Origin of the sequence: Streptosporangium sp. NBC_01639, assembly GCF_045209755.1 — a bacterium.
Taxonomy (GTDB): domain Bacteria; phylum Actinomycetota; class Actinomycetes; order Streptosporangiales; family Streptosporangiaceae; genus Streptosporangium.
This window is the reverse complement of the sequence record NZ_CP109272.1, coordinates 8707816-8821650: the sequence shown is the minus strand read 5'-3', so window position 1 is coordinate 8821650 and position 113835 is coordinate 8707816. Positions and strand designations below refer to the sequence as shown.

Here is a 113835-nt window from a genome sequence, read left to right as displayed (position 1 = left end):
CGACCTGTACCAGGTGCACTGGCCCGACACCGGCGAGTCGCTGGAGTACGCCGGCGACGGCTACGGTGCCGTCTCGCCCAACGCCACGCCCCTGGAGGAGTACTGGCAGGTCATGGCCGACCTGAAGGCCGAGGGCAAGGTCCGCGCGATTGGGCTGTCCAACCACACCCCCGACCAGCTGCAGGCCGCTGAGCAGATCGCCCATGTCGACGTCATCCAACCGCCGTTCTCGGCCATCAACCGGTCCGCCGCGGCCGAGATCGCCTGGGCGCACGCTCACGGCACCGGCGTGATCGTCTACTCACCGCTCCAGTCGGGGCTGCTCACCGGCGCCTTCTCCGCCCAGCGAGCGGCTGGCCTGCCCGCCGACGACTGGCGCGCCGCCCACCAGGACTTCACCACGGGGCTGTCGGCCAATCTCCGGCTGGCCGACGCGCTGCGCCCGATCGCCGAACGGCACGGCACCACCGTGGCCGAAGTGGCCATCGCCTGGGCCCTGGCCTGGCCCGGCGTCACCGGAGCCATCGTCGGCGCCCGCAAGCCGGAGCAGGTCGACGGCTGGATCGCAGCCGGCGCGGTGCGCCTGGCGCCGGCAGACCTGGACGAGGTCGCCGCCGCGATCGCCGCCTCAGGCGCCGGTACCGGCCCTGCCCGGCCGTAGCCGCCTACCATCATGCAAGGAGAGCGAACGAGATGCCCCTCATCGTCCTGGCCGAGTGCCGGGCCGCGCCCGGCCAGGAAGACCGGCTCCGCACCGCCCTGGAGGCGATGATCGAACCGTCCCTGGACGAACCCGGCTGCCTGGCCTACCGCACCTATACCGACCCCAACCACCCCGCCAGCATGGTGGTGATCGAGGAATGGGCAACCCCCCGAGCCCTCATGGAACACTTCACCACCCCGCACTTCCGCCACGCACAGCAGGTTCTGGACCTCGTCCTCGCCGAGCCGATGACCCTGCGCAGGCTGGTGGCCGCCTCCGCTGGCTGATGAACCTGCTGCCGGGCACACCCCCAAGGGTGTGCCCGGTTAGTGGTGACACGGCCTCAAGCCCGAAGGCCGCTCGGTCGACGTCGAGCCCGGCGGTCCCGGCCTGCGCCAACCGGGTGGAGTCGGTCCGACGTCGCGGTGGTGCGGAGCGGGTCTTGGCAAGGCCGATGCGCCCGACCAGTCCACGCCGTGGCCTAGGCAGTACGACAAGTACAAAGCGATCCGGCCGGCGTAGGTCTTCTCGGTGTTGAACGCCCGGCCCGCCGCACGCAGCCCCCCGCCAGGTACGCGCACGCCTCGACATGCAACCCGAAATCCTCATTGACCACACCCACGACACCGACTCGTCGGCGGCCACCGCCCGCTCAGACTTTTCCCGCGGCGTCAGGATGTCTGCTGCACGGCCCGGTAGATGGTGCCACGGCCCACCCCCAGCGCCTTGGCGATCTCGGCCACGGTTGCGTCCTGCGCCGCGTAGCGTGATCGTGCCAGCGCGACCTGCTCGGCCGACAGCTTGGCGGGCCTGCCGCCGAGGCGGCCTCGGGTACGCGCGGCCGCCCGGCCCACCGCCGCCCGTTCGGCGATCAGCTCCCGCTCGAACTCCGCCAGTGCCGCGAAGATATGGAAGACCAGGCGGCCGGTGCTGGTGCTGGTGTCGATCCCCTCGTGCAGGCTGGCGAAGGCCACCCCGCGCTCGGCCAGCGCGTTGACGGTCTCCACCAGATGCCGCAGGGAACGGCCCAGCCGGTCCAACCGCCACACCACCAGCGTGTCCCCGGCCCGCAGATACTCCAGGCACCGCGTCAGCTCGGGCCGCTCAGTCAGCTTCCCCGACGCGGTGTCGGCGAAGAGTTTCTCGCAGCCCGCCGCATTCAGTGCGTCGGTCTGCCCGTCCAGGTTCTGCGACGCGCTGGAGATCCGGGCATAGCCGACCCGCTGGCCAGCAAGAGGATGTACAGGCAGGCTCATGACCCTCGATCATGCACCGAAACCCGGCTCTGCGACGGCCGTTTTACGACATTGATTCCGGACGGAGTTTCGGACGCTTCCGAGGGCTCGAGGCAATCCCCACACCCTGTATTTGATCTTGTCCGTTACCGAGGACTTCCGGACACGAAGATCACCATCACCAGGTGTCACCCACCAGCCGATCCACCCCGAAACCATGGTCACAGGTGAGCTGCGCCGGAACGGGAACGGACGCTAACGACCCCGCACGGGCCCCGTTCGGCCCCTGCCCTGGCCTGCGGGAAGGCGCTTACCGTACGAAACGGTTCCGTTGCAGGTCCACCCCCGCAGCACGGCCCGGGCGGCGACATCTCACCACGGCGGATCGACGCCGCAGCCCGGGGTGGATACCAGGACCGACCGTCACGGCGAGGCCCCCAGCTCACGGCGACCTCGCCCCTCGTCTGCCTGGGCTGCTGCCACGCGATCACCGTCTGACCGCCCAAGAAAGGACCCGCCATGACCCAGATGACCATCGTCGGACTTCGGGTGTGTCACCAGCGTCTCTTCACACGGAGTAACGCTTCGGTGGTCGCACCGTTAACCCTCAGGTGGCTCTCGAATTCGCTAACACAGCTCCAGTCTCACCGAGCGCCACAGAGCAACTGACCGACATCCGGCTCCCGAATTCACCTACAGAGCCACAAGGGTGACCGGGATAGACGCCTGCTCGAAGGAGGACAGCTCTAACCTCTGGCTTTGCGCATGATCAGACGGGTCTGTCCGCAGGCGTTGTGCAGGGCTATCACTCGCCATCCTCTGCTGCGGTAGAGACCGAGTGCCGCTGTGGCGGCCGGGTGGGTGGCCAGCCATCGTGGTCGGTCGCCCGCGGCTTCCAGGAGGGTGTCGTGCAGGGCGGCGCCGAGCCCGCGGCCGCGCAGGCCGGGCAGGACGGCGAGTTCTTTGAGGGTGAAGTCGTCACCGGCCGGGCGTGAGGCCAGCCTGGCGAGTGTTGAGCAGCGGTGTCCGTAGGAGAAGCCGCACACCTCTTCCCCCTCGCCGGCCAGGGCCAGGACGAAGCCGGGCTGGCGGCTGTCGGTGAGCAGGCGCGCCGCGACGCCGCGGGCGCGAACGGCCGGCTCGCGCCAGGGGGGCCGGGTGAAGACCTCCTCGCCCACGTCTGCCACGGCCACGAGAAACCGGCGGGCGGCCTGCGCGCCGACCATCTGGATGTGCGGGAGTGCGGCGCCCGGCCGACCGGTTGGACCACCGATCAAGGAAGGCCGGACGGCGGGCGCCGCGGTCATGGGGTCAGACGCCCGTGGCCGCGTCGAAGCGGGCGATGACGTCGTTCCAGTTGATCAGCGACCACAGCTTCTGCACGTAGTCGGGGCGCACGTTGCGGTACTGCAGGTAATAGGCGTGCTCCCAGGCGTCGAAGACCAGCAGCGGCGTGGAGTTCATGCCGACGTTACCGTGATGGTCATACACCTGCTCAACGACCAGGCGCCGGCCCAGCGGCTCCCACGCCAGGATGCCCCACCCGGATCCCTGGACGGTCGCGGTGGCGGTGGTGAGCTGCTTGCTGAAGGCCTCGAAGGAGCCGAAGTGCTCGACGATGGCTTCACCGAGCGCTCCGTCGGGGCGGTCACCGCCGTCGGGGGAGAGGTTCTGCCAGAAGATCGAGTGCAGCACATGCCCGGACAGGTTGAACGCGAAGGTCTTCTCCAGCCCGACCAGGCCGCCGAACTCGCTCTTGTCGCGCGCCTCGGCGAGCTTCTCCAGGGTGTCGTTGGCGCCCTTGACGTAGGCGGCGTGGTGCTTGGCGTGGTGCAACTCCAGGATCTCCCCGGTGATCGCGGGCTCCAGCGCCGCGTAGTCGTAGGGCATATCCGGAAGGGTGTACTGACCCATGATGATCTCCTTGTTGTGCCAGACCTTATCGCGATCTATATGCAACAACAATAATCATGCAAGACGGCCTTCTGTGAATCGCGCACCGTCACCGTCGTTACACAGAGTTACTTTGCGGCTGGTGATGCCGACCCGAGCAAGAGACACCGATGGTTACGGGATAACTTTTGTTATCTGGCAAGGTTGCCTCTGTGAGGCATGCGTGAGCTGGGAGCAGTCCGTCCGGCACGGGCGGTTCGATTCCCGGTTATCTGGCAACTCGGCGAATGGGGCGGCGGCGTGGATCCTGTGATCGTGCAGCAACTCGGTCGCGACCATCCGCTCGCCGTCCACCTGGACGACTTCCTCACCGACTGCAAGAACGCCAACGGCTCAGCACACACCCTGCGCGCCTACCGCGGCGACCTCCTCCAGTTCTTCGCCCACCACGATGACGAGGTCTCCGAGCTCACCGCCGCACCAATCCGGGTGTTCCTCGCCGACATCGGACAGTTGTCGGCGGCGACCCGCAAGCGAAAGCGCGCCGCCGTCTCCTCCTTCTGCCGGTGGGCGGTCCGGCACGACCGCCTCGACACCAACCCCATGGACAAGATCGACACCATCAAAGTGCCCAAGGCGCTTCCCCGGCCGGCCGCCGCGGCCGACGTCACCAAGGTGCTCAACGCGATCTGCAGCAGACGGCCGCGCAAGGACCTGCCGCTCGACAGGCTACGCGACCGGGTGCTGTTCGAGACGATCTACGTGTGCGGGGCTCGGGCCGCTGAGACGTGCGTCCTAGACATCGAGGACTTCGAACTGCGTCAGGACGACGAACACGTCCGTATCCACGGCAAAGGCGGCACCGTGCGCACCGTGCTCCTGGACGACCGCGGCTACGTCGCCCTCCTCAAGCTCTACCTGACCCGCGCCGGCTACCGATTCGGGCCCGCGTTCCGCGCCAGCATCAACGGCTCCGGCGGGCCGCTGTCCTACGACGCCGCCCACCACCGGTGGGAGAGCTACTGCGCGGCGGCCGGGGTCGAGATCGAGATCCACCAGCTCCGCCACGCCCACGCCACCGAACTCATCAACGCCGGCGTTTCCATCGAGGCCGTCCGACGCCGCCTCGGACACGCCTCCACCGAGACCACCCAGCTCTACATGCTCCTAAGCGACGACATCGCCGACGCCGAGATCCGCGCAGCACGACGACGCCGCGACCGCCGCTAACCAGCTGCTAACTCAACCCGTGGCCTGTTTCTGCCGTATTCCGGAACCGCCGCTTATCGCAGCCGATGCAAATCGGCGACTGCTCGCGCCCCTTGAATCGCCTGATGAGCGGGGCATGCGGTGAGCTGGAGATCTCACAAGAAGTAGGTGTGGCTGGCGAGATTATCAAGCTCTGAGCTGCAGCAGAGGCTTGTATGCCGAAATGGTCCTCTGACCTGGAATGACGATCGGCGCTTCGCATCAGCTGCGAAAATTTCGCTTCAGATGCGATTGACGGAGAGTCGTCAAAGGAGGCCTCCATGGGCGTGGACGGGGTTGTCCCAGGAGCCGCGGGGCTGCATCTGGTCGGTGGAGTTGCGCTGCTTCGGCCGGAGGAGCAGGTGTTCGAGGCGATGCTGGACGGCTGGCGCAACCAGCAGTTGGCCAGGAACCTAGCGTTGTCCACGATCGAGAAGCGGGAAGGTCGCCTGAGGGCCTTCGGCGAGCACGCCGAGGCGTTCCCCTGGCAGTGAACGCCGCAGCACGCCGATGAGTGGTTCGGCGATCTGCGGGCGCTGCGGGGCTGCGCGCACTCGACGTTGCGGTCCTACCAGGACGCGCTGCGCTCGTTCTGCCGATACGTGGTCGACCCGGCATACGGCTGGTCGGCGATATGTGAGCAGCGATTCGGCACTCACCCGATCCAGGTGGTGCACGAGTGGAACGCCGCCGTACACGTCCAAGAGGCCGAGTCTCGCCCGGAGAAGCGAGCCTTCACCGTTGATGAGCTGCAAGACTTCTTCGACTACGCCGACGAGCAGGTGACCATGGCGCGGGATCGGGGACGCAAGGGGTGGTTGCCGGCCTTCCGGGACGCCACCTTGTTCAAGATTGCTTATAGCTACAGGCTGCGGCGTAACGAGACCCGGATGCTGGATGTCACCGATCTTGGCCGCAACCCGCACGGAAACGAGTTCGGCGACTACGGCCTGCTCCATGTCCGCTATGGCAAGGCCAAGAAGGGCTCTGCACCCAAACGGCGCAGCGTGGTGACCGTCTGGACGTGGACGGCGGAGATCATGGACGAGTGGGTCACCGAGTTTCGGCCGCTGCTGGCCGTCCCCGGCACGTCGGCGCTCTGGCCGTCCGAGCGCGGCGTCAGGATCGGATTGCAGCGCATCAACTCCCGGTTCGCCACCTACCGCGATGCCCTTGGCCTCGATCCCGGGCTGGACTTTCACGGGCTGAGAAGGTCCTATGTCACGCACCTCATCGAGGCGGGCCGTGATCCACTCTTCGTGCAGTTCCAATGCGGACACGAGCACGCGAGTACGACGTCTCTTTACACCTGCGTGTCATCGGACTTCCGCACCCGAACCCTGCGTCGGGCCCTGGACGAGACCTTGGCCGCCGCCCTTGAAGCACCCAGGAGGACTCGATGAAACGCCAGGTCAGCTACCAGTGGCGGCTTCGAGAGGTCATGGCCACACATGGCATGTTCACCATCAGCGACCTGGTCCCGCTACTGGTCAACCGCGGCATCAACCTGTCGGTGTCCCAAGTCCACCGCCTGGCCACCGGTGTTCCCGAACGATTGTCCCTGCCGGTGCTCGCCGCTCTCTGCGACATCTTCACCTGCACCCCGGCCGAACTGATCGCCACCAAGGCCGAGAATGTGGCAATCCGCAAGACCGCTGGCGACGAGAGCCCCGTCAACCTCAACGCGCGACGGCCCAAACAGGCCCGGTTTCGGCTCGAAGCGTGAACAGGCCGCCTCTGATCTGCGCGGACTGCGGGACAGAAGGCCGCCTGAGGTTCCCCCCGTACTACAGCCACCGATGGTGTGGGATCACGAGGTTGCGTCTGAGGGCTTGTAGAGCTCCTCGAACGCGATTGGGCTGTTCATGTCGATGCTGGAATGACGCCTATACGGGTTATACCAGCACTCGATCCATTCAAACATCGCGCTGGCCAACTCGGCTCTTGTTGACCATTTGTTAACGTCGAGCAGTTCGAGCTGCATCGTTCCCCAGAACGATTCCATCATGGCATTGTCGTAGCAATCGCCGACGGTTCCCATCGAGCCGAGGAGTTCAGCATCGCGGAGCCGTTTCCCGTACGAGAACGATGTGTACTGTGTTCCGTGGTCAGAATGCAGGATCGTCTTCCTGCTGGGCGGGTTACGGCGGGCGACGGCCATGACCATCGCGTCGACGACCAGAGCGCTGGTCTGGCGTATGTCGATAGAATGGCCGATGATGCGACGAGAATAGGCGTCCATGACAGCGGCGCAATACAGTTTCCCTTCGTCGGTGGGGTGCTCGGTGATGTCGCTGACCCACAGCCGGTCCGGCGCTTGCACCGTGAAGGCCCGGCGGACCAGATCCTCCTCGGTGGCGGCGTTGACGAGGTTGCGGCGGCCCTTGCGCCGGTAGATGCCCTGGATGCCGGCCTCACGCATGAGCCGCTCGACGCGCTTGCGGTTGACCTCCAGGTCCAGGCCGAGCGTCAGCTCCGCGTGGATCCGCGGCGAGCCGTAGCTGTAACGTGACGTCTCATGGATGTCACGGATCAGCTTCAGTAGTTCGGTGTTTCTTTGGTCGCGTGGTGACTGCGGCCGGCCAACCCAGTCTTTGTAGCCCGATCTGGAAATGTTCAACACCCGGCAGGCCACCGCGACAGGAAAGTCGTCATCGGCGAGTTCACGGACCAGCGCGTACCCTATTTTGGGCAGGGCCCCGGCGTTCTTGAGTTCTGATGCGGTATGGCGACGTTGAGTGTTTGGCCAGGCGGCATACGAAAGAGCGCGACTTCTGCTGATCTTTCAGGTCTCTAATCCGAAGATCGCCGCAGGAGTCGCGCTCGTGTCCCCATCTTCCCCGACCAGCCTCTGTCTCGTCCCTCGTCTTGACCAGCTCACCGACCTGGCATTGTGGGAAGCCGAGCTGGCAGCCGATCCGATCGTGGTGGAATCGGCGTTGATGCGCCGGTTGGCGACGGTCCCCGACCAGCGCTCGGCCTGCGGGCGGCGTCACCCGTTGGTGGTCATCTTGACGTTGACCGCGTGCGCGACGCTCGTGGTCGGCGGCGACAGCGTCGCAGCGATCTGGCAGTGGGCCGCCCGGACCTCGCAAGCGATGCTGGAGCGGCTGGGAGCCTACCGTGATCCTTTCACCGGCCACTTCACCGTGCCCAGCGAGCGGACTTTCCGCCGGGTCCTGGCCCGTCTGGACGCCGATGCGCTGGATGCGGCGATCAGCGGCTATGTGGCCGATGTGATGCGTCAGGCGGCTCCCGTGCCGCAGATTCCCGATACACCCGGGCCTGTCGAGCGCGAGCAGCGCCGTACGACCCGGCGGCAGCTCACCCACCCCGCCCCGGACGGGCTGCTGCCCGGCGCCGCCCTGGACGGCAAAGCCAGCCGCGGGGCCCGGACCGCCGGCGGTGGGCGCGTCTTCCTGGTCGGGGCGATCAGCCACGAGCACGGCGTGGTCCTGGGCCAGTGTCAGGTCGGCGACAAGCGGGGGGAGGGAGCGGCCGCCCGGACGCTGCTGTCGCGGCTGGATGTGGCCGGGATGGTGCTGACCCTGGACGCGCTGCACACCACCAAGGCCACGGCCCGGCTGATCACCGAGCGGCTGGGCGGCCACTACGTCCTCATTTTGAAGGGAAACCAGCCGCTGGCCCGCGCCGCCGCGCATGCCCTTTTGTCGGGCCCGGATACCGAGTGGAGCGACACCACCGCCATCGACCATGATCGCGGGCACGACCGCACCGAACGGCGGACCATCCGCACCGCCGAAGCAGACGACGGTTTGTTCCCCGGCGCCCGGCAAGCCTTCCGGCTGCGTCGCGACGTCGGTGACCTGGACGGCACCTGGACCAGCAAGGAAGTCGTGTTCGGCATCACCAGCCTGCCCGCCATCCTGGCCCCACCTGCTCACCTGGGCCACTACGAACGCGCGCACTGGGGCGTGGAAAATCGCCTTCACTGGGTCAGAGACGTTACCTTCCGGGAAGACAATTCCCAGGTCAGAATAGGTACCGCGCCCAGAGCCCTGGCCGGCTTTCGCAACCTGGCGATCAGCACCGCCCGCTTGGCCGGCCGGGCCAACATCGCCCACGCCCGCCGCGACCTCCTCGCCCACAACGACACCTTCGCCGTCTACAACATCTGATCAAACCGAAAGAACGGCATATAGCGAATCAACGCCGGGGCCCTGCTATTTTGGGAGCACGTTCTCCCGGGCGAAATACGCAGCCGCCCGCTTGAGGATCTCATTTTCCAGCTCAAGCTGCCGGGTTCGGCGCCGCAGATCGGAGAGCTCCTTCTTCTCCGCGCTGGTCAGCTGCGCACCGCCGTTGTCATCGGTGTCGGCCTGGCGCATCCAACTCCGCAGACAGGAATCGCTGATACCCAGGTTTTCAGCAAGGACAGAGACCGGTTTATCACCCTTACGGGCAAGCTCGACGGCACGCTGACGGAACTCGATCGGGTGAGGTGCAGGCACGAAGCACTTCCTTCCCAGCCGACACAGGGTCAACTCAGGTGAGATGGCCGTGCTACGGGGGGAAGCTCAGAGCGCCAAGAAGAGGCGTGGGCCAAGGAGCAGCAGGCGATGAAGGCTCGTGGAGCCTTCACCCCGACCGGTGTGAAAGGAGCGTTCAGCGCACTGGTGCCCGGTGATTACGAAGGCGGCGTGGCCTCGGTCTATGCGGAGTTCGCCCGCCTGCGCGGATGGCTAAACGCCGACAGAGTGCTGACGACCGACGAGTATGAGTCCATGCACCAGGAGCTACGCACCTGGGTTGCCCAGGACCACATGCTCAGCGAGGTGCTTGAGACCTTCGGCCCGCCTTCGGTCCTCTTCGGCGGCACCAACCCCCTCTACGGCAAGACGCTCGGCTACCTGACCGAGCAGGTGAAGGAACCGATGCTCTTCTTCCATCTCTGGAACGGAACCGGCCCCAACACCGAACCAGCCTGGCCACCGATCTACAGCGAGCCCGTCCTCCTCGCGGTCCGCCGCGGGACGGGACCGTTCAGGGACACTTTTGCCTTCACTCCGGAGGGAAAGAAACGCCGCCCCGGCACTGGATGACCTACAGCCAGACCTCAGCCGCTACGCCCCGTCGACGGCCACATTCGGTGATATCGGAGGGCCCCACGGCATCGAATACACAACAGTTGATTACGCGAGGTCACCAGCGTGGCACCCCTAGGACAGCCGGGCCTGGCCGGTGACGGGGCAGACGTCCAGGCGAGGAGCGCGGGCGGGGGCCCGGCGGTCGGTGAGGAAGAGCGAGCCGCGGGTGCGGCCCTTGAGCAGGCGGGGCAGCAGTTGGGCGGTGCCGGACTGCCAGTGCACCCGTTCGATCGCGCCGCCCTTGGAGATGACGCGGCCGCGTTTGTTGTCGGCGACGAGGTCGCCGATGTCAAGGGAGAGGATCTCCTCGGCGCGTGCACACGACTCATACAGCAGCCGCCAGAGGGTTTTCTCCCGAAGGCCGGCCTTCAGCTCGAACAAGGCGGCGATCTGGTCGTGGGTCAGTGCCCTGGTGCGGTCCGGTGGCGCGGGCCGGCGTTCCAGCCCCGCGGTGGGGTCGGCGCTCAGCCAGCTCAGGGAGCGCCACCAGCCGATGGCGGCGCGCAGCACCGATAGCTCGCGGTTGACGGTGTCGGCGTCGAGAAGGGTGGCCCGCTCGGCGAAGGCCGCGGCGATTCTCGCCGCGTCGACGTCAACGCCGAGGACCCCATCAACGGCGTCCGCCTGCGCACCGTCGGCTTCAGGGCCACCGCCCAGACGGACAGGGGGACGTTTTGGCAGGCGCCGCGGAGCACGTGAAGCTCGCGGTAAGCAGAGAGCTCGGCTGACTCTCGAGGGAAGAGAAGGCTGTCCGTAAAGAAAGCTCGATTACTCTCTGTATTTTATACGCTACTAAAAGTAGTCTTGCGGCTCTGATCGCCAAGCTTCCAGGAGGCCACCGATGCCAGCCGCCACCCTCGGGGCCACCGCCGACATGCGTCCGCGTCTGCTGGAGCATGTGCGCTTCGCCGATTCCGATGACGGCGTCTATCTGGAGAGCGATCACGGAGCGTGCACAATCTCAGGACGGCATGGCTACACCTGGCTGTCCCGGCTGGCCCCCCACCTCACCGGCGAGCACACGCTGGCCGAGCTGGTCGAGCCGCTGTCGGCCGATCGGCGGCAACTCGTCGAGCAGCTGGTCGCAGCGCTGGCGGAGCAGGGTTTCGTGGTGGACGCCCGGCCGGAGGAGCCGCACACCCTGTCCCCGGGGGAACGAGCGACCTACCAGCCGGAGATCGCGTTCATCCGCTATGGCGCCGACTCGGCCGAACGCCGCTTCGAGCGGCTCCGTGAGGCGCGTGTCGTGCTGCGCGGCGGTGGTCCGGTGCTGGCGGCGCTGCTGGAGGCGGGCTTGCGGTCAGGCTGGCGGCAGGTGCTGGCGATCGACACCGGCGCGGTCCCCGCTGATCTCGCGGCGGCGGTCGTTCGGGGCCGTCGCGACGCCGCCCAGGACGTGCGGATCACGACCGCCGGCGCGGACGACGTGCTGCCGCCCGACGTACTGACGTCCGAGGCCGGCGTGCTGTTGCACGTTCACGATGGTGAGCACCCCGATGAACTGATGCGGATGAGCCGTGCGTGCGCGCAGCGGGAGACGGCGCTGGGGCAGATCTGGGTGCGGGGCGCGGAGGCGTGGCTGCGGCCGGTGGCGGTGGGGGAGTCCGAGTCGTGCTGGCACCGTTTGACCGCCATGCCGTACGAGGAGAAGCCTGGGGGGAGCGGCGGCTGGTTGACCGGTGCGGTGCCGGCGGTGCTCGCCACCCAGCTGGCGCTGTCGTGTTTCGAGCATCTGACGGGTACGGCCCGGCCGCCGGGGCAGCCGGTACTGACCCGCGTCGATCTGCGCACTCTGGAGACCCAGCGGCACCGGGCGCATGCTCATCCGCGCGTCGCGGAGACGCACGACCGGGCGGGCCGGTGTGAGGAGACCGACGTGCGGGCCGCGTTCGACCGGCTGGCAGGGTTGTCCCCGGTCGAGTCCGGCGACCTGCTGGCCGGGGTGGCCGCCTACGTCGACCGGCGTACCGGCGTGCTGGGTTCGCTCGGTGCGGAAGGGCTCGTCCAGGTGCCGATGGGGGTGTGCCGGGCCGTGGTGTCCGACCCCTACGGCGTGCTGCCGGCCTGGTCGACCGCACCGGCCGTGCTCGGCTGGGGCCGCACGGGAGAGCAGGCGCGCTCGCGGGCCGTGCTGGCCGCCCTGGCCGCCTACCAATGGCTGGCCGAAAACCGCGGTGAGCCGCGCCAAGGCGTGGAGCCGGTCACCGGGCGGGTGCGGGCGGTGCCCATGGCGGAAACTCCGGCCACCGGGCAGGCGCCGGTGGGTGTGGCCGCCGGGCTGTCATGGTCGCAGGCCGTCGCGGCAGGACTGGCCCAGCACTGCGACGTGATGCTGAGGCGGGTCGATCCCGTGTCATTCCCCGTCGCGGAGCCGGTGTCCGATGTGGGGGTGGCCGATCTGCTGCGGCTACTGGAGGCGGCGGGTGAGCGGGTGGAGATCCGCGATCTGTCCACGATGCTCGGCCTGCCCGGCTATGCGGTGCTGGCGGGCGGCCAGAGCCGGGTGGCCTGCGCGATGACACCGGCCGGCGCGATGCGGCGCGCTCTGGAACGCCTCCTGCTCGCCTGGCAGTCACGGGCCGAACGGCAATCCTCGTATGCCGATCCGCCCGCGAGATGGCCGGACGAAGACCTGGACGCCACGGCGCTCGCCGATGCGCTGGCCAAGACCGGACGCGCCCCGGTGGTCGTCCCGCTCGGGCGCGATGAGCAGGTCGGCCGGTTGCTGCCGTTCACCGCGTGGGTGGTGTGCCGCGATGACTGACACGATCACGCCGACATCGGCTGACACGATCGCCACCGGTGTGCACGCCGATGGCGAGGTGGCGTTGTTCGGCGGAGGGCGGTTGCACGCCGCGCTGGGCGAGCGGCTCCACCGGGTGCCGCCCTCACCGCGGGCCGGGGCGATCGTGGTGTCCGACGATGGCCCGGAAGGTGATTACCGCGCGGTCCGCGCGCGCGCCGCCGAACACCGGGTGCCCTGGTTGCCGGTTCGGGTGGAGGCCGGCTGGGTGCTGGTCGGTCCGGCGACCCACCCCGATGAGCCCGGCTGTCCCACCTGCGTGGCCCGGCGGCGCGACGGCAACCGGCCGGGCGCGACGGCTCGCCGGGCACTGCGCGCGCGAGACGGCGTCGCCGGGCCGGGCGGTCTGCTGACGCCGATGGTGACCTGCCTGATCGCCGCTATCGTGGCCGCCGAGGTCGCATCCGGCTTCCCCTTGACCCGTGGCGCACTGCTATGCGTCTCGGTGCGCACCGGGGCGCTCACCAGACACCCGCTGGCCGCCGACCCGCTCTGCCCGCACTGCGGCGACCTGCCCGAAGACCGCCCGGTACGGCTGCGCCTGGCCGCCGCGCCCAAGCCGGACCTCACGGTCTACCGCACCCGAGCCCTGCCCGACGATCTGGCCGCACTCTATGTCGATGCCGAGACCGGGCTCATCGGCTCGACCGGCATCATCTCCGCCAGGGGTGTGCCGAGCCTGCCGGTGGCGGTGGCCCGGTTGGAGCCCGGCAGGCACGGCCACGACAGCCGCCACGGTTACGGCCGGACCGGCGACCACCGCTCCGCCCTGCGTACCGCGATCACCGAGGCGCTGGAGCGCTACAGCTGCGGGCGGCCGCGCGGGCGGCGCGTGTCGGTGCGCGCCCGGTTCGCCGACATCGCCGACCGCGCGCTCGACCCGCGCACGCTGGGCCTCTACCCCGACCACTGGTACGACCAGGAGGGTTTCCGTTTTGCCAGGTTCGATCCCGAGCAGGAGGCGTCGTGGGTGTGGGGCTACTCCTTTGCCGCCGATCGCCCGATCCTCATCCCGCTGGCCTATGCCTACTACGGCGCCCGCACCGAGGTCGAGCCTGGTTGGGTGTACGAATGCTCCAATGGCGCCGCGCTCGGCGGCTGCCTGACCGAGGCGATTCTCTACGGCCTGCTGGAGGTCGCCGAACGCGACGCCTTCCTGATGACCTGGTACGCGCGGTTGCCCGTGGCCAAGGTCGATCTGAACTCGGTCGCCGACCGCAGGATCCCGCTGGCGGTTGAGCGGGTCCGGCAGAGCACCGGGTATGAGCTGATGGCCTTCGCGATGCCGATGGAGCAGCGCGTCCCCGCCTTCTGGGTGCTGGCCGTCGACCGGGCGGGCGGCCCTGGCCGCCGGTATGCGCTGTGCGGGGCCGGCGCCCATCTCGACGCGGAGCACGCGCTGCGGTCGGCCTTGCACGAGATGCTGGCCGCGGTGGGCGTCTGCGATGACCGTCCCGAGGCCGAGGCGGCGGCCATGATCGCCGACGGTGACCTGGTCCGCGAGATGAGACAGCACCGGCAGTTGTACGGCCATCCCGACGCCTACCGGCGGCTCGCGTTCCTGCCCGCCGACGGTCCGGGCCGTCCCCTGGCCGAGCTAACTGAGCCCTGGCCGGCGCACGAAGATCTTGCAGACGACGCGGGCGAGCTCATCGGACGTTACCTGGCCACCGGGCTCGACGTGATCGCGGTCGACACCACCAGCCCCGAGCTGGCCTCAGGCGGCTTCGCCAGCGCCAAGGTCATCGTGCCCGGCACCGCCTCGATGACCTTCGGCCACCGCTACCGCCGCACGCACGATCTTCCCCGGCTGCTGACCGTGCCGCGGCTGCTCGGCCACCGCGACCGCGACCTGAGAGCGTCCGAGCTGAACGCCGACCCCCACCCCTTCCCGTGACGGCACTCCAGCGCGGCGCGGCCACCCGCCGCTACCTGGCCGCGATGGACGCGCGCACGCCACGACAGGTCGACTGGCAGGCCGCCCCGCCGCGATACAAGCTGTATCCGCAGGCCCCGCGCACCGGTTTGGAGGGAACGTGGACGGGTGATTTGCTGCGTGGGTTGCTCGGGCTGACCCGGATCCGCTGGCACCGCCCGACAGGGACGGGCGGGCACGGTGTGGTGAGCGTCGGCCGTCCGGCGCCCTCCGGCGGAGCGCTGTACCCGATCGAGGCCTACCCGGTGACCGATGCGGGGGTGTGCCACTACGACGTGGTCCATCACGCGCTGGAGACCGTCCGCGACGGTGACCACCGTGGCGTGTTCACCGCCCTGTTGCCCGGTCCGCCCGCCGACCGTCCTGACCTCGTCGTCGTGTTGACCGGGGTGTTCTGGCGCAACGGCTTCAAGTACGGCGACTTCGCCTACCGGCTGATCTGTCAGGAGATCGGGATCCTGGCGGCTCAGGCGCTGGCCCTTTCCGGCCTGCTCGGCCTGCGCCTGTCACCGCATCTCACCTTCGACGGGGAGGCGGCTGACCGCCTGCTCGGGCTCGACCCCGCGGACGAGGGCACGCTCGCCGTGCTCACCTTCTCCAGGTGCCACCCGCCACCGGCCGACCCTCCGCATTCGGAAGGCGCGCGGGCCGCCGGTACGGCACGCGAACCGGAATCCGGCACGCTGCCCCGGGCGGTCGGCACGGCACGCGAGCCAGAATCCGGCACACGACCCCGGGCCGGTAGGGCACGCGAGCCGGAACCGCGGGCGGCGGGCGACTCGGCGCCCAGTGGGCTGCCCTGTCTCGCCGCCCTGCACGCCGCCGCACGCAGGCCGTTCCTGGGCGGCCCGATGGGAGATCCGGTCCCGCCCGTGCCGACAGGCCCCGTCGTACCCCTGCCCGCCCCCCGGCCGGTACGCCCGGCCGAGGGCATCGCGCACCGGGCTTCTGCGAACGGGTTTCGACCGGTTCTGCTGGGCAGCGCCGATCTGGCCACGATTCTTGCCGTAGCCGCCGACACCGGCGGCCTGCCCGGCCAGCCGGCGGCAACGGCGCTGTACGTGCTGGCGCTGCGCGTCGTCGGCGTCGCGGCCGGAGCTTACCGCTTCGACCCCGAAGCGATGGCGCTGGCTGGCGTCGGCGACGGCCGGGCGGTCGCGACCGTGGCCGCGGGACGGCTCGGCGACGGCACGGCGGCCGCGCTGCGCACCGCCGCCGCGGTGATCATCCCGGTCGGCGACCCGCTGGCCGGCATCGACCGCTTCGGTGACCTGTGGTATCGCCTGCAGCAGGCCGAGACAGGTTTCGTCATCCACCGCGCCACCCTCTCCGCCGCGGCCCTCGGCCTGACCTCCCGCATCCACTCCGGGGGCACGAACCCGGCCACCGACGCGGCGCTCGGCCTGGCGGGCACGCCGTGGCGCTCCTTGAGCTTTCTCCTCCTGGGTACCCCCCGGGCGACCGGCGGCTTTCTCGCCGGGCCCGCTGCGGGCGTCACCGTCGACGGTCACCGGACAAGCCGGCAGTGGGCCGGTGCGCCGGCGATCCCGTCCGGGAGCCGTCCGGCCGAGGGGGTGATCAAGATGCCCTGAGTATCCGTGCGGCCGCGCCACGGAGACCCGCGGTCAGCTGGAGTTCACGTCTCCGCTGAAAGAACACCGAACCAGCAAAGGAGATCATCATGTCCGACATCACGAGAGACTTGGCTGACCTGCCGGTCGACTCCATCATCGTCACGCCCGTCGGCTCCCTGGAGTCCCTCACCACCGGTCACGGCATATCCGAGATCGGCGCCTCCTGCGCAGGCTCCTGCAGCGCCAGCACGTGCGCCTGCACTGAGAACTACGACAGTGCCAGCTGCAACTCCACCGAGTGCGACTGCGACGAATAATCCGCGTTCTGATCAGGTCGTGCGGGACGTCCGGCCCGGAAGGTGCCGGGCGTTCCGCCCCCGGCTGGAAGGGGGCCGGAAGGTGCCGGCGAGTGATGAGGTGAGCGACGTGTTCGGGGTCCGGGTGGCCGGGCTGCCGGTCGACCGGCTGCGCGCGTTGCGGTTCGAGCGGACCTGGACGCTGGTACGCCGGCTCGCCGGCATGGACCGGTGGCTCGCCACCGAGGGCGAGGCGATCTGCGCAGCGCTCTACCAGATCATCGGGGACGACCGCCGAGCACAGGTCAAGCCGCTACTCGTCGGGGCACGCCGCGCGGTGTTCGCCGGGCGGCGGCCGGACCGTCTGGAGGCGGTCCTCGTCGCGGTGCCCGAGGCGCTGGCCGGGCGCCTGCGCTCCTGGCTGGCCTGTTCCGCGCGCCGGGCCGGGGCGGCGGCGGAGTTACCCGGCACGCTGGCGGCCGAGCAGGCGGAGAAGGCGGCGGTGCTTCGCGAACTGGTCGCCGACGAGGCGTTCCAGCGCGGCCTGTCGCTGTCCAGCCCCACTTTGTCGGCCGAGCTGAGCAAATGGCTCGCCTCTCCCGAGGCGACGCCGGGCCGCGCGGTGCTGCTGCGCCTGGCCAGATACGCCGCCCGCGCGGCCGCCAAGACCAGCCCGTACGCCACCTTCGTCATCAGCGGCCTCGGCCGCTGGGCCGCCGCGGGCCCGGCTGTGACCGGCGACCCCGGCTTGACCTGGCGACCCGTGGCCGAGTTCGACGCCGGATCGGCCCGCCGGATCTGGGAGGCGTTCTGCCGCGACCCGGGACTGGCGGAGACCGTGGAGCTCCGGGTCAACGCCAGCCTTCTCGACCATGACGGGCGCCTGTGGTTCCTCGGCGCCGGGCGAGCCGAACCGATCATGAGTGTGCCCGCCGGACCGGAGCTAACCGAGGTCGTGGACCTCGTGCGCGCCGCCGACCGTCCGACGCTCGGCTCGATGCGAGATCGGATCGGATCCGGACTGCTGGATCGGCTCCTGGAGATCGGCCTGCTCGAACGGCGGCCCCCGTTCGCCGATCAGTCGGCCGATCCGCTGGGCGAGCTGGCCCGCCAGCTCGACCCCGCCCTGCTGGCCCCCGCCGGATCGGCGCCGGCGTCGTCCACCGGGTTCGGGGCGGTGCGCGATCTGCGGCAGGCCGTACTCGCGCTGCCGGGCATGGCCGAGGCGGGGGCACGCCGCCGCACCCTGGCGTGCCTGCGCGAGATGACCGGCGACGTGCTGGCGCGACACGACAAGGACCCACGGCCCGTCGCCAAGGACCTGTGCCTGGACACCGCGGTCTCACCGCGGACCATGGCCTGGTGCGGGCGCGCGGCCTGGCAACCGGTCCTGGACGACCTGAATGTCGTGCGCCGCCTGCTCGGCCTGCTCGACCCGGCGCTGCCGGCCAAGCTCTCGGCCGGGGAGTTCTTCCTGCGCCGCTACGGCCCCGGCCGCTCCGTCCCTTTCCTGGTCTTCTACCGTGACCTGCACACCGTCCGTCGCAGGCCACCCGCCCCGGCCGCCGACCTGCGGGCGCTCCGCCGCGAGCTGTGGCAGAGCCTGTACGGCACGCCGCAGGACGCGCACGGCGTGATCACCGTCAACCCGGCCCTGGTGGCGGGACTGGCGGCCGCCTGGCCTGCGTACCTTCGCCCGCCTGCCTCCGTCGCCTGTTTCGTCCAGGCGATTGATGGCCCCGATGGCCTTCGGGTGGCCGTGAACGCGATCTATTCGGGATACGGCCGGGCCACCGCTCGCATCCGCCACCTGCTCGGCGAGAGCGAGCGTGCCGTACTCGCCGGCGGAGACGTCGCCGAATGCCTGGCCTCCTTCGGCAATACCCTCAACCTTCGCCCCGCTGGCGCGACCGGCATCGACTACCCGTTCACTGACACCGGGCGAGCTGCCCTGTCCCTGCCCGACCTGCACGTCGGCTATGACCCGGCGACCCGGCGGCCGACCCTGTGCGACGGCGACGGCCGGCCGGTGCGGCCGATGCATCTGGGCATGTCGAGCGAGCTAGTCCTACCGCCTGCCTGGGCGTTCCTGATCCGGACCTTCGGCGAGCCACCGGTGGCGCTGCGCCCCGCCTGGCAGTGGACGGCGGGATGGCAAGCGGAAAGGCGGGAAACAGGCCGGTGGCCAACTGCGGAGCACCGAGCCGGTGCCGCCGGGCCGGTGCGGCACCGGCCGCGACTGCAACTCGGCCACGTCGTACTGGCCCGGGCTGGCTGGCGGATGCCCGCCGCCGAGCTGCCCGTCGCGGCCAAGGGAGAGCCCGAGGCCGCCTACCTCCTGCGGATGGCGAGCTGGCTGGAGACGCACGCGATTCCCGAGCGCTTCTTCGCCCGCCTGACCTCTGCCGAGCGGCCCTGGCTCGGCAAGGGCAGAAAGCCGCTCTACCTCGACGTCACCGACCACTTCCAGCTCATGTCCCTGACCCGATCCGCCCGCGATCCGGCCGCCCTGCTGGTGCTGGAGGAGGCGCTGCCCGACCCCGCCGACGCCCCGTCCTACGGCCGGCACGGCTCCCGGGTGACCGAATTCGTCCTGGAGATCTCCGCCAAGGACGGACGATGACCGCAATAGCGCCTCAGACGCCGTCGACGGCACGAGGCGGTAGCTGGATCAGCGCCCACTTATTCCACGCCGGAGACCTCGACACGCTGATCACCGAGCTGGTGCCGCCTCTGGTGACCGAGCTGGCTCCTTCGGGCATGTTCTTCCTGCGGTACTGGGAGGGCGGCCCGCACCTGCGGCTGCGCCTGCTGCCCCGGTGCGGCGAGCAGGCCGGGCACCTGCACGCCGAACTCGCCCGGCGCGGCCGGGCCTACCTGGCCGCCAACCCGTCACCCGGCGGCCTCACTAGCGGGCGATACCGGGCGATGGCCGCACATCAGGCCGCGGCCGAACGGCTCAACCGGCACGACGATCGGCTGCGCCCCGGCGACACCCTCGAATTCATCGCCTACCGGCCCGAACACCACGCCTACGGAGACGGAGCGTGCATGGACGCGGTGGAGGCTCACTTCACCGCGTCCAGCCGTCTGGCCCTCGACCTCCTGCGCGCCCACCCCGACCAGGGGCGACGGACCGCGATCGCGCTGGCCGCCCTCACCCTCACCCTGGCCGCCGTACGGCCCGACCCCACCCGGCTCGCCGTGATCGGGATCCCGCACCCGCCCGCCGTACACCAGGCATACCTGCGGCACCGCCCGGACCTCCACCGCCAGAGTCGGCACCTGTGGACAGGCGACGCGAGCGGCGCGCTCGGCATCTGGTCGCAGTCGATCCATCGCCTGGGGGACGCGCTCACCGCGCTGGGCTGCGCGCCCGAGGACGCCGGATCGCCCCTCGGCTTCCTGGCCCGGACCGTGCCGCCCGCCCGGCGCCCGGTCGCCGAGGTACTCCTGCGCTGCACCCACCTGTTCAACAACCGGCTCGGCCTCACCCGTACTGCCGAGTTCCATACCGCGCTGCTCACCCACCGCGTTCTGTCCGACCTCATCACGAGCGGAGACCTTAAATGACTGCCACGTCCGACATCGGCTGGCGTTCGGCGCACGTCTATTACTACGAGCCGGACAAGACCGATTTGCTGCTGGATGCCGTACGGCCGCTCTTCGCCCGGCTCCAGGACGTCGCGCCCGCCCATGTGCTTCGCCACTGGCGCCAGGGGCCGCATCTGCGGCTCAACGTCCGCACCGACGCCGCCACCTGGACAGATATCGTCCAGGTGGCGATCGAGGAGATCATCGGCGACCACCTTCGCCGGCGTCCGTCCACGGTGCGCCTGGACGAGGAGGAGATGCTGGCCCAGCACCGGCTGCTCGCCGTACGCGAGCGAGAGCACGGCCCGCTGACCCCGTGGTTCCCCGACAACACCATCGTCTACGCGCCATACGATTCCCGCTCACACGTGCTGACCGACCCCGAGGCCGTCGACCTGCTCACCGGCTTCTACACCGACGCCACGCCGCTGCTGTTCGCCATGCTGGAGCACACCCGCGCGGGCCATGACCGCGCCGAGTCCCTCGCGCTCGGCCTGATGCTCACCACCTCCGCCACCGCCATGCCACCCGTCAGCAGGAGCTACGTCTCCTACCGTTCGCACGCCGAGGGCTTCATCCACCAGTGCGCCGACCCCGCAGCGGTCCGCGCCCACTTCGACTCCCACTACGCCGCGCACCGGGAAAGCACGATCGACCGAGCCCGCCATGTCATCACCACACTTGAGGGCCACGCGGAGACACCGGCGCCCTTCGTCCGGGAATGGGCCGAACTCATCGCCGACTACCAGCGACGCGCCACCCCGCTGATCGCCGAAGGCAAGCTCGTCCGACCTCCCGCGTTCAACCCCGACCTGGCGAACCGCACGAGCAACGAAATGTATCGCCTGATGTTCGGCAACCGCGCCTACCACCGCGCGGTGTTCGAGGACCCGGCGTTCAACCGCTACCGCGTGCTGATCAACTACACCTATCTGCACATCAGCCGGCTGGGCCTCACCCCGCCGCAGCGGTTCAGGCTCTGCCACGTGGCCGCCAACGCCGTCGAGGAGATCTACGGGCGCAACGCGATCGAGTCCATCCGGCGATTCACCATGTCCCACCCCAACCGATGACCCTGTTGGACGGAGGCCACCGCCCCCAGAGCGCGTCCAGGCCCTGGCGCGACAAGGCGATCGTCAACGAGCGGATCGCGCCGGGCACGCTACGCCGGATCGCCGCCTACGGCCGCCCCTACCGGGCCCAGCTCGCCACGTACCTGCTGCTCGTCACGGTCCAGGCGGCAACCGTGATCGCCAACCCACTGCTGATCAAAAAGATCATCGACGACGGCATCGGACACCGCCAGCCCAACCTGGTCATCGGAGCCGCGCTGACCCTCGCCGGGCTCGCCGTGCTGGAGGCGACGCTCGGGCTGGCCCAGCGCTGGCACTCCGCCAAGCTCGGCGAGGGACTGATCCACGACCTGCGCACCGAGACCTTCGACCACGTGCAACGCATGCCGGTGGCCTTCTTCATGCGCACGCAGACCGGAGCACTGGTCTCCCGGCTCAACACCGACGTGATCGGCGCGCAACGAGCACTCACCACCACCCTGTCCTCCCTGGTGTCCAACGTGATCAGCCTGATCCTCGTCCTGGCGGCGATGCTGACCCTCTCCTGGCAGATCACCCTGGCAGCCCTGCTCCTGCTGCCGATCTTCCTGCTGCCCGCCAAATACGTCGGAGCACGCCTGTCGAAGCTCACCCGCGAGCAGATGCGGCTCAACGCTGAGCGCAGCTCGGTGATGACCGAGCGATTCAACGTCGCGGGCGCCATCCTCGCCAAGCTGTACGGCAGGCCTGGCGACGACACGGCCGCTTTCGCCGCCCGAGCCGCCCAGACCCGCGACGTGAGCGTCACGGCCGCCATGTACGGCGTCGTGCTCCGGCTCTCGCTCGGCCTGACCACCGCACTGGCGATCGCCCTGATCTACGGTGCCGGCGGCCTCCTCGCAGTCGGCGGCCCCCTGGAACTCGGCACCGTCGTCGCCCTCGCGGCCCTGCTGGCCCGGCTGCAGGGTCCGGTCAACGGCCTGTCCAACGTCCAGGTCGACGTAATGACGGCGCTGGTGAGCTTCGAGCGCGTCTTCGAGATACTCGACCTCGCACCGTCGATCACCGACCGCCCGGACGCCCGGCCGATTCCCTCCGGGCCCACCCGCGTCGAGTTCGACAAGGTGCGCTTCGGCTACCCGGCGGCCTCGGAGGTGTCACTCGCCTCCCTGGAAACGATGACCGGGCCGGACACCGCCCCCACCCGCGACGTGCTGCGCGGGGTGAGCTTCACCGCGAAGCCCGGTGAGCTGATCGCCATCGTGGGCCACTCCGGCGCGGGCAAGACCACGATCGCCTCCCTGCTCACCCGCCTCTACGACGTCACCGAAGGCACGGTCCGGATCAACGGACTCGACGTACGCCACGCCACGACGGCCTCGCTACGTGACACCATCGGCGTCATCACCCAGGACGCGCACCTCTTCCACGACACCATCGGCGCCAACCTGCGCTACGCCAGGCCCCAGGCCGGCGACGAGGAGATCTGGGCCGCTCTGGAGGCGGCGCAGATCGACGACCTCGTCCGGGCACTGCCCGACGGCCTGGACACCGTCGCCGGCGACCGAGGCCACCGGCTGTCCGGCGGGGAGAAACAACGCCTCGCCTTGGCCCGGCTGCTACTCAAAGCACCCAGCGTGGTCGTGCTCGACGAAGCTACCGCCCATCTCGACGCCGGATCCGAAGCGGCGGTGCAACAGGCACTGAAGACAGTCCTGGCCGGCCGCACCGCCCTGGTCATCGCCCACCGCCTGGCCACCATCCGCGACGCCGACCAGATCCTCGTCATCCAGGACGGCCGCATCGTTGAGTCCGGCAGGCACGAAAAACTACTGGCCGAAGGAGGCGTCTACGCCGAGCTTTACCACACCCAATTCAGCAGCACATAAGCCGCGCAGAGGCATGCGCCAGCAAGGGGACTAAAACAGCGAAAAGCCAATGGGTGTAGCTCGGTTTCAGGGACTGGTTGACGTGGGGTTTTGAGAGTCTGCTCGCAAGAGGCGGGCTCGTCTTCTACCGTGCGAGGTGGAGGCGATCGCGGTGGGCTCGTTGCTGGAGGAGTTGGCGCGGCGGGAGGCCGTGGCCCGGGAACGGGTCGAGCGGTTGCGTGAGCAGTTGGCGGCCGAGGAAGAGGCGTTGTCCCGGCTGATGATCACTCGGGAGACGGTCGAGGAGATCCTGGGCGAGACGGCCCGGCTGGCAGAGCGGTCGCCTGCCGAGGCGGGCGACCAGAGCGATGCCGGCGGGGTCGGCGGGGTGGTCGCACAGACGGGCGGGTCGCCGATCGGGGTGACCACGGTGCCGCGATGGCGTCCGGGGATGGATGCCTCGGTGTTACCGCGGACCTACCAGGATGTGCTGGAGGTGCTGGTCGATGCCGGTGGCGCGATGCGGGCCGGGAAGATCGTGACGGCGCTGGGGTCGCCGGCCGAGGCGGCCAAGGTCGAGGGCCTGCGCGCGAAGTTGAAGCGGATGGCGGAGCGGGGCTGGCTGAGCGAGGACGGCCCGGGATTGTTCGGGGTGAACGAGCGAGTCAGGGAACAGATCACCCGATAAGCCCTGATAAGCCGCGGCAGGCCGGGGGTGTCACTGCGGCGTCACCGCCGCGGTGGTTGTAAGGAGGGCTCTTCTTCCCCAGGTTCGAAGGTGCGACCCATGTCGGACCCGAGGAAGAGGAACCCGATGGAACCGTATGACACGGTCCCGGTGACTGACGTGTTTGCAGCGTCGACGGAGACCTTTGAGTATCTGCTGGGTGAGCTCGCCGGTCCCGGGTCGGCGGAGCTGTCCCACGCCCGGCTGGAGGAGATGATCGAGGTGCGGGGCCGCCTGCTGTTGCGGCAGTTGCTGCAGGATCATCTGGATTTGCGGGCGGCGCGGGAGGAACAGGCCCTGGCCCGGCAGGACGCCGGTGCGGCCGGCCGCTGCGGGGTGGCCGGTGCCGACGGTGTGCTGCGCCGCTGTGTGGAGTCCGGTCATCATCGGCTGCTGGCCACCGTCTTCGGGACGGTGTCGGTGCGGCGGTGCGCCTTTCGGGCTCGGGGCGTGCGCAACGTGTATCCGGCCGATGCCGCGTTATCGCTGCCGGGCGGGCGGCACTCGCATGGACTGACCCGGCTGGCGGTGACCGAGGCGGTGCGCGGCTCCTTTGACGGTGCCAAGGCCGCGATCGAGGCGCGGTGTGGTCCGGTGCTCGGTAAACGGCAACTCGAGCAGTTGGTGCAGGCGGCCGCGGCCGATATCGGGGCCTTCTACCGGCAGAAGATCCCAGTGCCGTGCACCGCGGGCACGTTGCTGGTACTCAGCGTGGACGGTAAGGGAATCGTGATGCGGCCCGAGGCGTTGCGGCACGCCACCCGCAAGGCGGCCGCCGGCCGCACGCCGACGTTTCGCACCCGTCTGACGGCCGGGGAGAAACCGTGCCGCAAGCGGATGGCCACCCTTGGCGTGGTCTACGACGCCGACCCCACGCCGCGGCGTCCGCACGATGTGATCGCCGTTCCCGGCGGGCGACGCGGACGGCGGCCGCCCCGGGCCGGGCCGCACGCGCGGGGCAAGTGGTTGTGCGGCTCGGTGATCGATGATCCCGCCACGGCGATCGAGAAGGTCTTCGACCACGCCGAGGCCCGCGACCCCGCACACGCCCGCCCGTGGGTCGTGCTGGTCGACGGCGCCCGGCACCAGCTCGATCTGATCCGCGCCGAGGCCGCCCGTCGGAACGTGAGCGTCGGCATCGTCATCGACTTCGTGCATGTACTGGAGTACCTGTGGGCGGCGGCTTGGAGTCTGCATCCCGCTGCGGACCCGGCCGCCGAGGACTGGGTCGCCGGGTGCGCGCTGGCGGTACTGGCGGGCAACGCCGGGCAGGTCACCGATGGGCTCACCGCGCAGGCCGCGGTGTTGCCTGCCGGGCGCCGCCGTGGCATCGACACCTGCATCCGCTATCTGGCCGGCCACACCGAGTTTCTCCGCTATGACCAGGCATTAGAGAACGGGTGGCCGATCGCCACCGGGGTCATCGAAGGCGCGTGCCGTCACCTGATCGGCGACCGCCTCGACATCACCGGCGCCCGGTGGGGCCTGGCCGGCGCGGAGGCCATCTTGCAACTGCGCGCCTTGATCGCCTGCGGCGACTTCCGCGACTACTGGAAGTACCACCTCCGGCAAGAACACCAACACACCTACAACGTCCCAGCCTGACCTGTGATTTTCCCTCAGGAATCGTTAGGCCCAGGCCTCCGCGATACGGTTCGAGCATGATCAGCGACGAGGGAGCTCTGCTCGGAAGGCAGGCAGCGGAGCGCCTGGCCCAGTTGGACTGCTGCGTGATCGAGCCCGGCCTGACCAACGCAGAGTTCGCGCGCATCGAGCACGAATATGATTTCGCGTTCGCCGACGACCACCGGGCCTTCCTCGCCGCCGGACTACCGGTCTGCGAACCGCGGGAAGACGAGCCCGGCACCAGCTACGCGTGGGAACGACCATGGCCCGACTGGCGAAACGGCGAGCCGAGCGAACTCCGCCGGCACCTCACCTGGCCGACGGACTTCCTGCTTCGGGACATCCAGCGGGGACACTGGTCAACCGCCTGGGGCGACCGGCCGGACTCACCCGAGGCGGCCGCCGAACGTGCGCAGTCGCATCTGGCCGGAGTTCCCAGGATGGTTCCGGTTTACGGGCACAGGTTCTTGCCCGAAGGCCGCGGCGGCTTCGGCCATCCGGTCTTGTCGATGTGGGGTTCAGACATCATCTACTACGGCGTCGACTTGCTCGACTACATTAACCAGGAGTTCGAGGAACCCCGACCCGAGCACCCCGAAAGCCGGGCGCCACAAGCCACCGTGCCGTTCTGGCGCGACTACCTGTGAGCAATCCCGACACGCCTGCCCGGGGCAGGGAGCGTTCAGCCGGACAGCCCGACCTGAACGCCTCACTCCCTCAGGAAGAGCCGCACCCAAAGTCGATCACCGCCTGCAGGCCCTGGACCCGACGCGGACCGGTCCGGTTGGTCGCCATTTCCTGCAGGGACTTATCGTGTGACCAGCGCGGTTGCTGCGGCGCGGGCGTCGCGGGCCGCGGCGCCGGTGTTGTCGACCAGACCCCGGGTTTTCACCCCGTCGTAGAGCAACAGCAGTTGCCGGGCCACGACGGCAGGTTGCCTGGCGCCCGCTTCGGCGGCCAGGCGCTCGAACAGTGCGAGCATTCGCTCGTCGTGGGTGGCCAGCGCATGGTGGGCGGGATGCTCGGGAGATAGGAAAGCCGCGGCGCTGTTGACGAGGATGCAGCCGTGGTAGGCCGGGTCGGGCAGGTTCGCCGCCAGCAAGTCGAACGGTGCCAGCAGTTGACCCAGTGGGTCGCCGCTGCGCCGTTCAAGTTCGGTGTCCAGCTCGGCGAGCCATTCCTCGCAGGCCGCGGTGAGCATGACGCCGATGAGGGCGTCCTTGGACTTGAAGTGCGCATACACGGTGGGCTTGGCGACGTTGGCGCGCTCGGTGACAGCGTCGATCGAGACGCTGTAGCCGTTGGCGTAGAACAACTCGCGTGCGGCTGCGAGGAGCCGATCACGGGCGGGTGGGCGAGGCATGCGCAAATTCTAACCGGTTAGTTCAGTCTGCTATCGTCCCTACTGAACTAACTGGTAAGTTTTCTACTGAAAGGAACGCGGATGCGTGCCCTGATCTACGACCCCGCCGCCGCGCGAGGAGTTCGCTTCGCCGAGATCGACGAACCGCGACCGCAGAAGCGACAGGCACTGATCAAGGTGGAGACGGCCTCGCTCAACTTCGGCGAGCTCGCCTTCGCCGCCCGGCAGCTCCGCCCCGGCCAGGTCTTCGGCAAGGACGCCGCCGGCGTTGTCGTGAAGGCCGCCGCCGACGGCTCGGGGCCGTCCGAGGGTGCGCGCGTCTCCACGTTCGCGGGAACCGGCGGATGGGCCGAGCTGCGGGCTGTCGACACCGCGGACCTGACCGTCGTACCCGGCGGCGTCGACCTTGGCGCTGCCGTTGCCCTGCCCGCGGCGGGCGTGACAGCGTTGCAAGCGGTCCGCCGACTGGGCTCACTGCTCGGTCGCCGTGTGCTGGTGACCGGGGCGTCGGGAGGTGTGGGGCGGCTCGCCGTGCAACTGGCCGCGCGGGCGGGCGCGCACGTCATCGCATCGGTAGGGCGGCCTGAACGCGCTGCCGGACTACCTGAGCTAGGCGCCGCAGAGATCCTGGTCGGTACGGCAAAGCCTGCCGATCCAGTGTTCGGCGTGCTCGACAACGTGGGCGGCCGGCTGCTGAGCGAGGCGTTCGGGCGACTCCAGGCCGGCGGCCTGGCCCTGTCCATCGGGTGGGCATCGCGCGAGCCGACTGTCATCGATTTCGAGGAAGAACGGTTGACAGGCGTCCCCAAGCGGCTGGAACCCTTCATGGTGTCCGGCCCCTTTGGTCCGGACATCGCCTACCTGCTCCAGCTGCTGGAGAATGGTGAACTCGATCCGCAGATTGGCTGGCGAGGCCCGTGGACCCAGGTTGACGAGGCTGTCGATGCCCTCCTGGAACGCCGTGTTCCCGGAAAAGCCGTACTCGACCTCACGCCCAGGGAACAGGACGACCACGCGAGCCACGCCCACCAGGCCTACACGTAAAGACCCGGGAAACGATCAAAGCCGGTTCGGGAAGCGATCTTCAAGTCGCCGGTCCGCTCCAGGTCACGGTCACTCGTGAACACCCCCGAGCGAGGAAGACCTCGGCGCGTTGATCGCCGCGTTGGCTGCCTTCCGCGAAGACCGGCTGCAGCTCCAGCCTTCGACCCGTACCTTGGCCAGGGCCGCCGGAATCAGCCCGACCACGATCGTGGAATGGCTGCGCGGGAACCGTTTCCCCCAGCAGATCGAGCAACTGCTTGCGGTGCTTCGGGCGGTGCGGGCACAGGCCGAACGCGCTCGGCTGGCCGATGACCCGGCGGCAGCCGTGTTGTCGGATGAGCAGCGGTGGCGGGACGCTTACAGGGCCATGGCCCGCCGCCGTACAGCCGGCACGCGCGCCGCGGTGCAGGCCGCGCAGAGCCGGACGGTGCTGGAGCGGATGCGGCCGGGCTGGCCGCTTGGCGAGGTGAAAGACCCGTTCCGGTTCGGACTGGAGGTGCACCGGGCCATCGACACCGGCGACGCCGGCCTGCCTGCGCTGCCGGCGTATGTGCCGCGCGCGCATGACCACGTGCTGGCAGAGGTGGTGGCTGCCGCCACTGACGGTCACAGCGGCATCGCGGTGCTGGTCGGCGGTTCCTCCACCGGCAAGACCCGCGCCTGCTGGCAGGCTCTGAACCTGCTGAGCGAGCACAAGGAGCCGTGGCGGCTGTGGCATCCCATCTACCCCACCCACCCCGACGCCGCCCTCGCCGATCTCCCCAACGTGGCGCCGTACACGGTGGTGTGGCTGAATGAGGCCCAGCGCTTCCTGGCCCCGGAGAAGGTGGGCGAGCAAGTCGCCGCCGGGTTGCGCGAGCTGCTGCGCCAGCCGGGGCGCGGCCCAGTGCTGGTGCTGGCCACCTTATGGCCCCAGCACTGGGACACCCTGACCACCCGCCCGCACCCTGGACGCCCCGATCCACATGCCCAGGCTCGGGAACTGCTGGACGAACACAAGATCGACCTCCCGGACGCGTTCACCGGCGCCGACCTGACCGCTCTGACCCGCCACGCCAGCCAGGACCCCCGCCTGGGGGAGGCCGCCGAGCACGCCGAAGAAGGTCAGATCACCCAGTACCTGGCCGGAGTGCCGCTCCTGCTGAACCGTTACGACCAGGCCCCGCCCGCCACCAAAGCGGTCATCCACGCCGCCATGGACGCCCGCCGCCTCGGGGCCGGATTACACCTGCCGCTCGCGTTGCTCGACGACGCCGCGCCCGGCTACCTCACCGAAGCCCAGTGGCAGCAGACCGGCGACGATTGGCTGCAGCAGGCCCTGGACTACGCCGCCACCCCATGCAACGGCATCCCCGGCATCCTCACTCCTGTCAAAACCGGTGCCCCCCGCAACCAGCGCAACCGCCGCACCAATTCCGCAGGCATCGTCGGCCCGCCGCGAGCGGTGTCCGGGCCGCTGTACCAGCTGGCCGACTACCTCGACCAGCACGGCCGACACCACCGCGCCGACCAGATCCCCCCATCGACTTCTGAACCGCGGCTGCCGCGCACGCTCATCCTGCTGACCTGGCAGCACTCGGCCACGCCGCCTGGGCGCGCGGCCTGTATCGCGATGCCGCTCAACTGCACAAACATGCCACATCCCACGGCGCCGCAGACGCCGCCCCCACGCTTGTCGATCGCTTCCACACCCTGCATCCCACCGACCGTCGTCCCGCCCACCACGCCGCCTCATACGCCCCTCTCGACGACCTGGGCGGGGTGGGCTGGCTGCTGGGCAGTCTGCGGGGGGCGGGGGCCGGGGACCAGGTGCGGGTGCTGGCCGAGCGCGCCGCCTCATACGCCCCTCTCGACGACCTGGGCGGGGTGGGCTGGCTGCTGGGCAGTCTGCGGGGGGCGGGGGCCGGGGACCAGGTGCGGGTGCTGGCCGAGCGCGCCGCCTCATACGCCCCTCTCGACGACCTGGGCGGGGTGGGCTGGCTGCTGGGCAGTCTGCGGGAGGCGGGGGCCGAGGACCAGGTGCGGGTGCTGGCCGAGCGGCTCCCTGCTGCAGGGCTATTCGATCTGTTCATGAAGATTGATGATCATGAGGAACGGTACCGGTTCGGACGGGAACCCGAGGGGAGCACGGCCGCGCCGTGGGTGTGGGATGACCTGGAGTGACCAAGGCTGACGTCTGGCATCAAGATGTGGATGGGGCCGATTCCTCTCAGAACTCGGGTCCCCTGCCAGTTGCCGGCTTCGGGGCCGGGCTTCACATCACCGCGGTGTGATCGCGGGACGCCGTCGCGAAACCGCTACGTTTGCTCTTGATAACCGACCTTCTCCGGAGCAAAAACCATGATCGGCAAGGAGGCCGGGATAACGGCCCTCGCACCCCGCGACGCCGCCCCGCCACCGGCGCCGGAAGGGCTCGCGCACCCTGGCCTCCACGCGGCCGCCGACTTCGCGCTGAGCGAGGCGACGCGGGCGGCACTGACCGAGGCGGTGCCCGCCTCAACCCGCGGCGCGTACGCGGCGGACATGGCCGCGTTCACCGCCTGGTGCGCTGGGCAGGGCCGGACGGCGCTGCCGGCCACCGCCGAGACAGTCACCGAGTAGAGCTGTCGTTAAGGAAGCCGTCACCAGGTACACGCGAGCGTTCTCAGGACACACGAGGGCCTTCCACTCCTGGTCGTCTCCGAGGGCATCGAGCACACCGAAGACGGGCGCCTCCTGGTCGACAGAACCGAGCTGGCGCCCGGCCGCTACCGGGTACGGCTCACCGACGATGCCGACGGTCCCGAGATGGTGCTGACCGTGCCGGACCTGGACATGCACACCGCGGACGAGGGATCGCCCTCCCACACCGCGCTCCAGCTCCTGGCCGGCTGGATCGGACAGCCAACGCCCATCGACTGAAGCACCCGGACCGTTTGCACGGTCCAAGAGCCTGTGCCGCTCTCCGGCTGGTTCGTTCACGGCGCCTGCCAGACGCCGGCTTGGCCCTGATCAGGTCTGTACGTTTACTCGTACTCGGCTCTGCACAGTAGAGGGGTACGCCGATAGCGCCCAGCTCAAGGGTGATCAGCATGGGACTTAGGGTGCACGGATCAGCGCAGTGCCACCACCGTTTCGTCCGGTCAAAAACAATCAAAGCCTCTGTGACTTCCTTGCAGGTCCCCCTCCGATCGGTGTGGGAGCTGCGAGGATCGGCTCTGGATGACTCCGGGCGACGTGGGCGCCTTGTCCGGTGGTCGACCCGGTCGATAGACCTCCGAAGGACACAAGGGCTCCGCCATCCCACGCCATCGATCTTCTCGAACGCACCGCCGTTGTCTCTCCGAACTTTCGCTGACCGGGCAGCGCTTCAGGAGAACGACCATGTCCCATTCCCGTCGCCAGACCTTGGCTCGCCAGCGCATGCTCTACACCGGCGAAACGTTCAACCAGGCACGCCATGCGCTGGAGCGACTCGACGCGGCTGATCCACCGGTCCCCAACGCCTCGCCCGACCAGGCCGCGCTTGAGGCCGCCCTTTTCCAGGAGCTCGGCCAGATCGACCATTCGCTGTGGCAAACAGGCGATCCCGCCTTCGGAATCACTTCGATCACCCCTCAGCGCGATGAGCTCGTGATGCGCATTGCCAAGCCATTCCTGCCAGACGTGATCGCCCACATTATGCCCACCTACGCAAACAACGACAGCGACCAAATCTATGGAGTACCCGGGCTGCGCGCCCGCAAGAAAAACGATCACATTGTGCTGTACCGGCCCGACATGCCGGGCCGCATCCGGATACCGGTGCGCCCTGCGGACTGGGACAAGGCCGCCATCATCGGCTTCACCTTCTGGTGGGAGAACACCCGAGCACCGTGGCTGACCTCCCCCACCGAGTGGCATCCCGCCGAGAAGGCCTTCGTCGAGACCTATCCGAAACGATGGGCCTTCGACAACGTTTCGTACCGCAACAGCGGGTTCATCTCCGGGGTTCTGCGACGCGTGCACACGCTGCACGGGCCGCACATCGATTACTGGAAGATGTGGGTAAACGGCGCCAACTGTGACACCTGCGACATCCAACTGCTGTGGGCCAACGGAGGCGAGCACGTCAAGGTCATCGACTGGTTGCGCGAGCCGACCTTCGGCCTGAACCTCGACATCCTGCTACCGAAGGAGCAGCTGTGCCGGTGCGGCCCTGATGAGCACTGCTATATCAAGCTGATCCAGCGCGACACAGGTCACAAGCTGTGCCTGCGGCGAAGCACAGAAAAGCCTCGCAACAACGACGATCAGGACCCCATCATGCGGCGATGGACGGACCGTAGCCGGCAGCGCCATGAACGGCTGTGTGCCACCTACGGATATTGACGATCCGGGCTCTGTCAGCCATCGGCGAGCCGTGCCCGACGACCTCAATCTCGGCGCCTTCGAGAACTACTCCAGGCTCCTCACGTCACCGAACGACCGGCGAACTGCATGGCCAGGTGCGCGAAAATCCCGCCTACCCCAGCACCTTCCAAGGTAATCGTGCTCTCTGATGGTCCTTGGTCAGTAGTCGAGGGCGCGGTCGACCAGGTCGGCGACCTCGGCCGGTGAGGCGCGGAAGTAGCGGGCGGTGGTCTCGATGGAGGTGTGCCCGAGGAGGGCTTGGATCTGGGCGTGGTCGGCGCCGGCTTCGCGCAGTCGGGTGGCGTAGGTGTGGCGTAGCCGGTGCGGGCGCAACCTAGGAAGTCCGGCGGCGGTGCCGACGGCGCGCACCACGTCGGTGACGCCGTCGACTGTTAGCCGGCCGCGCTGGCCGGTCCACAGCCCCTCACCGACGGCCTCGGCGAGGGCGGGCCGGGCGACCAGCAGCTCGGCGCGCGCCAGCAGCCAGGCGGCGAGGCGTTCGCGGGCCGGGAGGGGCAACGGCACGGTGCGGACCTCGTCGCCCTTGCCGTGCAGGCGGGCGGTGCCACTGCGCGCGGTGATGGGCACGTCGGCGACGGTCAACCGCTGGGCTTCCTCGGCGCGGGCGCCGGCGCCGAGCAGGACGGCGATGAGGGCGGCGTCGCGGGGGCCGCGCCGGTCGGCGGCCCGGCGCACCGCGTTCTCCTGCGCCCGGGTGAGCGCCTCCGGGGCGCCGGGTTTGGGTACCCGGGCGCGTTTGATGGCCAGCCGCAGGCCGGGGCCATGCTCATACAGCAGCGTCACCGCGGCCAGCGCCTGATTGACCGTCGCCGTGACCGCCTGGCGCCGCCAGCCAGCAGGTGGCGGCGCCAGGCGGTCACGGCGGCCTCGGCGCCGACCAGGTCGACGAAGGCGTCCGCGTGCTCGGCGGCGTGGGCGGCCAGCCAGTCGCGGTAGGCGCGGGCCTGGCGGCGGTAGGCGGTGACGGTGTTGGCGGCCAGCGCGCAGCGCGCCAGGTGCGCGGTGAAGGCGGCGAGCGCGGCGGCGGCCGCAGATGCCGGGTCGGAGGCGGCGGGCCGGATCGGCACCACGTTGTTGCCGCCGGTGGTGTCCGCGGTCGCGGTCATCGGTGGCACCTCTTCTTATCCGGGGAGTTTTTCCGGGGTTAGCCCCGGGCCCTGATGGATGTTATCCGGGGAGATCATACCGAGACTCCCCGGATAATGGCACTTATCCGGGGAGAGTCGAGTCATCCGCTGACCGGATCTCTTTGCCGCTCCGTCTTCGGACACACCTCGCGGCAGACGAGGCGCGGGCTGGTTCAGGTCTGCGGGTTGTCGGGGTCGGTGCTGCGCGGCAGGAGCAGGGCCAAGGTGGTGCGGGCGTCGCGGCGGAGGATCGGGCCCTTCGGTTCACGTGGTTCGCTGACGCGCCCTGGGGCGGGGCGGGCCCGGACCGGCCGCAAGAGCCGCGGCCCGGCCGTGGTCCATACCCGCAGGCAGAACCCGGGGGCATCGCGGTCCTCGACGCCGGGGGCAAGGGCCGGCCGGGGGATCGGCGCGGGGGAGGCGGGCCGCACACCCGGCGGGAGCGCGCCGAACACGGGATACGGTTGCTCCGGCCGCGGCGCGGGTCCGGCCTCCACCCGCAGGACCAGGCGGCGGCCGTCCTCGCCCGGCCCCCACACCGTCGCCACCCGGTCGCCTTCGTGCCAGGCGACAAGGGCGCGGGCGATCTCGGCGGCACGCTCGGCGGAGTGCGTCCAAGCCTTGGTCCACCAGTCGGGGACACGGCCGAGGTAGCCAGGACTGTGGACCCGGCTGTCGTCGCATCCGAAGTCGACGAACACCTTGATCTCGTATGGCAGATCCGGGCACGGCGGAATCTTGCCGTCCGGGCCGGGGCCAGGGGTAGCCGGGTGCCCGGCGGATTCCTCACGCAGGGCAGTGGTGTACTTGGCGCCCTGGCGGGCGAGGGTCCGGGCGCGCTTGGCGGCGGTCGGCTGACGCTTGGGCATCGTGTGCTCCCTCAGGCGGCAGGTCCCACCCACCTGCCGGACGGGGCTACACAAGCCGGGCAGGATGATCTCAGCGCGGGCCCCTGAAGACCTTGACCGACGATGCCGGGAGACGTGGGCAACCCGGCACGGTGGACGGCGGTACGCGTCTAGCCGTGGCCACCACGGTAGTCCTCGCCTGCGCCCGCGCGTAGGACCCCTCTCAAATGACGACCGGCTTGGTGATGTCGAGATGGTCGACCTCGACGCCATAGCCGGCCGCACGCAACCAGGTGGCGACCTCCTCGGCCACGGCAACGGAGCGATGCCGGCCGCCCTTGCAGAAGACCGAGGCGTGCACGATCCGGCTGGTGGGGTTGCCCCAGTGCTCGACCAGGGTGCGCAGCTGGTCGGCGGTCTCACCCACGATCCGCAGGGCGCCGGGGGTGTCGAGCACGTAGGCGCGCACCTCGGCGTCCAGGCCGGTGAGCTGGATCATCCGCTCCCTGACCTCGGGGTCATCGGGCGGGTTGCGCAGCGCCGTTGTCAGGTTGACCGCGATGCCGGGCTCGGCAACGGGTTCTCTGTGCAAGATGCCGTAGGTCTTGATGACGACCTGCAGGAGGTAGCCGCCCTCGGGGCGGGTGGTGATGATCTCCTCGCCGGTGGCCGTGCGGTCGCGGTAGTCGATGCCTTCGCTGGCGAGGTCGGCATAGACGGTGTCGCGGCTGACGCCGGCGGCGCGGGCCAGGGAGGCGATGGTGCGCGTCCCGGCGCGCCAGGCCGCCGCGGTCAGGCGGGGGCGGATTTGGGTCTGCTGGCCGGCCCACTGGGCCAGGGCGCCCAGGGCGGCCTCGCGGGGGCTCTGGGGGTCAGGGTTCGTGGTCACATCCTCAGTATATGTCGATCTATTCGACATGTCGATTGATTCGACACTTCCCCTCAAGGGTCGATATGCAGTCGGAAACGGGTTGGGACCCCACCTTTTTTGGAAATCGAAAAAGGGATCCTGGGGTTTTTCAGACAACAATCGCCCGGCGTTGCTAGGGATACTCGGCATGCTCGGCTGCAGGGACCTGCGGAACTGTCCGGAGGTATTCGGAGGTATTAGGAGACATCCGGTCGCCGAGACAACCTTTGCTTCGCACCGCTGGGATGTAGTCACCTGAGTCGCCGCTCCAGTATTTCGAGGCCAGCGCCGAATCTGATCTTTCCTCCAAACAGCAGGCGTTGTCCTAGGCTCCTCCGTAGCCGCTTCACGCGGCAGCCTTCCCTGCTCGGTCGGATCCCCGGGGATCGACCGGCCCGTAGGCACGATGCCCCAGGCCACCGGCTGCCAAGCATCGAAGAGGGCTGAACAGGTGATATGACCGCCCAGGGCCGAGGTCGGCACTACACGCCATCGCCACTGCCGCAGGATGTGGATTGCGTGGAGACAGATTTCCGGAAGGGGATGTTGACATCCCGCCTGCGAGCCCTAACAATTTGCGGAAATGCAAGAGAAACATGCATGTGACTCGATCATCGGCCCTTCATGTGGAATCAAACGCCCCATTGCCAAGCTCGCAGCACGAGTTTGTGGATGAATGTTAGCGTTAACAGTCAGTTGTGGCCCGTCGATGCCACCCCATTTCCCTGGCCACGCCGTGAGTGCGTAGCCGTGGCGTCGCCCTCGCCGTCTCCTCACCGAATCGTCGGAAAGGACGCCCGCGGTGTCCCTGCGTCAGAAGGTCGTCGCCACCGTCACGTAGTCGCCGCCGTGCTGGGCAGTGTCGTCCACATCGCCGCGGCGCCGTAAGCGGCGGCGGCCACGTATTCGGTCCATCCCATGGGCGACTCCGAAGAGCCGCCGATCCGGTCCGGTGACGACCATGCCCTCCACCTGGCGGTGACCTCCCACTGAACCGGAACGACCCGATGGTCACGCCGGCCAGGGTTCGGCCCAGGAATTCAGATCTAGTGATTGGACATTTCATGACACTGATCACGGCGCCCGATGGCCACTCATCAGGACCATCGCGGAGCACTCGGTCGTTGCGCCGATTACTGCTCGTTCTTGTGGCGACCGCGCTCACCACAGCGACAAGCCTCGTCATCTCCACGCCATCGGCCAACGCCGCCACCAGCCAATTCCGTGGCATGAACTGGGCCGTACTGGGCGACAACATCAGCACCGGCCCGCTCGTCCCGCAGGGCCTGAGCCAGTCCGACAGCAACGCGACGGTACGGGCCAAGGCCTACGCGTTCTACGACCACGTGGCCTACACCATGGGGGTCAACACCGTCCGGTTGCCCATCAACACGCACACCGTGGCGAATACGAGCTGGTGGAACGCCTACCGGGGCGCCATCGACGCCGCCACCGACCTTGGGTTCAAGGTCATCCTGGCCTACTGGGAGGACGGCGCCGCCTCTGGCGGCAGGATCACGAACCTCGCCGCGTGGAACACGATGTGGTCCAGCGTGATCAACACGTACGGCTCGAACAGCAGCGTCTACTTCGAGCCGATGAACGAGCCGTACGGCTACTCGTCGGCGGACTGGCGCAACGTCGCGGCGAACTGGCTCAGCTACCACACCTCGGCGGTGCCCGGCCGGGTGCTCATCGGCGGCACCGGCTTCAGCCAGGACCTGCGGGACGTGTGCAACGACAGCCGCTTCAACTCGACCCTGCTGTCGTTCCACTCCTACGCCTACTTCTACAGCGCGATGACCTTCGACGACTTCCGAAGCCACATTCAGACGCTTCTGGGCAACTGCGCCTCCCGCGCGGTCGCGACCGGGTTCGGCGCGCCGATGTCCACCGGTCTCGACTACGGCAACCCGAACAGCACCGACAACTTCGTGCGCTACTTCCGCGCCATTGCCCAGGTCATGCGGGACAACCAGATGGGCGGCACCTACTGGCCAGCCCTCGGCGGCAAGCCGACCGGAAGCCTCGGGTACGACTCCTATTCCATGTACGCCCTGAGCGGCAGCGGCACCAATCTCACCCTGACCCCCCGCAACGGCCACGGTACCAACCGGGTCCGGTATGCCTGGGGCGACACCATCAGCGACTCCGTCCCTACGACGTACAGGATCAACGCGCGCCACAGCGGTAAGGCCATGAACGTCCGGCAAGCGAGCACCAGCGACGGCGCGCGCGTCGAGCAGTACACCTACAGCGGCAACGTGTGGCAGCAGTGGCGGTTCGAGGACCTCGGCGCAGGCTACGTGCGCATCTTCAGCCGCCACAGCGGAAAGTGCCTCGACGTGGTGAGCGCTTCGATCGCCGACGGCGCGGAACTCTCCCAGTACACCTGCGGCTCCGGCACCAACCAGCAGTTCCAGATGGTCGCCGGCGGCGGCTACTTCCAGCTCCGGGTACGGCACAGCGGTAAATGCGTGGAGGTACCCGCCGCGTCGACCGCGGACGGCGTGATCCTCAAGCAGTATCCGTGCAGCACCGGCACCAACCAGCAGTGGTCGCGCACGGCCGTCTAACGGTCGTCTCGATATGACCGCGGATCCGCAGGACAGACCCTGCGGATCCGAGGTGCCGATCTGGGTGTGTTCAGTAAAACCGGTCCAGTCCCGCCGATCTCGTGCCGTGTGCTCGGTGCGGGGGAAGCCGGATCGCCGTGGCGCCGTGTCGGTGGGTGCGTTCGCGCGATCTGATGTGCCCCGCGTCTTCCGGACAGGCGACGGCGGGCCATTCGATGGCCCTCTCGATGAGCCCAGCTCACGCAGAGGGAGCTGGACCACTTGATAGTGGTCCAGGCCGGTTTCGTTCGAGCAATGCTCAGAACCTGTGGATCGGCTCGGGGCGTACCCTCCCGAATGATCGATTCGAAGATCACTGAGTAGGCCGACGTTGGCGCGTCGGTTGGGAGGGCACGCCCATGCTTACCGCAGTCGATGCCGTCGGCACGACGTCGAACGGATCTCTGATTGATGAGATCGTCCGGGAGGGCTACTCCAGGTAAGGAAAATTAGGAGGGCGAGTATCGGCTGACGCGCCATGGGGAGGTGTGGGCCGGGACCGACCGGAGAACCGCATGCCCGGCCCGCGGCCACCCGGCGACGCGTCAGCGGCCGCTCCGTGGCCGTCTTGGCCCCTATGAGGCGTCCTCCTCCCGAAGGTGGTCCCAGCCGCCAACTAGTGCCGTGACCGCTATGGTTCGCCGGGTTGAGACGGAGGACCGTGGTGTTTGTGGAGATCGTCTTCGTGGGGCTGCCGATCGACCGTGATGAGGTCGAGGAGGCATTGGAAGCGGCGTTCGAGCTCGACGGCGAGATCACGGGCGCGGGCAGCGGCATGGGTCGTTGCCATCTTGACCTTGAGATCGCGGAGGGCTCGGACGCGACCGCGGTCCTGGAGCGGCTCTGGGCTGTGCTGTCTGAACTGGGAGTCGCGGACCACGCGACCTTGGATGTCAGCGAGTGATCAGGCTGCCATCTGCGCTCGTCCGCCCCAGCGGACGCCCTTCTCGCTGCGGACACGGGCGCGTTCGCGGCGTTCGGCCGCCAGGACATCTCGATGGCGGGCGTTGGCGTTGCGCCAGCGCAGGTAGGCGTGCAGAGCCCGGGTCTGGACCGTGTGGTTGGGGTGGTTGGAGTTGGCGATGGTGAACTGCCGCAGCGGCCCGAAGTGCGCCTCGATCGGATTTGCCCAGGACGCGTAGGTCGGTGTGAAGCACAGTTCGACCTGGTGCTTTTTGGCCCAGGCGCGGATCTTCTCGCCCTTGTGCGCGGACAGGTTGTCCAAGATCACGTAGATGGGGGCGCCGTCTGGGCGGACCGCCCGGATCGACCTGAGGGCGGCCAGCGTGTTGCCGGCGCCCTTCTTTCGCCGGTTGATGCCCCAGAGCGTGTCGTCACCGACCGAGTAGCAGCCGTGGAAGTACCGGACCCCGTGGGTGCGGTGGTAGGTCGCGGGGTGCCGTTCAGGGTGCCCGGCAGCTGCCCACCCCGAGCCGCCGGTCGGCCGGATTCCCAGCGGACCGAACTCGTCGAACGCGAAAACGCGGTCGGGGAAGCGGTCCAGGACGTGCTCGATCCGGTCGAGCTTGGTGTCACGGTCTGGGTCGGGCGACTCCTTCCAGGTCTTCGTGCGCTGGAAGGTGACGCCGCGGCGGGCCAGCAGGCACCGTAACGCCTCGCGGCCGATCCGGATGACGCGGCCATGGACCCGGTGCAGGTAAATGACGAGCTTGCGGATGGACCAGCGGGTGAAGGGCTGGCCGAGCTTGGTCGGGCGGGTGGTGGCCGTCGCGACGACGAAGTCCTCGTCGTCAGGAGTGAGCTGGCGGGGACGGCCTCCCGCCCAGCGAGGGTCCAGACAGGCCAGGCCGATCTTGTTGAACCGGTGGATCACGTCGCGGACGGTGTCCTCGTCCGCCTGCACCAGCTGGGCGATGACCGGGACGCGGTTCCCGCCGGCCGAGGCCAGCAGCATCATCGCCCGCCGGTAGCGAACCGAACTGGTGCTACCCCGGCGCACGATCTGCTGCAGCTTCTGCCCTTCCTGGTCGGTCAGTCTGCGCACACGGACAGGCTCGGCCACCGCACCTCCACGGGTCGGATCGGACGTCACCGCACATCCAACCGCCCCGACCACCAACCCGGCGAACCAATCCGGTCACAGCACTAGCGACACGGTCCTGTTCGCGGAGGTGCCGAGCTGAGGTTTTGCCTCTCAGCCGTGCGTTTCCTCAGAAGTCGTGACCGTTTCCGCTTCCGAGAACACGATCTTCTCGGAAGTCCGATGATCTGCGCGGACCGGCCCACTTTGGGGATGGGGCCGCGTTCGGGAGGAGAACGCCAGCACGGCGGCCGCTCACCTGAGCGGCCGCCGTCTTCGGGTCCGTACTACCTACGGCTTACCAAGATCACAGGCCCGTCCCGAGGGGAAGGTGAATCTCTGCACCAAGCGCGGCAAGGACGAGGATCACGATGGTGATGACGACGGTCCGCACGTACCGGCCCCACTCACCGGGAATCCGAACGGACAGGGTGAAGCTGCTCATGAACGCCTCCAAGGCGGATCGACAGACCTACAACCGCCGGGCCCGTCCGACGAAAAAACGTCAGAGCCTCTCGCTAACCTGAGCGTGCGAGAACAGGTGGTAGCTGGAGCCACAGGCCCGGCCAGACACCAAGCGGCCCGGTCCCTTTGCCGAGGGGCCGGGCTCCTCGATGCCCGCGGCAAGACTACGGCTGACGTCCGACAAAAGCCGGGAGTTAGTGCGCGTCCGGGCACAGGATGCCCTCGTTGAGATTCATCTGATGGTCGAGTTCCTTGAGCGTGGCTGACTCGGCGGTCAGGTCGATGACGGCGTAGATGCCTTTGGGCTTCTTGGCGATGGCATAGGACAGCCTCACACATCGACTTTCTTCCCGGTGCTGCCGTCATTACGGACCGTCGTGAGGAACTGGTCGAGGAAAGCGAGTCCAGACGAGATGACCCTCCATTACAGGACCAAAGAGGGTCCTTGTAGTCGAAACAGGAGATCAGCTCACTGAATGCAGGGTGGTAAGCGGCGTCACATCTGGGGCCGGCTACTGCCGGTCATCGCCTTCCAAAGCCCGATACAGCGTGGACCGTCCCACCCCAAGGTGCTTGGCGATCGCGGTGATGGATTCGCCGCGAGCTCGGCGGGCGCGGGCGATGGCCAGGGTGTCGGCGTCCAGCGCGGGGGGCCGGCCGCCCTTGCGGCCCTGGGCGGCGGCTGCGGCCAGGCCGTCGAGGGTGCGTTCGCGGATCATCTCGCGTTCCATCTCCGCGGCCATCGCCGCGACCATGAACAACAGCTTGTCCGCCATCGACTGCCCCGTCGGCCGGTGAACCCCCGCGCAGATCCCGGACAGGATCTCCAGGTTCACCCCGCGCGGGGCGAGTTCGTCTTCGAGGAAGACCAGTAGTTCCTTGATGGAGCGGGCCACCCGGTCGGGTTTGTAGATGGTGAGGGTGTCGCCGGGGTGCATCCGCTCCAGCAGGCCGGTCAGCTTCGGCCGTTCGGTGCGGGTGCTGGCGGTCTCGGTGACCACTTCGCGGCAGTGCGCCTCGGCCAGGGCATCCAGCTGCAGCCGGTGGTCCTGGACGCGGGTGGAGACCCGGGCGTACCCCCAGCGGATCGCGTTGGCCGGGGTGGTGTCGATGGAAGACCCGGCGAGGGTGCCGGAGGAGGCGTTCGTCTTCTGCTCGGCGATGGCCGTGTCCTCCGGCGGGGAGGCGGTGGGGGCACTCATCCCCCCATCGTCCCGGAAACGGTCCTGAAACTCCATTTCCAGAAGCAAGGTTTCGGGATGAGTTTCGGGACAGCCGTTCCTGGGCGAATGCCCTTCGGTGACAGTGATCGTTTCACCGTCCTGGAAACCATCGTTTTCGGGACGGTCATTTGGCGAGGAAGAGGCAGCGGGGGAGGCCTCGACCACCACGGCAGCCGCCGACGCCTTCGTCTGCTCCTTCGCCTCCTGCTTGGTCTTGGCGGCGGCCTGCTTGGCCCGCAACTTGGCCAGACCGGACAGGGCGGTGTTGACCTCGGCGCGATCCCACCGGGCCGGATCCCACCGGGTAGTCCCGAAGATGTGCTTGGCCACCTTGTACTTCCAGCCTTTGCGATGACGCAGCGCCCGCAGGTGCTCGGCGTAGCCCTCTGGGCCGCCGCTGTCTTCTGGAGGACAGGCGCGGCCACCGGCGCTGCAGCGCGGGTAGGTCGTCTTCGCCCCGGCCCGGTGGACCTTCTCCACTTCAACGTCGTGATCCCAGCAGTCGCCGAAGTCGTAGCGGTAACCGAGCCAGTCACCCGCCTTCGGGACGAGACCGGCCAGCGTAACCGCCGTCTCATCAGGGGCATTGTCGCCGTACTGCCGCTCCCCGTCGAAGAACAGGTGCAGGTGGTGCTGCTCCCAGCCCATCGCGACCTGGATCACCTCGTGCAGTTCAGCCAGGCTCGCCGTTGACGGCACGTGAACGCGCCGCCACACCGGCGGAGAGACCTCCCGCAAGGTGACCTTGATCTGATGAATGGTGCCCAAGCGAACCGGCCTTTCGTGACGACGACGGGCGCCACGGTAGTGGGGTGTCGGTAAGGCTCGATCCACCAGCCGTAAACAACCGTGTCTGCCCAAGTGAGCACCCTGCCTTCCCACCGGGCAGGCGGACCACCCGAAGTGCCGACTTCGCGCGGAGGCGGCACTTTCGAGCGGCCGGCTGCCTCGTGCACGGAGTAGAACGCGGCGAACAAGGCCGAAGTGCCGTCACCATCCAGCAACTCGGCACTTCCGATCACAGATGGCGGCTGGTGGTGCGAGCCTTACCAACACTCCGTTTACCGCGCACCTGGATCGCTGCGCCCTGGCCGCCAATGCCGTCACCGCCTACCGCGTCAGGCTCGCGCCTACCACGATTGGCTTCTCTCCCGCGCCGCCGACAGTCCCTCGTCCATGCCGTTGTCCGCTCACTCCAGCGGGTTTCATGAGGAATCAGGCACCGCAAGAAATGGCGAAAAGGCAGCGGAAATGCGGGTTCGCCTGCACGCGATGAGCCGAAGCTGGAGATGTCCCGGCACTGCCGCTTCTCCGGAGGTCCTGATGGCGCGACGTAAGGCGAACGACGAGTTGAACGCGGTCGAGTCGCTCAACATCGCTTTGCAGACACTTACGATTTTCCATGGCTATGTCCAGCAGGCCGATGCCAAGCTGGCCACTGTGGCCACCGTCCATCTCGGTTTCACCGCGGTCGCGGTCGCCCAAGCCGGTGATCTGAGCAAGGCCTGGATGAGTGGTCCACCGATGGCGGTTGCCGCAGTCATCCTGGTCCTGCTCTTTGGGGCTGGATGCCTTGTCGCGGGATCCCAGCTCATCGCCGCGTTGCGTCCCCGCCTTGCCGGCCCGGCCGGGCCTAATAGGTTCGGCCTGGTGCGGGCGGACGGAGTCCCGTCGCCCGCCGGTGCAGCGAGGCAGCAGCGCGAGGCGTGGTCACTGATCGCCACTCTCGCCGATATCGCGCTGCGCAAGCATGAGCGGATTCGGCGCAGCCTGCCCTGGATGGCCCTGATGGCCGTCACCACCGTCGTCTGGCTGGCACTGACGGCGCTGACCGGCTAACCATCTGCGAGGCTACGGGCGGTCGGGTCAGGAGATCTCATGGAGGGGGGCGAATAGAGAGTCGGGGCCGGCCGGCGGCAACGGAACCCCGAGCCGCTCGAAGGCCTCACGCAGTGCGCTGTCGCTGGCAAGAACGAGATCGTAGACACCTGCCGACTGCTGGGCGTTCACGATCTTTACGACGAGGGTGAGAAGTTTCTCGGCTTCCTCCTGGCGGGCGTTGAGCATCTGCTCAAAGATGCCAGCCGCGTTGTCGGGATTTTCGGTGAGCTGTATGGCGTAGCGCGCGAACGAGCTCTTGGTGGCTTCGGACAGGAGTTCCTCACAGACCTCGCTGGATTCTCGGAGCTTTTCCATCCGCAATTTCGTGGCCTCTGCCCGCGCCTCGATCTCGTACATGTCGATCAGATGGGCACGCCTGATTGCCTTCACCTCCCCGGGCAGTCCGAGCTCGGCCCTCGCACCCCAACGGGAGATGATCGCGTTGTCGCGCGAGGTCTCTGCGAGGCAGCGGTCGAGGCTCTCGTTGACCGCTGCCTCGGCTGCGTCTGGCTCGAATATGGAGTGGTTGCGCGTCGTGGCGCGGACCATCTGACGCACAAGGTCGCCGACGTGATCGACCTCCTCTCGATCGGGCGTCCACTGGCCGCGCCTGCCGCTCGGCAGCCGAGACAGGCGGACGGCCACTGCGAAGTCGAACGCCTCTCCCAGCGCGGGCGCGGAGAAGACCAACTCCTTGCTCACCTCGGGAAAGGATGGTTCGGGGGCGGCGGTGAAGCGCTGGATGAGAAACGACATCGGTTAACCGTCCTTCAGGATGTAGGTCAGATGGCGAGAGAGGTCGGCGGAAATGGTCCCGTTCCGCTGCCATAGCAGGAGGTAGAGCTGGTAGGTCCGGCGCAGTCGGAGGCTGCCCGAGTTACCGGTTCCGAAGACGTCCTCGAGTACTGGCCGCAGCGACGGACGTTCGTCCCACTCCCTCACCCAGTCGGTGAACAGCTGCCACAGCCGGCCTGCCAGGCTTGATCCTTGCCCTGCCATCTCGTCGGCAGACAGGCTCAACTCCAGAGAGTGGGTCCATAGGGCGACCAGGTCGGTTCCGGTGCAATGATCGAGCAGGGTCGGCCGGGTACCGTTGTGGCGCAGCGGGCCGAGCCGTACCAGTGCGAGCGCGGCGGCGAGCCGCCCGCCGAATGCGTCGCCGCGCGCCCATCCGGCCAGTTCCGCGGCGATGGGCCCTGCGGTGTCTGTCACGTATATGTCGGCAATGGATCGGGCTACGGCGTCGCAGAGCCAGTAACCCTTCGTGGTTCGCGTGATCATTCGGAACGATGCGAGCACCTCGTTGACGTCCCGGATGCTCATCTGTGAGCCATAGGCTATCGCCGCCGTCGTCCGCCGTTCATACGGACCGATCTCGGCCCATCTGCGCAGCAGCGCCTCCACCCGGTCCCTTATCTCGGGGTCGCTGGCCGCAGCCTCCAGCGCCCACGCGGCCAGTTGTTTCTGACCAACCTTGGAGGCACGACTCCACCCATCGAGGAACTCTTTCTCGATCAGGTCGAAGTCGCATGTTGCGAGCAGTCCAACCGCGTGCGCGACTTTGATCCGCACGTGCTCGTCCGGGCTCTCGCCGAGACGGCGCAGCCACGCATAAAGGTGCCCGCGGACGGCCGGTAGCTCCTCCCAGATCATCGGCAGGAGCAGGGGGGCAAGCTCGTCACACAGCTGGACGCGCCGCCCCTCGCCCCGGCGGGCGCCCTGTATCGCGCTGATCCCCGAGTAACTGAGCCAGCTCCCAAACCGCTCCCAAACCAAAGTGTCGTCGTGCTCTTCACTTTCCCGCTTTCCAACGAGGATCTGCTCGGCCAAGTCGAGCGCGGCCCCCGACACGACCGGTTCGGGCAGGCCATGCAGCACAGCGCTGCTCACCAGGAAACACCGGCCGAACCTCGTCGGTTCTTCATCGAGATGTTCGTGAAATCGCGTGTGAGTGAACAGCGGCTGGGCGTTCAGCACATCGAGGACGGCCCGGCCCTGCCGCACGCCCTCCACCAGCCGCTCCGCGAGCTGCAAGGCCTCGGCCGGCTGGCAGCCAGACAGCCGGCTGACGATGTCGTGCTCGTCCAGCCCGTGCGCATCCCATGCGTCCGGATCGTTGAGCAGGTAGGTGAACGTCTTCCGGAAGACGTGGTCAGCGGCTGGCGGCGCATGGTCCACCATCCGATGGGGAAGGTCGTAGTCCGGGCCGACCAGGACGACGATGCGGCACTCGCTGCGCGTCGCCACGGCCGACAGGTGATCGGCGACCTCCTCCAGTTGCGACGTCCACGGGCTCTCATCGGCGAGCAGGAGGTATCCGGCGCCCTTCTCTAGGTCGGCCATGTCCACGCGGAGTGGCTCACCCCTGATCATCAGCCGATGGCACGACTTGGCGACATCCAGCAGGGCGGCGATGGCGGTCATGGTCCTGCCGGTGTTACGGGGTCCGCGCAGCAGCAGGAGTGGCTCATCGACCAGCAGCTTGGCCAGCCGGGTCTGTGATTCGGTGAGAACCAGGCAGGCTCTGAGCCGTTCCAGGCGCTCCCCGGCTACCGGCGCGGTCTGCACAGGCGGTCCGTCGGAGGAGCCGAAGTTGTAGTAGAGGTCGCGGCCGGCGCCGTAGACCCTGGCGTTGTCGCTGGCGTGGTTGACGGGACCGCCGAACCAGTCGCGCCCCGCTGTGGTGTCCTTGCCGGTATTGAGTTTGCGCAGACTGGTCAGCCGCAGCCGCAGGTTGTCCTCTTCCTGCTGGATGCGGCTGACCAGCGCAGCATCCCCATCGTGTTCATCTTGAGCGTCGTTCTCGTCGTGGTCATCTCGGTCAGCTTGGTCGGATGGCTGGGACGATGCCCCAGCTGGTGAAGACGTCTCCTCCTCGTCGGGGCTCGGCCCGGCGGGGACGTCCGGTTCGGGAGCGGCCTCGTTCATCGGGACGGCTTTCCTCGCCGCGGATCCTCGCCGAAGAAGGCGTCCCTGCCGCCCGAGAGCGCGATGCCGTTGCCGCTGGCCGTGTTGGTGCTGCCGCCGTAGTAGTCGCGGCCGGCGGTGACCCCGCCATGCCGGGCGCTTTCATCCGGCTCAACCCCGCGTTTGGACGCCCCGGATTCGACGTCATACTCGTCCAGCTCGGCAAGCCGGTGCACGTTGTGTCCGGGAAGGTGGATGTAGGCGCGGTACTCCTGGGACTTGGCCTTCACGTGGACATGGCGAAAGTCCTCAGGGGAAGGGCCGCCGTAGCCTTGCCCGACGAAGTCCTCGAATATCCGGTCTGAGACGATCACTCCGAGATCAGCCTCCGGGCATGCGCTCATGGCAGCGCGCAGTGGGTCGGCCCCTACCAGCCGCCCAGACCGTACGGCGTGGCCACCTGGCGACCCGACGGCACCGTTCACGTGAATGTGCCCGCCGTGCACGGCCAGGCGCAAGCGCGTACGGAACCGTCCCCGATTGAACGCCTCGACGCCCTGTGCGAGCGCCGTGACAAAGGGGCCCAGGACGGCTGCGGCGTCGGTGTCCGGCGGCAGGACGGTGAACTCGCCGTCTCCCTGCGGCTGTCGCTTCCAGTCGAGAAGCGCCAGGCCCGCCGCTCCGGCGGCCAGGTCGAGCACCCGGATGAGCGTTTTTTGTAGTTCCACCTGGTCACCATCGTGGCGGCCTCCATAGTCCTCGATGTCCGAGGTGATCATCAGGCGATATTCTCGTTCGTCGGACATGTGATCCTCCTGGATTTCTAGCTTCGCAGTCGCGTGCCAACGTCGATTGTGCGGACGATCGACTTTCGGGAACCCGGATTAATAGGGCTTTGCCGGAGGATTTCCCGGGGGGAGCGGGGCGAGGTTGGCGAAGGCCTCCAAGCCCGGAAGGTCGGTGACGACCACTCGCCGGTGGCCGGTGCGCACCAGCCCCCGCACCGATAGGTCGCGTAAGATCTTCTGCACGGTGCTCTCTTTGGCGCCGATCAGGCCGCCGAGCTCGATCTGGGTCAGCGGGACGCCTAAATCTGTGCCCTCCGGGCCAGGACGGCCATGTCGAGCGACCACTGCTAGCAGCAGGCGGGCCAGGCACACGCCGCTGTCATATCCAGCGAACTCCAGCCGACGCTGATTCGCCCAGCGCAGCCGGTCACCCATCAGGGTGCTGAGAGTCAGCGCGGCGGAGGGATGTCGCCGCAAGTAGTCGAGAAAGACTTCGCCCCTGATCAGCCGGGTGACGGCCGTTCCGCAGGCGATCGCAGTCGCCGAGCGCGTCGACCCGTCCAGCACGGCCATGTCACCGATCACGTCCCCCCTGACCCGCACCGCGAGCAGGGACTGTCTGCCGTTCTCCGTACGCGCAGTTACCTTGACCAGGCCATGCATGACGACAAAGACGAGGTTTCCGGAATCGCCCTGGCGGACTATCACGTAATCGGTGGGATACGTCCGGACGACTCCCATCGCGAGCAGGGCCTGCCTGGACGGCTCCGGCAGCCGCGCCAGGAAGGTTCCCGATGGCCAAGGAGATGAACCTGGCGAAGCCGGAACCCGTCGCATGGAAGCCCTCCCGAGGATACGAGGCGGCACACTGCCAGCGCGAACATGTTATCCATGAAAAGGCTCAGCGATGCCTTTTGGATAACAGCTGTCCCTATCTGTGGATATCGGAATGTCTTTTCGGTCGATACCGGATCCACGGCCAGTGATCGTGCGCTTCCCTGCTCTGTGAGCAGGGAAGATTAAATATCTGGCCTTAAGAAACCGCCTCATTCATGAGTACTTCGCCGCTGCTCAGGTAACGGTGTAGGGAGGTTTTGGGGATACCGGTTTTGGCCGCGATCTGGCCGGGGGACTCGCCTTGGGCTTTGAGCAGACGGGCGTATTCGATCTTTTCAGCTAGGTGCGCGCCGATTGTTTCCAGCTTGGCCAGCACCGCCTCGGGCCGGTCGGGGCGCAGTGGATGCCAAAGCAGCCATGGTTCGCTCAGGCCGCGCATCGTCTCCCAACACGCGCGGGTCTTGCCGGTGGAGGATCCGCCGACCAGCACCACCATCCGGCTTGCGCCGTCCTGTAGGCCCTCCACTCGGCTCGGCGTTACCGGGGGTGAGGTAGCTGTGAGTGATCGGCTCCCATCATCCAATGGAGAGTCCGAATCGCATCGTGGCTGTTCATCGACCTCGCGAGAAAACCGGTATCCCAGACGGCTGCGGAGCGCTATGGCTTCGCACCCCAATCTAGGATCCTGCCGGGCAGCTTTGGCCTGGTCTTCCTCGCTACTTTCCCCCGGTGGCGTCGACCCGAGTGGAGGGCCATGTAGCGGATGTGCTCACTCGTGGTTCCGTAACGCTCGCTTAATGCTGGGCGTGCAGGGCTTGCCTGATTTTCGCGGCCAGGTCGGTAGCTTCCTCAGGCGTATGCTCAATGACGCCGTTCTCGGCCATGAGCGCGTGGTATTGCTGCTGTTCGTATGGGACACCGGGAGGCAAAGCGGCGATGTGCCAGTGCAGATGGGCGTTTCCCTGCTGACTGCCCAAGGACAGTAGATAGGTCCGCTCGCACGGCACGCTTGCTTCCAGGGCAAGAGCGACTCGACGCACTACATGCATCACGTCGATGAATTGCTCCACGTCAAGATCTCGGACAACGTGCTCGATGTGGCGCTTGGGAGCTACAAGGACATACCCGGGCAGTGCGGCGAAGCGCGCAAGAAACCCGATGTGCCTGCCATCGTCGTAGACGATTTCTTCCGGCTGGCTGGGATCACGATTGACAATTCCGCAAATGAAGCATGGCCCTGTCTGGGAACGCCGGCTATAGCTCTCTAGGTCGAACGGCACGCGCCGAATCGAGCCCGTCATGATCACCCCTAGTGGAACGCTTGATCTTGAAGTAGCTGATCATCCTAGAGTCTTGGGACATTCCCCCCAGCCCAAGATCCATCAGGAGACCGGTGGTCCACAGACGCCTTCTCACCAATCTGACATATGGGCCATGTCGATGCCAAGATCGCTGAGATTATGTCAAGATCCTTGAGATCCTACAGGAGCTCTACAGGCCGGCTTTGCCCATGGGGTTGTCCTTCCAGCGGTCGACGGCGCGGACGTAGCCGTGCACGGTGGGGGAGGTGGGCTTCCAGCGGCCTTGTTCGGCGATTTTTCCGGTGGGCACGTTCGCGTCGGCCAGAGTGGTGGCGCCGCCGGCGCGCAGCCCGTGCGCGCTGTAGCGCTCGGCATCGGCCAAGCCGGCGCGCAGCGCGGCGTCCTTGACGATGGTGTTCAGCGTGACACCGGACAGGCGCAGCCCGCCGCGGCCGGCCCAGCCGGGGGTGCCGCCGATGCGGTCGAAGCGGTCGATGGGCCGCAGCAGCGCCCCGGTGGTGATGCCGTGCTCGTGCAGCACGGCCAGCCAGGCCTGCACCGAGCGGACCGGGCAGGTGAAAAGGTGCGAGCCGTAGGGGACGGCGACGGTCTGCCCGGCGGCGTCCTGGTCGGTTTTGCTCATCGGGATGAACACCTCCAGGCCTTGGCGCGGGAAGGTGAGGTGGTCGCAGTCGAGGGCGGCGAGCTCGCTGCGCCGGCCCATCAGCGCGAAGCCGAGCACCAGCGCGGCCCGGTCCCGGATGCCGGTGGGGGTGTCGTCGGGGGTGTGGTTGATGAGGCTGCGCAGGATGTCGATGGTGATCGGCGGGGCCTTGCGCACCGTGTTGCCCGGCTTGGTGCTCCAGGTGCGGCGGTAGGCGCGCAACGCGTCGCGGGCGGCGGTGGTGTGCGGTCTGGCCAGACCGGCCTTGCCGTGTGCGGACGATACGCAGGCCAATGCCTGGTCGATGCTGGCCGGGGCCAGGCCGCGCCCGGCCAGCTCGGCGACGAAACTGGCCAGAGTGGCACCGGTGGCCGGCAGCGGGGTACGTCCGGTGGCGGTGCACCAGGACAGGTAGGCGGCCCAGATGCGGGCGTAGGCGCGGGTGGTGTTGGCCGCCGGGGCCGCCGCGATCAGCCGTGCCGCCTCCTCGGTCACCTGCTCGTCGGCCGAGCGCCGACCGCCGGCGACCGTTACCCCGTCCAAGACGACCGCATCGTCCATATGTGCCGCGCTGTCGGCCGGAGCGCGGCGGGCGAGCGCGGTCCCGGACGGGCTCGGCGCATCGGGGGAGGCATCCGCCCCGGCGCCGTCATTGCCGTCAGGGCCTGGCGTCGTGCCGTCAGCGTCGTCTGAGTGCTCCAGGTTCATGCGGCCATCCTTGTTGATTCATAGGATCATTGGTTCTATTTGTGGCCGGGCAGGCTTGCGATAAGGCAACTTATCGCAAGCCTGCCCGGCGTGCACGTGCTGCCGAGGTATCGTAACGTAACCTTTTAATTTTTAACGTGTCGAGAAGACACGTTTTGGTAGAGTGCTTGGGTGGCTGACAACGCATCACCCCGCTCTGCGGATGACCCGAAAAACACCGCTTTCGACCTCCGCCCGGAACTGGGTCATCCGGCCGACCCGCCCGGCACCCTCGGCCGCTCCGACGGCGGCCCGGACGTGGCGGCCGAACCGCTCCGGCCGCCCGCCGCCGATGCGGAGGCCCCGCACGGCCGATGTGCCTGGGACGGCCAGCCGCTGCCGCGCTCCACCGGCCGCCGGCCCCGCCAGTACTGCAGCGACGCCTGCAAAACCGCCGCCTCCCGCGCTCGGCGCAAAGAACAGATCACCGCGGTGACCGCCGCGGTGATCGAGTCCGGCGCGGTCCTGGCCGAAGCCCGCCCGCTGCAGGAGGCGCTGCGCACACTCGTCGACCGCTTCGCCGAAAAGGTCGACCTGGCTGAGAGCGGCGCGCTGGTCCGGATCAGCGCCGCCGAAGCCGAAGCCACCGAGGACCGCGCGGACGCCGCGATCGCCCGCGAGCAGGCCGCGGCCGCCGATCGCGCCCGCATCAGTGCCGAGCGGCGGATGCGCGAAGCCGAACAGGCCCGGCGACTGGCCGAGGAGCGCGAGGGCAACGCCCGTGCCGACCTGGAACGTATCGGGGAAAAGACCCGCGCCGAAGTGCTCGAACTCGGCGAAAAGCTCGGCGACGCCAAGAGGGCCACCGAGCTCGCCGAAGGCGTGACCGCCGACCAGGCCAACCAGCTGTACGCCCTGCGCACCGAAAACCGCGAGCTACAGGCCGCCCGCACGGCACTGGACGACGAGCTCGCCGAACGCGGCCGCCAGCTGCAGACCGCGCAGCACACCAGCGCCCAACTGCGGACCCAGCTGAGTGAGCACAGCGACCGGGCCGCAGCCCTGGCGCTGCAACTGGCCACCGCCACCGCCGACGCCACCACCGCACGCGAGGAGGCCTTGGCCACTCACGCCGACCTCGAGCGGGTGCGCCAGCGCCACGACGAGCAGACCCAGCACCTGCGCGCCGAGCTGGAGGCCGCCCGGCAGCAGGCCGAGGCCCGCGCCACCGAGCTGATTCGGGTCCAGACCCTGCACGAGGCCGACCAGGACCTACTCGACGAACTACGCGGCCAGCGCGAGGACCTCAAAGCCCGCCATGACGCCCTGCACGCCGAGGTAGGGAAGCTACGAACCGAGATCGACCAGCTGCGGGCGCACCCCGCGCCCGCCGCCGCAGAGCCCGAACAGGACCGATGAAGCCGTCACCGGCCGGTATTACCGTAGGTAAGAGTGCATCGATCCCGTCAGACGGGGCGTCGACGGCCAAAGACAGGAGAGCCGAAGGGCCGCAGGATGGCGCGGCCGGCGCCACGACCACCGACGACCACATCGCGCAATGCCCAGTGAGCGTTCACCGGTGAGCCCCAGGAGACCGGGCGAGACCTGGTGACGGCTCAGGGCGATTATCAGGTGGCGGCGACCGGCATTTGGCCATCGGGTCAGACGCTCAACGGCTGCCCGTAGCCCGCTGCACCCTTGAGGCCGCGTTCCACAGCGGTTGCGTACCGGAATCGTCGACCCGACGTCGAACCAGTCGATCAGCGCATGGCCGCCACTGACATCCCAGTGACGATTTCTACTGACAGAAAATGACGAAACCGCTGCTCAAGCAGCCATAGCACCGTCAAAACCTCGCAGGAAACGTCACCAGACTTCAGCCGGGGAGAGGCGCTGCGCCGCCCAGGAGCGCATACACCGAACGCGGCCAAGTTACCGGGCTGCGGAACATCTACCGAGGGAGGAGCGAGAGCGCTCAAAAACTAAGACGAAACCGGCACAAAAGCGTCAAGTAAGTGAGAGGTCTTCACGTTACTGATACGAAGTGACGATTTCGCTGACGCCACGTGACGAAACCCCAGGTCGGCGAAATGACGAATCCCAACCGGAACCCCGAAAAGGGCCTCTGACCTGCGCACTGACACCTCATGCAGATTCCTACTGACATCTCGCTGCAGATTCGCAGACTGCCTCAGATTGAGTGAGACAGGACATTCGCACAATTTGCACCTGCACGGACCCGATGCGCGACCATAACTTGCGGGAATTTACATTCCCGGTAGTTGGTTTCTCTTGACGCTGACGCAACAGAATCGAATTATTGAATTCTATTTTCCAGAAAATAAAAAATGCTATCCTAGGGTGGTGACGGAAGAGTCGGGCGCGGTGACGCCGTGCAAACACTGCGGGACACCGATCGAGCAGCGTCCTGGGCGGGGGCGGCCACGGGCGTACTGCCCGCAGGGGGACTGTCAGGCGGTGGCCAAACGTGAACGGGAGACGAAACGGGCGACTCCCGGGCTGGAGGGAGCGCTGGCCCGGGCGGAGGAGTTCTACGAACGGATGGAGAAAGGGATGGCTGCGACGATCGCGCCACTGGCCCAGGTGTTGGCCGCTGAGCTCAGCCCCGCAGGAGTGGAGGCCAAACTGAGCGCGGTGCAGGCCGAGGCCCATACCCGGGTGGCGATCGCGCGCACCGAACGAGAACAGGCCTTCGAGCAGGTACGGCTGGCGCGCGAGGCCACCGGCCACGCCCGCCGGGAACGCGACACGATGGCACGGCAGGTGGAGGAGGCGAACGCCGAACGCGACATCGCTCTGGCCGATGCCGAGACGGCCAGACAGCAGGCACTGGCCGCCCTGCACGAGGCGGCCGCCACCGAACGACAGGCCAAACACGCGGAGCAGGAGGCCAGACGTAAAGCCGAACGCGCCGAGCAGGCCAGGGACGCCGCGGTGCGGGAGATGTCCGAACGGGTGGAGGCCGCCGAGACCGAGAAGCAACAGGCGCAGGCGCAGGCCGTACACGAACACCTGCAGTCCGAGCAGGCACGCACGGAACGAGACCTCGCACAGAACACGGCCAGAACCGCCGTGGAGGCGAGGACCGAAGCCGAACGGGCTCTTGTCGCCGCCGAAGCGCGGGCACAGACGATCGAGGCCGAACGAGATCGGGCAGTCCTGCGAGCCGACAGTGAGACGCAAGCGCGAGGCCAGGCTCAGGCCGAGGCGGCCGAAGCCCGAGCTCAGGCGGTCCGTGCCGCCAAGCAGGCAGCCGAGACCGAGAAGCGGGCGGCGCGGCAGCTCGCCAAGGCCGAGGAAAAAGCCGATGAAAAGGTCTCCGAAGCGCGGGAACGCGCCGCGACCGAAATCGCCCAGGCACAGGCTGAGCGGGACGAGGCGCGGATGCAGCTGGCCATGGAGCAGATGAGACTGTCCGACCTGCGTGAACAGGCCGAGGCACTGCGAGCCGAGGCCGCCCAGCTGAGGGAGCGGGCGGTAACGGCGGAACTGCGGGCCGGCACGGGTTACGGCGGTTAGGGACGCAGCGATCACATCGCAGGCCGAGCGGCGGTTGCGGCGTGACATTACTCGGGTGCCGGTAAGAAACGTGTCATGAGCTCCAGTGCGCCACGAAGCGCTGATCTGTCCGTGCGGAGGTGAAAGACCGCCGCTGCTCTGCCGTCGTGGTGGCGGAGCAAAGCTGGAGGCAGCCCAACCCTGGAGTCGCTGGGGAGGGCGGGAGCAGCCTCGACAAAGTCGGGTCGGCCTGGCACTACCGGACGGGCCGGGCCCGATGAGCGAGACGAGAAGGTATACGCGAGGAACCGGTGTCGTTACGCCTCTTGATGTGACGCCAGCTCAAATCCGGTGGATATGGGCTGGTCAGCGGTGCGCACCCGCCCCCTCATCGCGGGGCGGGGAACTTCTGGCCGGGCATTGGGGCGCCTGGTCGGGAGGCCATGGTGAAAGGCCACGGCGTAGCCATGGCGAGGCCGCAGGGGTATAGCCGGGTGCCTAACTCGTCGAACGGACAGCAGTGAACGTGGGAACCCCCGCGCTCCCTCCTCTTCGACCTTCCAGCCAGGAAGGTGAGCGGGGATAGGTGCGATGTCCGCCGAAGGGCGTGGGTGGGACGGAGCCGTCGTAGTACTCCGAGCCGGGGAGAGCCCGGCACATGGGGAAGGACGGCAGCGTGTCGAGCAAGGAGAAGGGTGCAATGTCCGAAGATGCGGCGGTGAATACCGACGCTGGGAGATGGCCGGATGCTGATCCGGCTTTCTTCGCGGTACGGAAGATGCAGATCAAGTTGCACCGTTGGGCGACCGATGATCTCGGTCGCCGGTTCGGTGACCTGTTCAACCTCGTCTATGACCGGGCGTTTTTGGTGCACGCGTGGGAACGCGTGTCCTCTAACGCCGGGGCGCGGACTGCGGGCGTCGACCGGGCCACGGTGGCCTGGATCGAAGCCCGGATCGGGGTGGAGACCTTCCTGGAGGAGATCCGCAACTCGCTGAAGTTCGGCGGGTTCGAACCGGTCGAAGTGCGGCAGGTGATGATTCCCAAGGCGAGCGGCAAGCTTCGCAAGCTGGGCATCCCCACCGTCGCCGACCGGATCGTCCAGGCCAGTCTCAAGGCGGTGCTCGAACCCATCTTCGAGGCGGATTTCCTGCCGTGCTCGTATGGGTTCCGGCCTAACCGGCGGGCGCATGATGCGATTGCCGAGATCCACCATCTGGCTTCGGCTCCCTCGAATCACACCTGGGTGCTGGAGGCGGACATCACGGCGTGTTTCGACGAGATCGACCACACGGCGTTGATGGATCGCCTGCGGGCGAGGATCAAGGACAAGCGGGTCTGCGCGCTGGTCAAGGCGTTCCTGAAGGCCGGGGTCATGACGACTACCGGAGACCGGCAGGAGACACCGGCGGGAACCCCGCAAGGCGGGATTCTCTCCCCGCTGCTGGCCAACATCGCCCTGTCGGCGCTGGACGAATACTTCGACCGGCAACGACGAGAGCAGATGGGAACCATTTACCAGCGGGTCAAACGCAGGAAGAACGGTCTGGGCAACTGGAAGCTCATCCGGTTCGCCGATGACTTCGTCGTCATGGTGAGCGGAGAGCGCCGGCACGCCGAGGCACTGCGTGAGGAGGTGGCGGCCGTGCTCGTTCCGTTAGGGCTGCGGCTGTCACCGGAGAAGACCCGCGTGGTCCACATCGATGAGGGCTTTGACTTCCTCAGCTTTCATATCCGCCGGATGCGGAAGAGGGGGACGAACAAGCATTACGTCTACACCATGGTGTCCAAGAAGGCGATCCAGTCGATCAAGGACAAGGTGAAAGCAAAGACCTACAGGTCAACCCGCCATATGAGCCTGGCCGAGCTGATCGGTAGTCTCAACCGGCTCTTGCGCGGGTGGGCGAACTACTTCCGGCATGCGGTGGCGAAAGATGTGTTCAACGCGATCGACTCCTTCACCTGGCGTCGCGTCGCGAACTGGATCTTTCGCAAACACTCACTGCTCAGCCGTCAGGAGATGCGCCGCAGATTCTGCCGACCGGGCACCTGGAGAATCGTTCATGACGGCATCGAGCTCACCGGCGCCGCCAGCGTGAAGGTGACCCGATACCGCTACCGGGGGCACAGCATCGCAACCCCCTGGACCCCGACACCGGCAGCCGCCACAGCCAGCGGCTGACCAACGGCCACAACACGTGGAGAGCCCGGTGCTTCGAGAGGAGCACGCCGGGTTCGGCGGGCGGGCCGGGGAAACGGACTGATCGCAAGGTCAGCACCGCGCCCTGGCCCGACCCAACAATGAGCGGCATTGCCCAGGTCACCATTACGACCTCGTCAGGGTCGAACCCTGTCCGGGTCCTGACGTGATCTTGCACGGGTGCCGCTCTGGCGACCCCGCGTAATCAACTGTCGCCTAAGGGCGGGCGGGTGCGGCAGGACTGGGAGCCGGAAGACCTGATCGAGGTCTGGACGCTGTTCGAAGACGACATGAAGAAGGTACGGAACAAATCGGGGGCGACCCGGCTCGGGTTCACGCTACTGCTGAAGTTCTTCGAGGTGGAGGCCCGATTCCCGGAGTCGGCCAGGGAGGTTCCGGCCGCCGCGGTGGAGTACGTGGCCCAGCAGGTGAAGGTGCCGGCGGGGGCTTGGGCGGCGTACGACTGGCAGGGCGAGCGGAGGCGGCGCTGTCGGAGCCGTCCGGCACGGTGCGGCGGGTGATCTTCCCAGTTGGTCGGCGAGGAGAAGACACTCAAGGCGCTGGCGGCGGAGGCCGCGGCGAACGAGGCCCGCTACAAGGCCCGGGTCCGCACGGTGCTGCGGTCGTCGTACTCGGCGCACTGGCGGCGGATGCTTGCGCCGCTGCTAAAGGCGCTGACGCTGAAGCCGCGTACCGGCCGGTGATGGACGCGATCGACCTTCTGAAGCGGTATTTGGAGCAGCCGCTGAAGGAGGGCGCGTTCTTCGGCCCGGCGGAGACGGTGCCGCTGGAGGGTGTGCTTCCCGACCAGTGGCGGGTGGCGGTGGTGGACGACAAGGGCCGCGTCGAGCGCATCCCGTACGAGCTGTGTGTCCTGGTGGCACTGCGGGACACGCTGCGTCGGCGGGAGATATGGGTCGTGGGGGCGAACCGGTGGCGCAACCCGGAGGACGACCTGCCCGCCGACTTCGAAGACAACCGAGATGTGCACTACGCGGCCCTGGGGCAACCGCAGGACGCGGGCGAGTTCATCACCGCCCTCCAGTGCAAGCTCCGCACGGCGCTGGACCGGTTCGAGCAGGCGCTGGCCGAGGGCACCACGGGCGGGGTCGCGATCGTCAAGAAGCACGGTGAGCCGTGGATCAAGGTCTCGCCGCACGGCAAGCAGGAGGAACCGGAGTCCTTGGTCGCCATCAGGGGCGAGATCGAGCGACGCTGGGGCACCATCGACCTGCTGGACATCCTGAAGTACGCCGAGTTCGACACCGACTTCATCTCCGAGTTCACCTCGGTGGCAACGAGGGAGAACCTGTCCAAGGACGTGCTGCGGCGCCGACTGCTGCTGGTGCTGTTCGGGCTGGGCACCAACATGGGCATCAAGCGGGTCGCGGTGACCGGCAAGCACGGCGAGTCCGAGGCGACGTTGCGCCGGGTGCGGCACCTGTTCGTCAACCGGGCCAACATGCGCGCTGCCCTGCGGAAGCTGGTGAACGCCACCTTCGCCGCCCGCGACGAGATGTGGTGGGGCAGCGGCACGGCGTGCGCCTCCGACAGCCGCAAGTTCGGCTCCTGGTCCTCGAACCTGATGACCGAGTGGCACCAGCGCTACCGGGGCCCCGGGGCGATGATCTACTGGCACGTCGAGCGGAAGTCGGTGTGCATCTAACGGCCGGTTCGAGCTGGATATGAACAGACATCTCGACCTGGACCTGACCGCCCGGGACACCGTACCCGTGCCGCGCGCCGCCGAGGGCAGACCGGCGGCGGCCTGGGGTGAGGAGCTGGGGATCCGATCACCTACGAACAGCATCTGGTCACCAGCACCCTCGCCGCATAACAACGCAAACAGGTGTCCACTTCATGGGGGGCAAGGCTCAAGGCCGGGTAGTTAACGTATTCGTGCTGGTGGCAAGGGGCCGTACTGGCTGGTGTAGGTGACCGGTCCGGCCTTGTGGACGAGTCCCTGGCTGGCCCACCGGTCGAGCTGTCGGCGCATGGTGCCCAGGGTGACCTCGCCGAGGGGCACCGACCCGGCGGCGCAGGTCGCGCAGGGCCTTCGCGGTCGGCCACGCGATCTCCAGCCCTGCCCCTGCCAGGGCCGCGGTCAGCTTCTGCCACACCGGCCGGTAGCCGACCTCCGGGAACAGGCACATCGCGAGTACGAAGTAGACGCCCACCCGAGAGGGCAGGTCCCGCAGCCGGCGTTGCACCGTCAACGTCTCTTCCAGGACGGCGTCGACGAGATCGAACGGCAGCACCTGGGTCAGCTCGCCCAGGTGACCGGGAGCGAACCGACCCCCGGCCACCGTGAACTCACGAGACACGGTCGTCGGACCAGGCGGCAGGGCCCAATGACGTACAGGCAACGGAGCTCCGTGAGTGGCGGAAGTCTTGGCGGACTACCTGCTCCAGCGGGGCTCCGCCGCCCGCGTTCCCTTCGGCGCGAAAACCGCGGCCAACCCCCTTGCCACCAGCACGAATACGTTAACCACCCGGCCTTGGGGCAAGGCTCGACCCGGACTTCATGGTTCCGCGCCTCACCGCGTCCATGGCAGATACCTCACGTGATCAGGCCGGCACTGGTCAGCCAGATGTGTTCGCATGTCGCCGACGCCTCTTGGAGCTTCTCGCGGGATTCCTGTGAAGCGTGGTAGAAGGTCCGCTCGATCATCCAGCACAGGGCGCGTGCCATCGCCGAGGCCTGGTCCGGTGCAGTGCCGACCTGGATGCCGGCGCGTTCCAGGACGGCGGTGATGGCCGCGATGAACAGGTCAGCCGTGTGCTTCCACAGTTCACCGATCTCCGGCACGGTCAACGACAGGTCGATCGCCGTGCGCATGACCGGGCCGTGTTCGTTCCACAGCTCGACCGTGCGCTGCATGGCTGCTGCGATGGCCTGGCGTGGCTCGTCGGTCTGCGCGGTGGCCCGGGACCGTTCCCACAGGTGCTCGACGGTCCGGGCCACGAGTGCCGTGACCACTTCTTGCTTGGAGCCGAAGTAGAAGTACAGGGCCCCGCGTGTGATGCCGGCGCCCTGGGCGATGTCGCCGACGGTCATGGCGTCGTAGCCCTTGTGCGCCAGCAGGCCTTCGCAGGTGTCGAGGATGGCCCGCTCCCGGACATCCCCCTTGCGCTCGGTGGTGCGCCGACCGCGCGCGGAATGGTGGCCGGGCATCAGAGCTGAGCGCCCTCGGCGAAGTCGGTCGTACGCGAGAGTGTCTCCCACGCGCGGATGTCCTCGTCCACGGCCGTGCGCGCGGCGGTGACCAGCCGCAGCGCGTCCGTGCCCAGGAGGAGGTGGGCCGGCGGCTGCTCGACCGTCGTGATGTGCACGACCGCTTCCCCCGCCTTGGCCGGATTGCCCAGCTGGTTCCCGCTGGCCTTCTGCCGCGCTTCGCGGATGGGGGTGAACAACTCGTCGTAGTCGTCGACGGTCCGCGCAGCACGTGCCATGGACCGTCCGGCCCAGTCGGTGCGGAAGGAGCCGGGCTCGATCGCCGTCACATGGATTCCGAACTGCGCGACTTCCTTGCCCAGCGCCTCCAGGATTCCCTCCAGGGCGAACTTGCTGCCGCAGTAGGCGGACATGCCGGGCACGGCCATGAGCCCGCCCATGGAGGTAACGGCCATCAGGTGTCCGCGACGGCGGCGGCGCATGTGGGACAGCGCCGCCTGCAGGGTGGCCACCGCCCCGAACACGTTCACCTCGAACTGCCGTCGCACCTCGGTCAGCGGGGTTTCCTCGAAGGTCCCCTCCAGGCCGTAGCCGGCGTTGGCGACGACGACGTCCAAGGGGCCGACGCTCCGCTCGACCTCCACGACCGCGCCGGAGACGGCGTCACCGTCCGTTACGTCCAGGATACGGCCGTGAGCATGCCCGGGCCTGAGCTCTTCGAAGGCCCGCAGGTCCTTCTCGGAGCGGACGGTGCCGATGACGGTGTGCCCGGCGGCCAGGGCGGCTTGGGCGAAAGCGCGCCCCAGGCCCGTGCTGACGCCGGTGATGAGCCAGTTCCGCTTCTCCATTGTTCCTCCAGAGAGGTCTCGCGAGGAGCCGGGTCGCCCTCTTCAATAAAAGTCTACACCGTGTCGATTTTTATCGTTACAACGTCGATTCTGGTAGCGCTCACGGAATGGAACCCCCAGGCCATCCGCGTGCCGCGCACCGCCCGGATCGGCGCCGTCAAGGCCCAGCAGCCAGGCCGTCAACCTAGAACCGCACCCCGATCATCACAGGGACACCCAGCGAGGGCCTGAGAGAAGATGCGGGGCCTGACCACCGGCAGGCTGCCACTCGGCTGTCGTCAAACGATCGAATGACGACAGGCGCGACGGGCGTCCAATGAACCCGGACTTTTCGGGGCCTGTTCGCGGCTCGGATTTAATGAGATCCAATGGAGGCTGATGACAAGGTTTGCTGACAGCTAGGGTCGAGAATGCGACATCGAAACAGGGGAGCGGCATGGCCAACCTGGTCTACAAGCGGGTGTCGACCGACCAGCAGCCGACCGGCCGTCAAAACCTCGTGCTCGACGAGGCCGGGATCGAGGACCGATCCCCTTCGAAGAAGAGGCCGGCACCTCCAGCCGCCTCCACCCGCGCACCGGAGAACTGCTGTCCACCGTGAAGTTCACGGTGCAGACCCTCGCCGCAGCCGGCGAACTCCAGCGCGACCTCCAGCGCGAGCTGACGTACGACGGGCTGCGGGCCGCCGAGGCGAAGGCAACAAGGGCGGCCGACGCTCAGTCGTCATGGCAACGAAGGCCGCCGCCGTACGCGCCGCGTACCTGGACGGCCAGTCCATCGCCAGTCTTGCCCGCGAACACGACGTCAGCCGCGGTGCCATCCGCACGGCCGTTGCCGACCTCATGCCCGAACACACCGCCGTCCACCAGGACGTCCCGGCCTCGGAGCTGGCGGTCGCCCTCGACATGCCGGGCAAGGTCGCCGACTTCCTACTCGCGGCCGAACTGGACGACGCCGAGCGCGCCGCGCTCGACCAAGGCGTGACTGTACGCCGAGGTCAGGGCTACACGTTGCGCGTCAGCGCCGTGCCCTCGGTACACCGGGCACTGCTCGCCCACTGCCAGCCTCTCGACGGCGCCCCCAGCACTCCGGCGATCCCGGCGCAGCGCAAGGCCCGCCGCGAGTACGAGACCCGCGTCAACTCCCTCGTAGCCGACGCTCGGCGCTGATAGACCGCCGAGACTGCAGCCCAGAACGTTACACAGGGCTACTCGCCACCTGACCGTAGCTATACGAGGACAGGGCCTAGCCGCCGGGTCGGGTTGGTGGTCAGCCAGCCCTGATCCATCCAGAAGGTCGCTGCGGAGCGGAGCGCGTCTAGGTGCCGGTTGAAGGTCGCGGGAGCCCGGCCGCTCCATTGGAGGGTGAACCAGGTGGTGAGCCGGTCGACGCCTGCTTCGTCATCGAGCTCGGCGAGCAGGACGTGGGTGCCTGGCGGCGCGAACTCGGTGGTCAGGGCGCGGAGGGTGGAGCGGTAGTCGCGCTGGGTGTTGCGTTGCTCGGAGCCGGACAGGGTGGCCAGGTAGGCGGTCGTCGCGCGGGGAGCGGAGGTGATCCGTCGCGCTCCAGGCGGTGAAGCTCGCCCACGGTACCCCCTCACGTTGCTATCGCATATAAGCGTGCCGAGCCGGCCTCGGTTCGGCGAGGTATTCGCCCTGCTCGGTTCTGTCATTGTCGCAGATAATAATCAGTTAGCCGCGGGAGCCCGGGGTGACAGTCCTGCGACTCTAGGACTCGATCGTTTGCCGGCCAGAGGGGGCGTAAGCCTGGAGGAAGGTGTCGACGGCGACCCGGGCCACCTCCCGCAGCTCATCGTCGCCGAGCAGTCGGGGGCCCATGCGTGAGCGCGCCTTCAAGTGTCCTACGAGCAGGGCGAGTAGCTGCTCGGCCACCGGCTCAGGGCCGGTGGCGCGCAGGCGGCCGGCCAGGATGAGGCGAGCTAGCGCCGTGTCAGGCAACGTTTGCCCAGCGATGTCTGTGTGATAGCTTCAGCGGCGCCGTGCAGCAGTACGACTGGAGGAGGTGAGACCGATCAACGCTGTGATGACAGATCGGGGCTCCCTCCTGTGCATGGTCTAGGGAGCGCCGACACAAGGCACCCCCGAAAGGCTTTGAAACGCTATGCGCTTCAGCTTGACCTCTCAGACGTCGACCGACGGCGTCACCGAACAGTCCTTCACCCTCGGCGAGATCACCGGTGTGCTGTTCACGCCGCAAGGCGCTACCGGCCCCCGCCCGCTGATCCTGATGGGACACGGCGGCGGTCAGCACAAGAAGGCTCCCGGCGTCCTGGCCAGCGCGCACCGGTTCGCCGCCGAAGGGTGTTTCGCCGTCGCCGCGATCGATGCCCCCAACCACGGCGACCGGCCGAAAGATGAGCGGTTCATCCGGTTCGCGGGTGACATGCGGGCCCGTATGGCCGCCGGTGAGGATCCGACCGAGCTGGTCGCGGCCATGCACGACCTGCTGGCCGGGCGGGCCGTCGCCGACTGGCAGGCCGTGCTGACCGCGGTCCAGGAGCTCGACCACGTGGGCGCCGGCCCGGCCGGCTATTGGGGTGTGTCGATGGGCTGCGGGATCGGTGTGCCGCTGCTCGCCGCCGACTCCCGGATCCGCGCCGCGGTGCTGGGCCTGCTCGGCGTGCACGGGCTGGCCGCACCCGCCGCCCGGGTCACCGTGCCGGTGCAGTTCCTGCTCCAATGGGACGATACGCGAGTGCCCAGAGACCAGGCCCTGGCGCTGTTCGACGCCCTGGGTTCCACCGACAAGACGCTGCACGCCAACCCCGGCGACCACGGGGGAATCCCCGCGTTCGAGACCGACGATGCGCTGCGGTTCTTCGCCCGGCACCTTGGGTAAGGCCGCCGCCTTATCGCCGGTGACATAGCCGGCGACGCGCCGGCCGGGGTCTGTTCCCGGCCGGCGCGTCCGAGTCAGACCGTTCGACATGCCCGAGTGGATGCAGGTGCGTGAGGTCGGCGATGACGAGGGGCGTCGTCTGTTGCGGATTGTGCGGCGCGGGACAGGATCGGTGGTGACCTAGCGACGTGCGCAGATGGTGCTGCTGTCAGCGCAGGGCATGAACCAGGTGAAGATCGCTGAGGTGACGTTCACCAGCCCTGACCGGGTCCGGGATGTGATCCATAACTTCAACGCCGACGGGTTCGATTCGCTGTACCCCAAGTACGCGGGAGGCCGCCCGAAGGTGTTCACGCTGGCCGAGCGCCGGGAGATCAAGAAGATCGCCAAGTCTAAGCCGGTCGAGCATGACCTGCCGTTCTCGACCTGGAGCCTGGCCAGGCTGGCCGACTTCCTGATCGCTGAGGGGGTGGTCGACGACATCAGCCATGAGGGCCTTCGGGTCCTGCTCCGCCAGGAGGGCGTCTCGTTTCAACGGATAAAGACCTGGAAGACCTCTCGCGATCCGGACGCCGAGCAGCTCAAGACGTGGGCCGACCGGGAGGAGCTGTCAGTGCCGGCTCACTGACCGCTTGGCCTCCTGACTGTTCGGCCCGGAAACCCCTCGGCGTCCGGGCCGTGGTCAGCCACAGGCCGGTGAACACGGCGCAGGCCAGCGTCACGGCCCCCGCCGCGAGGAAGGCGCTGTTGAGGCCGGATTCGAAGGAGGCTCCGCCGGACTCCCGCGTGTGGACGATCGCCCCGAGCACCGCCACGCCGAGCACCGCGCCGATCTGCCGGGTGGTGCTGCTGACGCCCGAGGCGAGGCCGCCCTCCTGCGGGCTGACCGCCTGGATGGCGGCGCCGGTCAGCGGCGACATGGTCAGAGCGAACCCGATGCCGGCGACCGCCAGCCGCCACCACACGTTCCCGTAGCCGGTATCGGCGTGGACGAAGCCCAGTGCCAGCAGCCCCAGCCCGGCCAGCGCCAGGCCGATGCTGACGATGACACGGAAGCCGTACCTGGCCGCGAACCGGCCCGCGTACGGGCTGACGATCACCATGGCCAGCGAGACGGGCAGGGTCCGCAGCCCGGCGACCAGGATCGAAGTGCCCTGGACGTAGACGAAGAACTGGGAGAAGAAGAACGACGACCCCATCAGCGCGAACCCGACCACGACCATCGCCGTGTTGGACACCGTGAACAGCCGCTGACGGAACAGCCGCAGCGGCAGCATCGGCGTCGACACACGACCCTCGACCACGACGAACGCGGCCAGGAGCACCAGTCCGGCGGCGAAGCTGCCCAGGATCACCGGCGAGGTCCAGCCTCGGGAACCGCCCTCGATCAGGCCGTAGGTCACAGCGCCCACGCCCGCGGCGGACAGGACCGTGCCGGGGACGTCGATCGGCGGCGCGCTCGGGTTGCGGGACTCTCCCAGCACGCGCAGCCCGGCCAGCAGCAGGACCGCCCCGATGGGCACGTTGACCAGGAAGATGGCGGGCCAGCCGAAGGACTCCACCAGGATCCCGCCCGCCAGTGGTCCGGCGGCCAGGCCGATGCCGCTGAACCCGGCCCACAACCCGATCGCTCTGACGCGCTCCCTCGGGGCGGGATACGCGGCGACGAGCAGTGCCAGTGAGGCGGGGCTCAGCGCCGCGGCCCCGACGCCCTGCAGCACCCGCCCGGCGATCAGCCAGCCGATCGAGGGCGCGAGCGAACACACCACCGACGCGGCCGTGAACACCACCACCCCGGCCAGGAACACCCGCCTGCGGCCGAACCGGTCGGCGAAGACGCCGCCCGACAGCAGCAGCATGGCCACCACCAGCACGTAGGCGTCGACGATCCACTGCAGGCCGGTCAGCCCGGTGTGGAGCCGCTGCTGCATATCGGGCAGAGCGGCGCCGACGATCGTGTTGTCGAGCAGCACCATGAACTGACCTGCGCAGGTCAGGGTGAGCAACGCTTTCACGTACATCCTTCCTAAAAGCAGTTGGTGACTGGTCTCACGCTTTTGAACGCGGTCAACGGTGTGCGGGATCTTCTCCATGCTCGGCCACTGGTTCGCGCCCGCTTCGCCGACCTGGGCGACCAGCGGTTCTGGCGCACCGACCTGCACCCCTGACAGCTACGGGCCGCTGGAAGTGATCGCCCGCGACGGACACCCGCACACAGATCGCGTTGATCACCTTGGCGTCCCGCTCGATGCGGGCGATCGCCTCGTCGGTCGGTTCCGCCGAGGTCACTTCACCGGCACGCATGGCGGCCGCGAGTTCTTCGGCCGATCGAAAAGTCGATTCCATGAATGTGCAGCCTAATGTCCTGCCACAAACGCTCGAAAAGCCGAAAAAAATGCTTCCGAGATGTCTCACCCCAGGTCAATTGGGTTATCGACGGGGAGGCCATAAAACGGAGCTCCGCACAATGAGATAGATATCTCCATGCCCATCGGTGCATGGACATAGCGAGCGGGATTTGTCCAGTAACGGAATGACTTTTTAAATCTTCCCATGTCAACGGGCGTAGGCCAACAGATGTTGACATCGAGCGCGGCGGCCGATTCACCTGGGGGCCGTCACCGCCGTACCCACTGATCAACCCGAATGACGGCTGGCCGGAGCTATAAAAATTCCGGGCCGACTCAGACGCAGGCGGCCCGTCAGGGGGCGCCGAACCAGTGGGACAGCGCTTCTCGCAGCGCGGTCGCAGCGGTGCCGTCGGGTTCTCCGACCGCCGCGGCCCAGGCGATGTAGGCGTCCGGGCGGATCAGCAGGACGTCGGCCGGACGCTCGTCGGTCTTGGCGGTGCGCACGTCCACGTGATCGCGCCACTTCCGGGCGAGCTCGCGAAGCTCCGGGCGGCCGGCGAGGTCGAGCAGGATGGGCCGGGCGGCGTGCAGGAGCTCCGCGACGCTGGTGACGCCCTGGTCGGTGTACAGGGTGAGGTCGGCGGCGAAGCTGCCGGCCAGCGGGTGGGGCTCGGTGCCGGGCATGGGGTAGCGCAGGTCGGTGCCGGCGACGAGCGCTCCCATGCGGCGCAGCGGCTGCTCATCGGTGAGCAACTCGGTGAAGACCTCACGTAGCGCCTCGGCGGCCGCGTCGTGCCCGCGCCGCAGTGCCACCTGGGCCCGGGTGTGCAGCATGGTACGGGTGCCGGCGAGGTGGCGTTCGCCGTGGTAGGTGTCCAGCAGGCCGGCCGGTGCGCGGCCGTGCAGGTCGGCGGCCAGCTTCCAGGCCAGGTTGACCGCGTCGAGCAGGCCGGCGTTGAGCGCCACTCCGGTGGCGGGGAACAGGTGCGCCGCGTCGCCGGCCAGCAGGATCCGGCCGTCGCGGTAGCGCTCGGCCTGGCGGGCCTTGAAAGTGAACCGCGACAGCCGGGTCGCCTCCGCCACGGGCAGCCGCGCGCCGAGCACGCGGTGGATGCTGTCCTGGAGCTCCGGCACGGTCATGGGGACATCGTCGTCGTACTCGGTGCTCTCGTCCTCGATCGTGTAGAGGGAGACGGCCCTGGAGCCGGGCGAGGAGCCGATGCCGAACAGGCCGTGGTCCGTGCGGGTGAAGCCCGCGCTGATCGTGCCGAAGCCGGGGACGTCGAGGTCGCCGTTGCCGAGTACGGTCACCTCGTCGGGCAGCGTGACCTGGGCCAGCCGGTTGACCTCCGGATAGGTGATGCCGGGGAACGGAATGGCGGCCCAGTCGCGGACGCGGCTGCGCGCGCCGTCGCACCCTACGAGGTAGCGGGCGACTACCTGGTACGGGCCGTCCGGACCCAGCACGTCCACGGTCACCGCCGTGTCGTCCTGGCTGATCCCGGTCACCTCGTGCCCGCGGCGGATCTCGGCGTCGAGCTCGCCGGCGCGGTCGTCGAGCAGCTGCTCCAGTCGCTGTTGCGGGAGCGGCAGGGCGTGCAGCGGGGGATTGGCCAGCTGGGTGAAGTCCAGATGCACACCGCCGAACGGGAACCGGGGTGGTGGGACGGGGCCAGTGCAGGCCGCCTCGAAGCGTTCCAGCAGGCCCCGGTAGCGCAGCAGCTCCAGGATCTGCCCGCCGAGGCCGCCGGCCTTGGGGATGTCGCGGCGCTGCGGCTTGCGCTCCAGAACCAGCGGCCGTACGCCGGCCAGCCGCAGCTCGGCGGCCAGCATGAGGCCGGCGGGGCCGGCCCCTACGATGATCACGCCGGTTTGGGTCACGGGGTTTTTCCTTCTTCGAGGTCGCGGGCCACGGTGGAGGCCGGGGTGTGCAGGATGCCGTCGAACGCGTCCAGGACGGGGGTGTGCAGGAAGGTGCTCTGCAGTCGGATACGGTCGGGGCCAGGGCCGGCCTGGGTGCGCGCCGGGCGGAGGCCGGCGATGCTGAGCCCGAGGCCGGCGTCGGCGAAGGCGGCTTCGACGCTGCCCGGCTCGGGCGGCTGCAGCGCGGTGTCCTCGATGCGGAAGCCGAAGCGCGCCTCCTCGTCGCGGATCATTTCGCCGGTGTGGCCGCCGGTGCTGGTCAGGCCGAGGGCGAAGTACGCGTCGCCGAGCGCGTCGTGCAGGTGTTGCCCCATGGGGAAGCCGGTGAGCTGCCCGTTGAAGGAGATGGGTGCTTTCTGGATGTGGGCGTTGTGGGCGGCCAACACGATGCGGGTTCCGGGCTCGGAGCGCTCCAGGTGCCACAGGACCGATCCGGCCATGTAGACGTCGCGGGCCGAGGTGTCGGCGGTCAGCCCGGTCCCGGCGAACAGGCCGGCCATGGCACGGAAGCCGTAGTCGGCCTGGCAGGCGCCTTCGAGGCGGCGCAGGGCGATGTCGTAGCTAGGCCGGTCGCCGCGGGAGACGTACAGCGGCTCGACGGCGCGGAACCGGATGAGCAGGCGCGTCAGGGCGGCCGTGAGGGCGTCCTGGTCGGCGGCGGGCAGGCGGGCCCACGCGGGCGCGGCCGCGGCCGCGGAGGTTCCGGCGAACGATCCGGCGATCCGCGTCGCCGTCTCGACGGACGATAGGGCTTCGGGGTCGATCCGGCGCAGGTAGTCGGCGACCGGGGCCAGGGCGGGGAGCAAGGACCCGCCGGCTGCCGGGATGTCGATGCCGGCGAAACGCACCGGTTGTGAGGCTGTGGCGTTGTGCCGGCGGATCCAGCGCAGCGGGTCGTCGACGCCCACGGGGATCGCCTCGGCGAGGTGGCCCGTCAGGTCGTCGTCCGTGCCCTCGCCCTGAACCCAGGTGTCGAGGGGGAAGCCTTCGCTGAAGCCGTACTCGAAGGCCAGGACGGTGAAGCCGCAGCGTTCGACCAGGAACCGCAGGAGGCGCCGGCGCAGGCGGATGAACTCGTCGATGAAGTGGGAGTGCTCGCCGATCGCGACGACGCGCGCGTCGCCGATGAGGTCACGCAGCGGCTCCAGGTCGTCGAGCGGTGCCTCGGGGTCGAGGTGGGTGAGCGGGGCGGCGTGGCCACCCAGCCAGCCGGTGAACAGGCCGGGGTGGGACGAAGCAGGCATGCTGATGACTCGATTCTGGTGCTGGAAGGTCAACGGACGGGTCTCACTGCGCGGCCGCCACCTTCTCCAGGTCGCCGACGCTGCCCGACATGATCGTGCGAACGTGTTCGGTGATGAGCTGGAGCGGCCAGTCCCACCAGGCCAGGGCCAGCAGGCGGTCGATGTCGGCATCGCTGTGACGACGGCGGATGAGCCTGGCCGGGTTGCCGCCGACGATGCCGTAGTCGGGCACGTCGTCGACGACGACGGCGCCGGAGGCGATGATCGCTCCGTCGCCGATGCGGACACCGGGCATCACCATGGCCCGGTACCCGAACCAGACGTCATTGCCCACCACGGTGTCACCCCGCCCAGGCAGGCCGGTGATGAGATCGAAGTGCTCGGCCCAGGAGCCGCCCATGATCGGGAAAGGGAACGTCGAGGGGCCGTCCATGCGGTGGTTGGCGCCGTTCATGATGAACCGCACCCCCTCGCCCAGCGCGCAGAACTTCCCGATGACCAGCTTCTCCGGCCCGTAGTGGTAGAGCACATTGCGGGTCTCGAAGGCGGTCGGATCGTCCGGGTCGTCGTAGTAGGAGAACTCGCCGACCTCGATCAGCGGCGAGGCGACCAGCGGTTTCAGCAGCACCACCCGCGGCTGGTCGGGCATCGGGTGCACCACGGTCGGGTCGGCGGAAACTGGTATCACAAATCGGCTCTTTCCAAGAGGGGCTTATCAGTACGGAACGTACCGTACCGATAGATGATGTCGGCGTACGAATGCCGATGTCAAGTACGGAACGTTCCGTACCGATAAGGTGGCCGCATGACCCGCACACCCCACCGTCGCGGCGCCGACCGGACCGAGGCCATCATGCGGACCACGCTGGAGCTCGGCCAGGAGATCGGCTACGCCAACCTCAGCATGGAAACGGTCGCGGCCCGCGCCGGCGCCAGCAAGCAGACCCTCTACCGCCGATGGCCCTCCAAGGGAGCCCTGCTGCTCGACTCCCTGCTGTCGCTGAACGAGCCCGGCCTGGACTATCCGGACACCGGTGATCTCGCCGCCGACCTGCGCGCACAGATCTACGCGGCCGTTGATCTGCTGGGCGGCCCGCCCTACGGTCCCTTGTTTTACGCTTTGGTCGGCGAGGCGCAGCACGATCCCCGGGTCGCCGCGTCGCTCAACGAGCGTTTCATCGCCCCGCAGCGGGACAAGACCGTCGCCCGGCTGCGGGCGGCCCGCGACCAGGGCCAGCTGTCACCCGGCTTCGACCTCGATCTGGCGATGGCGATCCTGTCCGGCCCGCTGTACTTCCGGCTCCTGATCACCCAGGAGCCGCTGACCCACGAGTACGTCGACCGCGTCCTCGACGCGCTCTTCGCCGGGATGATGCCCCGCCCGTGAGCAGGCTCGGTCACGCGACCAGGCGCAGCCAGGCCGCGGCGAGTGCGGCGTGACCGGCTGGCGTGGGGTGCACGCTGTCCGCGGCCCAACTCCCCGACCTCGATCAACGGGGACGTGACCAGCGGCCGGAGCAGCACCACCCGCGGCTGCCCAGGCATGGGATGCACCACGTTCGGGTCGGCCGGGATCAGGCTGTTCATGACGTACGTTGCTCTCCGGTTTTGCTTAATGCGACAGATTGTACATTAATATGGTGTCATGACGCAGTCCACCGAGCAAACCGGAGGCCGGGCGGAGCCCTCCGCCACCCTGTCGCCGCCCCGCCGCCGCCCGGGCGGCCGTACCGAGCGCACCCGCGCGCAAGTGCTCGACGCTGTCGGCGCTGAACTGGCCGAACGCGGCTACGACGCGCTCACCCTGGACACCGTCGCGGCCCGCGCGGGCGTGCACCGCGCGACCGTTTACCGGCGCTGGCGGGACGTCGGCGGCCTGCTCGCCGACCTCTGCGCGGCCACCGCCGACGACGACTGGCAGCCCGAGGACACCGGCTCCCTGGAGGGCGACCTCGCGGCGCTCAACCGGGAGAATCTGGCGGCACTGACCGACCAGCCGTCGATCGCCGCCGCCCTGCTCGCCGCCTCATTCCGCTCCGAGGAGGCCGCGCGCGGCCTGTGGCGGCTGTGGGCGGACCGCTACGCCCGCTGCGAGGTCATCGTCGAGCGCGCCGTACGACGTGGCGAACTGCCGCCGGCCACCGACGCGCGACGACTGCTCGTCACCGCCACAGCACCGCTCTACCACGAGATGATGCTGCTAGGCACGCCGCCCGACCCGGACCTGCCGGGCCAGGCGGCCAGGGCCGCGGCCCTCGCCGCCAACGCGGGCGCCTTCACCCGCCCCGCGCCCGCGAACGGCCCCTCCTAGCGCCTGTCGCCAGGCTCTTCAAGGTGGATGCTTCGTTCTGAGACAGCGCTGACTCTCGCTGCTCGCCCCCAGTCGCAGGCTTCGCGACGGCCTCCTTTGCCCGTCGCGCAGCTGACGTTCCCTATCCCGTCCGGCCCTGAAGGAGTTTCGACATGCCCCAACCAGAACAGGTCAGCTTCGCTGGTGATGCGGCAAAGCTCGCCGGTCACCTCTTTCTGCCCGATAACGCCGGTTCTGATGCCGCCCCTGTGCCGGGCGTCGTGGTCGCCGGGACTTGGACCAGCGTCAAGGAGCAGATGGCCGACCGGTACGCCGAGCAGTTGGCCCGGCGAGGCTTCGCGGCGCTGTCGTTCGATTTCACCGGATACGGCGAATCGGGCGGCGAGCCGCGCGACGTCGAGTCACCGGAGTTGAAGATCCGAGACCTCCGGGCGGCGATCGGCTTCCTGGCCGGGCATCCGGCGGTGGATGATGGAGCGCTGGGCGCGCTGGGGGTGTGCGCCGGCGCGATGTATGTGAGTGCCCTCGCCGCCGAGGACACCCGGGTGGGATCGCTCGCCCTGGTGGCCCCGTGGCTGCACGACTCTCGTATCTGCGAGAAGAACTACGGCGGCCCCGAGGGCATCGAGGCGAAGAAGGCCGCGGCGCGACGCAGGTACGAGGAGACCGGAGAGGTCGCCTACGTGCCGGTGGTCAGCGGCAGCGACCCGGACGCCGCCATGCCCTTCGACATCGACTTCTACCTCAATCCCCAGCGGGGCGGGATCCCGCGGTGGCCCAATCGGTTCGCCGTCATGGCCTGGCCCCGATGGCTGGACTTCGACGCCATCGCGATCGCACCGAAGGTGACCGCGCCCGTGCTGCTGGTGCACAGCGAGGATGCCGCCATCCCGGACGGCGCCCGTCGTTTCCACCACGGTCTGACCGGTTCCAAGGAATTCCTGTGGACCGAGGGTGTCCAGTTCGACTTCTACGACCAGTCACCCCAGGTCGGCTTCGCCGCGGACGCGGCGGCTGAGCACTTCGCCCGCACGCTGTGACATCCCCGTACCTCCAGATCACCCTTTCATCGTTGCGATAGGAGCCCATTGCGCCATGTCCGAATCCCTTGAGACCGCCGCGCCATCCCCGTCCGACAAGATCGACATCGCCGAGACCTGCACTCGGATGGCGGTGTACGCGGACCGCCGTGAATGGACGCTCCTGTGCGGTCTGTTCGCCGACAAAGTGCTCCTCGACTACACCAGCCTCAACGGCGGCGAACCGGTCCGGCTCACGCCGCAGGAGATCGCCGACGCCTGGGCGGCGACGCTCGGTGGCTTCGACGCCACCCAGCACCTGATCGCCAACCACCTCGTGCAGGTCGACGGGGACCGTGCCGTGTGCACCGCGTCGTTCCAGGCCACGCACCGCCTCGCCACCCCCCATGGGGCTCCGCTGTGGACACTCGGCGGCGACTACCGCTGGGAGCTCACCCGCGTCGGCGGCCGCTGGCTGATCGGCTCGGTGGTGATGACGGCGACCTGGGGCGACGGCAACAAGGACCTGCCCGCCCGGGCGGCAGGCTGACCGCACGCACCGCTCCGCCGGGCGGTCCCTGCCGCACACCTTTGAGAACGTCACTGGAGCATCCTGATGCTGAAATCCCTACTCAAGTCCTCCCCAACCGCCGGTGTCGTGGCCGCCGGGACGCAGAGGTCCCGCGACGGATCTCCCGTGGTGCTGGGAGCCGCCCTGCTGGGCTTCTTCCTCATCTCGCTGGACGCGTTGATCGTCACCGTCGCGCTGCCGGACATCGGGCGCAGCCTCGGCGGCGGCATGTCCGGCCTGCAGTGGGTGGTGGACGGATACACGCTGATGTTCGCCGCCCTGATGCTCTCCGCGGGTGCCCTGTCCGACCGCATCGGGGCTCGGCGGGCCTTCGGCGGCGGACTGGTGCTGTTCGCGCTGGCATCGGCCGCGTGCGGGTTCGCGCCCGGGCTCGGGATGCTGGTGGCGGCGCGGCTGGTGCAGGGGGCCGCGGCGGCGGTGATGATGCCGGCGTCTTTGGCGCTGGTCCGGCAGGGATTCCCCGACCAGGCGAAGCGGGCGCGGGCGATCGCCGTCTGGACCGTGGGCGGCGCGGTCGCGGTGGCGGCCGGGCCGGTGCTCGGCGGCGCGCTCACCGCCACCGTGGGCTGGCGATGGATTTTCTTCGTCAACCTCCCGGCGGGTCTGCTGGCGCTCGCCCTGCTCGCCCGCGTGCCCGCTTCACCCCGGTTGCCCGCACGTCTCGACGTGGTCGGGCAGGTGACGGCGGTGGCCGCGATGGGCGCGCTGACCTACGGCGTGATCGAGGGCGGCGATGAGGGCTTCGGCCGGCCGCTCGTGATGGCGTCGCTGCTGGTGGCCGCGGCCGCGGCAGTCGCCTTCCTCACCGTGCAGGCCCGTGGCTCCCACCCGATGCTTCCGCTGCCGCTGTTCCGCTCGCGGGTGGTGGCGGTGTCGCTGGTGGTGGGCTTCATGCTCAACGCCGCCTACTACGGCGGGGTGTTCATCTTCAGCCTGTACCTGCAGCAGGAGCGCGGGCAGTCAGCGCTGCAGGCGGGCCTGATGTTCATTCCGATGACGGCACTGGTCGCCGTGGTCAACCTGGCCTCGGCGAGGCTGGCCGCGCGGTTCGGCCCCCGGGTGCCGATGGTGGCGGGGCAACTGATCGGGACGGCCGGGCTGGGGGCGCTGCTCACCGTCGGCCCGCACACCCATGTGTGGACGGTGGCGGTGCTGATGGTGCCGGTCGGTCTCGGCGGGGCGCTGACGGTGCCGGCGTTGACCGCGATGCTGCTCGACGCGGTGCCTGCGGAACGGGCAGGCACCGCCTCCGCTGTGCTCAACACCGGCCGCCAAGTCGGCGGGGCGATCGCGGTGGCCGTCTTCGGTGCGCTGCTGGCGGGGGCGGACACGTTCCTGGCCGGGATGCGGTGGAGCATGCTGATCGCGGCGGCAGGACTCGTGCTGACGGCGGCCGCGACACTGGCGCTGCCGCGGGGCGGGCACCAGATCATCGACGCATGAGCCCCTGCCGCGGTCCTGGCCATCCAGCCGTCGGTTGGCCGACGAATGACACGCCGGGAAGCTCTCCGGGCCCTGCCCATCTCAGCAGAGGACGCCTGAACAGAACCCGCGTTCGATCACGCAGAGTCACCTTGAGTCGGTGGCGTCGACCCGAGCGGTGGCCCGAGATGAAGGCAAGGGTGGCTTGGCGCAACGAGGTGTCGGTGGCGTGGCGTAGCCGGTGGACGTCGATCCCGACGCATGCGGCGGCGCAGTAGGTCTGCCGCTGCCGCAGGCGGATCTCCTCCAGCTTGGCCTTGGCCTTCTTGTTGGTGGCCGTCATCCGCTTGCACGACATCTCGGCGAGATCATCGCGTGCCGGCGCTTGGGCGGTGTGCACCAGCCACACCAGCAGCGCGACCCACTTGGCGTCGACGGTATAGGTCGGGGACCCGGGATTCTACTTACCAGTATCAGCGCTAAGCGTCTAACCAGCAGGTCAGTGAACCGACATATGGTCATTGCCGACAGACGGTCCGACCGCGGGGCCGCCGTGAGAACAGGGGGCCCGATTCGACGGGCGAAGACATCGGATTGCATTTGTACCTACTGGTATGTACGGTGACGATCGTGGATACCAGGGAACGACTGATCGAGAGCACCCGAGAACTGCTGTGGGAGTGCGGATACGTGGGCACCTCGCCGAAGGCGATCCAGCAGCGATCCGGGGCGGGCCAGGGCAGCATGTATCACCACTTTCGCGGCAAACCCGATCTGGCGCTGGCCGCGATCACCCGCAGTGCCGAGGAACTGCGGGCCCGCGCGGAGGCGGAGTTCTCCGGCCCCGGAACTCCGGTCCAGCGTGTCACCGCCTACCTGCGCCGGGAGCGGGACGCTCTCCGGGGCTGCCCGGTCGGCCGTCTCACCCAGGATCCTGAGGTGATGGCCGATCCCGCGTTGCGCCGTCCGGTCGAGGAGACCTTCACCTGGCTGCGGACCCGGCTGGCCGGAGTCCTCACGGAAGCACGGGAAAACGGCGAGCTCGACACCGCGCCCGACCCGGCAGCCACCGCCACCGCGCTCGTCGCGGTGCTGCAGGGTGGGTATGTGCTGGCCCGCGCCGCCGGCGACGCGGAAGCTTACGCGCAGGCCGTTGACGGCGCGCTCGGCCTGCTTGCCGGACACCTCCGCTGAGCCAGGAGAAGTGGATTTCCTGCTTCGAGCCTCCGGGCGCAGCGGTCCGCCGCTTCGACGACCTCACCGCTACCGAGCCGGCCGTTTTCATCTCCTGCTATCTGCTCGTCGGCCACCAACTCCTGATCGAATCACTTGAAAGGACGAAATGATGCCCTTTGTTCGTATTGATGCGTTCCATGCAGACGAGAAGCGGTTGGAGGCCATGGGCCGGGCCGTGCACGACGCCCTGGTCGATGCCATCGGTATCCCGCCAGACGACCTGTTCCAGGTGCTCACCAGCCACGACGGCACCCAGCACATGCTCCGCTACGACGACTACCCCGGCATCCACCGGGACGACGACATCGTGTTCGTCGCCATCACCATGCGCTCCGGACGCACTGCGGGTCAGAAGCAGGCTCTCTACCGCAGGATCGCCGATCTCGCCAAGGAGTACGCGGGCACCGAGCCGCGGAACGTACTCGTCACGATCACCGAGAACGAGCCGATCGACTGGTCGTTCGGCGACGGCGTGGCGCAGTTCGCGGATGTCGGCCGATGAGGGGTCCCGGCAGATGAACGCCGTCGGCACCGATGGGCTCGCGCCGATCGCCGAGCCCATCGGTGCGGATCAGCCGGCCAGCGCCGCCTTGACGTCGTTGAGCACCTACGCGAGGTCGCCAGTGTCCCACCCCTGCAACCTCGATCGGCCAGGGGGCAGAGCTCGGCGCTGAGCGGCGGCCGCGGGCTACCTCGCCAAGACGGACAGGCGGCCGGCGGCGACTTCCAGCAAGAGGTCAACGTGGCACGGCATCTCGGGCGAGCAGGGGCAGGCGAGATCTCGGCCGGCGACCTCGACCTGGGCGAGGGTCACGAGATCGGGGCGACTCCCAAGGTAGTTGCGGTATCCGGCTACGGCGCTTCGGTGGGCCTGCTCGGGGGCAGCTGCAATGCGACCTCGACCTGACTGGTTTTGTCGGTCGGAGTCGGCAGCGCTTCCCTCAGCGGCCCGGCCGTGTCGATGAGTTCCGACAGCACTCGTACACGGGCTCTACGCCTGGTGGGCGACCTGTCCCTGGGCGGCTCGCGACATCCCAAACCAGGCGGAGGTGACACAGGCCACCAGAAGCGTCACTCCGGACAGGACGCCACTGACGATCGGCACCCACGCGACGGCGGAGGTCTCCGCCATGACGAGCCCGGCGACCCCAAGCAGAGTGAGGATCACACCGGGCACGAGGATGCTGATCTGCTTCCAGATCGGGGCCAGCACGATGAAGTGGACGCCGACGACGACCGCGATCCAGGCGACGTTCGTCTGCTCGGGCAGATCCCAGGCGCGGAGCACCGCGATCCCGCCGAAGAGCAGGACGACTTCGGCGACGACGACCAGCCAGTAACCCCGGCCGAACATCTTTCGCGTACCCCGGCCGGCGGCCGGCTGAGTCTGAGTCGCTCTTCCCCGCCTGCCGATGACGATGGCACCGCACAGACCGAGGACGGCGACCACGCGTAGCAGAGTGGCGATCGCCGTGTTCAGAGGGCATGGGCGTTGGCGATCACAAATACTGCCCCGAATAGGGCGCCGATCAACATACCGGTCATACGTTGCATGAGCACACCCTAGCCGTTGCGCGATCAGAGGAGCGATCGCCCCGATCCATTGAAGGCCCAGCGCTGTCGCTTCTCGCCGAGATTCCACTCGAAGATCGGGAAGCGTTGGCACAACTCGGCGATCTCTGCTGCCGCTTCTCGCTGACAGAGCCACCTGGCCGCCGGTCTCGTCAAGGATGACCTGTCCCTGGCGGGTGCGGTGCCCAATGACGAACACTCGGGCCGTACCGGTGCGGCGGGCGACCTCGACGCGCCAGGGATTCCCCACTAACTCGTTCGATCCACGATGACCGCGCTCGGGGCAGGCGCCATCCTGCGACTCTGCGCCGCTGGACCCGGAATCGCCGGCTACGGCGGTATGCAGCGACAGATCGGGCTTGGACCTGCCCGCACCCGTGAGCGCACGGTCCAGCAGCGAGCATTGCGGATGTGAGGCGGCCTCATCCAGACTGAGGCAGCCTCCGTCTCCAACGGCTTGAGCGCGTCAATGGCCGTCGTACTTGCGAGATTCCCGCCTGGCCCGCGCACTCGTCGGCCACGGCCAGCAGTCGGGTGCCGGCATGGGCGGTGTCCTCATTGCTCGTGCGAACCAGCCCCGACTCCGACCGGACCGCATAACGGATCCCGATCATGGTTTCTGCGTCTTCCACGGCACGACCCTTTCCTGACAGGTAATCGACGAGGAAGGTGGCCAACTGTTCGCGTACGACCGTGTCGGCCACGACCTGCGCCCTAGTAGTCGGTGACCTGCTCGGCCGCAGCCTTTGGCTCCAGGTCGCATACCTGGCTGATGTGGGCCAGGTATGGCCAAGGCGCGCCCTGGGCGAGGGGTGCCGCGGCACCGCGTGATGGGGACGTCCGGCCCGATGGGGAGGGAAAGATCTATCTAGGGTCGTCAGGATCTCTTGGCGACCGACCGAGTGAGTCGATCCAGCGTGCCAGCCGGTCGCCTTCACGGGCCATGAGCTCGGGGTCGCGGAAGGTGTTGGTGAGCAGCGAGATCCCCTGGTAGGCGGCGATCAGGGCGACCGCGAGGTCGCGGGAGTCACTTCGGCCCATCGAATGGAACTGTTGCTCGGTCCAGTCGATCAGGACCTGCATGACATCGGCCACGGTGCGGTCGAGGCCACCGGCGCGTTTGTCGAGCTCCGAGGCCAGGGTTCCGGTGGGGCAGCCGTACCGGGCGGCGAGATCGCGTTGCCGCACCCAGCCGCCGATGAGTGTCTTCAGCCGGTCCTGCGGGGTGGTGAGCTCGTCAAGTGAAGTGATCATTGCCTGGAGACTCTGCGCGTGTGCGCCGATGGCCGCCTCGACGAGGTCGTCCTTGGTCTTGAAGTAGTAGTAGACGTTGCCCACGGGAACGTCGGCCGCCTGCGCGATGTCGGCGAGCGTTGTCTTCTCCACGCCCTGCTCGTGCAGCATTTTCACTGCGGCGGCCGTCAGCCGCTCCCGTTTGCCCCGCTTCGTAATGACCGGGACGCGATCGCCCTTCTTCGAGTCAGTCACCTGACTAACTATAGCCAATCGCGGTCCGGTTGACTACGTTCGCCAGGCAGCCAGTTAAATACGGGTGCCATTGACGAACGTGCCACCGGCCCCGAACGGGATGCGGCGCGCTGATCAGCACCGGTCGGCCCCGGGGCGAGCAGGCTGGCGAGCTCGCGCATCGCCTGCGGGAAGGGCTTGAAGTACCGCTTCACGTTCTCCGGCTTCTTGTGCCTCGACTTGGCCCTGAGCTCCAACGGGTCGGATCGGAGTTCGACGACGGTCCCCAACGGGACCTCCTTGCCTGCCGCAGACAACGGGGCCGTTTCACGCATCTCCGGGAGGAGACTGCCGTAGGCCGTGACCAAGGACGGCACAGATGACAGCGCATTTGTCTGCGACGCGGCTGCGGTCACCACCCGGCGAGCACCTCATGCCCCTGCGGGATGGCGAGGTCGAGCAGGCCGGGGAAGCGAGTGTCCAGGGCGTCGCGGCGCAGCTGGTTCAACCGCCGGGTTCCCTCATCTCTCTGGTGGATCACGCCGGCTTCCCGCAGGACCTTGAAGTGGCCGCTTTGGGTGGACTTGCTGACTGGAAGTGCGAACGTCGTGCACGCCAGTTCGCCGTCGGGTTCGACGTCGGCGAGCCGGGCGACGATGGCCAGCCGCACCGGGTCGCTCAAGGCGGCCAGCACGGCGGTGAACCGCAGCCGAGTTCGGTCGGGATGGACGAGTTCGGTCGCGGTACGGCTGGCCATGCCTTCATAGTAGCCAAAATGTTCGGCGTTTCCGAACATCTGCTATGTTCGGAAAAATCGAACATGATTGCATGGAGGAACCGATGCCTCTTGATCGCCTCGCTGACGCGCACCGCGGTCGGCCGCTACACCGTGACCACCGTCCGGAACGTTCCGGCCCGCTGGACACGGACCTTGCCGGGTCGCCCGTTTCAAAGGGGCCGTGGAGGTTCTGGGCTGCGGCGTACGCTCTGCTGATCCTGCTCACCGGCACGAATCTGCCGACGCCGTTGTATCGGGGCTATGAGGTGAGATTCGGCTTCTCCCCTCTGATCGTCACGCTGATCTTCGCCGCATACGCGGCCGTGCTGATCCCTTCACTGCTGGTAGCCGGTCCGCTGTCGGATGTGGTCGGCCGCCGCGGCGTGCTGCTGCCCGCGGTGGCACTGGCCGCGCTGGGATCGCTGGTCTTCGCCCTGGCAGCGGGCACCGGGTGGCTGTTCGCCGCCCGTGTCCTGCAGGGCTTGGCGCTCGGCGCGGCCTCGGGGCCGTTGACCGCGGCGCTGACGGAGCTGGAACCGACCGGTAACCGCCGCAAGGCGGCGCTGGTGTCCACCATGGCTTCCGTGGGCGGCCTCGGCCTCGGGCCCGTGCTGGCCGGGCTGCTCGCCCAGTACGCCCCGGCACCGGATGTCCTGCCGTTCGCGGTGGAGATCGTGCTGCTGGTTCCGGCGGCGGCCGCCATCATGGCGCTGCCGACGGCATCTTCAAGAGCCCGGTGGCGCCCCCGCCGCTCCGAGATCCCCGCCTCGATGCGGGCCACCTTCGCGACCAGCGGGACGGCGAGCTTTCTCGCGTTCGCCGTGGTCGGGCTCTTCCTCGCCCTCATCCCCACTTACGTCGCCACTCTCTCAGGCAGTAAGAACCTGCTTCTGGGTGGTGCAGCCGTGGCACTGATGCTGCTCTGCTCCGCGCTCGCCCAACTCCTCGGCTACGGCAAGCGGGCCCGGATCCTGGAGCTGGTTGGCCTCCCCCTCCTGGCCGCCGGACTGGTACTGCTGGCCCTCGCGGGCGGTCTGTCCTCGCTGCCATTGCTGCTTCTCGCAACCGTGATCGGCGGCATCGGCCAGGGACTTGCGTTCCTCGGCGGCCTCACCGCGGTCAACCAGGCCACCCCAGCCGATCGCCATGCCGGCGTCCTGTCCAGCTTCTACGTGATCATCTACCTCGGCGTCGGCCTGCCGGTCATCGGCGTCGGCTTCCTCGCCACCGTTGTCGGACTTCTCGCCGCCGTACAGTGCTTCGCCGCCGTCGTCGCCGTGCTCTGCGTGGTGATGCTGTTTGTCCTCACCCGAGTGCATCGCCGTGCTTCTGCCGCCGCGGCGTCGGCTCCCATCGATACCGCTGCCAACTGACGCCGGGCCACGGCCACTCTCCACCTCCTCGCGGCCGGCATCGGCGAGGTCACCGCCGCAGCCCTGCGCGAAGGCAGCCACGCCGGTCAGGCCTACGGGGGACACCAGCCGGTACCGGCTCGGGCCGCGGGATCCTGCTGGGCGGTCTGCTCACCGAGGGTTCCTGGTGGCGGGGCGGTCGTCGGCCGCTCCGCCACCCGGGACCTTCCGGCTGCGGGGGATCAGCGGTAGTAACCCTCAACGGGGATCCGCGCCTCGTCGAACAGCGCTGGGCCCTCCTGGCGCACATCGGCAGCGGCGGCGGGCGGCTTGAGGCCGGTGAGCTGTTCGGTGGAGAGGGCGAACACGACGCCGCCGAGGCCGGATCGCTCGATGGCGCCCGCGCACATGCCGCAGGGCTGGCAGCTGGTGTACATGGTGGTGGCGGCCGCCGTGGCGGGGTCGAGTTCGCGGGCTGCCCATTTGGCCAGCTTCAGCTCGGGGTGGGCGCTGATGTCGGCGTCGGACAGAACCGTGTTGTGCTCTTCGGCGAGCACACTGCCGTCCGGGCCTACCAGCAGTGATCCGAATGGCGCGTCTCCAGTCGCCCGAGCCTTGGCGGCAAGGTCGATGGCCCTGCGGAGAAAGTTCTCGTCGTCGTGTGTCACTGTCGCTCCGTCTGTGTGTGATGCGTGTCCAGGTCTCGGTGGGCGGCCACGGTCGCGAGCGCCTGCCATGCCACCTGCGGGTGACAGGTCTCGCGGGGATCGCCGTTGAACGGGTCGAGCACGACCGTGTCCGCACCCAGCAGGCGCAGTTGTTCGAGGTCGTCGAGGACCTGCTCGATCGTGCCCTCGCCGGCGAGCCGCTCGGGGCCGGTGACCGGTGAGTCGGTGAGTCGCAGAGCGATGCGGGGAACGAAGGCGGGCACCGGCCGGCGCTGCTCATCGGCAATGGCCTTCACCCGTCCCGGCGCCTCACGCAGCCAGGGAAGGGTGCACCGCAGCGGATGCCACGCCTCGCCGAGCCGTACCGCCCGGCGTATGCCGGCGTCGCTGTTGCCACCGATCCAGAACGGAATCTGCCCGCTACGGTAGTCCTCGTCGTCGTCCCAGGCGGCGCGGATCGCCTGCAGGTGATCGTCGGTCAGCTTCCCGCGCTGCTGGAACGGGACGCCGAGCGCGTCGAACTCCTGCCGGGCCCAGCCGACGCCCACACCAAGAACCAGCCGTCCCCCGCTGAGCTGGTTGAGGTTGGCCGCCATACGGGCGACCAGCAACGGATGCCGGTACGGCACGATGAGCACCGTGGTCCCCAGCCGGACCCGATGGGTGATGCCGGCCAGCCAGGACAGGGTGGTGAAGGGTTCGTAGAAAGGCGCCGGATACTGCTTGGCGACATCGGGCGTCACCGCGACATGGTCGGAGACCATCAGCAGGTCGAAACCCAGACCCTCCACGGTCTGCGCCCAGTCGCGCAGCACGCCGGGATCGGTGCCCGGGCCGAAGTTCGGGACGTTTACTCCTATTTGCACCAGTTCATGCTATCCAGCACGCACCAGCGACCGGAAGAGAGTTTTCCCGGCATGCGGCGGAATAAGCCGCGAATCTGCCGGTATCTTTGCCATATGACCGAGAGTCTTGATGCCACCGACTGGTTGATCCTGGCCGAACTCCAACAAGACGGCCGTGTCCCGCTCACCGAACTGGGTCGACGGGTGAGCCTCAGTGCCTCAGCGACGACCGAACGGGTCAAACGACTGGAGGCGATGGGCGTCATCACCGGCTACCGGGCCGACGTCGACCTGGTGAAGGCCGGTTTCGCGGTGCTCGCCGTGGTGCGTCTGAAGTATCCGGGCAGCCAGCACCAGCCACTGCACCGGCTGCTCGATGAGCGCTCAGAGATCCTGGAATGCCTGCGGACCACCGGCGACGACTGCTACCTGCTGAAGGTGGCCGCGACCTCCATGGCCCACCTCGAACGGCTCATCAACGAGCTGGCCCAGTTCGGCAGCACCACCACCAACCTGGTCTACAGCCAGACGCTGCCCTACCGCGGCCCCCGGGAACCGCAGCCGGAGAGCTGACGAGGGTCGCACGCGAGCCCCTGGTTCTTTTTGCGGTCCGACGGCGGAAGGCACGGCCCGTGCTCCGCGGACCGGAACCCGATAAGCCCCACTGATATTCTTAAGCCATAAACAGCTGCTTATCCATTATTAGTTTATAGCATAAGGGGTTCTGCGTTGGCCGTATTCGCCGGACAGGGTGACGTGCGCCGTTCGATGGCCCTGCTGTGGCGCACCCCGGGGCGGGAGGCGACGCGGAGCGCTCCGGGGCCCCGGCCCGGGCTGAGTGTGGACGTGATCGTGGACGCGGCGATCGCCGTCGCCGACGAGCGGGGGATGGCGGCGCTGTCCATGCGCGCGGTGGGCGAACGGCTCGGCCGTACGGGCATGGCCCTGTACACCTACGTGCCCAGCAAGGGCGAACTGGTCGACCTGATGTACGACCGCGCCCACGCCGAGCTGCCCACCGGCTACGAGCCGGCGGCGGGGTGGCGGGCGGCCGTGACGTCCTGGGCCTGGGACGCCTGGGCGTTCTACCTGCGGCACCCGTGGGTGTTGCAGGTGTCGCAGGCCCGGCCGGCGCTGGGCCCCAACGAGTACGTCATGCTCGAGACGGTGCTGACCGTCCTGCGGGCGATTGGGCTGGAGGCCGGCGTGCTGCGGCGCGTCGTCGGGACGCTGTTCCACTTCGTGCGGGGGGCGGCGCAGACGGTCGCGGAGACCCGGCAGGCCCCGGCGGCGACAGGGGTGTCCGATGAGGAGTGGTGGCACGCCCGTTCGGCTCTGCTGAAGGAGGTCGCCCCCGACTTCGCCGAGCGGTTCCCGATGGTGACCTGGCTGGAGAGCGAGGGGGCGTCCCGGCTCGCGGCCGAGGAGGAAGAGGAGGGGGTGCCCTATCTGGAGCGAGAGGCGAAGGAGACCTTCAGGGTCGGGCTCACCGTCCTGCTTGACGGGATCGAGGCGGCCGTGAGCAGGGCCGGGGGATCGGGGCCGGGGTGACGCGCTTCGACCGGCGGAGAATCCTCTCGACACAACTCTTTACGACATAAGCTATCTTTGTCCCAGGCCGTTGGTTTACGGCCTAAAGAGTTGTTCTCTCTCAATGGTGAAAAGCTGGAGACGGATTCGATGCCCGTAGTGAAACTGCATGACGGAGCCACGATCGACGTGGAGGTCCGTGGCGCCGGCCCCACCCTGCTGCTCCCGGTCAATCCACGTCCGGTCGAAGGACCCCAGGCCGACGAGATGCGGAAGTGGGGTGCCGATCCGGCCCTGGGGCACTCCCTCATCGAGGGCCTCAGCGACGCGTTCCAGGTGGTCGCCTTCGACTACGAGGGCCACGTCCTGGGCACCCCCAAACCGGACACGCTGACGCCCGACAACATCGCCGGCGACCTGCTCACCGTGGCCGACGCCGTGGGGGCCGACCGGTTCGCCTACTACGGATACTCCTGGCTCGCGCTGAGCGGGCTTCAGCTCGCGATCCGGACCGGCCGTCTCTCGGCGCTCGTGATGGGCGGCTTCCCACCGGTCGGCGGGCCGTACGGGGAGATGCTACGCGTGACCACGGCGACCCATGAGATGTCGGTCGCCGCCGAGAGCGCCCCCACGACCCCGAAGACACCGAACGAACCGGGCGACTGGTCGTCGGTGGAGGTGTCGATGACACGAGCCCAGACCCAGCAGTTCGTCACGCTGTACCAAGCGTTGCAGGGGTTCGACGACCGAGCCGCCCAGACGCGGATCAGCTGCCCGCGCCTGTGTTTCGTGGGTTCGGCGGACGAAATGGAGTACGGCGAGCGCTGGGGCGACGTACATGTGAGCATGGCGGGAGCGATCACGAGCCGACGCGCCGAGCTCGAAACCCTCGGCTGGGACGTGCGCGTTCTGGACGGGCTCGACCACACAGGGGCCATGCAGGCCGCTCACGTCGTGCCGATCCTGCGTCCGTGGCTCATCTCCGAGGTCGGCGCGGAGGATCTCCGGGCGGCTCCGCCTGGAGGCCGCTCATAAAACGCCGGCAGCCGGCGGATTGCAGCAGTGCCCGGGAAGTCGGGCCGCTCCGATCGCGGAGCGGGGACCACGGCTCAGTGGTCGGGGAACCAGGAGCCGTGGAAGCCGGCCAGGTCGGCGCTGTGGTCGATGCGAGACCGGATCGCGGAGAAAGCCCCGGCAGACGGCTTGGAGATCAGACGGCACGGCGGGCGGCGACGGTCTGGGGGTAGCGGGCGGTGAAGACGGCGGGCGCCGCAAAGGTGAGCACCTTGATGGCGATGACGGCGGCGGTGGCATGCGGGGCACCGTGCAGCAGCAGAGCCAGGGAGAGTGCGGCGACGGTGAAGGCCGCACCCCACACCGAGGTGATGACGACGTTGACCCGGTAGAACAACGGCGTCTGCCAGACCTCCGGTGGCGCCATGCTGCGGGCGATGCCAAGAGTGAAGGGTCTGCGGACGGCCAGTGATCCCCAGGCGGTGAGCGCGAGCCAGGCGTTGACGAGAGCCGGGCCGTACGGCGTGAGAGGGGAGTCCGGAGCCGTGAAAGAGATCAGGGCCGTCACGACGAAGAACACCACCGCGCTAGACTCGATCACCATCTCGTCCCATTTCTTGCCGGCCCGGCGGTCGGCGACGATCACCACGGCGGCGATCGCCAGCCCGGCCAGCGCGCCGTAGCGCCATTCGTCCCCCGTGGCGATGACGGCGTAGGCGATCCACGGGAGAAACCCGAGGAGATTGCGGATCATTGCAGCTCTTTTCAACATTCCTACTCAGACATGACGAATGTAGAGCTTCCACTATCGACATGTCAACGTTGGAATGTAGGATGCCGTCATGGGCCTCCGACACGCACTGCTGGGCCTGCTCGCCCAGGGACCCGCGAGCGGCTACGACCTGCTGAAGATCTTCGAAATCTCCCTGGCCAACGTCTGGCCCGCCACACAGAGCCAGGTCTACTCCGAGTTGTCGCGCCTCGCCGACGCCGGGCTGGTGAAGGCCGCCGCCGAAGGACCGCGCGGCCGCAAGGAGTACAGCATCGCCGAGCCGGGACTTGCCGAGCTCCGCCACTGGCTGACGGAGGTCGAGCCGGTCCGCGCCAGGCGCAGCGAGATGCTGCTGCGCGTTTTCTTCCTGGGGCAGGTCCGTTCCGATCAGGCACGCGACTATCTACGGCAGCAGGCGGAGGCGGCGCGGAGCCAGCAAGAGGAGCTGACGGCACTGAAGGGAGTCGTCGGCCAGGGCGAGGACGATCTCTCCGTCTACGGCCGGCTCGCCCTGGAGTGGGGGCTGCGGTTCAGCCGGATGCAGCGCGAATGGGCCGAGTGGGCCGTCGACGAGATCGGGGGAGAGGCAGGTGCACCGTCCGGTCAGGGGCGACCTGACTGAGGTCGCGTTCCTCCGGGCTCCCCGGCGGCGCGGGTGGCGCGGGCGCCCAGCGCGTGGAGATACGCCAGCAGCTCCGGCGGCTCGTGCACCTCGAACTCGCAACCGAGCATGAGCAGCCGCGAGGCCAGCCACTCCAGGGTGTCGGAATACTCGTGCAGGCGGCAACTGCGCTCGTCGAGCGGCTGCACGTCGCCCGGGGCGACGCCGAGCCGGTGCGCCACCTGGCGGGCTGGAAGGTGCACGGTCGCCACCACCTCGTAGGTGGGTGCCATCGAGTACATCCTGCGGGTGACGAAGGCGGCCGCGTCCTGCTCGGGCAGTTCGCGGGCCGCGACCCGTACGCCGGTCGGTTGCGGGTCGTCGATCCGGTCGACGCGGAAGATCCTCCAGTCCTCCCGGTCGTTGTCGTAGGCCAGCAGGTACCAGCGACGCGAAGCCGCCACCAGACGGTACGGCTCGACCAGACGCCTGCTCTGGTTCCCGTCGCCCGCCTGGTAGGCGAACCGCAGGCGTTCGCGGTTGGCGACGGCCCCGGCGAGCACCGTCAGGATCCGCGGGTCGACGCCCGGCCCGCTCCCGCCCAGCATCGAGACCATGGCGGTGCCGAGCGCGCCGACCCGATGCCGCAACCGGGACGGCAGCACCTGCTCCAGCTTGGCCAGGGCCCGCACCGACGCCTCCTCGATGCCGTTCACCGGCTGCCCGGCCGCGGTGCGCAGGCCGACCGCGACGGCCACCGCCTCCTCGTCGTCCAGCAGCAGCGGCGGCATCGCCGCGCCCGCGGCGAGCCGGTAGCCGCCCACCGCCCCCATCGACGCCTGCACCGGATACCCCAGCTCGCGCAGGCGGTCGATATCGCGGCGGATCGTCCGGGGGCTCACCCGCAGACGATCCGCCAGCTCACTGCCGGGCCATTCACGCGGGGTCTGCAGCAGGGACAGCAGGTGGAGCAGCCGTGCCGGGGTGTCGCTCATGAACCCCATCATCGCGGTCATATGGGACAGGATCTGACCTACATGCTCCCTAGTGTCGATCCGTCACCGCAACGCACCACCGGGACCGTCCGGAGATGACGTGGCGTGACACCGCCCGCCCGGCGGGCGCAGCCACCAAGGAGAACCATGAGCACCGAGATCCGCCCCTTCCGCATCGACGTCCCCCAGGCCGACCTGGACGACCTGCGCGACCGGCTGGCCCGTACCCGCTGGCCCCGGCAACTGCCCGGCGAGGGATGGAGCCGCGGCGTGCCGGTCGGCTATATCAAGGACCTGGCCGAGTATTGGCACAGCGGGTACGACTGGCGTGCCCATGAGGCGCGGCTGAACAGGTTTCCGCAGTTCGTGACCGAGATCGACGGTCAGCACGTGCACTTCCTGCACGTGCGCTCTCCTGAGCCCGGCGCTCTGCCGCTCATCCTCGCCCACGGCTGGCCGAACTCGTTCGTGGAGTTCACCGAGCTCATCGGCCCCCTCACCGACCCCCGCTCCCACGGCGGCGACCCGTCTCAGGCGTTCCACGTCGTCATACCGTCGGTACCCGGGTTCGGGTTCTCCGCGCCGCCGCGCGGGACCGGCTGGAGCGTCACACGCGTGGCGCGGATGTGGGCGGAGCTGATGCGCCGCCTCGGCTACGCGCGCTACGGCACGCAGGGCGGAGACCTCGGCGCTTACGTCGCACCGGAGGTCGCCAAGGTCGACCCCGAGCACGTCGCCGGGGTTCACATCAACGCCGGGTTCGGCTTCCCCACCGAGAAGGACGTTCCCGAGTTGACGCCCGAGGAGCATGAGCAGTACGTGCAGATGCAGCAGTGGGCGGGCGGCGGCGTCGACCACCACCGTCTGCTGCGCGCCGCGCCGCAGACCTTCTCCTACGGCTGGCACGACTCCCCGACGGCCCTGCTGGCGTGGCACCTGCAGAAGTTGTGGGAGTTCGCCGGCACGGCCTACCTGCCCGACGAGGCCATCGACCGGGACCTGATCCTGACGAATGTGGCCCTGTACTGGCTGACCGGGACGTCGGGCTCTTCCTCGTGGTTCATGTACGAAAGCAGCGAGTTCGCCTGGCCGGAAGGACAGTCGGAGGTACCGACCGGTGTCTACTGCGGGCCGCCGGCGATCCGCCGCCTGGCCGAGCGCCACAACACCGTCATCCACTGGCCCGACAGCAACCCCGTTGGACACCACTTTCTCGCCATGGACGTTCCTGAGGCGCTCGCGGCCGACATCCGCGAGTTCTTCGGCAAGGTCCGCTGACTTTCGCCCGGTCGTAGCCGTGCGAGGCCGCCGCATCCCGGCTTCGACCCGGGCGGTCCGGCACCGCGAGGCCGCATCACCCGGACGTCACCCATGTCAGTCGTCAGTAGGGCCGAAAGGCTGAGAGGACGTCGAGCCGGGTCGCCTCGGATCACATGGCGGGTTCGCCGGCCGCCGTCGAAGTGAGGGGGCTCAGTGGGCGGGCAGGGTCGGATGGGGGTCACCGTTCACGGTGCTGGTGATGGCCCACCGTTCGTGGTCCCGCCAGGCGCCGTCGATGAACAGCATGTCGGGCGAGTAGCCCTCCCTGCGGAAACCGTGTCGTCGGACAAGCCTCAGGGAGGCCTCATTGCCGGGCTGGATGTTGGCTTCCAGCCGGTGGAGCCGCAACCGCTCGAACGCATAGCGCAGCACCAGGCCGAGACCTTCGGACATGTAGCCCTGACCGGCGGTGGGGGCGAAGGCCGCGTAGCCGAGGGAGGCGCACTGGAAACGTCCGCGGATGATGCTGTTGATGTTGACCATGCCGGCGATGGCTCCGGTGTCACGCACGCAGACCAGCAGGCATTCCTCGGCGGGCTGGTCATACCGGGCGATGAGCGTCTGGAACCCCTCGGCCGTGGCGGGCAGGGACATCCACGGATGGTGCAGGTCAACGCTGGCGCGGACCAGTTCGAGGAACTCGTCCTGGTCGCGACCGGTGATCGGACGCAAGGTCACGCGGGAGGAGTCTTCCCGCCGGCCAGTCGGGAGCGACTCGATCTCCGCCGCCTTTTCGGTTTCTTCGAATCCGTCGTTCTGAATCACGGGTGGAACGGTATCGCGGCTCACTGGTGCGACCTAGTCGATCAATGATCCGGGGTCGCCGGTGAACGTCTGCGGAGACCTCGGCTCCGGCTGTGGAGACCCGCCGTGGAACACGGCCCGGCGCGGCGAGATCTCCGGCGCCGGGGAGCGGAGGCGGCGGGCAGCCGCCCATCGCCAGGGCTTTGTCGGTATTCCGGGTGGTTCACTCCGTGGTCCTGATAACAGGTCCATAAGAGCACGCGGTTACCCGCAACATACAGTGCGTAGTTTTCGGCACGCTGGGGGAGATCAGACATGACAGAGGAGGCGAGATGCAAGGTGATCACGACTCGGCGCGCCGCCGCGACCCGAGCGCGAGTCCACGTGGCCGCAGGCCGTACGGCGAGCCGGCGGACCCTCCGGCACCCGCCCCGGCGGATCCGGCGGCCTCCGCCGACCGGGCACGGGCCGGGGCCTACGGCGGCGCCGGCGATCCGTTCATATACGGGTCCCGGTTCAGCGTCGAGGTCCGGCCGACGTGGCCGCACTCGCCGCCGCTTCCGCCGCCGTCCCCGCCGGGCAGGGCCTACCGGTCATGGCCGCGGTCGCTGCCCTGGTCATGGTCGTGGCCGCGGTCGCTGCCCTGGTCGTTGTCGTGGCCGCAGTCGTGGCCGCGGGTGACGCGTGAGCAGCTTCTACGGCCCGCTCTGATCTGCGGGTTCCTCGCCGCCGCCGGGGTGGGTCTCTGGTCGTCCGGGTGGTCGCCGACGCCACCGGCGACCACCACCCGGACGATCGCCGCCGAGGTCACCGCGGCGCGCACTCCCTCAGGGGTCACCGGCCACGGAGCGGTGATCGCTTTCGAAGGGGAAGCACCACCCGCCGGTCACCTGCCCGTGGCCACTCCCCGAACCGTCGTCTCGGCGAAGCCGGCCCGCAGCCGGAAACCGGCGTCGTCACACACGGCCGCACGGCCCCGGAACCGCACCGTCCCAGGGGTCCGGGCCGAGCGGCACCGGCACGGGCCCGGCGCACCACGACGGGCCAGAGCCGTCAGGCCGAAGCCCCCGGCGCCCCACGCCAGGGCCGCCCGTCACGGGGAGCGCGGTCGCCACGGGGACGCCGCCGTCTCCACCGTCTTCCAGACCCCCAGCGCCTCCGCCATCCCCGACATCTCCGTCATCCCCGAGACCCCGGAAGACCGGCTCAGTGCCGCCTACGCCTGCCGGCACCTCCGGCCCGGCGACGGGCGCTACGCCTACTGTGTCAGCGCGTGGAACGACTACAAACGGCAGAAAGGCCTACCGTGACACGGCCCGGCGGGCGTTCCCGCTCAGGCGCGGGTCCTTGAGGCGGCCAGCGTGACAGCGGCCGAGGCGAACGCGGCGATGATCGGGTGCGGCCGGCTGCCGTCCCCGGCCAGTTCGGGCTGGAAGAGGCTGGCCAGGAAGAACGGGTGATCCGGCAGTTCGAGCACCCGGACGTCTCCGGCGTCGTCGTGGCCGGTGAAGCTGAGGCCGCCCTCCTGCAGCACCGGCAGGTAGTCGGGGTTGAGGCCGAAGGTGCAGGAGTATCTCTCCACCGTCCTCTCGGCGCCGATGATCCTCTCCACCAGAGAGCCGGACGCCAGCCGTATCACCCCCTCGTGGCCCACGAGCGAACACGCCAGCGGCCTCAGCAGGAAGTCGTCGGCGCCCGGGTCGTTCTCGGCATGCGCGACCGCCAGGCCCAGGACGTTGCGCGCGTACTCCAACAGGGTGTGCTGGAAGCCGCCGCAGGTGCCCAGGAACGGGATGGCGTGCTCGCGGGCGATGCGGGCGGCGTTCACCGCGCCCGCCTCGCTGCGGTACGGGCTGCCGGGCAGCATCCAGATGCCGTCGAACCCCTCCAGATCCGCCGTCTCGGTGGTGGGAGTCCAGTAGGCGTCCAGCGTCAGCCCGTCACGCTCACGCAGCGCCTCGAGGAGGGAGGGGATGCGCATGTGCGACTGGACACTGGAGGACCTGTCGCCCACCAGGGCGATTCTCGCGATCGTCATGCGTCTCATCCTCGCTGGAGCACCGAGGTAAGCGCCAACGATGATTACTGCTGGGTTGATAAGCGATACTGATGCGTCGTGGATCCTCATCTGCTGCGCACCTTCGTGACCGTCACCCATTTGCGGTCCTTCTCCGCCGCCGCCGAGGAACTCGGCTACACCCAGTCGGCGGTGTCCCAGCAGATCGCCGCGCTGGAGGCCGACCTCGGTCTGGCTCTGCTGCATCGCCGGCCGGTGCGGCCCACCCCGGCCGGGGAACGCCTGCTGGAACACGCCGGTCCGCTGCTGCTGCGTCACCGAGCCGCCCGCGCCGACGTCCTGCGCGCCGGCGCCGGTCCGATCGAGCAGCTGAATGTGGTGGCCTCCCCGCTGGCGTGCACTCCGGTGATCGCTCGAAGCCTGGCGCGAGAACGGCTGGCGGTGACGCTGCGCACGGCCGGACGCGAAAGCGTCGTCGAGCAGGTCGCCTCCGGCGCCGCGGATCTCGGGTTCGTCGACGGGATCGCCGCCCCCAGCGACCCGTTGCGCCTGCCGGACGTGGGGTCACTGGCCAGCGTCGGCGTGGCCGAGGAGGAGCTGGTGGTGGTCCTGCCCACCGGCCACCCACTGTCTCGCAGGCGTGGGCTGGCGCTGGCCGACCTGTCCGACGCGCTGTGGTTGCAGGCTCCGGCCGCCGTGTCGGTGGAGCGGTTGCGCGAGATGGCGGGGGTCGGTGGATTCCGTGTGGGGTTCCGTTACGACGGCGAGGACCTGCACACCGTGCTGAACCTCGCCGCCGCCGGACATGGCCTGACGCTGCTGCCCTCATCGACGGCGTCCGGGGTGCCGCTGGCCGCGCCGCGCGTGGTGCACCGGGTGGAGATGCTGCACGGCTCCCTCGCCTCCGGACCCGCCGCGGCCGTCGCCGGGCGGCTCAGTTGACGTTGCATCCCTTTTGGGCGGTCACACTCGGAGTCATGGGTAAGCCGTTCCAGAGCATGGAGAGGGTCCCGGTGGCAATCACCGCGAAGCAACGGAAACTCTGGTCAGAGCTTCGGCGAAAGGTCTTCCAGGGCGAACGCAGCGGGGCCCCTGGCCTGCATATTGGTGGAATTCGGTGGATCCTGCTGGAACCCCGTCATGCGCGAGTGACGTTGCGGTCACGGAGTCAAGGTGCGGAGTGCGTCGTGGAGTTCCGCCGCGCTCTGGTAGCCGATCACGGGCTTCTCCTGGAGAGCTTTGTCGATGACGGCGGCCAGTGCTTTCGGGACGCCCGGGTCCCGGCGGCGGATCGGTACCGGCTGTGACTGCAGGACGATCTGCCAGGGGTCCCTTCCGGCCGGGAAATCCCTTGGGTACCGGGCGGTCAGGGCGTGGTAGAGACAGGCGGCGAGGGCCCAGACGTCGACCGCGGGTGTGGCGTTGCGGAAGTTGACGACCTGCTGGCGGGGCATGTACCAGGGCTTGCCCGCGGCCGTGCCGGTCCGGGTCAGGCCGCTCAGGCCGGCCTGGTCGAAGGCCTTGGCGAGGCCGAAGTCGCCCACCTTCGCCACCGGTGAGCCGTCGGCTGCCTCGCTCAGCAGGATGTTCTGGGGACTGAGATCGCGGTGGACGACGCCCTGCTCGTGCGCGTGTCCCACGCCTTCCAGCGCCTGCAGCGCGAGGCGGACGGCCTCCGCGACCGGGAGCCGCCCACCCCTGCGGTTCAGGAGTTGGTCGAGACTGCCTCCCGCGCAGAACTCCGTGGTGAAGTAGAACATGCCGTCGGCGGATCCGGCGTCGTACAGAGCGGCGACGTTCGGGTGGCGCAGTGCCCGGGTGAGTTCCACTTCGCGCAGAAAGCGGCCGCGGGCTTCGGCGCCGGCCGCCACCTTCGGCAGCATCACCTTCAGCGCCACCTCTTCGCCGGTGGTCTCATGGCGGGCGAGGAACACCGCGCCCATCCCGCCGCGGCCGAGTTCGCGCAGGATCGTGTACCCGGCGATGGGGGCGAGGTCGCGGCGCCCGCCGTGCGCGAGGTTCAGCAGCATTTCGGCCACCGCGGCCGGTCTGGCCTGGCAGGCGGCGCAGACGTACTCACCGGCCCGAGCGCCGAGCTCGCTGCCCACTTCCCGGTCGCAGACCTTGCACCGGGCCAGCGCCAGGGTGCGCTTCACCCCGCCCGCGGCGGGCTGGACACCGACCCGGAAGACCGTCTTGCCGATCCGGATCTCGTCGCCGTCGGCCAGGTCGTGCTCCGGGAACGACAGCGCCGCGGCCTCCTCGGGTGTCTGGTGTGCCGCGCGCTGGCCGATCTTTTCGTCGTTGACGTAGGTTCCGTTGAGGCTGCCGAAGTCGCGGATGCGCGCATCGGGCGGGTTGATGTCGAGCAGGCAGTGATGCCGGGAGACGGTGCGGTGGTCGTCGTCGTTCGGCAGCCGCGGCGCGCAGTCTTCGGCGCGGCCGAGCACGCAGGTGGTCCGCTCGTCGAACACGTACTCGGTGGGGGTGAGCCTGCCCTTGACGAGTTTCAGCGTGATGGTGGCCGGTCGCGTCATCGCATCTCCTCTTCGGCACCCGCGGTGGCGCACATCAGCGCACCGCCGGCGGCCTCGGCCCGGGCAGATTCCGGTGCCGGCGCGACGCTCTTCGCGTACCGCGTCACCGTTTCCACATCCTGCTCAAAACCGTGCCGAGCCGCCCGGTGGTCCGGCGTTCGAGCTGCGCCCGTACGCCTTCGGGCCGCAGCCAGCCGAAACCGGCGTCCTGGAGCCGCTCCATCAGCTCGTCGGCGCCGCCGGTTTTCCGGCCGGTCCGCTGCCGGGCCAGGAAAAGCTCCAGATGGGGGGTCGCGCCATCGGCCCAGTCCGCCGGTTCGCGTGTCGACAGTTCCCAGTCGAAATCCCAGCGCTGGACGGTCCCGTCGTTGCCTGCGGATAAGGCGAAGCTGCCATCGGGGGCGAACGCGAGGTCCCTTATTCGCCCCTGGTGTCCTTCCAGGGCACGCAGCATCTGTCCACTGTGGGCATCCCAGACCCGGAGAAAGGAATCGCTGTCGGCCGAAAGGGCGAAGCGCCCGTCCGTGCTGAGCCGGGCCTTCAGCGGATGGCCGGGGTGTTCGAGGACCCGTACGCATTCCCCCGACGCGACATCCCACAGCCGGATGCACCCAGGGCCGCACACCACCACGAAACGCCCGTCGGCACTCATGGACACCGACGACACCTGGTCGTCGTGCCCCTCCAGGGTGCGCAGCCGCCGTCGCCGGCCGAGATCCCACAGCATGATCCTCTTGCTTCGACCGACCGTGGCGGCGACACGTTCGTCCGGGCTGACCCAGATCGAGTGGGCCAGGCCGCAGTCTTCGATGGTCCGCAAGAGGCGGCCGTCGGCCAGATCCCAGAACTGCAGCCTGCCGTCGACGGCGGCCAGCGCCCGTCGCCCGCCGTCGTAGAACCGCGCCGAGGTCGCGTCGTGGGTGCTCGCGAACATGACGCGCAGGCACTCACCGGTGCCGATGTGCCACAGCTGGAGCTTGCCGTCGTGCCCGGCGGACAGCACGTGCTGGGTGTCGGCGCTCAGGCTGATGTCGTTCACCATGGTCGAATGGCCTTCGAGGACGCGCTCGCAGGCTCCGCCGGCGACGTCCCAGATCCGGATCGTCCCGTCGCCGCCGCTGGAGACCGCGATCGTGCCGTCGGTGGAAATCACGACCGAGTCCACGTAGATCCGGTGTCCGGAGAAGGTCGTCGTGGGCCAGGCCGCCCGCAGGCCCGTGCGGACCGTGTGGCGGCCCAAGGCCCGCCAGGCGGTGAGCACCTGAGGCGATCGCTGGTAACCGGGGATCGCCCGTGCCCGGGTGAGCACGTCGAGCGCGCGCGGGTAGCGGGAGGCGGCGATTTCCCGCATTGCCGCGAAGACCAGTGCCTCGGCCTCACTGCCGAGCCGGCTCAATTCCGCGTGCCGTCGTGGTTTGCTCAGCTGCGGCGCGGCGGCCCAGTCGAGGGGGAGGTCCCATCGGCGGACCGCGTTGTCCTGACCGGCGGAGATCGCGGAGCGGCCGTCCGCGCTGAGCCGGACCGCCCGCACCGCGGCGCGGTGGCCCCGGAAAGTCCGCAGGCACCGCCCGCCGGCGACGTCCCAGATCCGGACCGTCTTGTCCTGCGAGCCGGAGAGCACGAAGCGCGCGTCGGCACTCAGCGACACGGTTTCCACCCAGGCGGGCGCGTTCATGGTCTGCAGGCAGCGGCCGGTGCGGAGGTCCCACAGGCTGATCGTGCCGTCCTGGGCACCGATGACCGCGAGACGCCCGGCGGGGTCGAGGCAACTGGCGTTGACCGTCGAGGTGTCCTCCGGGCGGATCGGCCGGTAGCGGCCGGAGCTCAGGTCCCAGAACCGGACTTCTCCGTTGGTCTTGCCGGTGGAGAGCAGGAAGCCGCAGTCGGCGGTCAGTTCGATCGAGCGCACGCCGCCGGCGTGCCCGGCGAGGGTCCGCCGGAGCTGTCCACTGCGGGCGTCCCAGATCTGGATCGGCCCGTCCGCGTTCGAGACCAGCACGATGCTCGCGTCGGCGTTCAGCGCGACCGGGTGGGTCGCGTATCCGAACCGGGGCGGCGGCCTGAGGGGAAACCCGCGCAGACAGCGGCCGGTGCCGAGATCCCACAGCCGCAAGGTGTGGTCTTTGCCGGTGGAGGCGGCGAAGCGCCCGTCCGGGGTGAGGGCGATCGAGCAGACCTCTTCGCGGTGCCCGTTCTCGAAGTGCGCCTCGACCGCCTGGAGGCATTCCCCGCTGCGCAGGTCCCACAGCTTCACCATGCCGTCACGGCCCCCGGTCAGCAGCAGCCGACCGTCGGGGGTGAGGCTGGTGAGGAGGTAAGGGCCGTTTTTGTACGGCCCATCCGGCTCGGTCAGCTCATCATTCCGGAACAGCGCCCACGGGATCGCCCTGGCCTCGGCGCAGCGTGCGTCGGTGAGCCGTCCGGATTGCACGGTCCGCAAGGCCGCTTGCACTTCGGGTTCGCCGGCGGCCTCGTCTCCGAGCTCGCCGAGGAGCGTGCGGGCCGCGGTGAGGTCGCCGCGTTCGAGGTGTACCTGGGCGAGCAGATGGCGTGCCTGCCACGGGTCTCCGGCGTCGGTGCGGATCGATTCGAGGCCGGTGATGAGTTCTTCGTCGGTGACCTCGCCGTGGCGCCACCGGTGCAGGCCCGTGTTATAGGTGGCCTCCAGGTGCTGCGGGTCCGCCGCCAGCGCCGCCGCGAACGCCTCCCGAGCCTCGCTCGTGCGGTCGAGGTCGAGCAGCGACACGCCCCGGTTGTTGAGCTCGTCGGCGCGCAGATCGGCCGCCACCGGGGTGGCACGCGGATACGGGCCACCGGAAATCCGCTGGTGGACCTCGGCCAGGCCGGTGGCGACCTCGGCCATCGAGCCCGGCCGATCGGCCGGGTCGAGGTGCAGGCATCGCTCGAGCACGTCGGCGAGTTCGCCGGGCATGGCCGGAAGCCCGGCTTCACCCGGCCCGTCGGCGCGGTACGCCGCGAGTGCTTCCCCCGCGATCGGCCCGGCCATCCAGGTGATCCCGCCGGTGAACATCTCCAGCACCGACACCGCGAAGCTGTAGATGTCGGTGCGCCGGCCCAGCGACTCGCCCGAGGCCTGTTCCGGCGAGGCATACGCACGGGTCAGGCCACCGGCGGGGACCAGCACGCTGACGCCGGGCGCGCTCTCGCGTGCGGGCATCGTCATGGCGACGGCGCGGGCCCTGGCCAGCCCGAAGTCGGTGACCTTCGCGGTGCCTTCTTCGTCGAGCAGGACGTTGGCGGGCTTCATGTCCTGGTGCACCAGGCCGCGGCTGTGCGCGTGTTCGAGGCCCCACGCGGTCTGGATCGCGAAGTCCGTGATGCGGGTGAGCACCTCGCGTTCCGTGCCCTCGTACAGCCTGCGGTCGTCGATCCAGTCACGCAGGCTGCCGCCCGCGACGTACTCGGCGAACACCCGGGGAATGCCGCCGAGCGTGCGGACGTAGTGGCAGGCGCACACATTCGGGTGCAGCCCCAGCGACACCCACACCTCGGCCTCGGTGACGAACCGCTCCCGGTCGGCCGCGCTCTGGAACAGCTCCGGGCGGGGGCATTTCACCGCGAGATCGGTGCCCCACAGCAGATGCCGGACCCGGTACACCAGCCCCATCCCGCCGTGCTCGTGCACCCGGGTCACCTCGTACCGGCCGTCGATGACATCACCGATCCGCCACAGCGGCGGGACCTCGGCAGGCCCGCTCATGGACACTCCCCGGCCGGGCCCGCGGCCGCCCGATCAGACGAGAGACGCGCAGGGCGGGAGGTCAACCGCGCCATCCGCCGTCGTCCACCCCGCCCGGTATCTCGGCGGCCGGGTCGTAGGGGGTGCGGGTGAAGACGAAGGTGTTGAGGTCGAGGTGGCTGAGCGAGCCGTCGGCCCGGCGGACCACGCGCAGCGTCTCGCCGGCGTAGTAGCCCTCCAGGCCGAGCCAGGTGCCGTCGGCCTGGGCGACGAACCGGGAGGCCCGGGCACCGCCACCATCGATGGGGGAGAGGGACAGGTCGCGGCCGGACAGCAGCCGCAATGTGTACGCACCCGGCCCCCAGTACCAAGGGCCGGTCAGCTCCAGCAGGCCGGTGTCGACGCCGGCGGGCTGCCACTCGGCGGGCAGGCGCGGCTCGTGCTCATCGAGGATGGCGAGCAGCTCGGTCAGCAGGGAGCGGCTCGCCCCGGAGGTGGCGTTGGTCATGAACAGCACGCCCACCCTGTCGGCGGGGTCGGCCCATACCGTGGCCAGGAAGCCCGGCATGGAGCCGCCATGACCGGCCAGACGGCGCCCGCCCGCCCGGACCAGCTGCAGGCCCAGGCCGAAACCACCGGTCCAGGCGTCACCGTCGTCGACGGTGGCCGGCTCGCGCATCTCGGCCAGCGTGCCCGGGTCGAGCACGTCCGCGGTGTCGCCGGCCAGGAACGCCGCCCACCGGGCGAGGTCGGCGGGGGTGGACCACAGCTGCCCGGCCGGGGCCATGGCCAGCGCGTCGTGCTCGGGTTCGGGCAGCAGCACATCCGCCCAGGGATGCACCGCGTAGCCGTACGCGTGCGGGGCACGCGGCCGCGACGTGGTGTCGTGCATGCCCAGTGGCTCCAGGACTTCGGCCTGCACGGCCTGCGCCCAGCTCATCCCGCGATGCCGGGCGACCAGCTCGCCCAGCAGGGCGAAGCCCAGATTGGAATAGTGGAAGCGGCGGCCGGGCCGGTGCCGGGCGGTCTGGGAGCCGAGCAGAGCGATGAGCTCCTCCACCGGCATGCCCGGGGTCCGCTCCCACCACTGGCCGGGTGGCTCGGCGGTCAGCCCGGCGGTGTGCGACAGCATCTGGGCCACCGTCACCTCGCCGACCGGCGTGCCGGGGACGTGCTTGCCGAGCGGATCGAGCAGGTCCACACGTCCCTCGTCGCGCAGCCGCATGACCACGGTGGCGACCATGCTCTTGGTGATGGAACCGATCCGGTACTGGGTGGACTCGTCCGGTGCGGCGCCTTCCACCCGGCCGCGCGCGCCGAACCAGGCGAGCCGTCCGTCGCGGACCACCGCGGCCGTCAGGGACGGCAGCCGTGACTCGGCCTGCTCCACGGCGATCCTGCGCAGCAACGCGCGGGCCGTACTCTCCAGAACCGGCGACATCAGCTCTTCCCTCTCCACACGACGGCCAGGCGCACCAGGTTAACGCCGCCCGAGCCCGGCCGGCATCCCCGGCGGTTCCCCTCGGGTGCGTCACGGTCAGCCGCCGCGTCGCACGGGTGATCGCCACATACAGGTCATGACCGCTCAGCCGGCCTCGCCGACCAGAGTGCGGCGATCGCCTTCGCTGCGGCGCGCCAGGTCGACCATGGCGCGGTGGCGGGTGTGCGGATGACGGCGGCGCACCCGCGACGGTCCTGACGCAGGATAGCGATCATGACTTCACGGAAGCCGTACCACGGCACCGGCCCAGGACCGATCACTCCGGACGGTTGCGCCGTCGACTACTACGCCATGCTGACGCCCAACGGTGAGCCGGAGCTCATCCACGCGGCCGTTCCCCGGGAGGCGTCCATCCTGGAGCTCGGAGCCGGCACGGGCCGGATCACCCGCGGCCTCCTGTCCCTCGGGCACGAGGTGGTCGCCGTGGACGAGTCTCCCGAGATGCTCGCCCACATCGGGGGAGCCGAGACCGTCTGCTCACCCATCCAGTCCCTGGAACTGCACAGGACGTTCGACCTCGTCCTGCTCATGTCATTCGTGATCGAGACGGCCGACGACGGACTGCGCGAGGCGTTCCTGCGCACCTGCCGTGATCACGTCGCCGAGGACGGATGCGTGATCCTGCAGCGCAAGCCCCCCGAGTGGTACGACACCGTCCAGCCTTTCGAACGCGTCGCCGACGACGGCCGTACCGTCCGCATGACGGGGGTCAGCCGGCCGGGCCCCGACCTTCTGGCCGCCACCATGGAGTATGTGGCCGGCGACCGGCGGTGGACCCACTTCTTCCTCAGCAGGCGCCTCGACGACGACTTCCTTGAAAGTGAGCTCAACCAGGCGGATCTGACGATTTCCGGGTTCCTGGAAGGGGACCGCGGATGGGTGCGCGCGGTGCCGCGCTCCCGCGGGCACCGCCCGGGTGGCGCATAGGAGTCGCCTTCAGGGTGGCCGGTCCACGGTGCGCCTGCGTTTTCTCACCGCGGCCTGGCCGCCGACCCCGGCGTTAACCGGGCGCGGGATCCTGATCGTCCCACGCCCGGCGGCTCGTTCTCGGGTTCCGGTCTGAGGATCGAAGGCAGGCGCCTTCGAGTGAAAGGTCAGCGTTTCACGGGCGCGCCGGCGTCGATCAGCAGCCTCTTGGCGTCGAAGGCCGCGAACCGGCCGGTCTCGCACATGGCGCCGACGACATGCGCGGCCCAGGCCTGCTCGCCTGCCTCAGCCCCGGGATGCCAGGTCACGTTGGTGCCGGAGGACGCCTGTTTGCCGCCGTCCAGGGTGCTGAGGGACAGCGTGGTCATGCCGACGACGCCGCCGTCGTGCCCCCACAGCTTCCCGCACGGCGTTTCGTAGGCGATGAGGCCGAGCCCGTAGTCGAACGTGAAGGGGACCCCCGGCCCCGGCATGATCGGTCCTGTCCTGCGCATCTCCTCAAGCTGGGCCTGACCGATCAACCGGCCGGTGAGCAGCGCGCGGAAGAAGCGGTTGAGGTCCTCCATCGTCGAGACCATCGCGCCCGCCGTGCCGAACACCGACGAGTTGAACGTGCTGAAGTCCCTGAGCGGGAACGAGTCGAAGAAAGACGTGTACGCCTTCGCGTGCGGGCGAGGGAGGTTCGGTGTGCTCGGGAAGAAGGTGTGGGACAGGCCCGCCCGCTGGATCACGTGGCGGGTGATGTAACGCTCGGCGGGCATCCCGGTGACCTTGTCGAGCAGCAGGCCGAGCACGATGTAGTTGGTGTTGGAGTAGCTGCCGGGCGAGTGGCCCGGCTCGCCGGACTTGCCGACGCCGAGACCGAGCTTGACGAGTTCCTCGTCGGTGAACTGCCGAACCCGTAGCTCTTCGAGGCTGTCAGGGCCGGTGATGAGCGCGGTGTCGTAGTCGCCGAGATGGCTGGTGTGGTTGAGCAGCATCCTGACGGTGATGCGCCGGTCCGGCAGCAGCCCCGGCAGGTATTCCTCGACGGGGACGTCCAGCCGTACCTTGCCCTGCGCGACCTGCTGCAGGACGGCGGTGGCGACGAAGGTCTTGGTGACGCTGCCGATCCGTTGGTACATGGCCGGCCGCATGGGGAGCGTGGCCTCCAGGTCGGCCAGACCGGCCGCACCGCGCCAGCGCTGCCCTTCGTCCTGGACGGCGGAGTAGGCCCCGGGGGTGCCGCCCTTGGGGACCTCGTCGAGAGTGCGCTGCAGCGCTTGCCGGTCGAGCCTTGGTCCTGCGGCGTGCGCGGCCGGGGTGAGAGCGGCCACGACGAGCAGAGCCCCGAGGCCCAGCGAGGTGATCTTCCTTAGGCCTTGTTTCCGCATGGGGGAACTTCCTTGCCTCGTGTTTTCGCATGAGATCGCCGTGGCGACATGAGATCGGCGTGGCGACAGTGGGATCACCCTTCGGTGATCCGTCGCAGGACGGCGGTGTAGGCGGCGAAAGCCGCCCTGCCTTCGTCGGTGAGGGACAGTGAGGTGCGGGGCCGTTTGCCCACGAAGCTCTTGTGCACGTTCACATAACCGGCCCCCTCCAAGATGATCACGTGCTTGGACAGCAGGGAGTCGCTGACCTCGATCGTCTCCTTCAGGAAGCGGAAGTCGGCCCGGCCGGCGGCGGCGAGCGCGGCCATGATCGACAAGCGGACGGGCGCGTGGATGATCTCGTTGAGATCGTGCCGCGGGTGTGCGTTCATCAGGACCTCATCAGCCGCCATGCGGCGTACAGCATCGGCAGCCCGCTCGCCACGCTGAGCACGACGCCGCCCACCGTCCAGGAGGAGGGCAGGGGGGCGGCCCCGAGCAGAGCGAACAATGCGGCCGGGGCGAGGAACAGGACGAGATCGCCACCCGCCACCCAGTACATGATCCGGGTGAGGCGCCGGCCCTGGACGCCCACCCGCAGCATGAGGCCGCACAGCACCAGGATGAACGCCATATAGGCGAAGGAGACCTGGGTGCGGAGGGCCGGCGCGAAGAACATGCCCGCCCAGTAGAGGGGCGAGCCGATGGCGCTCGCAACGCAGATCACGCCGAAGTGGCGCTCGGCCGCGCGGACGTGATCCTTGACTCGCTGGATCTCCTGCAGGGCTTCGGCCGGCGATGGGGCATTCATTGGATCCTCCTTGCTTCAATTACTCGTAAAGCTAACATGTACTCAACTATCATTCAAGTGCATGCGTCGCGGTTGATTATCGAGGGCTCGCAGTCGAAAGACGTCGGCGATGGTCGCCTGTTCAGGCGTTGCTCCCGGCGGGGATCGCGGGAGCAACGCAGCCGTGACCGCCTCGGCGTCGAGCACCGGCTACCCGCCCTGGCGACGTCGATCGGCGCCCGCGGGCGTTCCGCCTGGCCTGTTCGTTCCGCTCGCCCGAGGCGTATGTGATCTGCCGCACTTCAGATAATGAAACATTGCAGATACTGAAAGTTCTCTCTACCCTCGACATCGTGACCACCATGGAGAGCGCCGAGGAGCTCGGCCGGAGGGACCGTAAAAAGCTCGAGACCCGTGCGGCGCTGGAGCATGCCGCCCTGACGCTGGTGGCCGAGCGCGGCCTGGCGGGGGTCACGGTGGAGGACATCGCCGAGGCCGTGGACGTCTCCTCGCGCACGTTCTTCAACTACTTCCCGTCCAAGGAGGACGCGCTCATCGGCCCGAGCCCGGCCTCCACCGCCGAACTGCGCGAGAGGCTGGAGGCGCTGCCCGCGGACGTGCCGGTCCTGGAGGCGCTGCGGCTGATGTCGCGGGTCGAGGCCGAGCACGTCCAGGAGCAGCGCGAGCAATGGCTGCTGCGGCTGAAGGTGTTCGAGCAGAACCCTTCGCTGCTCCCACGGCTGGTCACCAGCGGCACCGCGACCGAACGCGCCGTGACAGCCGCCGTCGCCCGCCGGGCCGATATCGAGCTGGGCACGAGCGGCTATCCCGAGCTTGCGACCGCGGCGGCCATGGCGGCCTTCCGGGTGGCGATGATCCGCTGGAGCGCCGCGGGCGGGCGCCCGGAGCTGGCCGACCTGGTCGACGAGTCCTTCGCCCAGCTCGCCGCCGGCCTGCCCAATCCGTGACCGCTCCGATCACCGTCTCCTTTCGACCCGTCCCCGTGACATTTCCGTTGAGCAGGCGCCCGCAGGAGTCCTGGGCAGCGCCGGTCTCCCCCCCCCCCCCCGAGAAATTGAGGAAAGATGACAACCGCCAGTACGCAGCCCGAGGCCGCGGCGCCCACGTCCAGAAGGAAGGTCCTGCAGGCGCTGTCGGGGCTGATGGTGGGCATGTTCGTGTCCATCCTGGCCTCGACCGTCGTGGCCAACGCCCTGCCGCGCATCATCACCGACCTGCACGGCTCACAGACCGTCTACACCTGGATCGTCACCGCGGAACTGCTGGCCATGACGGCCACCGTGCCGCTCTGGGGCAAGATGGCCGACCTGTACAACAAGAAGCTGCTGATCCAGCTCTCGCTGGGACTGTTCGTGGCGGGCTCGCTGATCGCGGGCCTCACTCCGAACGTGGAGATCCTCATCGTCAGCCGCGTCGTGCAGGGCGTCGGCGCCGGCGGCATGACCGCGCTGGCCATGGTCGTGATGGCCGCCATGATCCCACCGCGTGAGCTCGGCCGTTACGCCGGCATCTTCGGCGCCGTGTTCGGCGTCGGCACCGTGGCGGGCCCGCTCATCGGCGGCCTGCTCGTGGACACCTCCTGGCTCGGCTGGCGCTGGTGTTTCCTCATCGGCGTGCCGTTCACGATCCTGGCCATCATCCTGCTGCAGCGCACCCTCGACCTGCCGGTGGTACGCAAGGACGTCAAGGTCGACTACCTGGGCGCCCTGCTCATCACGGTGGGCGTGTCCACCCTGCTGATCTGGTCGTCGCTGGCGGGCAACCAGTTCGCGTGGGGCTCCTGGCAGACCGCCGCGCTCGTCGTCGGCGGTCTGCTCATCCTTGCGGTGGCCGTCTGGGTGGAGTCGCGGGCCGCCGAGCCGATCATCCCCCTGTCCATCTTCAGGAACCGCACCGTCGCCCTGGCCACCGTGGCCAGCGTGCTGGTCGGCGTGGCCATGTTCGGCGGCACGGTCTTCCTGTCGCAGTACTTCCAGGTGGCGCTCGGCAAGTCGCCGACGGTCGCCGGACTGATGAGCCTGCCGATGGTGTTCGGCCTGCTGGTCTCCTCCACCGTGGCGGGTCAGCTCATCACCAAGTGGGGCCGCTGGAAGGGCTTCCTGGTGGCCGGCGGTGTCGTCATGCTCGGCGGGATGGGCCTGCTCAGCACCATCGACGGCCAGACCGGCACGGTGCTGCTCGGCGTCTACATGGCAGTGCTCGGCATCGGCGTGGGCATGCTCATGCAGAACCTGGTCCTCGCCGCCCAGAACGACGTGCCCGCCCACGACCTGGGCGCCACCACCTCGATGCTGACCTTCTTCCGCAGCATGGGCGGCGCGGTCGGCGTCAGCGCGTTGGGCGCGGTGCTGGCCAACCGGATCACCACGCTCATGACGGAGAAGCTCGGCCCGATGGCCGCGGCCGGCGGGGGCGGCGACAGCAACGCCGTACCCGACATCTCCAAACTGCCCGCTCCCGTCGTCCGCGTCATCCAGGACGTGTACGCGACCGCCACCGCCGACCTGTTCCTCATCGGGGTGCCGCTCACCGCGCTCGCGCTGGTGGCTGTCCTGTTCATCAAGGAGAAGCCGCTCAACACCCTGTCGGGCGAGGAACGCCTGGCCCGGGAACGCGCCACGGCCGCCGGTCACTGACCGGCTCCCTGCCGGTTACCGCAGGTTCGACGCCCGGCACGGCAGGGCCCTGCTCGCCTGCCGGGCCTTTCAAAGAGCGCTCGGACACAGGTTTCCTGACGGGTGTTCCCGCCGGATCAGCCCCGGACCGTATCGGTGGTTCTCCGGCCCCCGGCGCGTAGGCCGTTCAGCAACCAGCGACCGGCCACGGCGCACGCCAGCGGCAGCGGCACCGTACCCGCGCCGAGCCCCACGTCGACGAGCAGGTCGAACACCTCCTTGCGCCGGGCGGCGGTGTCGATCGCCGCGTCGATGAAGGCGGGCGACTGGGCGGCGCGGGCGAGCACATCAGTGGTGCGCAGATGCCGTCCCAGGGTTTCGGCCAGCCCGCGCCGGTAGGCGGGCAGCGGGTCTTCGGCCGTCTGGACGGCGGCTTCACCGGCGAGCCGGCCGGAGACCAGCGCGTAGTAGATGCCCTCGCCCGTAAGAGGGTTGATGAGACCGGCGGCGTCCCCGGCGAGCATCACCCGGCCCACGCCGGGCGTCGGCCGGCCCGGGGACAGGGGCAGGTGGTGGGCGCGCAGGTCGCGGGCGCTCAGCTGGGGGAGCAGTTCGGCGAGCCGGCCGTGAAGCACCTCGCGGCCGGGCAGACCGGTGGCGCGCAGCCGGGGCAGCAGCATGCCGAAGCCGATGTTGGCGGTGCCGTCACCGATCGGGAACGACCACACGTACGCGGGCCAGCCGTCCTTCTGCATGGCGATGAACTGGACGTCGTCGTCGGCGGGCACGTCGGCGTAGCCACGGACGGCGATCGCGATGTGCCGCTCGGGGGCCGCCGGGACACCGATGAGACGCCGGACCGTCGAGTTGGCGCCGTCGGCGGCCACGACGACGCGGGCCCGCACGTCGTCGACGGCGACGTGATCACCGTGGACGGCGAGCGCCCGGACCCGGTGGCGGCGGACCTCGACGCCGCGGTCCCGGGCGGCGTCGACGAGGCGGGCGTCGAACACCCGGCGGGGCACGACACGGTTGGGCCGGGCGGCGGTGGCCAGCACGTGCGCGCCGTTGGGGGAGACCACCGAAAGACGCTGGGTGGGGCGGTAGTCGGCGATGAGATCGCCGGCACCGAGCAGGGCGAGCTCGTCGCAGCAGTGCGCGGCGATACCGTCGCCGCAGGCCTTGTCGCGGGGGAAGTCGGCCTTGTCGAGCAGCAGAATCCGCGCGTGCGGCCGGAGTTGCCTGGCGCGCAGGGCAGCCGCGGAACCCGCCGGACCGCCCCCGATGATCACCACGTCCCACATGTCGTCCACGCCGGTGAACCTCCCACACCGGGCGCCGATGAAACCGATCCGGCAGAACGCGCTGGCCGCCGCGCTGAAGGAGTACGGAGCGATCTGGCGCACGATCTACGCCGCGAAGTACCTGCCGGACGAGGGCTACCGGCGCAAGATCGCCCGGCAGCTGAACAAGGGCGAGTCCCTCCACACTCTGCGCCGCCGGCTCCCGATGCCGTTGGTGCAGTCAGGAAGCACGCAGGAGCTGAGGGGTCAGCGTGACTTGGTGAAGGCGGCGCGCAGTGCGGAGCCGCGGGTGATGAACGCGACTCGGATGACGGGCAGCATGCAGACGGCCTGTATCACGGCGTACCACGGCGGGCAGACACCTGGGATCAGGTCGACGCCGATGATCGCGATCGGCATGATGATGGCGAGGGCGCTCAGGCGCTCGAAGGCCCGTCGAGATCCCTGGGAAGCGGAGACGGTCATCCGGTAGATCACCACGGCGACCACAGGCAGCAGGACTGCCCGGACCCACATGAACGTGTTCACCATATGACCGCTGCTCGACACCGCGATGATCGCCAGGAGGGCGACGGCGCTGAGCGCGCCGTAGACCTTGACGCTGTTCTTCGCCGTGTCGAAGGCTGCTTGGATGCGGGGGCAGTTGAGGAGTGCCGCCTCAGTCGCGCGCTTGTTGGCTTTCATGCTCACCGACGCTAGGAAGCGCCAGGCCGACGCGGTATCCGTCTAGACCCATGGGTGGGTGGGGCTAGCCCCACTCCCCGGCCGACCAGGGCGGCAGCGGGCTCCGCGTGGTGCACAGTGGGAGCACCGGATGGAAAGTGAAGGAAGAATCATGCGACAACTGGGGTCGTAGCTGGCGCGCGTCGGCGTGGGGTTCGTAGGGGCGTGCGTTGTGATGGTCGTCAGCATGCTGGTCCCGGCCGTGTGCGCCGCCGCTGTGGCGCTGGGGATCCGGTGGAGGGCGGGAAACCCGCGGTCGCGGGTGGCGCCGTTCGTGCTGGTGTGCGTGGGCACGCCCGCCCTGTCCCGCCCGGTCTGCCGGATGGTCCGCCTCCTCGTCGCGAGGTGGACCGCCACCGTTCTGGAGCCCAACGACCTGCCCTGGGGCTCAGTCCTTAGCGTTGCTTTTCGGCGAGAACCGCTGGGACCCCTATTAGGCCGAGCGCCCGCGCCTGTCCTTGCACGCGCACTTTATTTCACAGCGTGGGTAAACTGGCGAGGACTGAGAGGAGCCGACCGTGGGGATCGCAGACGACGCGGTGCAGATCCGCGCACAGGGCTGGCGGACGCTGGCCGCCGTACACGGACTGATCGACTCCGCGCTGGAGAAGGCGCTGCAGGCCGGCCATGACCTGTCGGTGGTCGAATACACCGTCCTGGACGCGCTGTCACGCCAGGACGGCTGGCACATGCGCATGCAGCAGCTGGCCCGCGCCGCGGCCCTGTCGGGCAGCGCCACCACCCGGCTGGTCAGCCGGCTCGAAGACCGCACGTTGCTCACCCGCTTCCTGTGCCAGGAGGACCGGCGCGGCATCTACACCGAGCTGACCGATCAGGGCTGGACGCTGCTGACGCAGGCCCGCCCCACCCACGACGAGGTCCTGGCGAAGACGCTGGCCGAGGCGGGGCGGACCCCGGAGCTGGCACCACTGGTCGAGGCCCTGCAGCGCCTACCGGCCGATGCCCGGTCACTGACCGCCGCGCCGTGACCGCCGCGCCGTGACCGCCGCGCCGTGACCGCGCGGTAGGCGGACCACCCGCCGCGCCCCTGCCGAGTTCACCCCCGGACAATCTCCGGCGACACACCACGCATAAACCAGCCTGCCCGGCATCCACCGCTTAACCTGCGAAAACAGGAACACCAAAGGTCGATCGGCCTGCCGCTTCACCGACCCGGCGGACTCTCACCGCTGCAAGCGAGGTGAAAGCACCGTTGGCCATGGTTGGTCTGCCGTGAACCGCCCGTAGGACGGCCCTCCCCGCAGGGAGGCTCTCACGCGGCGATTCCTCCGGCACATTTCACCATCAGCCAGCGCTGGGCCTCGGCGAGGCCCGCAAGGAGGGCAGTCCGGTGCGTAACCGCTACCCCGTCGTGACGAGCACGGGCGTCCTGGCCCTGGCTCTGGCCACCGCCTGCGCCGGCGGCGGCGCCGACCTGGCCGCCGCCCCGGCCGCAAGCCCGGCAACGGCCACCGGCCAGGGCGGCGCCGCCCCCGAGGGCTTCGACCGGATCGGCGGCCCCGCCAACGGACTCACCGTCGCGTTCCCCGCATCCTGGGTGGCGCTCGACCTGACCAAGGACGATCTCGAACAGGGTCTGAAACGCAGCGGACTGTCAGGGCAGGCCCTGGAGCAGGCCGAGCAGGGCCTGCGACCGCTGGTGACCAACAAGGCCGTCTGGGCCTTCGACCCCGGCTCCCGGCGGTCCTCGCCGAACAAGTTCACCACCAACCTCAACGGCTACTGCCAGCCCAGCGCGACCACCTCGGCCGAAGAACTGATCAGTGCGGCCCGCAAGGAACTGGAGCAGCTCAAGGCCAAGGTCATTCAGACCTCCACGCCGCAGATCGGCGGAGTCAAGGCGGCACGGCTGGTCTACACCTTCCCGGCCGGCGGCGTGCAGATCAGGGGCACCCAGTTCTACCTGCCCGCCTCGGGGAAGACCTGCACCCTCACCCTCAGCACCGACCAGGACGGCAAGCAGCGGCTGTTCGACCAGATCGGCGAGACGATCCGCCTGTCGTGACACCGCAGGTGATCGGCGGGCCGGATGGGAGGTCGCGGCGAAGGCGACGCCGCTTCGCGGCGCGGCATCCAGGACCGGCCCTTGGCGGAACGCCCCCGCCACCGTGTCGGAGGCCGTGCCACCAGGCCCTCGTCCCGCCTCACGCGGCCGCACACGCCCGTCCCGGACAGGGCACGGGCTATAGCTCGACCTCACCTGCGATGCAGGTGACCGTGTCGCCGCCGACCCAGATCGTGCCGTCGGGGTCGCGGGAGATGTAAGCCCGCCCGGCCCGGCCCAGCACCGTTCCCTGGCTCGCCACGTACGGCGCCTCGGCCCGGCCCGTGCGGAGCAGCCACTGCGCGAGCGAGGCGTTCAGGCTCCCCGTCACCGGATCTTCGGCCGTGGCGCCGTTCTTGGGGTAGAACGCCCGTACTTCGAACGCCGTCGGCGACCCCGGGGGATAGGGACCCACCACGCCCACGTCGAGGTCGACGACCCCGGGCCGCAGCGCGAGGACCTCATCCGCGCTCGCCAGCAGCACGGCCAACCACCCGGGCCCGTTGTCGGCCCACTCCGCGTCCAGGATCTCGGCACGGGCGACGCCCAGCACCCCGGCGACGTGCTCCAGCAGCGACTCCTCGACCGGACCCGAGCGCAGCAGCGACGGCGCGGCGAAGGCCAGCCCGTCCGCGGTCCTGCGCACCGGCACCAGACCCGCCCCGCACTCCTGCACGATCACCTCGGACCCGCTCGGCGTCCCACCCGCCGACAGCCAGGCGTGGCACGTGCCCAGTGTCGGGTGCCCGGCGAACGGCAACTCGGAGACCTCCGTGAAGATCCGTACCCGGTAGTCCGCACCCGGCACGCTCGGAGGCAGCACGAAAGTGGTCTCCGACAGGTTCGTCCAGTAGGCGAACCTCTGCATCTCCTCGGTGGACAGCCCCCCGCCGTCAAGCACGACGGCGAGGGGGTTGCCGCGGTACGGGGTGGCGGTGAAGACGTCGACTTGCTGGAAAGGACGCGGCATGACCCCGAGCATCCCAGATCGGCGCGGGCAGACAGCATCCGGTATGTACCACGGACGAAGTCCAAATGATGGATGTGAATCGGGTCGAAGCGGCTGCCCTGGTCGCGGCCGTCCGGTTCGACGCTGACGTCCGCGGTGCTCACACCGACCGAGGTGACGTTCTCGGGGTGCGCCGGAGACATGCGCCGGCGGCACATCGGGGACGTCCCGGCCGGCGGCCCGCCGACAGGCCACCCATTTCGTGAAGTGTTGGCAGGTGCGCGTATCGTCCGCGGAGTACCTGCGTTCCCGCTAACCGATCAGCTGTCATCCGCCGCTGCTCTACCCTGGCCCGGGAAGGTTAGGAGAGAGGTTTTCCGTGAATCCTGGGTCAGCTGGTCCCTCTGCCGCATCCATCGATGCCGTCCTCGAGCGCATCACCTACGCCAACGAGGAGACCGGCTACACCATCGCCAGGGTCGCCACCGAGCGCTCCGGCAGTGACCTGCTGACCGTGGTCGGGCCGCTGCTGGGCGCCCAGCCCGGCGAGTCACTGCGGCTGACCGGGCGGTGGACCTCCCATCCGAAGTACGGCAAGCAGTTCGAAGTGTGGTCCTACACCACCGTGCTGCCCGCCACCGTCCAGGGCATCCAGCGCTATCTCGGCTCAGGACTGATCAAAGGCATCGGGCCGAAGATGGCCGAGCGGATCGTCGACCACTTCGGCGCCGACACCCTCCAGATCATCGAGACCACCCCCGAGCGGCTGGTGGAGGTCGCCGGGCTCGGTCCCAAGCGGACCAAGATGATCGGCATCGCCTGGGAGGAACAGAAGATCATCAAAGAGGTGATGATCTTCCTGCAGGGGGTCGGCGTGTCGACCTCCATCGCGGTGCGGATCTTCAAGCAGTACGGCGACGCCTCCATCACCGTCGTCAAAAACGAGCCCTACCGGCTGGCCGACGACGTGTGGGGCATCGGCTTCAAGACCGCAGACACCATCGCCCAGGCCGTCGGCATCCCGCACGACAGCCCCGAGCGGGTCAAGGCGGGCCTGCGCTACACCCTGTCGCAGGCCGCCGACGACGGCCACTGCTACCTTCCCGCACCCAATCTGGTCGGCGACGCGGTGAAGATCCTGGAGGTCCCGGCCGAGCTGGCCCTGCGGTGCCTGGAGGAGCTCGTCGCCGCCGAGGGCGTGGTCCGCGAGGAGGTCCCCGCCGGCGACAGCACCGTTCCGGCGGTCTACCTGGTCCCCTTCCACCGCGCCGAACTGTCGCTGGCCGGCGCGCTGCGCTCCCTGCTGGCCTCCGGCCACGACCGGCTGGGCGCCTTCGCCTCCGTCGACTGGGACGTCGCCCTGAAATGGCTTCATCAGCAGACCAACGCCGAACTCGCCCCCGAGCAGGCCCACGCCGTACGGCTGGCGCTGTGTGAGAAGGTCGCCGTGCTGACCGGTGGTCCCGGCTGCGGCAAGAGCTTCACCGTCCGCTCCATCGTCACCCTGGCGCGCGCCAAGAAGGCCAAGGTGATCCTGGCCGCTCCCACCGGCCGGGCCGCCAAAAGGCTCGCGGAGCTGACCGGCCACGAGGCGACCACCGTGCACCGGCTGCTGCAGCTGCGGCCCGGCGGGGATGCGACCTTCGACCGCAACAACCCGCTGGACGCCGACCTGGTGGTGGTCGACGAGGCCTCGATGCTGGATCTGCTGCTGGCCAACAAACTGGTCAAGGCCGTCGCACCGGGCACCCACCTATTGTTCGTGGGGGACGTCGACCAGCTGCCGTCGGTCGGCGCCGGAGAGGTGCTGCGCGATCTGCTGGCCGCCGAGGAGGAGATCCCCCGGGTGCGGCTGACCCACATCTTCCGCCAGGCGCAGGAGTCGGGCGTGGTCGTCAACGCCCACCGGGTCAACACCGGCCTGGCCCCGGCGCTTGAGGGCGTGAACGACTTCTTCCTGTTCCCCTGCGAGGAGCCCGAGGAGATCGCGGCGCTGACCGTCGACGTGGTGGCCAACCGGATCCCGCGCAGGTTCGGCCTCAACCCGCGCCGCGACATTCAGGTGCTGGCACCGATGCACCGGGGCCCGGCGGGGGCGGGCAATCTCAACACCGTGCTGCAGGAGGCGCTGACCCCCGCGCGGGAGGGCATGCCCGAGCGCCGCTACGGTGGCCGGACGTTCCGGATCGGCGACAAGGTCACCCAGCTGCGCAACAACTACGAAAAGGGCGCGGCCGGGGTGTTCAACGGGACCGTGGGCGTGGTGGTCGACATCAAGCCCGACGACCACAAGCTGATCGTGCTGACGGATGAGGACGAGAACGTCGAGTACGCCTTCGACGAGCTCGACGAGCTGGCTCACGCCTACGCGGTGTCCATCCACCGCTCCCAGGGCAGTGAGTATCCGGCGGTGGTCATCCCGCTGGCCACCAGCGCGTGGATGATGCTGCAGCGCAACCTCCTCTACACCGCGATCACCCGCGCCAAGAAGCTCGTCGTAATCGTCGGCTCGCGCCGGGCGCTGGCCCAGGCGGTGCGCACCCGCGGCGCCGGGCGGCGCCACACCAGCCTCACCCACCGATTGCGCTCACCCTCCACCACCCCCCGGAACGTTTCGGCATGAACCCAAGCGTCCCTGCGTCCAGCGGGGCGGGCATGACTTCACCACCCCTGGCCGGCAGCCGTTTCGACAAAGGACACCACCGGGTCCTCGTTGTCGAAAGAGAAGGTCCCGGTCCTGTCACCAGGGTCATACGCAGGGAGTACAACCTCTTCACAGCGGTGAAGGGCCGGGGTGAAACCGACGATGCGCGGTATGGCGTCAGCCCGCCGCGCTCCACCCGCGCGTTGCCTTCACCGATGGGTGCAACCACCGCCGGCCGGCATCGCCCGGCGGCCGTCCACTTCCAACTGGCGGGAGATCGCACGGGCCGTCGCCCGCACGGCTGGGCCGTAGCCCGCATCCGCGAAGCCGGTGCTGGGCGCCACGACGGACAAAGCCGCCACCACCTCATCGCCGTTCCGCACCGGTGCGGCCACGGTACTCAACTGCCAGGGGTGGCTTTGCCGGCCGAAGACGTGGTCGCCGCGCCGTACCTCCGCAAGCACACGGCGCAGGTCAGCCGGGGTGCGGATGCCATCATGGCCTTGCCCGGGAGTGTAGGTGGCGATTGCGTGGTCCTGGAAGGCCACCGGTGCGAAGGCGAGCAGCACCAGCCCGACGCCGGTGGACGTGAGCGGAAGACGGCCTCCGATGCGGTAGTGGACGGGACTGGCATCGAGTGCTGAAAGCCGCTCGACGAGCAGCGCCTCCTGCTGGTCGCGTACGGCGAGCAGCACGTGCTGACGGGTGACGTGGAAGAGGTCTTCCATGAAAGGCATGGCCACGGACCGCAGCCCGTGGCCACGCGGTGCCAGGGAAGCGGTCTCCAGCAACCGCAACCCCACGACGAAGCGGCCGTCGTCGAGACGTTCCAGCGCACCCACGTGGATGAGCGATCGGGCGAGCCGCAGAGCACTGCTGCGGGGAATGCCGCTGCGCTGTGCGAGTTCGGCGAGGGACAACGCACGATGGTCGCTGTCGAACACACTGAGCAGGGCGAACGCCCGGTCGATGACCGGTTGGCCCTCAGCGGGCCTGCCTCCGCGTCGTGGCGGGGCGCCACCATCGGAACTCGATGTTTCATTCATTGGAATCACCGATTTCATTCTACGGTCCGGTTCCTATGGTGGTACAGGTACGGACCTGCAGCCCCGGGAGCCCCGCATGACCTCGACCGGACTCATCGACGTCCACGCCCACTTCGTCACCGACGATTACAAGGCTGCGGCCCGTTTCGCCGGGATCGAACACCCCGACGGGATGCCCGGCTGGCCCGTGTGGACCGCCGAACAGCATCTCGACCTGATGGACCGCTCGGGGATCGAGAAGGCCCACCTGTCGATCTCCTCTCCGGGCGTGCACTTCGGAGACGACGGCGCGGCCCGGTCCCTCGCGCGTGAAGTCAACACGTTCGGCGCCCGAGTCCGCAGCGAACATCCGCGGCGGTTCGGTCACTTCGCCTCCCTGCCCCTGCCCGACATCGAGGGCTCGCTCGCCGAGGCCGCCCACGCCCTCGACGTACTCGGCGCGGACGGGGTGGCGGTGGAGACCAACCACCACGGCCTCTACCTCGGCGACCCCCGGCTCGAGCAGCTGTGGGGGGAGCTCGACCGCCGCGG

The 113835-nt window shown here is 68.8% G+C and carries 113 protein-coding genes and 1 pseudogene (2 of these 114 cut by a window edge); 61 read left to right on the top strand and 53 right to left on the bottom strand.

The features are described from left to right. Positions 1–661: the 3' portion of an aldo/keto reductase gene (locus OHA77_RS40075; protein ID WP_336216930.1), read on the top strand. The gene continues 395 nt to the left of window position 1, outside the view; the window shows 661 of its 1056 coding nt (coding positions 396–1056); its start codon lies off the left edge, out of view; it ends in the stop codon at positions 659–661. A 32-nt stretch (positions 662–693) separates the two neighbouring features. Then, positions 694–990, top strand: a complete 297-nt coding sequence (locus tag OHA77_RS40070; RefSeq protein WP_336216929.1) for a putative quinol monooxygenase — start codon at positions 694–696, stop codon at positions 988–990. A 384-nt stretch (positions 991–1374) separates the two neighbouring features. Here OHA77_RS40070 and OHA77_RS40065 read toward each other — a convergent pair whose 3' ends face one another. From OHA77_RS40065 to OHA77_RS40055, 3 genes are all read right to left on the bottom strand, one after another. Then, positions 1375–1959 (bottom strand): recombinase family protein, encoded by a 585-nt coding sequence (locus OHA77_RS40065; protein ID WP_406314617.1) that lies wholly within the window; start codon positions 1957–1959, stop codon positions 1375–1377. Between the two features lie 725 nt (positions 1960–2684). Then, positions 2685–3215 (bottom strand): GNAT family N-acetyltransferase, encoded by a 531-nt coding sequence (locus OHA77_RS40060; protein WP_406314615.1) that lies wholly within the window; start codon positions 3213–3215, stop codon positions 2685–2687. 34 nt (positions 3216–3249) lie between these two features. Then, the gene (locus OHA77_RS40055; RefSeq protein WP_406314613.1) at positions 3250–3852 is read right to left on the bottom strand and encodes a superoxide dismutase; all 603 of its coding nucleotides are present in this window, start codon (positions 3850–3852) and stop codon (positions 3250–3252) included. Between the two features lie 279 nt (positions 3853–4131). Between OHA77_RS40055 and OHA77_RS40050 the strand changes: the two genes are divergently transcribed. The 4 genes from OHA77_RS40050 to OHA77_RS40035 all read left to right on the top strand — a co-directional run bounded on the left by OHA77_RS40050 (position 4132) and on the right by OHA77_RS40035 (position 6805). Continuing rightward, entirely contained in the window at positions 4132–5061 is a 930-nt protein-coding gene (locus tag OHA77_RS40050; RefSeq protein WP_406314612.1) for a tyrosine-type recombinase/integrase, read from the top strand. Between the two features lie 305 nt (positions 5062–5366). Continuing rightward, complete coding sequence (locus OHA77_RS40045; protein WP_406314610.1) at positions 5367–5573, top strand: hypothetical protein; 207 nt, start codon at positions 5367–5369, stop codon at positions 5571–5573. Between the two features lie 66 nt (positions 5574–5639). Continuing rightward, entirely contained in the window at positions 5640–6482 is an 843-nt protein-coding gene (locus tag OHA77_RS40040) for a tyrosine-type recombinase/integrase (RefSeq protein WP_406314608.1), read from the top strand. Then, positions 6479–6805: a helix-turn-helix domain-containing protein gene (locus OHA77_RS40035; protein ID WP_406314607.1), complete on the top strand. Its 327-nt coding sequence runs from the start codon at positions 6479–6481 to the stop codon at positions 6803–6805. Before OHA77_RS40040 ends, OHA77_RS40035 begins: the two co-directional genes overlap by 4 nt. 84 nt (positions 6806–6889) lie before the next feature. On the opposite strand, the gene OHA77_RS40030 is transcribed toward OHA77_RS40035, so the two are convergent. Beyond that, positions 6890–7714 (bottom strand): IS3 family transposase, encoded by an 825-nt coding sequence (locus OHA77_RS40030; RefSeq protein ID WP_406312888.1) that lies wholly within the window; start codon positions 7712–7714, stop codon positions 6890–6892. A gap of 103 nt (positions 7715–7817) precedes the next feature. On the opposite strand from OHA77_RS40030, the gene OHA77_RS40025 reads away from it, so the two are divergent. Next, a complete protein-coding gene (locus OHA77_RS40025) occupies positions 7818–9218 on the top strand; it encodes an ISAs1 family transposase (protein WP_406314605.1) in 1401 nt (466 codons plus the stop codon). Positions 9219–9263: 45 nt separating this feature from the next. On the opposite strand, the gene OHA77_RS40020 is transcribed toward OHA77_RS40025, so the two are convergent. Next, complete coding sequence (locus OHA77_RS40020) at positions 9264–9551, bottom strand: transposase (protein ID WP_406312792.1); 288 nt, start codon at positions 9549–9551, stop codon at positions 9264–9266. 108 nt (positions 9552–9659) lie between these two features. On the opposite strand from OHA77_RS40020, the gene OHA77_RS40015 reads away from it, so the two are divergent. Next, complete coding sequence (locus OHA77_RS40015) at positions 9660–10142, top strand: hypothetical protein (RefSeq protein ID WP_406314604.1); 483 nt, start codon at positions 9660–9662, stop codon at positions 10140–10142. A gap of 117 nt (positions 10143–10259) precedes the next feature. Here OHA77_RS40015 and OHA77_RS40010 read toward each other — a convergent pair whose 3' ends face one another. Next, a complete protein-coding gene (locus OHA77_RS40010) occupies positions 10260–10697 on the bottom strand; it encodes a tyrosine-type recombinase/integrase (RefSeq protein WP_406314602.1) in 438 nt (145 codons plus the stop codon). Positions 10698–11028: 331 nt separating this feature from the next. Between OHA77_RS40010 and OHA77_RS40005 the strand changes: the two genes are divergently transcribed. The 11 genes from OHA77_RS40005 (at position 11029) to OHA77_RS39955 (ending at position 26310) form a co-directional block, all read left to right on the top strand. Beyond that, a complete protein-coding gene (locus tag OHA77_RS40005) occupies positions 11029–12951 on the top strand; it encodes a hypothetical protein (RefSeq protein ID WP_406314600.1) in 1923 nt (640 codons plus the stop codon). After that, positions 12944–14887 (top strand): TOMM precursor leader peptide-binding protein, encoded by a 1944-nt coding sequence (locus tag OHA77_RS40000; protein ID WP_406314598.1) that lies wholly within the window; start codon positions 12944–12946, stop codon positions 14885–14887. Before OHA77_RS40005 ends, OHA77_RS40000 begins: the two co-directional genes overlap by 8 nt. After that, entirely contained in the window at positions 14884–16518 is a 1635-nt protein-coding gene (locus tag OHA77_RS39995) for a SagB family peptide dehydrogenase (RefSeq protein ID WP_406314597.1), read from the top strand. The genes OHA77_RS40000 and OHA77_RS39995 overlap by 4 nt, the downstream gene beginning before the upstream one ends. An 89-nt stretch (positions 16519–16607) precedes the next feature. Then, entirely contained in the window at positions 16608–16817 is a 210-nt protein-coding gene (locus tag OHA77_RS39990; RefSeq protein WP_406314596.1) for a thiomuracin/GE37468 family thiazolyl RiPP peptide, read from the top strand. Between the two features lie 82 nt (positions 16818–16899). Further along, positions 16900–19419 carry a lantibiotic dehydratase gene (locus OHA77_RS39985; protein WP_406314595.1) on the top strand — a complete coding sequence of 840 codons (2520 nt, stop codon included), beginning with the start codon at positions 16900–16902 and terminating at the stop codon, positions 19417–19419. After that, the gene (locus OHA77_RS39980) at positions 19416–20369 is read left to right on the top strand and encodes a thiopeptide-type bacteriocin biosynthesis protein (RefSeq protein WP_406314593.1); all 954 of its coding nucleotides are present in this window, start codon (positions 19416–19418) and stop codon (positions 20367–20369) included. The genes OHA77_RS39985 and OHA77_RS39980 overlap by 4 nt, the downstream gene beginning before the upstream one ends. Next, positions 20366–21463 carry a thiopeptide maturation pyridine synthase gene (locus tag OHA77_RS39975; protein WP_406314591.1) on the top strand — a complete coding sequence of 366 codons (1098 nt, stop codon included), beginning with the start codon at positions 20366–20368 and terminating at the stop codon, positions 21461–21463. Before OHA77_RS39980 ends, OHA77_RS39975 begins: the two co-directional genes overlap by 4 nt. Next, positions 21460–23331 carry an ABC transporter ATP-binding protein gene (locus OHA77_RS39970; protein WP_406314589.1) on the top strand — a complete coding sequence of 624 codons (1872 nt, stop codon included), beginning with the start codon at positions 21460–21462 and terminating at the stop codon, positions 23329–23331. The genes OHA77_RS39975 and OHA77_RS39970 overlap by 4 nt, the downstream gene beginning before the upstream one ends. Before the next feature lie 136 nt (positions 23332–23467). Next, entirely contained in the window at positions 23468–23998 is a 531-nt protein-coding gene (locus OHA77_RS39965; RefSeq protein WP_406314587.1) for a hypothetical protein, read from the top strand. 126 nt (positions 23999–24124) lie between these two features. Then, entirely contained in the window at positions 24125–25642 is a 1518-nt protein-coding gene (locus tag OHA77_RS39960) for an ISKra4 family transposase (RefSeq protein WP_406314585.1), read from the top strand. A 56-nt stretch (positions 25643–25698) separates the two neighbouring features. After that, on the top strand, positions 25699–26310 hold the full coding sequence (locus tag OHA77_RS39955) for a hypothetical protein (RefSeq protein WP_406314583.1): 612 nt from the start codon (positions 25699–25701) through the stop codon (positions 26308–26310). Positions 26311–26471: 161 nt separating this feature from the next. On the opposite strand, the gene OHA77_RS39950 is transcribed toward OHA77_RS39955, so the two are convergent. Beyond that, the gene (locus OHA77_RS39950; RefSeq protein WP_406314581.1) at positions 26472–27026 is read right to left on the bottom strand and encodes a TetR/AcrR family transcriptional regulator; all 555 of its coding nucleotides are present in this window, start codon (positions 27024–27026) and stop codon (positions 26472–26474) included. Positions 27027–27107: 81 nt separating this feature from the next. Here OHA77_RS39950 and OHA77_RS39945 point away from each other — a divergent pair, with 81 nt between their 5' ends. The 4 genes from OHA77_RS39945 to OHA77_RS39930 all read left to right on the top strand — a co-directional run bounded on the left by OHA77_RS39945 (position 27108) and on the right by OHA77_RS39930 (position 32420). After that, positions 27108–28070 (top strand): zinc-binding dehydrogenase, encoded by a 963-nt coding sequence (locus OHA77_RS39945; protein WP_406314580.1) that lies wholly within the window; start codon positions 27108–27110, stop codon positions 28068–28070. A 109-nt stretch (positions 28071–28179) separates the two neighbouring features. Continuing rightward, on the top strand, positions 28180–30144 hold the full coding sequence (locus OHA77_RS39940; protein WP_406314579.1) for a helix-turn-helix domain-containing protein: 1965 nt from the start codon (positions 28180–28182) through the stop codon (positions 30142–30144). Positions 30145–30410: 266 nt separating this feature from the next. Beyond that, positions 30411–30671, top strand: coding sequence for a hypothetical protein (locus tag OHA77_RS39935; protein WP_406314577.1), 261 nt, complete (start codon positions 30411–30413; stop codon positions 30669–30671). Between the two features lie 762 nt (positions 30672–31433). Continuing rightward, positions 31434–32420, top strand: coding sequence for a hypothetical protein (locus OHA77_RS39930; protein ID WP_406314575.1), 987 nt, complete (start codon positions 31434–31436; stop codon positions 32418–32420). A 180-nt stretch (positions 32421–32600) separates the two neighbouring features. On the opposite strand, the gene OHA77_RS39925 is transcribed toward OHA77_RS39930, so the two are convergent. From OHA77_RS39925 to OHA77_RS39905, 5 genes are all read right to left on the bottom strand, one after another. Further along, positions 32601–33245 carry a tyrosine-type recombinase/integrase gene (locus tag OHA77_RS39925; RefSeq protein ID WP_406314574.1) on the bottom strand — a complete coding sequence of 215 codons (645 nt, stop codon included), beginning with the start codon at positions 33243–33245 and terminating at the stop codon, positions 32601–32603. Next, entirely contained in the window at positions 33242–33568 is a 327-nt protein-coding gene (locus OHA77_RS39920) for a hypothetical protein (protein WP_406314572.1), read from the bottom strand. The genes OHA77_RS39925 and OHA77_RS39920 overlap by 4 nt, the downstream gene beginning before the upstream one ends. 194 nt (positions 33569–33762) lie before the next feature. Then, positions 33763–34458 carry a hypothetical protein gene (locus OHA77_RS39915; RefSeq protein ID WP_406314571.1) on the bottom strand — a complete coding sequence of 232 codons (696 nt, stop codon included), beginning with the start codon at positions 34456–34458 and terminating at the stop codon, positions 33763–33765. Positions 34459–34660: 202 nt separating this feature from the next. Further along, the gene (locus OHA77_RS39910; protein WP_406314570.1) at positions 34661–35326 is read right to left on the bottom strand and encodes a hypothetical protein; all 666 of its coding nucleotides are present in this window, start codon (positions 35324–35326) and stop codon (positions 34661–34663) included. 834 nt (positions 35327–36160) lie between these two features. Next, a complete protein-coding gene (locus OHA77_RS39905; protein ID WP_406314568.1) occupies positions 36161–36310 on the bottom strand; it encodes a hypothetical protein in 150 nt (49 codons plus the stop codon). A 161-nt stretch (positions 36311–36471) separates the two neighbouring features. On the opposite strand from OHA77_RS39905, the gene OHA77_RS39900 reads away from it, so the two are divergent. Together OHA77_RS39900 and OHA77_RS39895 are read left to right on the top strand one after the other, a co-directional pair. Next, positions 36472–37923 (top strand): RICIN domain-containing protein, encoded by a 1452-nt coding sequence (locus OHA77_RS39900; protein ID WP_406314566.1) that lies wholly within the window; start codon positions 36472–36474, stop codon positions 37921–37923. Between the two features lie 709 nt (positions 37924–38632). Further along, positions 38633–38866 (top strand): hypothetical protein, encoded by a 234-nt coding sequence (locus tag OHA77_RS39895; protein WP_406311808.1) that lies wholly within the window; start codon positions 38633–38635, stop codon positions 38864–38866. On the opposite strand, the gene OHA77_RS39890 is transcribed toward OHA77_RS39895, so the two are convergent. The 4 genes from OHA77_RS39890 to OHA77_RS39875 all read right to left on the bottom strand — a co-directional run bounded on the left by OHA77_RS39890 (position 38867) and on the right by OHA77_RS39875 (position 42459). Next, positions 38867–39985, bottom strand: coding sequence for an IS630 family transposase (locus OHA77_RS39890; RefSeq protein WP_406311807.1), 1119 nt, complete (start codon positions 39983–39985; stop codon positions 38867–38869). Between the two features lie 325 nt (positions 39986–40310). Further along, positions 40311–40448: a hypothetical protein gene (locus tag OHA77_RS39885; RefSeq protein WP_406314564.1), complete on the bottom strand. Its 138-nt coding sequence runs from the start codon at positions 40446–40448 to the stop codon at positions 40311–40313. Between the two features lie 214 nt (positions 40449–40662). Further along, on the bottom strand, positions 40663–40803 hold the full coding sequence (locus tag OHA77_RS39880) for a 30S ribosomal protein S6 (RefSeq protein ID WP_406314562.1): 141 nt from the start codon (positions 40801–40803) through the stop codon (positions 40663–40665). A 177-nt stretch (positions 40804–40980) separates the two neighbouring features. Continuing rightward, a complete protein-coding gene (locus OHA77_RS39875; RefSeq protein WP_406314561.1) occupies positions 40981–42459 on the bottom strand; it encodes an IS1096 element passenger TnpR family protein in 1479 nt (492 codons plus the stop codon). A gap of 555 nt (positions 42460–43014) precedes the next feature. Between OHA77_RS39875 and OHA77_RS39870 the strand changes: the two genes are divergently transcribed. Continuing rightward, positions 43015–43530 carry a hypothetical protein gene (locus tag OHA77_RS39870; RefSeq protein WP_406314559.1) on the top strand — a complete coding sequence of 172 codons (516 nt, stop codon included), beginning with the start codon at positions 43015–43017 and terminating at the stop codon, positions 43528–43530. Between the two features lie 27 nt (positions 43531–43557). Here the strand turns inward: OHA77_RS39870 and OHA77_RS39865 are convergent, their stop codons facing one another. The 7 genes from OHA77_RS39865 to OHA77_RS39835 all read right to left on the bottom strand — a co-directional run bounded on the left by OHA77_RS39865 (position 43558) and on the right by OHA77_RS39835 (position 50777). Continuing rightward, entirely contained in the window at positions 43558–44328 is a 771-nt protein-coding gene (locus OHA77_RS39865) for a hypothetical protein (protein WP_406314557.1), read from the bottom strand. 3 nt (positions 44329–44331) lie between these two features. Then, positions 44332–46500, bottom strand: a complete 2169-nt coding sequence (locus OHA77_RS39860) for a hypothetical protein (RefSeq protein WP_406314555.1) — start codon at positions 46498–46500, stop codon at positions 44332–44334. After that, positions 46497–47285 carry a hypothetical protein gene (locus OHA77_RS39855; protein WP_406314553.1) on the bottom strand — a complete coding sequence of 263 codons (789 nt, stop codon included), beginning with the start codon at positions 47283–47285 and terminating at the stop codon, positions 46497–46499. The genes OHA77_RS39860 and OHA77_RS39855 overlap by 4 nt, the downstream gene beginning before the upstream one ends. A gap of 78 nt (positions 47286–47363) precedes the next feature. Then, positions 47364–48008, bottom strand: coding sequence for a Crp/Fnr family transcriptional regulator (locus tag OHA77_RS39850; protein WP_406314551.1), 645 nt, complete (start codon positions 48006–48008; stop codon positions 47364–47366). A gap of 292 nt (positions 48009–48300) precedes the next feature. Continuing rightward, the gene (locus OHA77_RS39845) at positions 48301–48600 is read right to left on the bottom strand and encodes a helix-turn-helix domain-containing protein (RefSeq protein WP_406314549.1); all 300 of its coding nucleotides are present in this window, start codon (positions 48598–48600) and stop codon (positions 48301–48303) included. A gap of 298 nt (positions 48601–48898) precedes the next feature. Next, complete coding sequence (locus OHA77_RS39840) at positions 48899–49405, bottom strand: HIT family protein (protein ID WP_406314547.1); 507 nt, start codon at positions 49403–49405, stop codon at positions 48899–48901. 190 nt (positions 49406–49595) lie between these two features. After that, on the bottom strand, positions 49596–50777 hold the full coding sequence (locus OHA77_RS39835; protein ID WP_406314546.1) for a site-specific integrase: 1182 nt from the start codon (positions 50775–50777) through the stop codon (positions 49596–49598). Between the two features lie 171 nt (positions 50778–50948). Here OHA77_RS39835 and OHA77_RS39830 point away from each other — a divergent pair, with 171 nt between their 5' ends. The 6 genes from OHA77_RS39830 (at position 50949) to OHA77_RS39805 (ending at position 58141) form a co-directional block, all read left to right on the top strand. Further along, positions 50949–52175 (top strand): hypothetical protein, encoded by a 1227-nt coding sequence (locus OHA77_RS39830; RefSeq protein WP_406314544.1) that lies wholly within the window; start codon positions 50949–50951, stop codon positions 52173–52175. 1059 nt (positions 52176–53234) lie between these two features. After that, the gene (locus OHA77_RS39825; protein ID WP_406314542.1) at positions 53235–54296 is read left to right on the top strand and encodes a hypothetical protein; all 1062 of its coding nucleotides are present in this window, start codon (positions 53235–53237) and stop codon (positions 54294–54296) included. 655 nt (positions 54297–54951) lie between these two features. Further along, complete coding sequence (ltrA, locus tag OHA77_RS39820; protein WP_406314541.1) at positions 54952–56457, top strand: group II intron reverse transcriptase/maturase; 1506 nt, start codon at positions 54952–54954, stop codon at positions 56455–56457. A 248-nt stretch (positions 56458–56705) separates the two neighbouring features. Further along, positions 56706–56996: a DUF4158 domain-containing protein gene (locus OHA77_RS39815; RefSeq protein ID WP_406314539.1), complete on the top strand. Its 291-nt coding sequence runs from the start codon at positions 56706–56708 to the stop codon at positions 56994–56996. A 9-nt stretch (positions 56997–57005) separates the two neighbouring features. Next, a complete protein-coding gene (locus tag OHA77_RS39810) occupies positions 57006–57179 on the top strand; it encodes a hypothetical protein (RefSeq protein ID WP_406314537.1) in 174 nt (57 codons plus the stop codon). Further along, positions 57179–58141: a Tn3 family transposase gene (locus tag OHA77_RS39805; RefSeq protein WP_406314536.1), complete on the top strand. Its 963-nt coding sequence runs from the start codon at positions 57179–57181 to the stop codon at positions 58139–58141. The genes OHA77_RS39810 and OHA77_RS39805 overlap by 1 nt, the downstream gene beginning before the upstream one ends. 208 nt (positions 58142–58349) lie before the next feature. Here the strand turns inward: OHA77_RS39805 and OHA77_RS39800 are convergent, their stop codons facing one another. The 3 genes from OHA77_RS39800 to OHA77_RS39790 form a co-directional block, all read right to left on the bottom strand. After that, complete coding sequence (locus OHA77_RS39800) at positions 58350–58781, bottom strand: transposase domain-containing protein (RefSeq protein WP_406314534.1); 432 nt, start codon at positions 58779–58781, stop codon at positions 58350–58352. A gap of 254 nt (positions 58782–59035) precedes the next feature. Further along, the gene (locus tag OHA77_RS39795; protein ID WP_406314532.1) at positions 59036–59650 is read right to left on the bottom strand and encodes a TetR/AcrR family transcriptional regulator; all 615 of its coding nucleotides are present in this window, start codon (positions 59648–59650) and stop codon (positions 59036–59038) included. Then, positions 59650–60498, bottom strand: coding sequence for an oxidoreductase (locus tag OHA77_RS39790; RefSeq protein ID WP_406314530.1), 849 nt, complete (start codon positions 60496–60498; stop codon positions 59650–59652). Before OHA77_RS39790 ends, OHA77_RS39795 begins: the two co-directional genes overlap by 1 nt. 436 nt (positions 60499–60934) lie before the next feature. Between OHA77_RS39790 and OHA77_RS39785 the strand changes: the two genes are divergently transcribed. After that, positions 60935–61099 carry a hypothetical protein gene (locus tag OHA77_RS39785; protein WP_406314528.1) on the top strand — a complete coding sequence of 55 codons (165 nt, stop codon included), beginning with the start codon at positions 60935–60937 and terminating at the stop codon, positions 61097–61099. A 124-nt stretch (positions 61100–61223) separates the two neighbouring features. After that, positions 61224–61667: a hypothetical protein gene (locus tag OHA77_RS39780; RefSeq protein WP_406314527.1), complete on the top strand. Its 444-nt coding sequence runs from the start codon at positions 61224–61226 to the stop codon at positions 61665–61667. A gap of 59 nt (positions 61668–61726) precedes the next feature. Here OHA77_RS39780 and OHA77_RS39775 read toward each other — a convergent pair whose 3' ends face one another. Continuing rightward, entirely contained in the window at positions 61727–62098 is a 372-nt protein-coding gene (locus OHA77_RS39775) for a hypothetical protein (protein WP_406314525.1), read from the bottom strand. A 127-nt stretch (positions 62099–62225) separates the two neighbouring features. Next, the gene (locus OHA77_RS39770) at positions 62226–62456 is read right to left on the bottom strand and encodes a TetR/AcrR family transcriptional regulator C-terminal domain-containing protein (protein WP_406314523.1); all 231 of its coding nucleotides are present in this window, start codon (positions 62454–62456) and stop codon (positions 62226–62228) included. A gap of 175 nt (positions 62457–62631) precedes the next feature. On the opposite strand from OHA77_RS39770, the gene OHA77_RS39765 reads away from it, so the two are divergent. Both OHA77_RS39765 and OHA77_RS39760 read left to right on the top strand, forming a co-directional pair. Continuing rightward, the gene (locus OHA77_RS39765; protein ID WP_406314216.1) at positions 62632–63357 is read left to right on the top strand and encodes a dienelactone hydrolase family protein; all 726 of its coding nucleotides are present in this window, start codon (positions 62632–62634) and stop codon (positions 63355–63357) included. Between the two features lie 196 nt (positions 63358–63553). Next, on the top strand, positions 63554–63985 hold the full coding sequence (locus OHA77_RS39760; RefSeq protein ID WP_406314522.1) for a helix-turn-helix domain-containing protein: 432 nt from the start codon (positions 63554–63556) through the stop codon (positions 63983–63985). Here OHA77_RS39760 and OHA77_RS39755 read toward each other — a convergent pair. Then, positions 63939–65372, bottom strand: a complete 1434-nt coding sequence (locus tag OHA77_RS39755; RefSeq protein ID WP_406314520.1) for a DHA2 family efflux MFS transporter permease subunit — start codon at positions 65370–65372, stop codon at positions 63939–63941. The genes OHA77_RS39760 and OHA77_RS39755 overlap by 47 nt on opposite strands. A gap of 24 nt (positions 65373–65396) precedes the next feature. On the opposite strand from OHA77_RS39755, the gene OHA77_RS39750 reads away from it, so the two are divergent. After that, a complete protein-coding gene (locus tag OHA77_RS39750) occupies positions 65397–65525 on the top strand; it encodes a hypothetical protein (RefSeq protein WP_406314518.1) in 129 nt (42 codons plus the stop codon). 534 nt (positions 65526–66059) lie between these two features. On the opposite strand, the gene OHA77_RS39745 is transcribed toward OHA77_RS39750, so the two are convergent. From OHA77_RS39745 to OHA77_RS39735, 3 genes are read right to left on the bottom strand one after another with little or no spacing between them, the layout of a single operon-like run. Further along, positions 66060–67589, bottom strand: coding sequence for an FAD-dependent monooxygenase (locus tag OHA77_RS39745; protein ID WP_406314516.1), 1530 nt, complete (start codon positions 67587–67589; stop codon positions 66060–66062). Next, the gene (locus OHA77_RS39740; protein ID WP_406314514.1) at positions 67586–68875 is read right to left on the bottom strand and encodes an erythromycin esterase family protein; all 1290 of its coding nucleotides are present in this window, start codon (positions 68873–68875) and stop codon (positions 67586–67588) included. The genes OHA77_RS39745 and OHA77_RS39740 overlap by 4 nt, the downstream gene beginning before the upstream one ends. 43 nt (positions 68876–68918) lie before the next feature. Then, complete coding sequence (locus OHA77_RS39735) at positions 68919–69524, bottom strand: CatB-related O-acetyltransferase (protein WP_406319957.1); 606 nt, start codon at positions 69522–69524, stop codon at positions 68919–68921. A 156-nt stretch (positions 69525–69680) separates the two neighbouring features. On the opposite strand from OHA77_RS39735, the gene OHA77_RS39730 reads away from it, so the two are divergent. The 7 genes from OHA77_RS39730 (at position 69681) to OHA77_RS39700 (ending at position 75957) form a co-directional block, all read left to right on the top strand. After that, positions 69681–70262 carry a TetR/AcrR family transcriptional regulator gene (locus OHA77_RS39730; RefSeq protein ID WP_406314513.1) on the top strand — a complete coding sequence of 194 codons (582 nt, stop codon included), beginning with the start codon at positions 69681–69683 and terminating at the stop codon, positions 70260–70262. Positions 70263–70520: 258 nt separating this feature from the next. Then, positions 70521–71186 carry a TetR/AcrR family transcriptional regulator gene (locus tag OHA77_RS39725; protein WP_406314511.1) on the top strand — a complete coding sequence of 222 codons (666 nt, stop codon included), beginning with the start codon at positions 70521–70523 and terminating at the stop codon, positions 71184–71186. A gap of 152 nt (positions 71187–71338) precedes the next feature. Beyond that, complete coding sequence (locus OHA77_RS39720; protein WP_406314509.1) at positions 71339–72226, top strand: alpha/beta hydrolase; 888 nt, start codon at positions 71339–71341, stop codon at positions 72224–72226. 55 nt (positions 72227–72281) lie between these two features. Next, entirely contained in the window at positions 72282–72755 is a 474-nt protein-coding gene (locus OHA77_RS39715; protein ID WP_406314508.1) for a nuclear transport factor 2 family protein, read from the top strand. Positions 72756–72821: 66 nt separating this feature from the next. After that, positions 72822–74240, top strand: a complete 1419-nt coding sequence (locus OHA77_RS39710; RefSeq protein ID WP_406314506.1) for an MFS transporter — start codon at positions 72822–72824, stop codon at positions 74238–74240. A 600-nt stretch (positions 74241–74840) separates the two neighbouring features. Next, positions 74841–75413, top strand: coding sequence for a TetR/AcrR family transcriptional regulator (locus OHA77_RS39705; RefSeq protein WP_406314504.1), 573 nt, complete (start codon positions 74841–74843; stop codon positions 75411–75413). Positions 75414–75564: 151 nt separating this feature from the next. After that, positions 75565–75957 (top strand): tautomerase family protein, encoded by a 393-nt coding sequence (locus OHA77_RS39700; protein WP_406314502.1) that lies wholly within the window; start codon positions 75565–75567, stop codon positions 75955–75957. Positions 75958–76143: 186 nt separating this feature from the next. Here OHA77_RS39700 and OHA77_RS39695 read toward each other — a convergent pair whose 3' ends face one another. The 5 genes from OHA77_RS39695 to OHA77_RS39675 form a co-directional block, all read right to left on the bottom strand. Further along, positions 76144–76347 (bottom strand): DUF4326 domain-containing protein, encoded by a 204-nt coding sequence (locus OHA77_RS39695; RefSeq protein ID WP_406319956.1) that lies wholly within the window; start codon positions 76345–76347, stop codon positions 76144–76146. A 99-nt stretch (positions 76348–76446) separates the two neighbouring features. Beyond that, positions 76447–76905: a hypothetical protein gene (locus OHA77_RS39690; protein ID WP_406314501.1), complete on the bottom strand. Its 459-nt coding sequence runs from the start codon at positions 76903–76905 to the stop codon at positions 76447–76449. Between the two features lie 986 nt (positions 76906–77891). After that, complete coding sequence (locus tag OHA77_RS39685) at positions 77892–78515, bottom strand: TetR/AcrR family transcriptional regulator (RefSeq protein ID WP_406314499.1); 624 nt, start codon at positions 78513–78515, stop codon at positions 77892–77894. Positions 78516–78523: 8 nt separating this feature from the next. Then, the gene (locus OHA77_RS39680; RefSeq protein WP_406314497.1) at positions 78524–78784 is read right to left on the bottom strand and encodes a hypothetical protein; all 261 of its coding nucleotides are present in this window, start codon (positions 78782–78784) and stop codon (positions 78524–78526) included. 122 nt (positions 78785–78906) lie between these two features. Beyond that, the gene (locus OHA77_RS39675) at positions 78907–79251 is read right to left on the bottom strand and encodes an ArsR/SmtB family transcription factor (RefSeq protein WP_406314495.1); all 345 of its coding nucleotides are present in this window, start codon (positions 79249–79251) and stop codon (positions 78907–78909) included. An 83-nt stretch (positions 79252–79334) separates the two neighbouring features. On the opposite strand from OHA77_RS39675, the gene OHA77_RS39670 reads away from it, so the two are divergent. Then, positions 79335–80645 carry an MFS transporter gene (locus OHA77_RS39670; protein ID WP_406314493.1) on the top strand — a complete coding sequence of 437 codons (1311 nt, stop codon included), beginning with the start codon at positions 79335–79337 and terminating at the stop codon, positions 80643–80645. 221 nt (positions 80646–80866) lie between these two features. Here OHA77_RS39670 and OHA77_RS39665 read toward each other — a convergent pair whose 3' ends face one another. Together OHA77_RS39665 and OHA77_RS39660 are read right to left on the bottom strand one after the other, a co-directional pair. After that, positions 80867–81292, bottom strand: coding sequence for a nucleoside deaminase (locus OHA77_RS39665; RefSeq protein ID WP_406314491.1), 426 nt, complete (start codon positions 81290–81292; stop codon positions 80867–80869). Then, on the bottom strand, positions 81289–82158 hold the full coding sequence (locus OHA77_RS39660; protein WP_406314489.1) for an LLM class flavin-dependent oxidoreductase: 870 nt from the start codon (positions 82156–82158) through the stop codon (positions 81289–81291). Before OHA77_RS39660 ends, OHA77_RS39665 begins: the two co-directional genes overlap by 4 nt. A 93-nt stretch (positions 82159–82251) precedes the next feature. Here OHA77_RS39660 and OHA77_RS39655 point away from each other — a divergent pair, with 93 nt between their 5' ends. The 3 genes from OHA77_RS39655 to OHA77_RS39645 all read left to right on the top strand — a co-directional run bounded on the left by OHA77_RS39655 (position 82252) and on the right by OHA77_RS39645 (position 84702). Beyond that, the gene (locus tag OHA77_RS39655) at positions 82252–82710 is read left to right on the top strand and encodes an Lrp/AsnC family transcriptional regulator (protein WP_406314487.1); all 459 of its coding nucleotides are present in this window, start codon (positions 82252–82254) and stop codon (positions 82708–82710) included. Positions 82711–82866: 156 nt separating this feature from the next. Further along, the gene (locus OHA77_RS39650; RefSeq protein WP_406314485.1) at positions 82867–83688 is read left to right on the top strand and encodes a TetR/AcrR family transcriptional regulator; all 822 of its coding nucleotides are present in this window, start codon (positions 82867–82869) and stop codon (positions 83686–83688) included. A gap of 129 nt (positions 83689–83817) precedes the next feature. Beyond that, positions 83818–84702 (top strand): alpha/beta fold hydrolase, encoded by an 885-nt coding sequence (locus tag OHA77_RS39645; RefSeq protein ID WP_406314483.1) that lies wholly within the window; start codon positions 83818–83820, stop codon positions 84700–84702. Positions 84703–84877: 175 nt separating this feature from the next. Here OHA77_RS39645 and OHA77_RS39640 read toward each other — a convergent pair whose 3' ends face one another. Continuing rightward, complete coding sequence (locus OHA77_RS39640; RefSeq protein ID WP_406314482.1) at positions 84878–85435, bottom strand: hypothetical protein; 558 nt, start codon at positions 85433–85435, stop codon at positions 84878–84880. Between the two features lie 88 nt (positions 85436–85523). Here OHA77_RS39640 and OHA77_RS39635 point away from each other — a divergent pair, with 88 nt between their 5' ends. Then, on the top strand, positions 85524–86075 hold the full coding sequence (locus OHA77_RS39635) for a PadR family transcriptional regulator (protein WP_406314480.1): 552 nt from the start codon (positions 85524–85526) through the stop codon (positions 86073–86075). Here the strand turns inward: OHA77_RS39635 and OHA77_RS39630 are convergent. Continuing rightward, positions 86057–87049, bottom strand: coding sequence for a helix-turn-helix transcriptional regulator (locus OHA77_RS39630; protein ID WP_406319955.1), 993 nt, complete (start codon positions 87047–87049; stop codon positions 86057–86059). The two genes, OHA77_RS39635 and OHA77_RS39630, sit on opposite strands and share 19 nt — an antisense overlap. 147 nt (positions 87050–87196) lie before the next feature. Here OHA77_RS39630 and OHA77_RS39625 point away from each other — a divergent pair, with 147 nt between their 5' ends. Then, positions 87197–88327 (top strand): epoxide hydrolase family protein, encoded by a 1131-nt coding sequence (locus OHA77_RS39625; protein WP_406314478.1) that lies wholly within the window; start codon positions 87197–87199, stop codon positions 88325–88327. A gap of 192 nt (positions 88328–88519) precedes the next feature. On the opposite strand, the gene OHA77_RS39620 is transcribed toward OHA77_RS39625, so the two are convergent. Then, complete coding sequence (locus OHA77_RS39620) at positions 88520–89134, bottom strand: GNAT family N-acetyltransferase (RefSeq protein WP_406314476.1); 615 nt, start codon at positions 89132–89134, stop codon at positions 88520–88522. 517 nt (positions 89135–89651) lie between these two features. On the opposite strand from OHA77_RS39620, the gene OHA77_RS39615 reads away from it, so the two are divergent. Together OHA77_RS39615 and OHA77_RS39610 are read left to right on the top strand one after the other, a co-directional pair. Then, a complete protein-coding gene (locus OHA77_RS39615) occupies positions 89652–89801 on the top strand; it encodes a hypothetical protein (RefSeq protein WP_406314474.1) in 150 nt (49 codons plus the stop codon). Then, on the top strand, positions 89791–90423 hold the full coding sequence (locus tag OHA77_RS39610) for a hypothetical protein (protein ID WP_406314472.1): 633 nt from the start codon (positions 89791–89793) through the stop codon (positions 90421–90423). The genes OHA77_RS39615 and OHA77_RS39610 overlap by 11 nt, the downstream gene beginning before the upstream one ends. Positions 90424–90446: 23 nt before the next feature. Here OHA77_RS39610 and OHA77_RS39605 read toward each other — a convergent pair whose 3' ends face one another. Then, positions 90447–91151 carry a glutamine amidotransferase-related protein gene (locus OHA77_RS39605; protein WP_406314470.1) on the bottom strand — a complete coding sequence of 235 codons (705 nt, stop codon included), beginning with the start codon at positions 91149–91151 and terminating at the stop codon, positions 90447–90449. 78 nt (positions 91152–91229) lie between these two features. Here OHA77_RS39605 and OHA77_RS39600 point away from each other — a divergent pair, with 78 nt between their 5' ends. Beyond that, positions 91230–92072 (top strand): LysR family transcriptional regulator, encoded by an 843-nt coding sequence (locus OHA77_RS39600; RefSeq protein ID WP_406314468.1) that lies wholly within the window; start codon positions 91230–91232, stop codon positions 92070–92072. Between the two features lie 218 nt (positions 92073–92290). Here the strand turns inward: OHA77_RS39600 and OHA77_RS39595 are convergent, their stop codons facing one another. From OHA77_RS39595 to OHA77_RS39585, 3 genes are all read right to left on the bottom strand, one after another. Further along, positions 92291–93667 (bottom strand): protein kinase domain-containing protein, encoded by a 1377-nt coding sequence (locus OHA77_RS39595; protein ID WP_406314466.1) that lies wholly within the window; start codon positions 93665–93667, stop codon positions 92291–92293. A 103-nt stretch (positions 93668–93770) separates the two neighbouring features. Beyond that, positions 93771–97388 carry a protein kinase domain-containing protein gene (locus OHA77_RS39590; RefSeq protein ID WP_406314464.1) on the bottom strand — a complete coding sequence of 1206 codons (3618 nt, stop codon included), beginning with the start codon at positions 97386–97388 and terminating at the stop codon, positions 93771–93773. A gap of 61 nt (positions 97389–97449) precedes the next feature. Beyond that, positions 97450–98808, bottom strand: coding sequence for a serine hydrolase domain-containing protein (locus tag OHA77_RS39585; protein WP_406314462.1), 1359 nt, complete (start codon positions 98806–98808; stop codon positions 97450–97452). A 273-nt stretch (positions 98809–99081) separates the two neighbouring features. Here OHA77_RS39585 and OHA77_RS39580 point away from each other — a divergent pair, with 273 nt between their 5' ends. Further along, the gene (locus OHA77_RS39580) at positions 99082–99795 is read left to right on the top strand and encodes a class I SAM-dependent methyltransferase (protein WP_406314461.1); all 714 of its coding nucleotides are present in this window, start codon (positions 99082–99084) and stop codon (positions 99793–99795) included. A gap of 167 nt (positions 99796–99962) precedes the next feature. On the opposite strand, the gene OHA77_RS39575 is transcribed toward OHA77_RS39580, so the two are convergent. The 3 genes from OHA77_RS39575 to OHA77_RS39565 form a co-directional block, all read right to left on the bottom strand. Further along, positions 99963–101168, bottom strand: coding sequence for a serine hydrolase domain-containing protein (locus OHA77_RS39575; RefSeq protein WP_406314459.1), 1206 nt, complete (start codon positions 101166–101168; stop codon positions 99963–99965). Positions 101169–101242: 74 nt separating this feature from the next. Next, on the bottom strand, positions 101243–101539 hold the full coding sequence (locus tag OHA77_RS39570; protein ID WP_406314457.1) for a winged helix-turn-helix domain-containing protein: 297 nt from the start codon (positions 101537–101539) through the stop codon (positions 101243–101245). Continuing rightward, positions 101539–101958, bottom strand: a complete 420-nt coding sequence (locus tag OHA77_RS39565; protein ID WP_406314455.1) for a hypothetical protein — start codon at positions 101956–101958, stop codon at positions 101539–101541. The genes OHA77_RS39570 and OHA77_RS39565 overlap by 1 nt, the downstream gene beginning before the upstream one ends. A 341-nt stretch (positions 101959–102299) precedes the next feature. On the opposite strand from OHA77_RS39565, the gene OHA77_RS39560 reads away from it, so the two are divergent. Both OHA77_RS39560 and OHA77_RS39555 read left to right on the top strand, forming a co-directional pair. Next, positions 102300–102905: a TetR family transcriptional regulator gene (locus OHA77_RS39560; RefSeq protein ID WP_406319954.1), complete on the top strand. Its 606-nt coding sequence runs from the start codon at positions 102300–102302 to the stop codon at positions 102903–102905. Positions 102906–103022: 117 nt separating this feature from the next. Continuing rightward, positions 103023–104594, top strand: a complete 1572-nt coding sequence (locus OHA77_RS39555) for an MDR family MFS transporter (RefSeq protein ID WP_406314453.1) — start codon at positions 103023–103025, stop codon at positions 104592–104594. Between the two features lie 116 nt (positions 104595–104710). Here the strand turns inward: OHA77_RS39555 and OHA77_RS39550 are convergent, their stop codons facing one another. Beyond that, positions 104711–105979, bottom strand: a complete 1269-nt coding sequence (locus OHA77_RS39550; RefSeq protein ID WP_406314451.1) for an NAD(P)/FAD-dependent oxidoreductase — start codon at positions 105977–105979, stop codon at positions 104711–104713. Here OHA77_RS39550 and OHA77_RS39545 point away from each other — a divergent pair. Beyond that, a pseudogene (locus OHA77_RS39545) lies at positions 105939–106025 on the top strand (hypothetical protein); the annotation flags it as partial. The gene OHA77_RS39550 and the pseudogene OHA77_RS39545 overlap by 41 nt on opposite strands. Positions 106026–106123: 98 nt before the next feature. Here the strand turns inward: OHA77_RS39545 and OHA77_RS39540 are convergent. Then, on the bottom strand, positions 106124–106561 hold the full coding sequence (locus OHA77_RS39540; protein ID WP_406319979.1) for a hypothetical protein: 438 nt from the start codon (positions 106559–106561) through the stop codon (positions 106124–106126). Positions 106562–107118: 557 nt separating this feature from the next. Here OHA77_RS39540 and OHA77_RS39535 point away from each other — a divergent pair. Next, entirely contained in the window at positions 107119–107589 is a 471-nt protein-coding gene (locus tag OHA77_RS39535; RefSeq protein ID WP_326822765.1) for a MarR family transcriptional regulator, read from the top strand. A gap of 362 nt (positions 107590–107951) precedes the next feature. Further along, on the top strand, positions 107952–108626 hold the full coding sequence (locus OHA77_RS39530; RefSeq protein ID WP_406314450.1) for a hypothetical protein: 675 nt from the start codon (positions 107952–107954) through the stop codon (positions 108624–108626). Between the two features lie 178 nt (positions 108627–108804). Here OHA77_RS39530 and OHA77_RS39525 read toward each other — a convergent pair whose 3' ends face one another. Then, a complete protein-coding gene (locus tag OHA77_RS39525) occupies positions 108805–109635 on the bottom strand; it encodes a PhzF family phenazine biosynthesis protein (RefSeq protein WP_326822762.1) in 831 nt (276 codons plus the stop codon). Positions 109636–109993: 358 nt separating this feature from the next. On the opposite strand from OHA77_RS39525, the gene OHA77_RS39520 reads away from it, so the two are divergent. Further along, entirely contained in the window at positions 109994–112237 is a 2244-nt protein-coding gene (locus tag OHA77_RS39520) for an ATP-dependent RecD-like DNA helicase (protein WP_406314448.1), read from the top strand. Positions 112238–112467: 230 nt separating this feature from the next. Here OHA77_RS39520 and OHA77_RS39515 read toward each other — a convergent pair whose 3' ends face one another. Continuing rightward, positions 112468–113304: an IclR family transcriptional regulator gene (locus tag OHA77_RS39515; RefSeq protein ID WP_406319953.1), complete on the bottom strand. Its 837-nt coding sequence runs from the start codon at positions 113302–113304 to the stop codon at positions 112468–112470. Positions 113305–113380: 76 nt separating this feature from the next. Here OHA77_RS39515 and OHA77_RS39510 point away from each other — a divergent pair, with 76 nt between their 5' ends. Further along, positions 113381–113835 carry the beginning of an amidohydrolase family protein gene (locus OHA77_RS39510; protein WP_406314447.1) on the top strand. The gene runs 499 nt beyond the window's last position, so the window shows 455 of its 954 coding nt (coding positions 1–455); it begins with the start codon at positions 113381–113383; the stop codon falls past the right edge of the window.

Coding starts and splice junctions, on each gene's coding strand:
- OHA77_RS40070 (WP_336216929.1), top strand. CDS start 694: ATGCCCCTCATCGTCCTGGCCGAGTGCCGGGCCGCGCCCGGCCAGGAA.
- OHA77_RS40065 (WP_406314617.1), bottom strand. CDS start 1,959: ATGAGCCTGCCTGTACATCCTCTTGCTGGCCAGCGGGTCGGCTATGCC.
- OHA77_RS40055 (WP_406314613.1), bottom strand. CDS start 3,852: ATGGGTCAGTACACCCTTCCGGATATGCCCTACGACTACGCGGCGCTG.
- OHA77_RS40035 (WP_406314607.1), top strand. CDS start 6,479: ATGAAACGCCAGGTCAGCTACCAGTGGCGGCTTCGAGAGGTCATGGCC.
- OHA77_RS40015 (WP_406314604.1), top strand. CDS start 9,660: ATGAAGGCTCGTGGAGCCTTCACCCCGACCGGTGTGAAAGGAGCGTTC.
- OHA77_RS40005 (WP_406314600.1), top strand. CDS start 11,029: ATGCCAGCCGCCACCCTCGGGGCCACCGCCGACATGCGTCCGCGTCTG.
- OHA77_RS40000 (WP_406314598.1), top strand. CDS start 12,944: ATGACTGACACGATCACGCCGACATCGGCTGACACGATCGCCACCGGT.
- OHA77_RS39990 (WP_406314596.1), top strand. CDS start 16,608: ATGTCCGACATCACGAGAGACTTGGCTGACCTGCCGGTCGACTCCATC.
- OHA77_RS39980 (WP_406314593.1), top strand. CDS start 19,416: ATGACCGCAATAGCGCCTCAGACGCCGTCGACGGCACGAGGCGGTAGC.
- OHA77_RS39975 (WP_406314591.1), top strand. CDS start 20,366: ATGACTGCCACGTCCGACATCGGCTGGCGTTCGGCGCACGTCTATTAC.
- OHA77_RS39970 (WP_406314589.1), top strand. CDS start 21,460: ATGACCCTGTTGGACGGAGGCCACCGCCCCCAGAGCGCGTCCAGGCCC.
- OHA77_RS39960 (WP_406314585.1), top strand. CDS start 24,125: ATGGAACCGTATGACACGGTCCCGGTGACTGACGTGTTTGCAGCGTCG.
- OHA77_RS39955 (WP_406314583.1), top strand. CDS start 25,699: ATGATCAGCGACGAGGGAGCTCTGCTCGGAAGGCAGGCAGCGGAGCGC.
- OHA77_RS39950 (WP_406314581.1), bottom strand. CDS start 27,026: ATGCCTCGCCCACCCGCCCGTGATCGGCTCCTCGCAGCCGCACGCGAG.
- OHA77_RS39945 (WP_406314580.1), top strand. CDS start 27,108: ATGCGTGCCCTGATCTACGACCCCGCCGCCGCGCGAGGAGTTCGCTTC.
- OHA77_RS39935 (WP_406314577.1), top strand. CDS start 30,411: ATGATCGGCAAGGAGGCCGGGATAACGGCCCTCGCACCCCGCGACGCC.
- OHA77_RS39930 (WP_406314575.1), top strand. CDS start 31,434: ATGTCCCATTCCCGTCGCCAGACCTTGGCTCGCCAGCGCATGCTCTAC.
- OHA77_RS39920 (WP_406314572.1), bottom strand. CDS start 33,568: ATGACCGCGACCGCGGACACCACCGGCGGCAACAACGTGGTGCCGATC.
- OHA77_RS39915 (WP_406314571.1), bottom strand. CDS start 34,458: ATGCCCAAGCGTCAGCCGACCGCCGCCAAGCGCGCCCGGACCCTCGCC.
- OHA77_RS39905 (WP_406314568.1), bottom strand. CDS start 36,310: ATGGTCGTCACCGGACCGGATCGGCGGCTCTTCGGAGTCGCCCATGGG.
- OHA77_RS39885 (WP_406314564.1), bottom strand. CDS start 40,448: ATGAGCAGCTTCACCCTGTCCGTTCGGATTCCCGGTGAGTGGGGCCGG.
- OHA77_RS39870 (WP_406314559.1), top strand. CDS start 43,015: ATGGCGCGACGTAAGGCGAACGACGAGTTGAACGCGGTCGAGTCGCTC.
- OHA77_RS39865 (WP_406314557.1), bottom strand. CDS start 44,328: ATGTCGTTTCTCATCCAGCGCTTCACCGCCGCCCCCGAACCATCCTTT.
- OHA77_RS39860 (WP_406314555.1), bottom strand. CDS start 46,500: ATGAACGAGGCCGCTCCCGAACCGGACGTCCCCGCCGGGCCGAGCCCC.
- OHA77_RS39855 (WP_406314553.1), bottom strand. CDS start 47,285: ATGTCCGACGAACGAGAATATCGCCTGATGATCACCTCGGACATCGAG.
- OHA77_RS39850 (WP_406314551.1), bottom strand. CDS start 48,008: ATGGGAGTCGTCCGGACGTATCCCACCGATTACGTGATAGTCCGCCAG.
- OHA77_RS39845 (WP_406314549.1), bottom strand. CDS start 48,600: ATGGTGGTGCTGGTCGGCGGATCCTCCACCGGCAAGACCCGCGCGTGT.
- OHA77_RS39840 (WP_406314547.1), bottom strand. CDS start 49,405: ATGACGGGCTCGATTCGGCGCGTGCCGTTCGACCTAGAGAGCTATAGC.
- OHA77_RS39835 (WP_406314546.1), bottom strand. CDS start 50,777: ATGAACCTGGAGCACTCAGACGACGCTGACGGCACGACGCCAGGCCCT.
- OHA77_RS39805 (WP_406314536.1), top strand. CDS start 57,179: ATGGACGCGATCGACCTTCTGAAGCGGTATTTGGAGCAGCCGCTGAAG.
- OHA77_RS39795 (WP_406314532.1), bottom strand. CDS start 59,650: ATGCCCGGCCACCATTCCGCGCGCGGTCGGCGCACCACCGAGCGCAAG.
- OHA77_RS39790 (WP_406314530.1), bottom strand. CDS start 60,498: ATGGAGAAGCGGAACTGGCTCATCACCGGCGTCAGCACGGGCCTGGGG.
- OHA77_RS39785 (WP_406314528.1), top strand. CDS start 60,935: ATGGCCAACCTGGTCTACAAGCGGGTGTCGACCGACCAGCAGCCGACC.
- OHA77_RS39780 (WP_406314527.1), top strand. CDS start 61,224: ATGGCAACGAAGGCCGCCGCCGTACGCGCCGCGTACCTGGACGGCCAG.
- OHA77_RS39760 (WP_406314522.1), top strand. CDS start 63,554: ATGGTGCTGCTGTCAGCGCAGGGCATGAACCAGGTGAAGATCGCTGAG.
- OHA77_RS39740 (WP_406314514.1), bottom strand. CDS start 68,875: ATGCCTGCTTCGTCCCACCCCGGCCTGTTCACCGGCTGGCTGGGTGGC.
- OHA77_RS39735 (WP_406319957.1), bottom strand. CDS start 69,524: ATGCCCGACCAGCCGCGGGTGGTGCTGCTGAAACCGCTGGTCGCCTCG.
- OHA77_RS39730 (WP_406314513.1), top strand. CDS start 69,681: ATGACCCGCACACCCCACCGTCGCGGCGCCGACCGGACCGAGGCCATC.
- OHA77_RS39725 (WP_406314511.1), top strand. CDS start 70,521: ATGACGCAGTCCACCGAGCAAACCGGAGGCCGGGCGGAGCCCTCCGCC.
- OHA77_RS39720 (WP_406314509.1), top strand. CDS start 71,339: ATGCCCCAACCAGAACAGGTCAGCTTCGCTGGTGATGCGGCAAAGCTC.
- OHA77_RS39715 (WP_406314508.1), top strand. CDS start 72,282: ATGTCCGAATCCCTTGAGACCGCCGCGCCATCCCCGTCCGACAAGATC.
- OHA77_RS39710 (WP_406314506.1), top strand. CDS start 72,822: ATGCTGAAATCCCTACTCAAGTCCTCCCCAACCGCCGGTGTCGTGGCC.
- OHA77_RS39700 (WP_406314502.1), top strand. CDS start 75,565: ATGCCCTTTGTTCGTATTGATGCGTTCCATGCAGACGAGAAGCGGTTG.
- OHA77_RS39675 (WP_406314495.1), bottom strand. CDS start 79,251: ATGGCCAGCCGTACCGCGACCGAACTCGTCCATCCCGACCGAACTCGG.
- OHA77_RS39670 (WP_406314493.1), top strand. CDS start 79,335: ATGCCTCTTGATCGCCTCGCTGACGCGCACCGCGGTCGGCCGCTACAC.
- OHA77_RS39655 (WP_406314487.1), top strand. CDS start 82,252: ATGACCGAGAGTCTTGATGCCACCGACTGGTTGATCCTGGCCGAACTC.
- OHA77_RS39645 (WP_406314483.1), top strand. CDS start 83,818: ATGCCCGTAGTGAAACTGCATGACGGAGCCACGATCGACGTGGAGGTC.
- OHA77_RS39640 (WP_406314482.1), bottom strand. CDS start 85,435: ATGATCCGCAATCTCCTCGGGTTTCTCCCGTGGATCGCCTACGCCGTC.
- OHA77_RS39635 (WP_406314480.1), top strand. CDS start 85,524: ATGGGCCTCCGACACGCACTGCTGGGCCTGCTCGCCCAGGGACCCGCG.
- OHA77_RS39630 (WP_406319955.1), bottom strand. CDS start 87,049: ATGAGCGACACCCCGGCACGGCTGCTCCACCTGCTGTCCCTGCTGCAG.
- OHA77_RS39625 (WP_406314478.1), top strand. CDS start 87,197: ATGAGCACCGAGATCCGCCCCTTCCGCATCGACGTCCCCCAGGCCGAC.
- OHA77_RS39605 (WP_406314470.1), bottom strand. CDS start 91,151: ATGACGATCGCGAGAATCGCCCTGGTGGGCGACAGGTCCTCCAGTGTC.
- OHA77_RS39595 (WP_406314466.1), bottom strand. CDS start 93,667: ATGACGCGACCGGCCACCATCACGCTGAAACTCGTCAAGGGCAGGCTC.
- OHA77_RS39590 (WP_406314464.1), bottom strand. CDS start 97,388: ATGAGCGGGCCTGCCGAGGTCCCGCCGCTGTGGCGGATCGGTGATGTC.
- OHA77_RS39585 (WP_406314462.1), bottom strand. CDS start 98,808: ATGTCGCCGGTTCTGGAGAGTACGGCCCGCGCGTTGCTGCGCAGGATC.
- OHA77_RS39580 (WP_406314461.1), top strand. CDS start 99,082: ATGACTTCACGGAAGCCGTACCACGGCACCGGCCCAGGACCGATCACT.
- OHA77_RS39575 (WP_406314459.1), bottom strand. CDS start 101,168: ATGCGGAAACAAGGCCTAAGGAAGATCACCTCGCTGGGCCTCGGGGCT.
- OHA77_RS39570 (WP_406314457.1), bottom strand. CDS start 101,539: ATGAACGCACACCCGCGGCACGATCTCAACGAGATCATCCACGCGCCC.
- OHA77_RS39565 (WP_406314455.1), bottom strand. CDS start 101,958: ATGAATGCCCCATCGCCGGCCGAAGCCCTGCAGGAGATCCAGCGAGTC.
- OHA77_RS39560 (WP_406319954.1), top strand. CDS start 102,300: ATGGAGAGCGCCGAGGAGCTCGGCCGGAGGGACCGTAAAAAGCTCGAG.
- OHA77_RS39555 (WP_406314453.1), top strand. CDS start 103,023: ATGACAACCGCCAGTACGCAGCCCGAGGCCGCGGCGCCCACGTCCAGA.
- OHA77_RS39540 (WP_406319979.1), bottom strand. CDS start 106,561: ATGAAAGCCAACAAGCGCGCGACTGAGGCGGCACTCCTCAACTGCCCC.
- OHA77_RS39525 (WP_326822762.1), bottom strand. CDS start 109,635: ATGCCGCGTCCTTTCCAGCAAGTCGACGTCTTCACCGCCACCCCGTAC.
- OHA77_RS39515 (WP_406319953.1), bottom strand. CDS start 113,304: ATGAATGAAACATCGAGTTCCGATGGTGGCGCCCCGCCACGACGCGGA.